The following is a 114,673-nucleotide window of genomic DNA, read 5'->3' as shown; positions in this document are numbered from 1 at the left end:
GCGCGTCCGCCGGCTCCAGCCCCGCCGCCGCCCACGCCTCGAGGATGGCGGCCGTCTGGCCGTCCACGCCCGGCGCGGTGAAGCCCACCCGGGCGGCGCCGTCGTTGGTGACCGCCGTGCCGCGGATGACCGCGTGGATCTGGTCGCCGTCGGCAAGTGCGTCCTCCAGCAGCTTGAGCACCACCAGCCCGACGCCGTCGCCGCCGACCATGCCGGCCGACTTCTCGTCGAACGGGCGGCACCTCCCGTCCGGCGAGTGGATGCCGCCGGGCTCGTACAGGTACCCGCGCTTGTACGGTGAGTCGATCGACACGCCGCCCGCCAGCGCCAGGTCGCACTCGCCAGCCAGCAGCGCCTGCACGGCCACGTGCACGGTGGCCAGAGAGGTCGAGCAGCCCGTGTGCACGGTCATGCTCGGCCCGGTCAACCCCAGCCGGTACGACAGCCACCCCGCCAGGAACTCCCGGTCGGTGAAGATCCGCACGTGCATGGGCCCGAGCCGGGCGTGCAGCCGCCGGTCGACCTGGGCCGCGACCGAGTGCTCGCTCGGCCCGCCGCCCACGTACACCCCCGTGCCGGCGGGGGCGTCGCGCGGGTCGTACCCGGCGTCCTCCAGCGCCGACCACGCCGTCTCCAGCAGCAGCCGGTGCTGCGGGTCCAGCGCACCCGCCTCCGTGGTGTTGAACCCGAACAGCTCGTGCTCGAACCGGTCCGCGTCCGCCAGGAACCCCTTGGCCGGCACGTACCCGGGGCTGCGTAGTTCGCCGGCGTCCACTCCGGCCGCCAGCAGTTCCTGCTCGCCGAAGTCGGCGATCGAGCAGACGCCGTCGCGCAGGTTGCGCCAGTAGTCGGCGAGGTCGCGGGCGCCGGGGAAGCGGCCGCTCATCCCCACGATGGCCACCGCCGGTGCGTCGGTCATTGGGTTCCGCCTTTCTGCGCGTTCCTGCGCGCTGCCAGCCGCTCGCGCCTGCCCTGCCCTCGGCGCCGGGACTCGCCGTGGTCCGCCTGCTCGGGGCCGTCCAGGCGGGCGGCGAGGGCGGCGACCGTGGGGTGTCTGAACAGGTCCACCAGCTTGAGCCCGCCGTCGTGGCCGTGCTCGCGCAGGGCCGCCAGGACGGCGAGCAGCTTGATCGAGTTGCCGCCCAGGTCGAAAAAGTTGTCCTGGGCGCCGATCCTGGCCAGGCCGAGCACCTCGGCCCACACCCCCGCCAGCCGCCGCTCGGTCGCGGTGGCCGGGGCGACGTAGGGCCGGTCCAGGTCGGGGCGGGTGAGTGGCGGATCGGGCAACCGGGATCTGTCTACCTTGCCGGACTTGTTGAGGGGCAGCTCGCCCAGGAAGACGACCGTGTCGGGGACCATGTAGCCGGGCAGCCGCTCGCCCAGCCAGGCCCGCAACTCCCGGCCGGCCGGGCGCCCAGCGGCCGGGACCGAGGCCGGGACCGCTGCCGAGGCCGGGGCCGGGACCGCGTACACCACCAGCCGGTCGCCGCGCACGGCCGCCGCCGCGACCGAGACCCCCGGGTGCGCGGCCAGGACCGTCTCGATCTCTCCCAGCTCGACCCGGAACCCTCTCAGCTTGACCTGCGTGTCGACCCGCCCCAGGTAGGACAGGACGCCGTCGGCGCCGTACCGGCCGAGGTCGCCCGTGCGGTACATGCGCCCGCCGGGCTCGCCGAACGGGTCGGCGACGAAACGCTCCGCCGTCAGGCCGGGCCGGTTGGCGTACCCGCGGGCCATCCCCGCCCCCGCCAGGTAGATCTCGCCCACCACGCCCGCGGGCACCGGGCGCAGCCGCTCGTCCAGCACGTACGCGCGCGTGTTCGCCACGGGACGCCCGATCACCACCGGCTCGCCGGGCACCAGGTCGGCCGTGGTGACGAAGACCGTGGTCTCGGTCGGCCCGTACGCGTCCACCACCCGGCGCGACGGCGTCGCCCAGCGCTCGACCAGCTCGGCCGGGCACGCCTCGCCCCCGATCGCCAGCGTGCGCAGGTCGGGGAGGGCGCCGGGCGGGCACGGCAGGGACATGGCGGCCGACGGGGGCAGGAAGGCGTAGGTGATGCGGGAGTCGCGGAGCCGGGCGTACAGGTCCTCGCCGAGCCGCTCGCACTCGGCCGCCACATGCAGCTCGGCCCCGGCAACGAAGGCGAAGAACAGGTCGGACACGGCCACGTCGAACCCGAACGACACATACTGCAGCACCCGGTCGTCGCCGGTCACGGGGAACTGGGGGCCTACGGCGGCGGCCAGGTTGAGCAGGGCGCGGTGCTCGACGACCACGCCCTTGGGGGTGCCGGAGGAGCCGGAAGTGTAGAGGATGTAGGCCGTGTCGGTCAGGGCGGGCCGCGACGCGGCCGCGGGGCCGGCCGGGGGCGCCTCCCCGTCCGGCGTCATCACCGGAACGCCCAGGTCCCTGGGCTCGGCGGCGATCAGCAGGCGGACCCCGGCGTCCGCGACCATGAACCGCAGCCGGGCCTGCGGATGGCCGGGGTCGAGCGGGACGTACGCGCCGCCCGCGCGCAGCACCGCGAGGGCCGCCACCGCCATGTCGGCGCCCCTGGGCAGGCAGAGCCCCACCGGGACCGCGGGCCCCACGCCCGCCGCGCGCAGCCGGGCGGCCAGGCCGTCCGCCCGGTCCATCAGCTCCCGGTACGTGAGCGAGATCGAGCCGTACACCAGCGCCGTCGCGTCAGGGCGTTCGAGCGCGCGGTCGGCCACCAGGTCGGGGACCAGGCGCCCGGCGGTGGGGACAGCCGTGCGGTTCCAGTCGCCGAGCACCAGGCGGCGGTCCTCCGGCGAGAGGAGGTCGACGGCGGTGACGGGCCGGTCCGGCCGGTCGAGCAGGCCGTTGACCAGCGTCGCGAAGGCGCGGGCCCAGTGGCGCACGGTGCCGGGCGTGAACAGGTCGGCGCGGTAGACGAAGTGGGCGGCCAGGCGGTCCGCGTCGCGCTCGACGTTCAGCAGCAGGTCGAACTTGGCCTCGCTCAACAGCAGCCCGACGCGCTCCGTGGTGGCGCCCGGCAGGTCGAGCCGCAGGCCGGCGTCGTCCTCGAAGGCCAGCATCACCTGCACGAGGGGGTCGTGGCTGAGCTCCCTGCCGGGCGCCACGGCCTGGACGACCGCCTCGAACGGGGCCTCCTGGTACGGGTGGGCGGCCACGAAGCGGTCGCGTACCCGGGTGAGGAGGTCGAGGAAGGACGGGTCGCCCGACAGGTCCGCGCGGACGGCGAGGGTGTTGGCCAGCAGGCCGACCAGGCCCTGGACGTCCGGGTGGTCGCGGCCCGAGACGGGCGTGGCCACGACGAGGTCGCGCTGCCCCGAGATCCTGGCCAGGAACGCGGCGAAGGCCGCGAACAACGCCATGAACGGCGTCGCGTTCCGTTCGGCGGCCACCTTCGCCAGGCGCTCCCGCGTGTCCGGGGGCAGCACGATCCGTTCGACGCCGCCGGCGGTGGACTGTACGGCGGGGCGGGGACGGTCGGTGGGGAGCGCCGGGGTCGTGGGCGCGTCCCTGAGCGACTCGGCCCAGAACGCGACGGCCTCATCGAGGGCGTGGGAGTCCAGCCGCTCCCGCTGCCAGACCGCGTAGTCGGGGTACTGGAGCGGCGGCTCCTCGCCCTCGCCGCCGGCTCCGGGCTGGGTGGCGGCGAGGCCGCGGTAGGCGTCGGCGATGTCGCGGAGCAGGACGCGCAGGGACCAGCCGTCGCACACCAGGTGGTGGGCGGTCAGCAGGACGCGGTGGCTGCCGTCGTCCAGCGCGTACACGACGCACCGCAGCAGCGGCCCCGCCGCCACGTCGAACGGCGTCCCCGCCGCCGCCACCATCAACGGGTACGATCCGGCCACCGGGACGTCCCGCACGACCCGTAACGGAGCCTTCATCTCCTCGGCCACGACCTGCAGGTACTGGCCGTCGTGCAGCCGGAAGACGGTGCGCAGCGACTCGTGCCGGGCGACCGCCGCGTCCAGGCTCGCCCCGAAGGCCGCCACGTCGAAGAACCCGTGCACGGCGAAGGCCACCGGCACGTTGTACTGCGCCGTGCCCGGATTGAGCTGATCCAGCACCAGCATCCTGGCCTGCGCAGGCGACACGGGGAACTCGTACTCAACCGGCACCATCAGAACTCCCGCAGGATCGGTTCGAGGACTCTGGCGATCTCGGCGGCGGGTCCCGGCCTGAGCAGGTCGCTGTGCCCGCAGCCGAGCTCGTGGACGCGTACGCGCGCGGGGGACCAGCGCCCGGCCTTGACCGCCGAGGACACGCCGCCGGGCTGGGCGGTGGCCGAGTAGAGCAGCACCGTCCCGTCGAAGGGCGGCGGCCGGTACGTGACCGCCAGCCGCAGATGCCCGGCCACGGTGCCGGCCACGGCGGACAGCCGATCGTCGTCCAGCCCCGACAGCGGGCCCTCGCTGCCGCGCACCGCCGCGAACACCCGGGCCCGCTCCAGCGGCCCCGGCTGGGCGTAGGGGTGCAGCGTGCGGGTGCGCAGCAGGATGGTCAGCGCCTCCTGCTCGACCGCTCCGGGATCCGCCGTGAAACCGGCCGGCCACGGGAAGGCGTCGAGTGAGGCCACCAGTCCCACCTCCTGCCCGGACTCCCGCAGGCAGGCGGCCATCTCGTACGCGAGCAGGCCGCCGAAGGAGTGCCCGAGCAGCAGGTACGGGCCCTCGGGACGGACGGCCCTGACCCGCGTCAGGTAGTCCTCGGCCAGCTCCCGCATGCTTCCGGGGAGCGTCCAGCGGGATCCCAGCGCCGGCGACTGCAGGGCGTGGACCGGCCGGCCGGAGGCCAGATGGGGGAGCAGCGCGGTGTACGACCAGCCGATGCCCCGGCCGGGGTGCACGCAGAACAGCGGCGGCCGGTCGCCCTCCGGCCGGAGTGTCAGCAGCGGGGACAGGTCCAGCTCGGTCGCCGCCCTGTCCAGTCGCACGGCGAGCGCGGCGGGGGTGGGCGCCTCGAACAGGGTGGCGATGTTCGTGCGGATGCCCAGCCTGGATTCGATCGCCGCCGTGAGGCGCATGGCGAGCAGCGAGTCGCCGCCCGAGTCGAAGAAACCGGCGTCCGCGCCCACCGCCCCCGTGCCCAGGACCTCGGCGAACAGCTCGCACAGCGCCTTCTCGCGCGGCGTCGCCGGCTCCCTGGCGACCGGTGCGGGGAGCGCCGGGTCGGGCAGGGCCGCGCGGTCCACCTTGCCGTGCGGGGTGAGCGGGAGGCGGTCGAGGGTGACGTACCGGTCGGGCAGGAGGTGCTTGGGCAGCCGGGCGGCGGCGTCCTCCCGCACCCGCTCCAGCGCGCCGCCGCGAGCCAGGACGAGGTAGGCGACCAGCCGCTTCCCGGCGCCGCCCGCGCCCGAGGTGGCGACGACCACGGCGCGCTCCACGTCCGGGGAGCCCTCCAGGACGGACTCCACCTCGCCGGGCTCGATCCGGTAGCCGCGGATCTTCACCTGCCCGTCGGCCCGCCCGGCGAACTCCAGCTCGCCGTCGAACGTCCACCGCGCCAGGTCGCCGGTTCGGTACATCCGGCCGCCCGGGTTCGCGAACGGATCCGCCACGAACCGCTCCGCCGTCCGCCCCGGCCGGCCGAGGTAGCCGCGGGCCAGCCCGGTCCCCGCGATGTACAGCTCCCCGACCGTGCCGATGGGGGCGGGGCGCAGGCGCGCGTCCAGGACGTACACGCGGGTGCCGTCGAGCGGGCGCCCGATCGGCACGGCGTCGCCGGCCCAGCCGGAGGGGACCGGGTGGCTGGTGGCGATCGTGGTCGACTCCGTGGGGCCGTATGCGTTGACGACCCGCGTGCCGCGCGCCGACACCCGCCGCACCGCGTCCGGCGGCAGCACGTCGCCCCCGGCCCACACCTCGCCTGCCGAGGCGAGCGCGTCGGGCGCCAGGTCGGCGACGGTGCGGAACAGCTCGGCCGTCAGCAACACCGCGCTGAGCCGCCCCCGCCTGATCGTGTCCGGCTGGAGCGGGCCAGGCGGGGCGACGACGACCGTCCCGCCGTTCAGCAGCGGCACCCACAGCTCGTACGTGGCCGCGTCGAACGTGTGCGGGCTGTGCAGCAGCACCCGCCGGTGGGCGGCGAAGCGCCGGTCGGAGGCCAGCTCGAGGATGTTCGCGTGGGTGACGACGACGCCCTTGGGGGTGCCGGTGGAGCCGGAGGTGTACATGACGTAGGCCGCCGAGCCCGGATCGACCTTGATCGGCCGGGGTGTGAACCGGCCCGCGCCCGCCTCCAGCCGGGTCAGGACGGTCTTCGCGCCGCTGTCCTCCAGCAGCCACGCCAGCCGCGCCGCGGGCTGCCCCGGGTCCAGCGGGACGTAGCAGCCGCCCGCCTTCAGCACGGCGAGCTGGGCCACCACCAGGTCGGGCGAGCGCTCCATGAGCAGCGCGACCGGCGTCTCCGGCGCCAGCTCCAGCCCGGCCGCGACCTGGTCCGACCAGGCGTCCAGCTCGGCGTAGGTGAGGGTGTGCCCGCCGTGCTCGAGCGCCACCGCGTCCGGCGTGCGGGCCGCCTGAGCCGCGAACCGCTCCGGCACCGACCCGGCCGCCGGCTGCCGGGCGGCCGGCCGTGCGGTGTCGTTCCAGGTCACCAGCAGCCGGTGCGACTCCTCCTCCGGCAGCACGTCGCCGGGGACACCGGCGGCGAGGACCTCGAAGGCTCTGGTCAGCCGGGCCGCGATGGCCTCGGTCTCGGCCCTGGCCAGCAGCTCCGCGCGGTAGCCGAGGCGCAGCCAGAGCCGCTCGCCCGCGACCACCGTGATCGTGAGCGGGTAGTGGGTGGCGTCGCGGACGCCGGTCAGCCGGATACCGGCGGCGGACAGGCCGTCGCGGGGGTAGTTCTCGAAGGCCAGCAGGGTGTCGAACAGCTCGCCGGTGCGGCGCTGCACGTCCGCGAGCCGTACGTGGTGGAACGCCGTGAGCCTGGCCTGCTCGTCCTGCAGGCGGGTGAGCAGGTCGTTCTCGCGGGTCCTGACCCGTACGGGCACGGCGTTGACGAACAGGCCCGCCATCGACTCCACACCCGCCACCTCCGGCGGGCGGCCGGACACCACCGCCCCGAACACCACGTCCGCACGCCCGGTCAGCCGCCCGAGCACCAGCCCCCACGCCGCCTGCACCAGCGTGTTCACGGTCACGCCCGCGCGGCGCGCCCGCTCGCGCAGGCCCTCGCTCAGCTCGCGCGTCAGCTCCAGCTCCACCGTCTCCTGACGCCCGCTCGCCGCCCCGGATCCCGGCCTGAGCAGGGTCGGGCCCGGCAGGCCCGCGAGCGACTCCCGCCAGGCCCGCGCGGCCCGCTCGCCGTCCTGCGCACGCAGCCAGGCCAGATAGTCGCGGTACGGGGGCGCGGGCGGCAGCTCGCTCGCGCCCGCGTACAGGGCGGCCAGCTCCCTGGCCAGGATCGGCATCGACCAGCCGTCCACCAGGATGTGGTGCATGGTCAGCACCAGCTCTTCCCGCCGGACGAGGGTGGCGCGGACCAGCGGCGGCCTGGTGACGTCGAACGGGCGCAGCAGATCGGCCTCCAGCATGCGCTCCAGCTCGGCGTCCGACGGCGGGTCCACCTCCGTCCACGGCAGCCGCACCCGGTGCGGGACGAGCTGCACCGGGCGGTCGAGGCCCTTGTGGCGGAAGCAGGCGCGCAGGTTCGGGTGGCGGGTGAGCAGGGCCTCCACCGCCGCGCGCAGCCGCGCCGGGTCCGCCTCGCCGTCCACGGTGAACCTGGCCTGGATGACGTACGCGTCGTCGCCGCCGTACAGGGCGTGGAAGAGCAGGCCCTCCTGCGCGGGGGAGAGCGGCAGCACGTCGGCCAGCCCGCCGCTCACCAGTCGCCGTCCAGGTCCGCCTCGAGCTGCTCGATCTGGCTCTGCGACAGCTCCACCAGGGGGAAGTCCGAGCTGGTCGCGCCGCCCTCGCCCGCCTGGCCCGCCAGCTCGGCCAGCGCGTCGAACCACAGCCCGGCCAGCGTCTCCACCTGCTCCTCGCCGATGGCGTCGGCGGCGTACGACCAGCTCGCCACCAGCCGTCCCGCGTACGCGACGGTGTCCAGCTCGATCGCGTACGCCATCGGGGCGTCCGCCATGCCGGCCAGCTCCCCCTCGAACCTGCCCAGGTAGTTGAAGCGCAGGTCGGGAGCGGGAAGCTCGGCCAGTTCCTGGGCGGTGCGCGGGTTGAGGTAGCGGAGGAGGCCGTAGCCGAGGCCGCCCGAGGGGACGGCGCGCAGCCGCTCCTTGGTCCGCTTGAGCGCCTCGGCCGGGGAGCCGGTGGTCGTCAGCCTGACCGGGTACTGGGCGGTGAACCAGCCGACCGTGCCGGTGATGTCGACGTCGTCGGCGGGGGACTCGCGGCCGTGTCCTTCGAGGTCCACCAGCACGCTCGTGCCGCCGCGCCACCTCGTCACGGCGCCGGCCAGGGCGGTGAGCAGCACGTCGTCAGGGCCGCAGCGGAAGGCGGCGGGGAGATCGGTGACGGCCTGCTCGGTGAGGTCCGGCGGGAGCGTCCTGGTGAGCGTGGCACGCCGCCTGCCCCGTCCGCTCCAGCCGGGCGCGATCCGGGCCTCGTCGCCCGAGACCAGCCGCTGCCACACCGGCAGCTCCGCCTCCACCCGTTCGGGCCGCAGGGCCTCGGCGGCGAGCAGCCGGGCCCAGCCCGCGAACGAGGTGCCCGCGGCGTCGGGTAATTCCCTGCCCTTCAGGAGGGCGGTCAGCTCGGGGCCCAGGATGCGCCAGGAGACGCCGTCCACGGCCAGATGGTGCGCGGTGACCAGCAGCCGGCCGGGTTCGAGCAAGGTGGCGGCGAGCATCTGCCCGCGCTCCGGATCCAGCCGCGGCGCCGTTCCCGCGCCCCCGCGGGCGAAAGGCACCTCCACCGGCTCGTCCGAGGTGGGCACCGCCAGCTCCCAGTCGGTGTCCGAGTGCCGCAGCAGGCGCATGCGCAGGGCCGCGTGCCGGTGTGCCAGCGTACTCAGCGCCGCCTTGACGCGCTCCTCTCCGGCCCCCTCGGGCACGGGCAGGATCAGGGACTGGGTGAACGTGTCGAGCTGACCGCCGTGCTCGCGCCACCAGTGCATGATCGGCGTCAGCGGGAACCTGCCCACCGGGGAGTCCGCGACCGCTCGCGTGGTGACCCGTGCCAGCGCCGCCAGCGCGGCCGGGGTCCTGGCGACGAACACCTCGCGCGGCGTGAAGCTCATCCCCGCCGCCCTGGCGCGGCCGACGAGCTGGATCGCCCCGATGCTGTCGCCGCCGAGCCGGAAGAAGTCGTCGTCCGGTCCCGCGGGCGCGCCGAGCAGCTCGGCGAACAGCTCGCACAGCGCCGCCTCACGTCCGGACACCGGCTGCCGCGACGCCTGCGGCTTGACGGAGGGCGCGGGCAGGGCGGCCCGGTCCAGTTTGCCCTGCGGCGTGATCGGCAACGCGTCCAGCGCCACGAACTCGCTCGGCACCATGTGCACGGGCAGCGACGCCACGGCATGGGCCAGGACGTCGCCGATGTCGCATTGTCCGACGAGGTAGGCGACGAGACGGCCGTCGCGGAGCGCCACCGCCACCTGGGCGACGGACTCGTGGCGGGCCAGGACCGACTCGATCTCGGCGGGCTCCACGCGGACGCCGCGCACCTTCACCTGGTCGTCCACGCGGCCGAGGAAGTGGAGCTGGCCGTCGGGCCGCAGGTGCACCAGGTCGCCGGTGCGGTACATGCGCTCCCCGGGCGCGGCGAACGGGTCGGCCACGAAGCGCTCGGCCGTGAGCCCCGGGCGGTTCAGGTAGCCACGGGCCACACCGGGGCCCGCGACGTACAGCTCCCCGGGCACGCCCGCGGGCACCGGGTGCAGCCGGGCGTCCAGGACGTACAGGCGGGTGTCGGCGAGGGGGCGCCCGATCGGCGGGAGGGCGCCGTCGGCGGCCAGCGGGTCGCTGACGGTGGCGGCGACCGTGATCTCGGTCGGCCCGTACGCGTTCCAGAGGCGGGTGCCCGCCCACGCCGCGACCAGCTCAGGCGGGCACACGTCGGCACCCACGGCCAGCCCGCGCAGGCCGGGGAAGTCGCCGGGCGGCACGCTGGCCAGCACGGCCGGGGGGATGAGCGCGAACGTGATCCGCCGATCCCGCAGCACCTCGCCCAGCTCGGCGCCCACGAGCGGGCCGTCGGGCGGGACGACGAGCGTGCCACCGGAGCCGAACGCCATGCACAGCTCGGCCACCGAGATGTCGAACGTCGCCGGCCCCAGCTGCAGGACGCGGCTGGAGCCGTCCAGCTCGAAGGCGGTCACCAGCGAGTGGGCCAGGCTCGCGATGCCCGCGTGGCCGGCCACGACCCCCTTGGGGCGGCCGGTGGAGCCGGAGGTGTAGATCACGTACGCCGGACTCAGCGGCTCCAGATCAGGAAATATCGCATTAAATCGGGCAGTGTCCGGCGGGATGCGCTCGATCTCCAGCCCGGGCAGCACATCGGGCGGCGCGACCAGCAGCGTGGCCCCCGCGTCGGCGACCAGGTGAGCGCTGCGCTCGGCCGGGTGGTCGGGATCGAGCGGCAGGTACGCCCCGCCGGCCCGCTGCACCGCCAGCATCGCCACCACCCGGTCCACGGACCGCCCGAGCCCCAGGGCCACCACCCGCTCCGGCCCCACCCCGCGCTCCCGCAGCGCCCCGGCCAGCCCGTCGACCCGCTCCAGCAGCTCCCGATAGGTGAGCCGCTCGTCGTCCGACTCCACGGCCACGGCGCCGGGCGTGCGCTCGGCCCAGCCGGCCACCAGGCCGGGCAGGCTCGTGTACGGCAGCTCGGCGGCGGTGTCCTCGAGGCGCATCCGCGCCATCGAGGCCGCCGCCACCGGCGCGTCCGGCGCGGACACCAGCGAGCCGAGCAGCATGGTGAAGGCGTCCGCCCACTCGCGTACCACCTCGGGCGCGTACAGGTCGGTGCGGATCTCCAGGCTCGCCTCGAACCCGTCGTCGCCGTCGCGCACGATGCCGATCAGGTCGTGCTCTCCGCCGGTGTGCACGCGCTCGGGATCGGCGATCTCGCGCAGCCTGGCCACGCTCTCCTGGCGCGGCAGGTGCATGAACACCCACTGGAACAGCGGCGACCGCCCGGCCACCCGCTCCGGGTCCACGGCCTGGACGATCCGGCCAACGGGGACGTCGGCGTTCGCGAGCACCTGGGGGAACTCGGCGGTGAAGCGGGACAGCAGGGCCGCGAACGTCGTGTCGTGGCCGATGCGCCAGCGGATGGGGACGGTGTTCATGACGTACCCGATGACGCGTTCCAGGCCCTTGGCGGACCTGTTGGCCAGGGGAGTGCCCGTGATCAGGTCGGACTCGCCGGTCAGCCGGTGCGCGAACACCGCGAACGCGGCCATCAGCACCCCGTACACCGTGGCCCCGCGCTCCTTGGCGAGCGCGCGCACGGCCGCCTCGATGTCCGCGTCGATGCGGAAGGCGACCTGCTCGACCCCGAAATCGCCATTGGGCGTCATGTTGTACGGGCCCACGGTGAGCGGGCGGGGCGGGTCCGCCAGGTAGCGGCGCCACCAGTCGAGCTGCGCGTCGAACACCCCGGCCGCCGCCAGCTCGCGCTGCCATCCGGCGAAGTCGGCGTACTGGATCTCGGGGCGGCGCAGGGGCGGCGGGACGCGGTCGCGTACGGCGCGGTAGGCCTCGGTGAGCTCGCCGTGCAGCACGTCGAACGACCACCAGTCGGTGGCGATGTGGTGCAGCGCCAGCGCCAGCGTGGAGCGCGTCTCGTCCACGGTGATGAACTGCCCCCTGATCAGCCGCCCGCCGTCGAGGTCGAACGTGCGGCGGCTGAAGGCGTGCAGCGCCTCGCGCCGGCTCACGCCCGTGCCGCGCAGGTCGAGCCGCTCCAGCTTGACCGGCTCCGCGGCCGGGAAGTCCACGCGCAGGTCGCCGACCTCGCCCTTGATGCGCATGCGCAGGCTGTCGTGCTGCTCCTGCACGATGGTCAGCGCCGCCTCCAGGTCTGCCGGGTCGACGGGGGTGTCGAAGTGGTACGAGCAGCACAGGTTGAGCGCGGCCGTGTCCGGATAGAGCGACTCGTACACCCAGAGGTCCTCCTGGGCCGGGCTGAGCCGCACCGGCTGCGCGGGGTCGCGCGGGGGCACGATGTCGGGGATCGCGTCGAGCTTGCCCGCCTGGACGAGGCGGCGCAGCAACTCCACCCGGCGCTCGCGCCCGAGCGCGGCGAACCGGTCGGCGCTGTTCATGGAGCGGCTCACAGGCTCGCCAGCCTTTCCAGCCCGGCGAGCACCTCGTCGGCGCCGAGCCCGAAGTCCACGAAACAGGCCACTTCGTCGCAGCCCAGGTCGGCCAGATCCGCCAGGTTCTTGCGGCACGTCTGCGCGGAGCCCAGCAGGCTGCCCCAGCTCAGGTAGCGCTGGAAGGCGAACTCCGCGAGCGTGTCGAGCTGCGCGGGGGTGAGCGCCTCGGCCCTGTTGTCCCTGTTGGCGGCGGTCTGTGCCACGTACGACTTGAGGTACGTCTTGAGCGGCCCGCCCGCCCGCTCCCTGGCCTGCTCGTCGGTGACGCCCACGTAGGTGTGGGCCATGAGCGTGACGGTGCCCCTGGGCGGGCTGCCATCCTGCTCCGGGGCCTCCTCGTAGGCCTTGCGGTAGAGGCGGATCTTCTCGGCCAGCTCCTCGCGGGTCTGGCCGATGGTGGCGCCGAGCACGTTCGTGCGCATTTGCCCGGCCGCCTCCCACGTCTGAGGGCTGCCCGAGGTCGTGGTCCACAGCGGCAGGGCGGGGGAGTACGGGCGCGGCTGCGACCTCACCGCCACCCGCTCGCCCGTGCCGTCGGTGAACTCCACCGCCTCACCCGCCCACAGCCTGCGCAGCAGCCCGACGTCGCGGAACGCACGTGCGCGCCGGTCCTCGAAGGCGTCGGGGGCGAGCACGAAGTCCTTGGAATGCCAGCCGGTCGCCACCGAGACGCCGACCCGGCCGCGTGCCAGGTTGTCCACGAGCGCCCAGTCCTCGGCGACGCGCAGCGGGTGGTGGAGGGGGAGCACGAGGCTGCCGGCCCGCACGTGGATGCGCTCGGTGGCGACGGCGAGCGCGGCGCTGAGCAGGGCCGGGTTCGGGAAGACCTGCCCGACCTGCTGGAAGTGCCGCTCGGGGGTCCAGACGGCGGTGAAGCCGAGCCGGTCGGCGGCCCTGGTGATCGCCAGGATGTCATCGTATTTCGCAGCATGGCCGGCTTTTGCGGTGCCGGCTTTTGCGGTCAGGGCGGCGGCGTCCGCGTCGTCGGCGCCGAAGAACATCACGCTGAGGTCCATGGACGTGCTCCTACCGGGGGCGGATGCGCGGGGCTCTGGGGATGCGTTCGATGCGTGGCTCGGGCCGCGTGGCCGCGTGCTCCAGCGCCTGCTTCAGGGCTGCGGCCAGCTCGGCGACGGTGGGGGCGGAGAAGAGCTGCCCGGCGGTGGCGGGCAGGCCCTGGCCCGCCAGCCGCGCCGCGACCCGCACGGCGCTCAGCGAGTTCCCGCCCAGGGCGAAGAACCCGTCGTCGAGCCCGACCCCCGGCACGCCCAGCACGTCGGCCCAGACGTCCGCGACCCGCCGCTCCAGGTCGGAACGCGGCCACCGCCGCGCCCCCACGGGCTCCCTCCGGGTGGAGGGCGCGCCCGCCGCCGGCGGTTCGGCCGCGGCTTGCGGCGTGTCCCGCACTGCGGCCTGCGGCATCTCCGGCACCGCGATCGAGGAGACGGGCGCGCCGGGGGCCGCCGCCATGGCCTCCAGCACCCGCACCAGCGCGTCGGCCAGCCACTGCATCACGAGCCTGTCGAAGGCGGCCACCCGGTACTCGACGGTCACGGCGATCCCCGCGGGAGCGCGGTCGCGGTCGTAGTCGTCCGTCACGTCGACCAGCAGCTCGAACCGGGCCGCCCCGGTCCTGACCACCTCGACCCGCGACTCGACGCCGGGCAGGTCCAGCTCGGCCCGCGCGTTGTTCTGCAGCGCCAGCACGACGTCCACGAGGGGATGCCGCCCGGTGCGGCGCGCCGGGTTGAGGTCCTGCACGACCCGCTCGAACGGCACCTCCTGGTGGGTGAACGCCTCCAGGTCCGTCTCGCGCACCCGCGCCACCAGTTCGCCGGCGTCCGGATCGCCCGTCAGGTCGGTACGCAGCACCAGCAGGTTGACGAAGAACCCGACGAGATCCCCCACGGAGTCGCTGGACCGCCCGGCGACCGGCGCCCCGATGGGCAGGTCGGTCCCCGCGCCGGCCCGGTTGAGCACGACGGCGAGTGCGGCCTGGAGCACCATGAAGAGCGTGGCTCCGCGCTGCCTGCCCAGCTCGGCCAGCCGCCCGTGCAGGTCCGCGTCGATCCGCCTGACCACCGTCTCGGCCGCACCCGCCGTCTCCGCTGCGTCCTCCATCCTGCGGGGCAGCGGGAGCCGTTCGGGGAGGCCCTTCAGCGTCTCGCGCCAGTAGCCGAGCTCCGAGCCGGCCAGGGTGTCCGCCCGCGCGCGCTGCCGTACCGCGTAGTCGGCGTATCGGGTCGGCAGGGGCGGCAGCTCGGCGCGCACCCCTGCGAGCCGGGCCGCGTAGCAGCGGGACAAATCGCGCATGAACGGCGGCAGCGACCATCCGTCGGTGGCGATGTGGTGCATGACCAGCAGCAGCGCGTGCTCGTCCGGCCCGGTGGTGAACAGCACGGAGTGGATCGGCAGCTCGGCGGCCAGGTCGAACCGGTGCCGGGCCGCCTCGGCCACCCGCGCATCCAGCTCGGCGGCCGGGACCTCGACGGCGCTGAAGCCGGGCCTGGCCTCCTCGACCGGCAGCACCCGCTGGGCGGGCTCGCCGTCGTGGACGGTGAAGACGGTGCGCAGCGCCTCGTGCCTGGCCACCACGTCCTCCAGCGCGCCGCGCAGTGCCGCCGCGTCCACCGGGCCGTGCAGCCGTACCAGCATGGGCATGTTGTAGGCCACGCCCGCGTCGACCTGGTCGAGGAACCATAGCCGGCGCTGCGCGAACGACAGCGGCGGCGCGGCCTCCTCCGCGAGCGACGCCGAGGGCTCGCCGCGCTCCGGGGCCCGCTCTCCCGCCCGCTGTCCGGCCTGCTGCCTGACGTGCTCGGCGATGGCCGCCACCGTGGGCGTCTCGAACAGGGTCCTGACGCCTACCTCGGCCCCGAGCTCGGCGTGGATTCTGCTGAGCAGCCTGGCCACCATCAGCGAGTCGCCGCCCAGCGTGAAGAAGCCGTCGTCGACGCCCACCCGCGGCACCTTGAGCACCTCGGCGAACAGCGCGCACAACGACTTCTCCACGTCGTCGCGCGCCGCCCCGGAGCCGCCCTGCTCGTAAACCGGCGCGGGCAGCCGGGACTTGTCCAGCTTCCCGCTGGGGGTCAGCGGCAGGCCGGGCAGCACGACGAACGCCGACGGCACCATGAAGTCCGGCAGCACGGCCGCCGCATGGGCGCGCAGCGCCTCGACGTCCACGTGCCCCTCACACGGCGTCCCGTCGTCGTGCACGCGCCTGCCGGGCGCCGCCACCACGTACGCGACCAGCCGTTTCTCGCCGGGCGAGTCCTCCCTGGCCACCACGCCGGCCCGGGCCACGGACGGATGGCGCGCCAGCACGTCCGCCACCTCGCCGGGCTCGACCCGGAACCCCCGGATCTTCACCTGCTCGTCCGCCCGCCCCACGAACTGCAGGACCCCGCCCGAGAGCCGCACCAGATCGCCCGTCCGGTACATCCGGCCGCCCGGGTCCGCGAACGGATCAGCCACGAACCGCTCGGCCGTCAGGCCGGGTCGCCCCAGGTAGCCCAGGGCCAGCCCGTCCCCGGCCGCGTACAGCTCACCGACCTCCCCGTCCGGGACCGGCCGCAGCCGCTCGTCCAGCACGTGGACGCGCTTGCCCGCCAGCGGCGTGCCGATGGGCACGGGGCCGTCCACAGAGGTCACCGGGTGGGTGGTCATGAAGATCATGCCTTCGACCGGCCCGTACCCGTTGCTCAGGCGCAGCCCCGGATGCCGTTCGAGGGCGCGCCTGACGTGCCGGGGCGACAGCGCCTCGCCGCCCACGAGCAGGTGGCGCACGCCGGCGAGCGCCTGCGGGCACTCGTCCACGATCACGTCGAACAGGCTGCTCGACAGGTACATGCACCTCACCCGGTGCTCGGCGGTCAGCCGCGCCATCACCACCGGGTCGACCCGTGGCCCTGGATACAGCACGCAGGTGCCGCCCGACAGCAGCGGCCCCCATAGCTCCAGCACGAACGCGTCCCACGACACCGGCGAGCACTGCAGCCACACCGCCTCGAACGGCACGTACGCCTGCCCCGTCACCGTGGCCACGATCGCCCGGTGCGGCGCGGCGACCCCCTTGGGGCGGCCGGTGGAGCCGGAGGTGAACATCACGCACGCCACGCCGTCGTGCCGGGCCGCGCGGGGGAGCCGTTCGACGCCCTCCGGGGAGAGGACCGCGGCGGCGCCCGCGTCCTCGACCATGCCGCGCAGCCGCTCCTCGGGCAGGTCCGGGTCGAGCACCAGATAGCCGGCCCCGCGCTTCAGCACGGCCAGCAGCGCGACCACCAGGCCGGCGCCGCGCTCCATGCGGACCCCGGCCAGGCAACCCGGCGGCACGTCGAGCTCGTCCGCGAGCGCCGAGGAGCGCGCGTCCAGCTCGGCGTAGGTCAGCCGCTCCGCGCCGCTGATCAGCGCCGTCCTGCCGGGCGTGCGGGCCGCCTGCCGGGCGAAGACCTCATGTACGTGACCGGCGGTCATCGGGAGGCCTGGATGAGGCCGGCCGGGCGCATGTCCGTCCAGTGCGTCTCGATGTACTCCAGGCACGCGGCACGGGAGCTCGACGGCAGGGCCACCCGCCAGCCCGCGGGCACGTCGATGTCGGCCGGCCAGAGCGAGTGCTGGTTCTCGTGGTTCACCAGCACCAGGTAGGCGCCGTTCTCGTCCTCGAACGGATTGGTGGTCATGGTCAGCCTCCCGCGGGTTGCTTCTCGAGGTCGGGCGTCAGCACGTCGATCTGGCGCACGGCGCGGCGGGCCAGCCCCAGCAGGGCGGCGCCCGCGCCCAGCAGGCCGGCGAGCAGCAGCATCGCCGCCATGCCGCTGCCCGGCCCGGCGCCCAGGAGGGGCCGCAGCAGCCCCGGCAGGCCGGTGCCCGAGGCGGCCTGAGGTTCGAAGACGTGGTCGGCGAGCGGTCCGGAGAAGGCCATCGCCATGGGAGAGGAGATCTGCGAGACGAACATGACGGCCCCGAACACCCGGCCCTGCCGCTCCTTCGGCACCTTGGTCTGGATGATCGACTGCATCGAGCCGTTGACGATCGGCATGATCAGCGCGCCCACGAGCATGGCCGCCGTCCACGCCACGACCCCGTGCACCACGGCCATGAGGATCTGGGCGCTGAGGCACATGCCGACGACGCCGAGCATCATGCCGCGCACCCGGTTCTTCGGCCCGCCCCAGGCCGCCAGCAGCAGCCCGCCCGCGATCCCGCCCGCGCCGATCCCGGCGTTCACGCTGGCCAGCGCGGAGACGTCGCTGCCCGTCCTGGCCAGGATCATGGGCTGCACGACGGCGAACCCGAACACCATCACCAGGTTGACCGTGAAGAACACCAGGATCAGGCCGCGCAGGCTGGGCTGTCCGAACAGGTAGCGCAGCCCCACCAGCGAGTCCGCCCCGAGCCGCTTGCGCTCGCCGCCCGAGCCGGGCGCGTCGCCGGACATGCGCACCACGCGCACGGTCACCAGCGCGACCGCGAAGCTCAGCAGGTCGATCCAGAGCACCGCGCCCAGCCCGCCGGTCACCACGAGCAGCCCGGCCAGCGCCGGGCCGCCCACGTCGGCCACGCTCTTGGCGGTGGCCAGCAGCCCGTTGGCCCGCTGGAGCTGCTCCTTGCCCACCAGCAGCGGCACCGCCGAGGACAGGGCGGGGAACTGGAACGCCGCCGACGCGCCGAGCAGCGCGACGGTCAGGTAGACCTGCCAGAGGTGCAGGTCGCCGAGGAAGTACACGGCCGCCATGGCCCCGACGGCGACGAGCCCGCCCGCGTCGGCGAGCTGCAGGGCGGTGCGCTTGCGGCACCGGTCGACGATGGCCCCGGCCGTGGGGCTCAGCAGCATCTGGGGGAGCAGCGCGCAGAGCGACAGCGCCACGACCTGGGTCGCCTGGTGCTCCACGGTCCAGGCCTGGATGATCAGGGAAAAGCGTAATACGGAATTACCGACGAGGGTGACGACCTGGCCTGCCCAGACGACGCCGAATTTCCCCATTCCAGCAAATCGCTGGATAAATCGGTTGGTTGCGGACGATGGAGGTTTATCCATTTATGCCCTGAGGCCCTTCTCGTGAAAGGAACCCTGGATCCGTCCGGAGGCTTGCCCGGCCGTCTCACACGTACCTTCACACACAGTTTTGGGCTGAGCAATACGCTATTTGTGGTTTTGTAATTACTTCCTGTCAAGGGGCGAGGTCGCGGAGTCGCAACGCCTCGGCGGCCACCGTGTGGCGCAATTCGCGAATGCCTTGGCGCCCCCGTACGGGATGCACGGCGTTCGTCAGCAGCACCACGGCCAACCGGCGCGCGGGATCGACCACCAGCGAGGTGCCGGTGAAGCCGGAATGGCCGAAAGCGCCGCTCAGCGGCCCCACGATGGCCGGGTCGCCGATGCGCACGCCCAGCCCGTGGCGGAAGGCGGCGCCTTCCGCGCCCTGGTCGCGCACCATCTCGGCCACGCTCTCCGGGCGCAGCACGGGCGCGCCGCCGAGCCGCAGCGCCTCGCCGAAGGCCAGCAGGTTCCCGGCCGTGGCGAACAGCCCCGCATGCCCCGCCACGCCGCCCAGCGCGTACGCCGTCTCGTCGTGCACCTCACCGCGCACGCAACCGTCAGTCGATGCCCCCGGGTCCTGCGCGGTATTTGATGCGCCCGGGTCCGGCGCGGCCCCCGTGCGCTCCCGCTTCCACTCGGTGGCGGCGATCCGGGGCAGCGCTGTGGGCCGGTAGCCGGTGTCGGCCAGGCCGAGCGGGCCCGTGACCCGCGTGCGGACCAGCTCGTCGAGCGGCGCGCCGCCGGCCAGCTCCGCGAGCCGGCCCGCCATGACCATGCCGACGTCGCTGTAGAGGTACGGGCCGCCGACCGGGTGGGCGATCGGCGTGTCCAGCATCGCCGCCATGCGCTCGGCGGCGTCCGCGCCGGGCAGCTCCAGGTCGATGCGGCGGGTCGGGGGCAGGCCCGCCGTGTGGGTGAGCAGGCGGCGCAGCGTGATCCTGCGGTCGCTGCCCGGTATCCACGTGGCCACCGGCTCGTCCAGGCCGAGCCGGCCCTCCTCGGCCAGCGAGAGCAGCACGGCCGTGGTGAAGAGCTTGCTGATCGAGGCCAGGTCGAAGATCGAGTCCCGCCCCGCGGGCGGGCGCTCCGCGACCAGGCTCCCCTCGGCGTCGGAGTAGCGTACGAGCTCGCCGGTCGCGGCCGCGGCGGCCACGCGGCCGTCCACGGCGATCAGCGCGACCGCCGCCGAGCACACGCGCGGCACCCCGTCCGCCAGGATCGCCCCCAGCCGATCAGCCATCCCCGTCCCCCTCATCCCCCTCCTGCCGGCCCCTGCCGTCCGGAGCGCCCCTCCGTGCGGGGCGCCCGTCGTCCCGGGCCCGGTTAGCCGCTCAGCGCGTCGCTGAGGCGCTCCCCGTGTGACTCAAGCAGCGCGCGTGCCCCATCGGCGTCGAGCCCGTGCTGGATCATCAGCACGGCGATCTTCGCCTGCCCGCCGGCCGCGCCCAGCGCCGCCTCGGCCGTCGCGTGGTCGGCGCCGGTGATGTCGCTGACCATGCGCAGCGCGCGCCCGGCCAGCTTGTTGTTCATCGCCGACATCTCGATCATCTTGTTGCCGTACGTACGGCCGAGCTTGACCATCGAGATCGTGGAGATCATGTTCAGCACGAGCTTCTGAGCCGTGCCCGCCTTGAGTCTCGTCGAGCCGGTCACCACCTCGGGACCCACGACGACCTCGATCGCGTGCTCGGCGGCGGCCGACAGCGGCGCGCCGTCGTTGCACGACAGGCCGACGGTGAGCGCGCCGCGGGCGGACGCCTCAGCGAGCGCGCCGAGCACGAAAGGGGCCCGCCCGCTGGCGGACACGCCGACCACCGAGTCGAGCGGCCCCACCGCCAGGTCCTTCAACGCGGCGGCGCCGGCCTCGGTGTCGTCCTCCGCACCCTCGACGGACCGGGTGAGCGCATCCGGCCCGCCCGCGATGACGCCCTGCACCAGCGACGGATCGGTGCCGAACGTGGGCGGGCACTCGCTGGCGTCGAGCACGGCCAGCCGGCCCGACGTGCCAGCGCCGACGTACAGCAGCCGGCCGCCGTCGGCCATCCGCGCGGAGATCGCGTCGATGGCCGCCGAGATCGCCGGGATGGCCACCGCGACGGCGGCGGGCACGGCGGCGTCGGCCTGGTTCATGAGCCTGGCGATCTGCTCGGTCGGCAGCCGGTCGATCTGGCTGTAGCGGGGATCGCTCTGCTCAGTGGACAGCTCGGGTAGCGGATCAGTCATGACGCTAATTTCCACCTTCTCCTTCACACTTGTAAATATCTTTCAGACAATGGCTTTCATGGCACATGTACGAACCGGAGCCGAACGGCTGGCCGCGGATCCCGCTCTCGCGGGCGGCACCCGCCTCGGCCTGATCACGAACCCCACCGGAGTCCTGCCCGATCTCACCCCGACCCCGGACGCGCTGCTGGCCGCAGGGGTGAACCTGACGGCGCTGTTCGGTCCCGAGCACGGCATGCGCGGCACCGCCCAGGCGGACGGCAGCGAGGCCGACAGCGTGGACGAGAAGACCGGGCTGCCGGTGTTCGACACGCACAAGCTCGAGGGCGAGGCGCTGGACCGGGTGATCGCGGGGTCTGGCGTGGACACGCTGGTCTTCGACATCGCCGATGTGGGCACCCGGTTCTACACCTACGTCTGGACGATGTACGACCTGCTGGCCTCGGCCGCCCGGCTCGGGCTGCGGTTCGTGGTCCTGGACCGGCCCAACCCGCTCGGCGGGACCGTCCAGGAGGGGCCGCTGCTCGACCCGGCGTTCGCCAGCTTCGTGGGCCGCTTCCCCCTTCCGGTCCGGCACGGCAGGACGGCGGGGGAGCTGGCCACGCTGTTCGGGTTCGACGTGGACCTGCGCGTGGTCGAGATGGAGGGCTGGCGGCGCGACATGACGTTCGCCGAGACGGGGCTGCCCTGGGTGATGCCGTCGGTCAACATGCCCACCCTGGACACCGCGCTGGTCTACCCGGGCACCGGGCTGTTCGAGGGCACGAACTTCTCCGAGGGACGCGGCACCACCAGGCCCTTCGAGCTGGTCGGCGCCCCGTACGCGGATGCCGGGTTCGCCGCCGCGCTGGCCGAGCTGGGCCTGCCGGGCGTGCGGTTCAGGGAGACGTGGTTCACGCCCACCTTCCACAAACACGCGGGCGTCCCCGTGCGCGGCGTCCAGCTCCACGTGCACGACCGCGAGGCGTTCAGACCGGTGCTGACGGGCCTGTCCATGCTGTACGTGGCCCGCACCCGCTATCCGGACGAGCTGCGCTGGTGGGGCCCCGACCTGTTCATGGACCACCTGTGGGGCTCCGACACGCTCACCCGCTGCCTGGACGCGGGCGAGGACCCCCGCGGCCTCTGCCCGCCACCGGGAACCCCTGAAGGACCACTGCTCTATTAGCGGCATCACGCCAGGTCGCGCCGGTAGAGCCAGAAGACGCGTTCCGCTCGCGCGCCGACGGCGTGCGAGTAGAACCGCAACGGCCCCACCCACCCGATCTGGGCGCTGGCCTGCCCGGCGGCCCGCTGGTCCGCCAGGCACCTGCGCAGCAGCACGCGTCCCACGCCCAGCCCGCGGGCGTCCGGCGAGGTCCCCATCGGCCCGAACCAGCCGGGCCGGGCGCCCCAGGCGGCGAAGCCCAGGACGCGCCCGTCGCGCTCGGCGTAGTGCAGCCCGGCCGCGTGCGTGGCCTCCCAGGCCCAGCGCTCGTTCCACTGCTCACGAACAAAGGTGGCGACCCGCTCCCGGGCAGCCTCGCCATCTGGACCGGCCGCGAGCACACGCACCCCGGCCTCCTCCAGCCGCCGCAGGTCGTCCTCGACGGACAGGTCGGTGCTCAGGTCGGCCGTCATGTTCCAGGCGACCTGGTAGCGCTCGTAGCCGAGGCTCTCGGCCAGGCAGGCGGCGGCGGTGTAGCGTACGTCGATGCCCGGCCAGGCGTAGCACGGCGGGTTGCCGGCGAAGCGCGCCTGCCGCGCGCCCTGGCCCCGCAGCCACTCCTCGGCCGCCCGCACCAGCGCCCGCCCGCGCCCCTGCCCCTGCACGGAGGGGTGCACGGCCAGCAGGTCGATGTGCCCGGCCGCCGGATCGCCGGCCGACAGGGACGCCATCACGACGCCGCCGTCGGTGGCCAGCGCCGTCCAGCGCCGCTCCGCGGGAGGGCGCGAGAGGTAGCCGACCAGGCCGGCGGCCTCCGCGGCGTCCAGCGTGAGCGCGGCGGTGGCGACCTCGGCCGCCTCCGTCAGATCCGCGGCCAGATCGGTGACCTGCACAGCGTGGGACATCACACCTCGCTCATCGGGCGGGCGATCACGCTGCGGCGCTCGGGGTAGAAGCACGCGTGCTCCTGCGGCACCCCTTCCGCCAGCTGCAGCAGCGGCCGCTCGCTCGTGCACCGCTCGCCCCTGAACGGGCAGCGGCGGGCGAACAGGCAGCCCTCGTCCGACTGGCTCTCGTCCAGCGACTCCAGCGGCGTCACCGGGTGCTCGCCGGGCTCCTCCAGGCCGTGCAGCACCGGGATCGCGGACAGCAGCGACTGCGTGTACGGGTGCACGGGGTCGGCGATGACCGTGTCCACGGGGCCGCGCTCGACGACCTGGCCGCGGTAGATGACGTACAGCTCGCCGTCGTCGCCGATGTAGCGGGCCGTGGCCACGTCGTGGGTGATGAACAGCACGCTCACGCCGAGCCGCTCGCGCAGGTCCTTCAGCAGCGCCAGGATGCCCAGCCGGAGCGACACGTCGATCATCGAGACGGCCTCGTCCGCGACGAGCATCTCCGGGTCGACGGTCAGCGCGCGGGCGATGACCACGCGCTGCCGCATGCCGCCGGACAGCTGGTGCGGGTAGCGCGACAGCACCGTGCCGGGGTCGAGACCCACCAGCGACAGCACCTCGGCCGCCCGCTCGTCGATCCACGACCGTGACCGCCCGGTCTGCCTGGCCCGCAGGCTCAGCGGGGCGTACAGCGTCTGGTGGATGGTCCTGGTCGGGTTCAGGGCCGAGTACGGGTCCTGGTGGATCATCTGGATCTTGCGGAAGTGCGGCTGGCGCTGCTTGTGCTTGAGTGACGACATGGAGACGCCGTCGATCAGGATCTCGCCCTCGTCGTACGTCTCCAGCCCGGCGATGATCCGGCCCAGCGTGGTCTTGCCGCACCCGGACTCGCCGATGAACGAGGCCGCGCCCCCCTTGGGGATCGCGAAGTCGACCCCGCGCAGCGCCCGCACCTCACGGGCGCCCAGCATCTTGCCGCGCTGCTTGAACGTCTTGACGACGCCGGTCCCAGTGATCATGCGTGCTCCTTCACGTTCACGGTCACGGCGTGGCAGGCCACGACCCGGGACCCGTCGGCGACCGCGTCGGGATCGACGGTGTCGCAGACGTCCATGCGCAGCGGGCAGCGCTCCCTGAACACGCAGCCCTCCTTCGGCACGGTCGCCAGCGTCGGCGGCCGGCCGGGCAGCGCCCGCGCCTCGTCGATGTCGCCGACAAGCCGCGGGATGGCCTTGATCAGGCCCCTGGTGTAGGGGTGCTTCGGCGAGCCGAGCACCTCCCTGGTGGGGCCCTGCTCGACCAGCCGCCCGCCGTACATGACGGCCAGCCGGTCGGCCACCTCGGCCACCACGCCGATGTCGTGCGTGATGACGAGGGTGGTGAGGCCGCGCTCCGCGTGGACCTCGCGGACGATCTTCAGGATGTTCGCCTGGGTGATCATGTCGAGCGCGGTCGTCGGCTCGTCCAGCACCACCAGGTGGGCGTTGAGCACCAGCGCCAGCATGATGCCGACCCGCTGGCGCATGCCGCCGGACAGCTCGTGCTGGTGCGAGTCGAGCACCCTGGCCCCGTCCAGCCCCATCCGGCCGAGCAGCTCCTTGGCCTCGCGCACCAGGGCGCGCAGGTCCTCGACGCCGTGCGAGCGGCCCAGGTCGAGCAGCTGCTTGCCAACCGTCTTGAGCGGGTTCAGGGAGTTCTGGGCGGCCTGGAAGACGTACCCGATGTGCTTGCCCCTGGCCTTGCGCAGCTGCTCGCCCCGCAGGCCCACCACGTCGCCGAGCCCGTCGATCTCGACGCTGCCCGCCGCGATCCTGCCCGGCGGCTGGACGGCGTTGAGCAGCGACAGGGCCATCGTGGACTTGCCGGACCCCGACTCGCCGACGATGCCGGTGATCGAGCCGGGCTCCAGGGTCAGGCTGACGTCCCTGACGGCGGGCAGCTCGCCCGCGGGGGTCTTGTAGACGACCGTGAGGCCGTCGATGCGCACTCCCGGCGCTGTCTGCGTCACTTGCCTACTCCTCGCGCAGCCGGGGGTTGAAGATCTCGTCCATGGCGTCCACCACGAGCACGATGGCCAGCGTCAGCAACAGGATCGCCAGCAGCGGCCCGATGAGGAAGCCCAGCGCGCTCGGCACGGTGAGCGCGCCCGAGCGGAACACGGCGGTGTTGAGCATCTGCCCCCAGTTGTTCGACTCGTACGGCAGCACGCCCAGGAAGAACAGGCCGACCTGGGCGTACACGCCGCCGGTGACCGCGATGAGCATGTTCATCGCGATGTACGGCGCCATGCTGGGCAGCAGCTCCTTGCCCACGATGTGCGTCGTGGACAGGCCGAGCCCGCGCGCCGCCTCGATGAAGCCCCGCTCGCGCAGCGACAGCGTCTGCGAGCGTACCGCCCGCGCCACGCCGCCCCAGCTGAGCAGCCCCAGCACCAGGCCCATCTGGATCGCGCTGTTGAACTTCCACACGGTGGAGAGCACCAGCAGCAGCGGCAGCCCGGGGATGGTCAGCTTCATGTCGGTGAGCCGCATGAGCACGTTGTCCCAGCGGCCCCGCTTGAAGCCGGAGAACAGCCCGATGCCGGCGCCCACGACCACGGTGATGACCGCGGTCACCAGGGCGGCCAGCAGCACGTACCGCGACCCGGTGACCACCAGGGCGATCACGTCCCTGCCCTGGTCGTCGGTGCCGAGCCAGTGCTCCCAGCTCGGTGGCCTGGTGATCTGGCTCGGGTCGCGGGGCAGCTGGGCGGGGTAGAACATGGGCCCGAAGACGCCCATGAACACGAACCCGAGCATCAGCACGACGCCCACCATGCGGCTGGGCTTGCGCTTCATCACCCGCCACACGCCCGCCCAGAAGTTGCGGCGCATCGTGGCGCTCGTCGACGAGCTCTCCAGGAGCACGCTCATGACGACACCTCCTCCCCGCTGCGGACCCGCGGGTCGATCACGGAGTAGAACAGGTCGGCGAGGATGTTCGCCACGATGATGGACACCGTGATCAGCAGGAACGCCCCGCCCATCAGTGCGTAGTCACGCATGGTGATGCTGTCGAGGAGCAGCAGGCCCAGTCCCGGATAGTTGAAGATCCGCTCGATGAACACCGCGCCGCCGAGCAGCACGCCGAGCGAGAGCGCGAGGATCGTGAAGAGCGGCAGGATCGCGTTGCGCGCGATGTACCTGAAGATGATCGACCGCTTCATCCCGCGCAGCTCCGCCGCCAGGATGAAGTCGTCGCCGAGCACGGTCACCACGCTCGACTTCATCGCCAGGATCCACCCGCCGTAGGCCGCCAGCGCGTACGTCAGCACCGGCAGCACCGCGTGCTCGACCAGCGAGCCGATGTAGCCGGCGTTGAACCCGGGCTCGAACAGGATGTCCACGGGCCCGTCGGCCGGCAGGATCGGGATCAGCGTCGCGAAGATCGCGCTGAGCAGCAGGCCCAGCACGTACTGCGGCACGCCGTGCAGCAGCGACCCCGAGATGGCCAGGATGTCGCCGAGCTTGCCCGAGCGCTTGATGGCCGCGTAGACGCCCATGACGATGCCGACCAGGAAGCTCAGCAGCGTTCCCGCCAGCACCGGCAGGACGGTCCACTTGGCCGCCTCACCGAGCACCTGGGTGACCGGCGCGCCCGCGTGGGTGACCGACTGCCCCAGGTCGAAGCGGAGCAGGCCGGACATGTACTGGATGTACTGCTCCCATAGCGAGCCCTTGGGCTGGAACCCGTACAGCACGCGCGTCGCCTGCTCGGCTGTCTGGGGATCCATGCCCTGCTGGATCAGCTTCTGCACGTTAGCGGCGACCGGGTCGCCGGGGATGCTCCTCACGATGAAGAAGCTGATCGTGGCTACGACGAGGATCATGACGATCCCGCGGGCCAGGTGGCCCGCGAGTCGTCGTGCGATGACTACCATAGGCTCTTTCTCTATTGCTTGGCCTTGATGAGGCCCAGCTGGATCCAGACTCCGGCGGGCAGGCGCAGCAGGTCGCTGTCCTGCTCAGGCCAGCCGGTGAACCGGCCGGTGTTGGTGAACTGCGTGTTCACGTAGTCCCAGAGCTGGATGGCGGGCAGGTCCTGGTTGGCCGTCTTGGCGAGCTCCAGCATGATCGGCTTGGCCTGCTCGGCGGTGGCCGCGTTCAGCTTGGCCGTGAGCTCACCCGGGTTGACCTTGCCGACGCCCTGGACGTCGAGCTGCTCCGCGCTGCCCATCCAGTTGCCGCCCTTGCCGGGCGCGCTGTGCGCGACCTTGCCCGCGACGTTGGTCCAGCCGTTGGAGGCGCCGTAGAGGCGCTGGAAGATGTCGTACGGCGCGGGGCCGAGCGCCATCAGCCAGAAGCCGGCGTCGTACTTGCCGGCGGCGATCTCCTCGAGGTAGACGGGGAAGTCGGCGACGGTCACGACCTCGGCGTCCACGCCGTTCTCGATGAGCTGGCTCTTGATGTTCTCCTGCGCGGAGATCCAGTCGGAGAAGCCGGACGGCGCGTGCATCGTGACCTTCCACGGCGAGCCGTCGGCCAGCGCCCACTTGCCGCCCTTCTTCTGCAGGCCGGCCTGCTTGAACTCGGCCTCGGCCTTGGCCACGTCGTGCTTGTACGGCTCCAGGGTGGACAGCTCGGAGCCGAGCCACTCCTGCGCGGGCTTCTGGTGGATGCCGGAGGTCGTCACGGCCGCGGTGCCGCCCTCGGGCGAGGCCACCTTGGTCACCTGGTCGCGGTCGATCAGGTAGGCCAGGCCGCGCCGCACGTGCACGTTGTCGTACGGCTTCTTCGACTGGTTGAACGCCAGGCCGACGGCCACCGGCGAGAAGCCCTTGATCGGCTGCGAGCCGGGCGCGTTCTTGATCCGGGTCATCACGTCCGTCGGAGCGGCGACGAAGCCGGAGTGGTCGAGCTTGCCGGCGGTCAGGTAGTTCCAGATCTGCTCGTTGCCGCTGTAGTTGAGGAACTTCACCTGCGCGGGCGCGACCTGCGCGGCGTTGTAGAAGTTCTTGTTCTTCACCAGCAGGGCCTCGCCGGGGTTCACCCGCTCCAGCGTGAAGGGACCGGCCGAGACGTCCTTGGGCGGCGCGAAGGCGAGCACCTTCTGGCCGATGGCGAGGATCTCCTCGCGCGCCTTGTCGGCGTCGGCGCCGGTGCCCCTGGAGGTCTTGAGCTTGTCCCAGAAGTCGGCGGGCAGCAGGCTGCCGAAGACGTGCGCGGGCACGACCCAGCTGTCCATGACGCCCCGGGCGAACTTGGAGCTCGGGTTCTTCATGTCCTGGGTGACCTTGACGGTCTTGGCGTCGACCACCTGGATGTCGGCCGCCACGCCCGCCGCGCCCGGCGTGATCGCGAACGCGGTGCTGCCGGCGGTGTAGGCCAGCCCGAGGGAGAGCTTCACGTCATCGGCCGTGACCGGCTTGCCGTCGGACCACTTGCCGTTCGGCTGGATGTGGATGGTGACCGAGGAGTTGTCGGGAGCGATCTCCCAACTGGCGGCGATGCCGGGGTAGAACTGGTTCGGGTCGGTCAGGTGGTTCTTGACCCAGCCCAGCTTCATCGCGTTGTAGCCCATGAAGGAGTTGCCCTTCGGCGCCCAGGGGTTCGCCGGGCCACTCGCGTCGATGCCGGGCCGGTTCACGTCGATCGTCGTGAAGAGCCCGCCGCCGCCGCCCGAGCCACTGGAATTGTTGGTGGAACCACCGCTGCACGCTGCTGTCGCGGTGGCAAGACCCAGCAACGCGACTACCGCTGCCAGTCGTTTCATTTGCCGCTCCGGGGAGATGTCGGGACCTGTCGAAGATCTGTAGGGATTGACCGGACACTACGATCGCGCCTGATCCGCGTCAATAATCTCCAGTGGTTGTGAGGCTAATGTAACTTTCCTTCATCAGTGTGCGGATTGGAGCTAAGCGCCGTCAAGTAATCGGTCAGCTGTTTACCAAGACTGCCGCCCCGTTGACCTGGTCATTCGCCAGATCGGTGAGTGCGCGGTCCGCCTCTTCGAACGGGTAGAGACTCGTCGTCACGCGTGGCGGATGCGCCAGCGCCAGCTCCAGGTAGGCCCGCCCGTCGGCCCTGGTGTTGGCCGTCACGCTGCGTAGCGTGCGCTCCTGGAAGAGATGCCGCTCGTAGTCCAGAACGGGCACATCGGTCAGATGAATTCCCGCGATGGCCAAAGTGCCGCCCCGGTCGAGCGCTTCGAGCGCCGCTGGGACCAGGGTACCTACCGGCGCAAACAGGATGGCCGAGTCCAGCGGCTCGGGCGGTATGTCGCCCGCCGACGCGGCGCCCAGCTCGAGCGCGAGCGCCCTGGAGGCCGCGGATCTGGTCACCGCGTGCACGACTGCGCCCTGCGCGATGGCGGCCTGCGCCGTCAGGTGGGCCGAGGCCCCGAACCCGTAGATCCCCAGCCGCCCGCCCGGCGGCAGGTCGCAGCGGAGCAGCGCCCGGTAGCCGATGATCCCGGCGCACAGCAGCGGCGCCAGCCGCTCGGCGGGCACGTCGCCGGGCAAGGGGTAGACGTAGTCGCGGGGCGCGACCAGATATTCGGCGTACCCGCCGTCGGCGTCCCACCCCGTATAGGTGGAACGGGGGCAGAGGTTCTCCGTCCCCCGCAGGCAGTAGCGGCACGTGCCGCAGGTGGAGCGGAGCCAGGCCACGCCCACCCGCTCGTCCGTGCCCGCCACTCTTCCCACCACCTGGTGACCGGGCGTGGTCCGCGGCCGCCGCGGCTGGAGATCGCCCTCCGCCAGATGCAGGTCCGTACGGCACACGCCGCACGCCTCGACCCGCACCAGCACCTCGCCGGGCCCCGGCTCGGGCACGTCCAGCTCGACGAGCTCCAGCGGCCGGGTCGCCATCGGCCCCGGCTCGGCCACGACCCACGCCCGCATGGTCACGACAGCCTGGAGTGGGCGAGCGAGGCGTAGAGCGCGGCGCCGTCGGGCAGCACGGCGTCATCGAAGATCGCCTCGGGGGAGTGGTTGTAGGGCGCGGTGGCCGGATCCCGGTCGGGCGGGCACGCCCCCAGGAACACGAACGCGCCCGGCACCTCCTCCAGCACGTACGAGAAGTCCTCGGAGCCCATGACCGGCTGCGGCGACACGAAATACCGTCCAGGGCCGAACAGCTCGTCGGCCGTCCTGCCCACGAACTCGGCCTCGCTGTCGTTGTTCACCGTCACCGGGTAACCCATCCCGAACGACGCCTCGACCTCCAGCCCGTGCGCCGCCGCGATGCCCTGCACGACCTCCACCAGCCGCCGCTTGACCTTCGCCCGGTTGTCCTTGCTGAACGTGCGCACCGTGGCCTCGAACCTGGCCTCGTCGGGGATCACGTTGTCCGCCGACCCGCCGTGGAAGCTGCCCACCGTCACCACCACGGGGTCGAACGGGTCGAACCCCCTGGTCACCATGGTCTGCAGCGCCGTCACCATCTCGCAGCCCGCCTGGATCGGGTCCAGCGACCGGTGCGGGCTGGAGCCGTGCCCGCCGCGCCCCTTGACCGTCACGAGGAACGTGTCCGCCGCCGCCATGATCGGCCCCGGCCGCGACGCGAACAGCCCCGGCGGCAACATCGCGGACACGACGTGCATCCCGTACGCCGCCACCGGCCGTGCGCCCGCCGCCTCGAGCACGCCCTCACCGATCATGTGCTTGGCGCCCTCATGCCCCTCCTCACCCGGCTGGAACATGAAGATCACATCACCCGCCAGCTCCTCGCGCCGCGCGCTGAGCAGCCGCGCCGCCCCGGCCAGCATCGCGGTGTGCAGGTCGTGCCCGCACGCGTGCATCTGGCCGGGAAGCCGCGAGGTGTACGGCAGATCGTTCTTCTCGGCCACGGGCAGCGCGTCCATGTCCCCGCGCAGCAGCACGGCGGGCCCCGGCCGGCCGCCCCTCAGCACCGCCGTGACGGAGCTGAGCGAGGTGCCGGTCTTCACCTCCAGCGGCAGGCCCTCCAACGCGGCCAGGACCTTCTCCTGCGTGCGCGGCAGGTGCAGGCCGAGCTCCGGCGTGGTGTGCAACGAGTGACGGAGTTCGACGAGCTCGTCACGGATATCAAGGGCTTCATCGGTGAATGTCATGAAGAACATTGTTCATGCAGGGGACGGGAAGTCGATAAGGCGCGCTCGCTACGATGAGCCTGTGACTGAGCGCAAGCGGATCGACTCGTGGTTGTCAGACATGGACGGCGTCCTCGTCCACGAGGGGCGGCCGGTCCCCGGTGCGGACGAGTTCATCAAGCGGCTCAGCGAGTCCGGCAAGCGGTTCCGGGTCCTGACGAACAACTCGATCTACACTCCGCGCGACCTGTCGGTGCGCCTGGCCGGGGCGGGCCTCGAGGTGCCCCCCGACTCCATCTGGACCTCCGCGCAGGCCACCGCCCAGTTCCTCGACGACCAGCGCTCGGGCGGCTCGGCGTACGTGATCGGCGAGGCGGGCCTGACCACGGCGCTGCACCAGGTCGGCTACGTGCTCACCGACCTCGACCCCGACTACGTCGTGCTCGGCGAGACCCGCACCTACAGCTTCACCCAGATCACCCGGGCCATCCGCCTCATCGAGGGCGGCGCCCGCTTCATCGCCACCAACCCCGACCCCATCGGCCCCTCCACCGAGGGCTCGCTGCCGGCCTGCGGCGCCGTGGCCGCCCTGATCACCAAGGCCACCGGCGTGGCCCCCTACTTCGTCGGCAAGCCCAACCCCCGCATGATGCGCAGCGCCCTCAACGAGATCGAGGGCCACAGCGAGACGACCGCCATGATCGGCGACCGCATGGACACCGACATCGTGTCGGGCATGGAGGCGGGCCTGTTCACGATCCTGGTCCTCACCGGCGTCACCCAGCGTGCGGAGATCGACCGCTTCCCCTACCGCCCCTCGCTGGTGGTCGACTCGGTGGCCGATCTCATCGACCTCATCTGAACCTGACCACTTCTGACAGGTACGGGTGGCACGCTTGCACGTCATGACCCGCGTCTACCTGGAGATCGGCCCGAAGAAGGTGTTCGCCTGCTCGCTCGACTGGCCCGGCTGGTGCCGCGTCGCCAAGGGCGAGGAGGCCGCTCTCGACCTGCTCATGGAGTACGTCCCCCGCTACGGCGTGGTGGCCGCGCGCGCCGGCCTGGAGTTCTCGCCGGGCGACCCGGTGGTGGTGGCACGGGTTCCCGGCAGTGACATGACAGACTTCGGCGCGCCGTACGCGGTCCCCGACCTGGATCAGGAGCCCCTGTCGTCCGCGGCGGCGGAACGCGGCGTCGCCCTGCTGCGGGCGGCGTGGGCCCTCTTCGACGAGACCGCCGCCACCTCGCCGGAGGACCTGCGCAAGGGGCCCCGCGGTGGCGGGCGCGACCTGTCGCGCATCGTCGATCACGTGTCGAATGCCGAGCGCGCCTACGCCAGGAAGGTGGACGTCCGCCACAAGCCGTACAAGTCGCCCGGGGATCGGGACGCGATGCGGGCGGAACTGGCCGACGTGCTGTCCCGCCCTTGGGAGCCGCCCCAGACTACCGGCTGGCCGCCCCGCTACGCGCTGCGCAGCAGCGTCTGGCACGTCCTCGACCATCTCTGGGAGATCGAGGACCGCCGCCGGTAGCAACCGGTCATGGCAAAGAATCCACCCTGATTTCATCGAGTTATGGCCAAGGCCGCTCACTGACTGCAACCATATGGTGACCGAAAGCGGGGGCGGGTCCCAAGGGATGGCCGTGCCCGTCCAGCAAGCGCAAAGGTGTCACTCGCTCCCCGGCCATAAGGCCGGGGCTCGCCCCGCTAGATGGGGCGGGCCAGGGTGACCAGACCCAGCCACCACCAACAAGGGAGGTGACCTTGGTGGCTACGTTGGACACACGTCAGCAGATCCACTCCGCCGTGCTTCCTCAGCGGCGGACCCTGGAATCCGCGTCAGCAGACAACCCCGGGAGCAGGGACGAAACGGGACGCGGACGCCTTCGGGCAGCGGAGTGCCCAACATGGTCGAGGGGAGACCCGCACGGCTTCACCTGGCCGTACGGGCGTCACCCGCGTAAGCGGAGAACAAGGTCGTGAGACCGCACCCCGTGCCACCCCGCACGCCTTCTGGCTGCGGGGTGGCACGGAACTCCTTGACGCCGGTTCGCCTGACGGCGAAACGGCTTTCCCTGCCCCGCTACGCAGGAAGTCCGTTTCCTCCACGGCCTTAAGGCCGGAGTATCCACGGAGAAGAAAGTCTGATGACGTGTGGACGTACAAGCGGAGATTTTCGATTTGAAGCTCCGTGTCGAAGGCCTCGAGACGTGTGGTCGGCTCAACGGCGCGGCCTCGGGGGCCAAGGGCGAGCAGCAACTCCTAAACGAGATCAACGAACGGGCCAAGCGCCTGGAGTCAGAGATCGCCGCCATGAGGGCAGAGGTGACGATGGCGCGTACCGAGACGATGGAGCAGTTCGCGGCCGTGGACGTGGAGGTCGCGGCCATCCGGCGGGAGGTGAACGCCCGCTTCGCCGCCTCGCCCGCCGAGGACGACTTCGTCCCGACGCAGATAGCCGACGAGTTCGCGACCGTGCGCTCGGAGATCGCGCAGGAGTTCGACTCGGTGCGGTCCGAGCTGCTCGACCTGGGCATCAAGGTCGATCGGCTGCTGAAGAAGGACTGTATGTGAGCGGCTGTCCCACCTTGCGCAGCACCACGCCGAACAGGCGTTCCGCTGCCAGATAGCCGGCGTGGCGGGAGTCGTGCGAGCGGTCCGGATTGTCGCCCAGCACGACCAGCCGCCCGTCCGGCACCCGCGTACCCGGCGCGGTCCGCAGGGCGGGGACGGTGTCGCGCGGTATCGGGTCACCCGGCACGGCCGCGACGCGCTTGATGATCCAGCGCGAGCTCACGCTCGGCTGCGGTTCCCCCGAGCGCCCGCCTGGCGGGGTTTGCGCGAGCACGACGACCTGCCCGGCCTGCAATGATCCAGGCGGCGTCCGGCGGACGAGCACGCGCTCGCCGGGCCGGTACGCCGGCAGCATGCTCTCCCCTTCGACCGTCACCACCAGGTAGCGGCGGCGCAGCCAGACGACCGTGAGAGCGAGGCCGGCGACGGCGAGCGCGGCCACCGCGCCGGTCACCGGGCCGCTCCCGTCGGTTCGGCGTCGTCCAGGTAGCCGGCCGCCTGCCGGGTGAACAGCTGGGCGTACGTGCCGTCCTCGGCCAGCAGCGCGGCATGCGTGCCCGCCTCGGCGACGACGCCGTCGGCCAGCACCACGATCCGGTCGGCGTCACGGACCGCGCCGAGGCGATGGGAGATGACCACGCTGGTGCGTCCGGACCGCAGCCTCGCGAGGTGGCTGTGCACCTCGTACTCGGCCTCGGGGTCCAGGCCGGCGCTCGGCTCGTCGAGGATCATCAGGTCCTGGTCGCGGCGCAGGAACGCCCTGGCGAGCGCCAGCCGCTGCCACTGCCCGCCGGAGAGCAGCACACCGTCGTTCTGCTCCTCTTCCTGGTCGGCGGGGAAGCCGCGGCTCAGCATCGTGCGGTAGCCGTTCGGCAGGGTCGCGACGGCGTCGTGGACACCGGCGTCCCGTGCCGCCCGTTCGAGCCGCGCCTGGTCCTGGGCGGCGGAGAGATCACCCACCGCTATGTTGTCGGCCGCCGTCAGCTCGTACGACACGAAGTCCTGGAAGACGGCGCCGATCCGGGCACGCAGCGCCTCCGGCGGCACGTCGCGGATGTCCACGCCGTCCCACAGGATCGCTCCGCGCGTCGGGTCGTAGAAGCGGCACAACAGCTTCACGAGCGTGCTCTTGCCGGTGCCGTTCCGCCCGACCAGCGCGACCGTGTCCCCGTTCGGGATGAACAGGTTGACGCCGCGCAGGATCCACGGATGATCCTCGCTGTAGCGGAACCAGACGTCGCGCAGCTCGATGCCCCGGCGGAGAGGGGGCATCGACAAGGGACGGCCCGGCGTCGGGAGGTCGGGTCCGGCGCTCACGATCGTGATGTGGTGATGAAGGGTCAGCAGGTGCTCGTACGCCATCACGCCAGCCGACACCATGCTGTCCAGCGCCGCCTGCACACCGGCGACCGCCGCCACGAACATCGCCACGTCGCCGACGCTGAGCCGCCCCTGCCCCGCCGCCAGGATCGCCCAGACGAGGCCCGCTCCTGCCACGATCGCCGAGGCGCCCGACAGGCTCGCGTGGATGCGGAGCTCCCGCCGATCCAGCCGGCGGCGTTCGGCGTTCGCGGTGCGCAGCTCGGCCAGCATGCGAAGCCGCAAGAAGGGGCCGAGGTCGAACAGGCGGATCTCCTTGGCGGCGTCCACGGTGGACATCAGGTGCGCGTAGAACATCTCGCGACGCTCGGCCGGCCCGATCCGCCACAACATCGTGTTCCGTTGCCGCGACATCCGCAGCTCGATGAGCAGCGCCGGCAGGGCCGACAGCACGACCAGGACGGTGAAGGCGGAGTTGACGAGTGCCAGGGACGCGACGAAGCCGGCGACCGTCACCGCGCTGCGAGCGGCGGTGAGCGTGGTGTCCACCAGCCTGCCGGGGTTGCTCGCGCTCTGCTGGGCCAGCCGCAGCCGGTCAAGGAACGCCGGGCTCTCGAACCGGGCCAGACCGGTGAAGCCGGAGACCGCCGCGAACAGCTCGTCCTTCGCGTGCAGTGCCGTCCGGCGATCCACCTCGGCACGCAGGTAATGTCCCGCGTGCGTCGCCGCCGCGGCGGCCGTGGTGACGACGGCGACGGCCACCGCCAGGGCGAGCAGCGTGCCGGTTTGCCGTAGCGCCACCCCGTCCAGCACGGCCTTGGTCAGCCAGGCCACGGCGATCGGGGTGGCCGAGCCCACCAGTGTGACCGCCAGGTAGGCAAGGACATGGGCGGGCGCCGACCGCCACACCATCGCGGCGGCGCGTGCCGCGCTCCTCGCCAGCCCCTGCGGCGTCGGTGCCGGCTCGCTCACGCAGGCGACCCGGCCGGCAGCCGGGAGACCTCGGGCGCCACCGCGAGCAGCTTGCCACCCGCGGCCACCTGGAGGAACGTCGGGAACGAGTGCACGCCGAACGCGTTGCTCACAGCGCTGTCCACGATCACCTCTGCCACGGGCTGCAGAGCGCTGACCATCTCCGCGGGGTCACCCGATCGGTTGTCGACCACCGCCAGCACCCGCGAGCGGTCCTGGTCCGCGGCCCACGAGGCGAAGCCGGGAAGCTTCTCATGGCAGCCGGAGCAATCGGGCGACAAGAACGCGACGACCGTCCCGTCCGTCAGGAGATCCCGGGTGAGACGGCTCCCGTCCACCGTCGTCGCCTCGAAATCACCGGCGACGTCGCCGACGGCCGGCCCCCCGCCCGGCCCGGAAGGGCCGCCCATCAGGTCGACGGCTTCATACAGTCCGTCCAGCAGCTTGGTGTGCTCCCGAAGCCGCCGGACCACGCCGAGGGTCAACACCAGATCCACCAGGCACAATGCGCCGACGAGGGCCACGACGGCGATCAAATAGGGCATGAGACAACCTTCCGTGTGAAGGGCCCGGCCGGCCTGCCAGCCGGGCCCCCGGTCAACGTGCGGTCAGGAGCAGTAGATGTAGCTCTTGCAGCCGCCGCAGCTGGAGCTGCCGTTCGGGTAGTAGCAGCAGTACTTCGCGGTGAACGCTGGGAAATTGCAGCACTGGTAACCGCAGTCGGCCGCCCTGGCCACGGTGTGCGGCGCGATCAGCTCGAGGAGCCGGTCGGCCATTCTGGTCACGACGCGCATAGAACTTTTCCTTTCGGTCGTTCCGGCGGGCCCGCGCCCGCCCATGCGAGGCGGTACGCCGGCCTGCGCCGCCGTCCCGCCGCACGTCGCAGCCTGCGCCAGAGCGCTGAGCGATTTCTCAACGATTTCTCAACGGCCTGTCCCAGCAGGTCAGGCCGGATGATGAAACGCAGCGACGCGGTCGCGGACCTGCGCCGCCTTCGCGTCGTCGAAGGCGTCGAAGAACTCCGCCGCCTGCTTCCAGACGTCGAGCGCCGCCGCGATGTCACCCGCCCGCACGTGCGTCTCGCCCAGGCGGACCAGCGTCTCGGCGGCCGCGTGCCGGTCGTCGCAGTCGCGCAGCAGCTCCACCGCCCGCTCGAAGCAGGCCACCGCTCCCGCGAAGTCGCCCTTGAGGTGCAGCACGTGGGCGACGCTGTCCCAGGCGTGGCCCTCGCCCTGGGTGTACCCGTGGTCGGCCAGGAGCCGCTGGGCCCGCCGGCAGTCGGCCAGCGCCTCGTCGTACTCGCCGGTCCCGGCTCGCAACAAGCCGGAGTTGTTCAGCGCCCGCGCCTCTCCGACGACGTCGCCGGCCTGCCGGAACAGCTCCAGCGCGTGCAGCGTCTGGCCCAGCGCCTCGCCGGGCCGCAGCCGGCTCAGCACGACGGTCAGGCCCAGGTGGATGTGGGCCAGCAGGACCGGTTCGCCGAGGTCCCGGTGCAGCTCCACCGCCTGCTCGAAGTGCTCGACGGCCTCGCGGTCGCGGCCGAGCCTGACGTGGGCGCGGGCGATGCTGTTGTGGCAGCGGGCCTGGGCCAGCCGGTCGCCGAGCCGCCCGGCCGCGTCCAACGCCACCGCATGCGTGCGCAGGATCTCCTCCCAGAGGCCGCGGCGCTGCATGAACTCCGCGAACGCCCACGGCAGCTGCCACGCGTGCCGGTCGAACCCGGCCGCGGTCGCCTCCGCCAGCAGCGCCGGCAGCGCCACCGACTCGTCGGCGTACCAGCGCAGGGCCTCCGCCTGCCCGGCGAACCGCTCCACCACGGCACCCCGCGCCGGCGGGTCCAGCGGCAGGCTGTCGCGGTGCGGGTAACACACATCGTTGGCGGCGCACGCCGAGTGCAGGTAGTGGTCCAGCAGCCGTCGCGTCGCCGCCCGCCGAACCGCCCGGCTGTCGGCGGCGCGCCCCTGCTCCGCCGCGTACACGCGCAGCAGGTCGTGCAGGTGCAGGCGGCCGGGCGCGCGGATCTCGATCAGGTTCGCGCGGTCGAGGTGCGTGGCCGGCTCCCGCGTGCTGTCCACCGGCAGAGCGGCCAGGCTCGCCGCCGCCGGCAGCGACAGATGCGGCCCGGGATGTTGCCCGAGGCGCCGGAACAGCCGGGCTGCGGGCGCGGGCAGGTCCTGGTACGAGCGCCCGAACACGCCGCGCAGGTCGACCGCGGGGTCGCTGTGGGCGAACGGCTCCAGATCCGCGCCGGCCCGCTCGAGGTCCGCGGCGGCCTCGCCCAGCGGCAGATCGGCGCGCTGGGCCAGCTGCGCCGCGACGATCGCCAGCGCCAGCGGCAGCCGGCCGCACCGCCGGATGATCCGCGCGGTGGCCGCCGGCTCCGCCGCCAGCCGTGCCTCGCCCAGCCACGCCACCAGGAGGCGGTAGGCGTCGTCTCCCGGCAGGACGTCCAGATTCAGCAGGTACGCCCCCGCCGTGACCGCGAGGCCGGACAACTCGGAGCGGCTGGTGACCAGCGTCAGGCACCCCGGCGCGGTGGCCAGCAGCGGCCGGACCTGGGCGGCGTCGTGGGCGTCGTCGAGCACGACCAGGACCCGCCGGCAGGCCAGCATGCTGCGGTAGAGCCCGATCTGCGCCTCGAAGCCCGAAGGCACCTGGGCTTCCGGGACGCCGAGCGCGCCGAGGAGCCGGGGCAGGACCACGGCCGCGTCGGCCGGGCCGACCGTGCCGAGATCGGCATACAGCTGCCCGTCGGGAAAGCGGTCGCGGTGCAGGTGAGCCCAGCGCAGCGCCAGCGACGACTTGCCCACCCCGGGCGGCCCGGAGATCGCGCAGACCGTCGCGGTCGCCGGACGTTCGCCGGGTGCGATCGCGGCCAGCGTTTCCAGTTCCGGCGCCCGCCCGACGAAGTGCCTCAGGCCGACCGGCAGCTGTGCCGGGACCAGGCGCGCCGGCTCGGTCGCCGGGCCGGGGCGCAGCAGCATGCGATGGACGCGCTGCAGCGCCGTACCCGGCTCGACACCCAGCTCCTCGGCGAGCGTCCGGCGTACCCGGGCGAAGTGCGTCAACGCCTCCGCGGTCCGCCCCCACGCGTGCAGTGCCTCGATCAGCGCGGCCGCCACCAGTTCGTCCAGCGGATACTCCTCGGCCAGCGGCGACAGCGCCGCCACCGCGGCGGCGGCGTCGCGGCCGCTCACCACCCGTGCCCAGCGCAGCAGGGTCTCCTTGCGTGCGTCACGCAGGCGGTGGCGGGCCCGTTCGGCCCATTCGCCGGGCAGCCCGGTCAGCGGGTCGCCGCGCCACAGCGCCAGAGCCTCGCTCAGCGGCGGCACCGGATCAGGCGCCGCCAGCGCCTGGTCGGCGAGGCGGCGGAACCGTGGCACGTCCACCGCGGACTCGTCCACATCGAGCAGATAGCCCCCGAGCCGGTGGACGACGGAGCCGTCATCGGCGAGCACGTCGCGCCGGATACGTGTGATGACGGTGTGCAGGGTGCGCCGCGCGCCGGGCGGAACCTGTTCGCCCCAGATCCGGAAGAGGAGCGACTCGACGGACACGACCCGGCCGACCTCCCACGCGAGCGCGGCGAGCGCGAGCGCGACCTGCGGCGGACGCACGGGCCGGCTCTGCCCCGAGCGCTCCACCTCCACCGGTCCGAGTAACCGAATCAGCACGACGCCCCACCTCCCTGCCCGTGGATCTTCGAGCGTAACGAGACGCGCCGACTTCGGCAGGAAGATCGTGAACCGGATCAGAGCGACAGCGCGGGCTCCATGACCTCGGCGGGGCAGAGCCGGCCGATCACCGCGCGCACCTGGGCGCGCAGGGCGGGATCCGCGAGGTGGCCGTCCTCGTCGAAGTGGGGGCAGGCCGGTGAGATCACCAGCTCGTCCCCCATCACCACGGCGCCCGCCGCCTGGAGGTGCTTGTACAGCTCCGCCTGCGCCCACATCGCGCCGCACGCCCGGGCGCTCGCGCTTATCACCGCCACGTGCTTGCCCGACAGCCCGTTCCGCGCAGACATCCACTCCAGCGCGTACGTCAGCTCCACCGGCAGCAGGCTGTGCTCGGGAGCGGTCAGCAGCACCGCGTCGGACGCGGCCACCAACCGGATGAGCTGCCGCGCGGAAGCCGGTACCGGACCGCGCGTGTACGGCGGGATCTCGCCCAGCCCGGACCACACCGCGAAGTCGACGCCCACGGGCATCTCCCCACCCGCCGCGTCCAGCATTCTGTTGATAAACGACCCCGCGTGGAGACTGGCGGCGATCCCGAGTATTTTCACCCTCTGCTCCAAAGAGGTTACGGATAGTACCCAGAACTTGCCCGATGCCGGGGATGTCCAAGACCAGCTCCGGGTCAAGAGCCGCACACGCTTCGCCGACTGATGGAGCGGTGGCCCTACCGGCCTCGCGAGCCGTTCGGGTACGTGTGCTGATCGTCTGATGGACGCGGGCGGCGGAAGATCACGGCGAGTACACGCAGTGCCAGAATGGCGGAGATCACCAGCAGGTTGTAGCCGATGAGCTGGAACAACGAGGTGTTCGGCAACACCGGCGGGCCGCCGTCCGTCCCGAGGAGGATGACCCCCATCACCCCGGCCGTGGCGCCGAGCACCGTCAGGAGCACCTGGTGGAGCAGGCCCGTCACGTAGCCGCGGTCGCGCTCGTCGGCGAGCAGCCGGACGTTCATGCTGAACCTGCCGTGCTCCGCGGCGCTCGCGATGCGCTCGACGCGGCGCGGCAGGCGGCGCAGCATGGGCAGCAGCGCGGCCAGCTCCTGGGTGACGGTCTCCTTGATCGTCTCGGGGCCGACCTGGTCGGCGAGGTAGCGGCCCGCGAACGCGCGTGCCTCGCCGATCAGGTCGAACCCGGGGTAGAGGCGTACGAGCGTGCCCTCCAGCGTGGCCAGCGCACGGAAGACGGCGGCTACCTCGGGCGGGATCGACAGACCGTAAACCGAGACGATCCTGAACAGGTCGGTGAACAGCTGCGCGCTGTCCATGCCGGGCGTCAGATGCCTGGCCATGAACTGGCCGAGCGCCCGCTCGAGGCCGGCCTCGTCGATGTCCTCCGGCCTGGGCACCACCTCCAGCAGCGCGTCCGTGACCCCGAGGGGGTCCTGCCGGTTCATGGCGAGCAGGAAGCGCTGCAGCGCCGAGCGCACGGAGCCGTCGAGCCGGCCGACGGAGCCGAAGTCGAGCAGCCCCAGGGTGCCGTCCTCGAGCAGCATCAGGTTGCCGGGATGCGGGTCGGCGTGGAAGACACCCTCGACGAGGATCTGCCTGAGCAGGCAGTCGAGCAGGTCGCGGGCCAGCCGCGGCCCCTGTTCTGGGGCGGCCGTGGTGATCGGCCTGCCCGACAGGCGGCGCATGACGAGCACGCGTTCGCTGCACATGGCGCTGATCGGGGCGGGGTACGTGACGCCGCCGCTGGAGGCCGCGACGGCGGCCATGTTGGCTGCCTCGACACGGAAGTCGAGCTCCTCGCGGATCGCCGTGGCGAACCCTTCGGCCAGGTCGCGCAGGCCGAGCGAGCGGCCCCAGCGGGTGCGCGACTCCAGCGTGGCCGCCAGCCGCCTGACGATGTCGAGGTCCTTCGCGACGACCGACCCGATCCCCGGCCGCCGTACCTTGACCACGACGCTCTCGCCGGTGTGCAGCCGGGCGGTGTGGACCTGCCCGATGGAGGCGGCGGCCAGCGGCTCCCTGCCGAACTCGGCGAACACCTCCGCCACCGGCCCGCCCAGCTCGGCCGTGAGCACCGGCTCGATCTGCTCCCAGGGCGCCGGGGCGACCTGGTCCTGCAGCCGGCCCAGCTCCTCGACGAACTCGGCGGGCAGCAGGTCACGCCGGGTGGACAGGACCTGGCCGAGCTTGACGAACGTGACCCCGCCGTCGTCGAGCGCCTCGCGCAGGGACCTGGCCAGCCGCACCGTGCCCGGACGGTCCGCCAGCCGCTCGCCGCGGCCGCGCAGGTACGGGCCGAGGCCGTGCCTGATCGCGATCCTGGTGATCTGCGAGTAGCGCCTGGACCGGGAGACGCGGCCGCGTACGGACCTGATCAGCTCCAGCGGCCCCGGCAGCGAACCGGGCGGCACCAGCGCCTCGGCCAGCACCAGGATCACCATCGGGATGAGCACCACGCACATGACGATGAGCAGCAGGAGCCCCAGAGCCGCGGCGGGGGGCGGCTGCCGCACATCGACCGCGCCGAGCGAGCCCAGGATCGGCTCCAGCAGCGGCCGGGCCAGCCCGAAGGCGACCAGCGCGGCCAGGAAGGTGCGCAGCCTGCCGAACCTGACGTTCAGCAGGCGCTGCGCCGCCGCGGCCAGCGCGATGATCGTCAAGAGCGTGAAGACGCCGAGAAGCAGCTGGGTGGGGAGATCCATAGGTGAGGATCATTCCACGGCGGCGCGGTCCCCTCGCTCGCGTGGCCGCAGCCCTCTGGAAGGGTCAGCGTGCCGCCGCGGCGCGTGCCCGGCGCTCCTCCCGGCGCTCGACGAACCTGGCGGCCGTCGCCTCGGTCTTGGCCAGGAACGCGGCCAGCTCCTCACGGGCCTTCTCGCCCTCGGTGCCCAGCCCCGTCTTGTCGAACACCGACCACTGCCGCAGCACCGGCATCAGCACGTCGTCCAGGTGGAGGCGCAGGTCGTAGATGCCCTCGTTGGCGATGATCATGGCCTTGCGGGCGAAGCCGTCGATGCCCGTGCCCGGCATCTGGAAGGTCGTGACGACGTCCGTCACCGCACGCATGGTCTGGCCGGGATCGAGCTCGAAGGCCGCCTTGAGCAGGTTGCGGTAGAAGAGCATGTGCAGGTTCTCGTCGGCGGCGATCCTGGCGAGCAGCCGCTCGCAGCCCTCGTCGCCGGAGGCCCTGCCGGTGTTGCGGTGCGCGATGCGGGTGGCCAGTTCCTGGAAGGAGACGTACGCGAGCTGCTGGAGCATGGTGCCGTACTCGGAGGTGAAGCCGTTGGCCATGTGGTGCATGCGGGCCCGCTCGAGCGCCACGGGGTCGACGGCGCGGGTGACCGTGAGATAGTCGCGGAGGGCGGTGCCGTGCCGGTCCTCCTCGGCCGTCCAGCGGTGCACCCAGGTGCCCCAGGCGCCGTCGCGGCCGAACGTGCTGGCGATCTCGTGGTGGTAGCTGGGCAGGTTGTCCTCGGTCAGGAGATTGACGATGAGCGAGACGCGGGCCGCCTCGGGGATCTTCGAGTCGCCTTCCTGCCACGCCTCGCCCCCGTAGATGCCGTCGAAGTCGCGGCCCTCGCTCCACGGGATGTACTCGTGCGGGAACCACTCCTTGGCCATCTTCTCGTGGCGGTCGAGCTCCACAGCCACGACGGGCTCCAGCTCGTGCAGCAGCTCCGTCTGAGTCATCGCCATAAAAGATCTTCTCCTTCAGGTTACGGTACCGTAGGTTAGGCTACCGGAAGGACATACCGGTCAAATAGGGTGGCCGTATGCGACCCAGTGTCCGTGGTGTCCTGCTCGACCATAATGAACGGCTGGTGCTCTTCCGGCGTACGGTGCCGGGACGTGACGTCTACTGGAGCATCCCCGGCGGGCATGTCGAGCCCGGGGACGACACGCTGGAGCACACTCTGCACAGGGAGATGCTCGAGGAGCTGGGCGCGACGGTGTCGTCGGTGACGCCTCTGACCACCGTGTCGTACCCGTGGCAAGGCGAAATCAAGACGCAGCACGTTTACGGCTGCCGCCTGGTGTCCATGGATCCGGAGCTGCGGCACGGGCCCGAGTTCGAGGATCCGTCGAGAGGTCTGTACGAGGTGGAGCGGGTGCGGCTGGACCGGTCGGAGATCACCTCGCGCCATCTGGTCCCCGAGGCGGTGGCCGGCTACCTGTCCGAGCACATCGCCGCGCTTCCCCGCCTGATCACCTAGGGCCGCGCCTTCCCTCCCGAGCGGGCCGCGCCTTCGTTCCCGAGCGGGCCTCGCCGAAGTGCGGAGGGACTCGGATCAGACCCGGTGACAGAGGAGTCGGGTCAGGGATCGCGGCGCAGGCGCTTCAGGTCGGAGCGGTGCTTCTTGGCGGCGATGCGGCGCTCGACGGCGCCGCGACTGGGCTTGGTCGGGCGGCGGCGCCTTGGCGGCGGGGCGATGGCCTCGCGCAGGCGCTGCGCCAGCCGGTGCGCCGCGGCCTCCCTGTTGCGCAGCTGGGAGCGGTATTCGGAGGCGGCGATCGTGATCGTGGAGGCGCCCAGCCGGTCGAGCGCCCTGGCCTTCAGCGCGGGCGGCAGCGCGGTGGTCGCGGCCACGTCGAAGGTGAGCTCCACGCGGCTGTCGGTGGTGTTGACACCCTGGCCGCCGGGGCCCGACGAGCGTGAGAAACGCCAGACGAGCTCGGCGTCCGGAATGACGACCGAGTCGTTGACGATCAGCGGGCCGGGCATGACTGGGGCTCCTGTTCTCCTTCTGCAACGGATGTCACCGTATATGAGCGACATATACCGCCCGCAACGGCATTTTCAATCACTGCCGTCACTGCGAATATGGAGGGAACGTCCCGCAGGAGAGGCGAAATTCCATGCAGCCACCCTCGGCCACGCAGATTGGCCTGACCGTGGTGCTGGCCATTGTTTCCGCTGTCGGATTCCTCCTCTTGAGGTGCCAGGGCAAGGGGCGTCCGTTCGGGCCGGCGGGGCGGTGGCTCGCGATCGCCGTCACCACGCTGACGGGGTGCATGTCCGCCGCGGTCGCGCTCGTGAGCGGCATGGTCCTGAGCGAGAACCTCGCCACGGTGCTGGGCGCCGTCGCGCCGAGCGGGCTCTGGCTGAGCCAGATGCGGGGCCAGGAGGACGAGCGGCGCTCGCTGGCGCGTCAGGCGGCGACGATCTGGCTGGTGTCGCTGCTGGCCAGGCTCGACCAGGCGATGGCCGAGGATCAGCGGATCTGGTGCGAGAAGCGGGTGGACGACTCGTGGAACGTCTACGAGCTCAGCCTGGCCGCCAACCGCTACCACGCCCGGATCGCCGAGCGGCTCTCGCCGGAGGAGCGCAGGCGGGAACGCATACACGCCAGGCTCGACGCGATCGAGCGGCGGCTGGACGTGGCGGCGCTGGTCGAGGACGGGGCTTCGCGCTCGAAGGTCGTCACGGCGCTGAACGGGTCGCGGCACACGCGGCTGGCCAGGTACGAGCGGTATCTGAACGACCTGACGCGGCTGCACGGCGTGCTCAGGCACGACGCGGAGGCCGACCTGCTGCGGCTGCTCGCGTCGGCGTACCGCGCGGGGTACCGGTCGCTGCCCCCGTTCGTGCCGCACGGCATCGCCCAGCGCGACGCCGAGGTGCGTACGAGATGACGCGGGCGCGGCGCCGGTCAGGCGGGGTCGTGAAGGAGGATCTCCGAGCCCTCGGCGTCGCCGAGCGTGAACTCCAGGCGGGCGCCGAGCGCGGCGACGACGGTTTCGAGCGTGCGGAGCGTCAGGTTCTCGTCGCCGGACAGGATCTGGCTCACCCGGCCCGCGGAGACGCCCATCGACGCGGCCAGGTCGGCACGGGAGATCTTGTGCTCCCGCATGTACCAGGTGATCTCGTCCACGACGTTCTGGGCGAGACCGCCCACCTCGTCGCGGGTGCTCCGGCGGAAGGCCATCACGGTCTCGCTCTCGACGCTCGTCTACAGGCTCATCTACCTATGTCCCCACTTTAGTTCTACCTAAATCTTTAGGCAAGCCTAAAGTGCGGACCCCTGGGCGATGGCGGACTGCAAGGGGCGTGTGCCACCATCGCGCGTAACGATCAGGGGGTGGGGAGGCGCTGTGGCCGGGATCGTCGGCGTGCACGGGATCGGCAAGTACAAGTACTACCTCGGGGCCGGGCGGTCCGCGGCCGGGGCGGCCGAGGCGATGCGGGTCAAGTGGGACCGCTATCTGCGCATGGCGCTCGGGGGCGAGACGCGGGCGTACTTCAGCGAGATCGCCTACTTCTCGCACCATCTGCACGACGGCCGGCGCGGCGACGAGGCCGCCAAGTCCGCCGCGGGCATGGAACGTCCGGCCCAGCAGGTGCTCGTCGGCTGGGCGAAGAACCTGGGCGTGGGCGAGCACGTCACGGGGGCGCTCAAGTCGTTCACCGGCTGGCTGCTGGACAGGCTGGACGGCAGGTCGGCGGCGTTCGCCAAGCTGTTCGCGCCGGAGGTGGCGGCGTACCTCACCGATGAGGCCAAGCGGGAGAAGTGCCGGCAGGTCGTCGCCGACGTGATCAGGAAGAACCGCCCCACGGTGGTGATCGCCCACTCACTCGGCAGCGTCGTCACGTACGAGACCCTCTGGGCGAACCCCGACCTCCAGATCGACCTGCTGATCACCCTCGGCAGCCCGCTCGGCATGCGCAACGTCGTCTTCGAGCGCCTCCTGCCCGCCCCCGTCAACGGCCGCGGCGAGCGCCCCAAGGGCGTCGGGCGCTGGGTGAACATCGCCGACAAGGACGACATCGCTGCCATCCCGCCCAACCTGGCCGTCAGCTTCACCGGCGTGGACGCCGAAGAGCTGGTCAACCTGGACTGGATCGACTTCCACACCGCCGAGAAGTATCTAGGCTGCCCGGCGCTGGACCCGCATCTGCGACCATTCCTGGCATGACGTGGATTGTCTTCGACTACGGCGGTGTCCTGTCCCTTCCCCAGTCCGAGTCCGACGCCGAGGCCATGGCGCGGGCGGTGGACGCGGATCCTGAGGACTTCAAGCGGGGCTACTGGGAGCACCGGCTCGAGTTCGACCGGGCGAGCCTGAGCCCGTCGGCCTACTGGTCGGCGGTGCTGGGCCGGCCCGTGACCCAGACCGAGGTCGCCCGCCTGGTCGCCATGGACGTCGCGAGCTGGGCGTACCCCAACGAGGGCACGGTCGGCCTGCTCGGCGAGCTGATCGAGGCGGGAAGGGACGTGGCGCTGCTGTCCAACGCGCCCGTCTGCATAGGCGACGGCCTGGACGAGCTGCCCTGGATCGCGGCGATCGGCCAGCGCTTCTACAGCGGCAGGATGGGCCTGGTCAAGCCCGATCGGGAGATCTACGACGAGGTCGTCCGGGCGCTGGACGCCGACCCGTCCGAGATCGTCTTCATCGACGACCGCAAGGAGAACATCGAGGGCGCCGAGCGCGTGGGCATGACGGGCGTGCACTTCACGGACGCCACCGCGCTCCGCGGCACGCTCTCGGGAGCCTGGTGAAATGACGCTGTGACATAGCGCTGTGAAACCCCGCGAACAGGACGACTGATGCTGTTCACCCGCGCTTGACTCGGCGGTCACGGCTGAGTCAGCGCGGGCGGACATACCTGTGGACGTGGACCGCAGAGCCTTCCTGACAGCGGCGACAGCCGGACTCCTCCTCCCTCAGCCGGCCACCCCGGCGGCGGCCAGGACCCTCAGATCCGACCCCTTCACGCTGGGCGTGGCCTCCGGCGACCCCTCGGCCGACGGCTTCGTCCTGTGGACCAGGCTGGCCGCCGACCCGCTGGGCGGCGACGGCCGCGGCGGCATGCCCGCCCGCGACATCGACGTGGACTGGCAGGTCTCGTCCGACGAGCGCTTCTCCAAGATCGTCAAGTCCGGCACGGCCACGGCCAGGGCGCGCGACGCCCACAGCGTCCATGTCGAGCTGGCGGGGCTGGAGCCGGGGCGCGACTACTTCTACCGGTTCAGGAGCGAGGGCCGGCTCTCACCGGCGGGCCGCACCAGGACCACGCCCACGGGGGAGACGCCGCTCACGTTCGCGGTCGCGGCGTGCGCGCACTACGAGCACGGCTACTACACCGCCTACCGCCGCCTGGCCGAGCAGGAGCCGGACCTGGTGGTGTTCCTCGGCGACTACATGTACGAGTACGGCCCCAGCGGCTACACGGCGCTGGCCGGTCGGGTACGCAACCACACGCCGGGCAAGTGCGAGACGCTCGCCGACTACCGGCTGCGGCACGCCCAGTACAAGAGCGACCCCGACCTGCAGGCCGCGCACCGGGTGGCGCCCTGGCTGATGTCGTTCGACGACCACGAGATCGAGAACAACTGGGCCGGTTCGGTCTCCAGCACGGGGGCGGCCGGCTTCACCAGGCGCAGGGCCCAGGCGTTCAGGGCGTACTACGAGAACATGCCGCTGCGCCGTGCCAGCCTCCAGGGGGCGGTGCTCAGGGTGAACCGGCGCATCTCCTGGGGGACGCTCGCGCGCTTCCACCTGCTGGACACGCGCCAGTTCCGCGACGACCAGGCCTGCCTGGACGGGGTGCGGGCCGGGTGCGACGACCGGCTGGCGTCGAAGCGGACGCTGCTCGGCGCCGACCAGTGGCGCTGGCTGGAGAGCGGGCTGCGCGGCTCGGACACCCGCTGGAACCTGCTCGGGCAGCAGATCATGATGGCGCAGCGGGACTACAAGGTCGGGCCGGGACGCGAGGTGAACCTGGACTCGTGGGACGGGTACGCGGCCGAGCGCACGCGCCTGCTCGGGTCGCTGGCGGGGACCTCCAACCCGGTGGTGCTGACCGGCGACGCGCACATGCACCACCTGGCCGAGCTCAAGACCGACTTCGACGATCCAGACTCGCCGGTGGTGGCCAGGGAACTGGTGGCCTCGTCGATCGCGAGCGACGGTGACGGGTACCGGGACCGTACGTGGATCGCGGAGGCGCTCCAGGAGAACGCGCACATCTCCTTCATCGACCAGCGGCGCGGCTACCTGATGGCGCGGCTGACCCGTGACGAGCTATCCGTCGATTTCCGGACATTGGACTACATCTCGCGCCGCGGTGCCCGCGCCAAGACCTCGCACCGCCTCACCCTGCCCGCGACGCCCGGCGCCGCGGCCGCCGGGCAGGTAGGCGCCCCGCGCGTTGGCTGAACGTTCGCTGGGAGCCGGCTGAGGATTCGCTCAGGCGCGGGCACGGCTCAGGCGCCGGGCCAGCTCGCGTCCGGGAACTCGCCGGACGTGGTGCCCGACATGACGACCTCCTCGCTCTCCTGCAGCCCCGAGGTGACCTGCACGTACTGGTCGCCGCGCACCCCCGTCCGCACCACCTTCGCCGAGTCGCGGCCGCCGGAGCGCACCGTGACCACCTGCGTGCCGTCCGACCTGCTGCGTACCGCGGCGGCGGGCACGTAGATCGCGTCCTTGGCCTCGCCCGTGGTGACCGTCACCGAGGCGGTCTGCCCGAGCATGAGGCCGGTGGGCGGCTCGTCGAAGGCGAGGGTGACCGAGTAGCGGACGAGCTGGCCGTCCACCGTCGCGGTCGGCGCGATCGCCGTCACCGTGCCCTGGTGGCGCTCGCCGTTCCGGGTGGCCAGGGTGATCTGGGCTTTCTGGCCGAGCTTGAGCCGGTTCACGTCGGACTCGGTGACCATGGCCTGGACCTGCAGCTCGTTGAGGTTGCCGAGGCTGATGAAGGTGCCGGTGCCCGCCGTGTCGCCGGCCGCACCCGCCACAGACAGGACCGTGCCCGCCGCCGGGGCCACGATGCGGGTGGCCCGTACGCCGTCGGCCGCCTGCTCGAGCGCGGCCTCCGCGCGGTCCACGTTCGCGGCGGCCTGCTCCTCGCTGATCCCGCCCTGGCCCGCCGTGCCCGTGCCCTGGCCTGCTGCGTCCGTGCCCTGGCCAGCCGAGCCCGTGCCCCGGCCGCAGGAGCCCTGGGAGGACGGCCGGGCGGCGGCGGTCGGCTTGGCGTCCGGCCTGCCGCTCGCCCTGCCGCTGGGCTGGGCCGACGGCCTGCCGCTGCCCGTGGGCTTGCCGCTCGGCGACGCCTTCGTGCTGGTGGACGGCTTGGCGGAGGAATCGCCGGTGGGAGTGGGACGGCTCCCAGGCCGGCCGGTCGTGCCGTCGGAGACGCCGCCGGTCGGGGTTCCGCCATCGGGGCCGCCGCCGGTGGGGGTGGCGGTGACGGTCGTGGTGACGGTGGCCGTCACGGTGACCGTGACCGTGGGTTGCGGCTCGGGGCCTGGATCGGTGGGCCCGGTGGTCGGCGTGGCGGTGGGGTGCGGGGTGGAGGTGGGCGCCGGGTCCGCGTCCAGTGCGGAAGGCGCCGTCGGCCCGAGCTCGCCGTTGGCCGCTGCGGTGCCGCTGCCGGAGGGCGTGCAGGCCGCGGGCGTCGAACCGGTCGAAGACGCGGCCTGCTCCTGGGCCTCTTCGGCGGCCGCCAGGTCGGCCTCGGCCGCCGTGTACGCCTCCCGGGCCGCCCGGCCGTCGATCCTGGCCAGCACCTGGCTCTTCTTCACCTTGGTCCCGACCTTGACGTACACCTTGGTCAGCGTGCCCGAGGAGCCGAACGCCAGGTTCCTGCGCGAGCCGTCCACGGTGCTGCCCGCCGCGCTGACCGTGGCCGTGACCTGGCCGCGCTGCGCGGCGGCGAGCCGTACCTGGACGGTGGGCGGGGCGTCGTCGCGCAAGGCCAGCACCAGGCCGCTGCCGGCCACGAGCACGGCAAGGGCGAGCCCGCCCAGCGCGAAAGTCGGTCTCATGGCGGCCCATCCTGGCGGAGCAGGTTCGCGCCCGGCTGCGAGCAGCCTAAGAGTTACCTGTGTGCCGGATGGGGCTGCGAGGTTGTCAGCGAACGTTCAGCTTGCTCGCGGCTCCGGCGCAGCATTGTGTGCAAGGGTCACCGGCTGTGAAGGTGTCGACAAGGCGCAGAGCGCTGATGACCAACGGAGCGCTGGTGGTGCTCCTGCTGGGCGGTGGCGTGCTCGCCTACGCCCAGCTCGGCACGGGGCAGGCGGCCGGCGAGACGGCCGTCAGGACCGTGACCGCGAGCCGCGGCTCCGTGGTGGCCTCGGTGTCCGCGTCGGGCGCGGTGACGAGCGCCAAGTCCAGAGCGCTCTCCTTCGGTACGACCGGCACGGTCGAGCAGATCTACGTCAAGGCCGGCGACAAGGTCAGCAAGGGCGACATCCTGGCCAGGCTCGACGACGACGCCGCCCAGGAGAGCCTGTCGGCGGCCAAGGCCACGTACGACAGCGCGGTGGACGAGGGGACCTCGACGGCCCAGCTCTACGCCTCCTACATCAAGGCCCGCAACGCCTACCGAGAGGCCCAGCGCACGGTCGCGGCCTCGGTGCTGAAGGCCCCGTTCAAGGGCACGATCACGGCGGTGAACGGCTCGGTCGGCGGCAGCAGCTCCGGCTCGGGCTCCGGGTCGGGTACGAGCTCGGGCACCGGCCAGAGCACGGGGCAGGCCTCGGGTTCGGCCGGCGGGCAGAGTTCCGGCGGGTTCGTCGAGCTCGCCGACGTCGGCAAGCTGCAGCTCGTGGGCACCTTCACGGAGTCCGACGTCGGCAAGCTCAAGCAGGGCCAGGAGGCCACGGTCACCTTCGACGCCCTGCCGGGGGTGAGCGCGACGGGCAAGGTCACCCAGATCGAGCCGGTCGCCTCCACCAGCAACAACGTCGTGCAGTACCCGGTCACCGTCACGTTCACGAAGGTCCCGAGCCAGGTGCGGCTGGGCCAGACGGCCACCGTCGAGGTCGTGGTCGGCCAGGCCGACGACGTCATCACCGTCCCCTCCACCACGGTCTCCACCAGCGGCGGCCAGACCACGGTCACCCTGCTCAAGAACGGCCAGCAGGCCAGGACCCCGGTCCAGGTCGGCGTGCAGGGCACGAGCCTGACGGAGATCAAGTCGGGCGTGTCCGAGGGCGACCAGATCGTGCCCCCGGTGACCACGACGAACACCACGGGCGGCAACCTGCGCTTCGGTGGCGGCGGCGGGTTCCCCGGTGGCGGTGGCGGACCCAACGGCGGCGGCGTGCCGGGAGGCGGGCGATGAGCGCCCCGCCGGCTGGCATGGTCCCGCCCGTCCTGCGGGTGCGCGACCTGGTCAAGGAGTACGGCGAGGGCGACGCCGGGGTACGCGCCCTGCGCGGCGTCAGCCTGGACGTCGAGCGCGGTGACTACGTCGCCATCATGGGCGCCTCCGGCTCCGGCAAGTCCACGCTCATGAACATCCTGGGCTGCCTCGACGTCCCGACCTCCGGCACGTACCAGATCGACGGCGCCGACGTGGGGCAGCTGGACGAGCACCAGCTCGCGATCCTGCGTAACCGCAGGGTCGGGTTCGTGTTCCAGTCGTTCAACCTGATCCCGCGCATGAGCGCGCTGGCCAACGTCGAGCTGCCGCTCGTCTACGGCGGCATCGGCCAGGCCGAGCGGCGCGCACGCGCCCTGGCGGCGCTGGAGCAGGTCGGGCTGACCGACCGCGTGCACCACGAGCCGAACCAGCTCTCCGGCGGCCAGCAGCAGCGCGTGGCCGTGGCCAGGGCGCTGGTCACGGCGCCCGCCCTGCTGCTGGCCGACGAGCCGACCGGCAACCTCGACACCGCCTCCACGGGCGACGTCCTGGAGATCCTGGACCGGCTCAGCGCGTCCGGCCGCACGATCGTACTGATCACCCATGAGAACGACGTGTCCGCGCACGCCAAGCGGGTGATCAGGCTGGTGGACGGCGAGATCGTGGAGGACCGCCGCCAGGCCCCCGTGGACGGGCCGCCGCCGCGGCTGCCCGCGCAGGATCCGGAGAACGACCCGGAGAACGACCCGGAGAACGACCCGGAGAACGACCCGGAGAACGACCCGGAGAACGACAGGGCGGCGGCCAGGTGAACCAGCTCGAGATCTTCCGCTTCGCGCTTCGCGGCCTGCTGGCCAACAAGATGCGCAGCTCGCTGACCACGCTCGGCATCCTCATCGGCGTCGCCGCGGTCATCATGCTGGTCGCCGTCGGCGAGGGCTCCTCGCAGAGCATCCAGCGCAACATCCAGCGCCTCGGCGCCAACACCCTGACGATCTCCCCGCAGTTCTCCGGGGGCGGCGGTGGCGGCATGCGGACAGCCGGCGGCGGCGGGAACACCGGCCCGCGCACCCAGGCCAGGCAGCTCAGCCTGGCCGACGCCAAGGCGCTGACCGACAGGACCCTGGCGCCCTCGGTCAGGAGCGTCTCGCCGGTCGTGACCGCCTCCTCCTCGACTGCCGCGTACGGGGCCGCCAGCCACGCGATCTCCCAGTTCGTCGGCACCTACCCCAGCTACTTCGAGGCCGTGAACAAGCCCGTCGCCAAGGGCACGTACTTCTTCAACGACGACGTGCTGGCCGCCAGGAAGGTCGTGGTGCTCGGCCAGACCGTCGTGGCGGAGCTCTTCGGCGCCGTTGATCCGATCGGCAAGCAGGTCAGCGTGTCCGGCGTGCCGTTCACGGTGGTCGGCGTGCTGAAGGAGGCCGGGTCCACGGGCATGCAGGACGCCGACGACGTGGCGATCGCGCCGCTGCCCGCCGTGCAGCAGAGCCTGAGCGGGTTCGGCTCGCTCAGCTCGATCGTCGTCCAGGCGTCCGGGTCGGAGGCCACGACGGCGGCCCAGTCCGAGGTCACGGCTATCCTCAACCAACGGCACGGCATCACGGACAACAACCCCGACTACCGGATACTCAACCAGGCCACCCTGCAGGAGACCGTCAGCCAGGCCACCGGCACCTTCACCGTGCTGCTGGGCGCTGTGGCCGCGATCTCGCTGCTGGTGGGCGGCATCGGCATCACCAACATCATGCTGGTGACCGTCACGGAGCGCACGCGCGAGATCGGCATCCGCAAGGCGATCGGCGCGCCCAGGAGCGCGATCCTGGGCCAGTTCCTGCTGGAGGCCACGTTGCTGAGCCTGGTCGGGGGGCTGTCCGGGGTGCTGGTGGCGTTCATCGGGACCAGGTTCACCGTCGCCGGCATCGAGCCGGTCCTGGTGCCGTCGTCGGTGGCGCTGGCGCTGGGCGTGTCGGTGGGGATCGGGCTGTTCTTCGGGAGTTATCCCGCCAACAGGGCGGCCAAGCTGAGGCCGATCCAGGCACTGCGCCACGAGTAAGGAGAATGACATGGCCCAGCTCGACTCTTCCCCCTACCCCGACGACCTGCGAGAGGAGCTCGCCGTCCAGCCCCGCAAGGGCCCGTCGAAGCTCACGCTGGCGCTGGCCGCCGGCGTCGTGCTGGTGGCGGGCATCCTCATCGGCATCCAGGCGCAGAGCCTGTTCGGCTCGTCGGACGCCTCCGCCGCCGGGGGGCAGCAGCGCCCCATGGGGGGCGGGTACGGCCAGCCGCAGGGTGGCTTCGGCCAGCAGCGCGGCGGCTTCGGGCAACCGCCGGGCTACGGCGGCGGGCAGCGGATGGGCGGGGGCGGCCCCGCGGGCGGCACCGTGGGCACCGTGGACAAGGTCGAGGGTGGCAAGGTGTACGTCAAGACCATGGACGGCGCCACCGTCACGGTCACCGTGAACGACCAGACCACCGTCCAGATCTCCAAGCCGGGCAAGGTGTCCGACCTGCAGACCGGCACCACGGTGGTGGTGCGCGGCCGGCAGGGCGGTGACGGTTCGGTGGCGGCCACCTCGATCACCCAGGGAGGAGGCCCTCGATGAGTGAGCCCGAGGCCAGGCTGCTGGTGGTCGACGACGAGCCCAACATCAGGGAGCTGTTCTCGGCCAGCCTGCGCATGGCCGGGTTCGAGGTGCTGACCGCGGCCGACGGCATGGAGGCGCTGCGGGTGGCCGAGGAGAGCTCGCCTGACCTGGTGATGCTCGACGTCATGCTGCCCGACCTGGACGGCCTGGCGGTCGCGGGCAGGCTGCGGTCCCGCGGCCGCCGGGTTCCCGTTCTGTTCGTCACCGCCAAGGACACGCCCGAGGACCGGATCGCGGGGCTGGGCCTGGGCGAGGACTACGTGACCAAGCCGTTCAGCCTGGAGGAGGTCATCGCCAGGATCCGGGCGGTGCTGCGCAGGACCCGGCGCGGCGCGCCGCCGCCCAACCGGCTGCGGGTGGCCGACCTGGAGCTGGACGAGGAGAGCCACGAGGCGTGGCGCGACGGCATCCCGATCAAGTTGTCGCCGACGGAGTTCAGGCTGCTGCGGTACTTCATGCTCAACGTGGGCCGGGTGCTGTCGAAGACGCAGATCCTCGACCACGTGTGGAACGGCGACTGGCGCACCGACGTCGGCCTGGTCGAGTCGTACGTCTCCTACCTGCGGCGGAAGGTGGACACGGGGGAGCGCAAGTACCTGCACACGTTGCGCGGGGTCGGCTACATCCTGCGCCCCCCACGCATATGACCAAGGTCTTCGCGCGGCTGCGGAAACACGTGGCCAGGACCCCGCTCTGGCTCCGTCTCGTCTCGGCCACGCTCCTTCTGGTCACCCTCGCCATCACGCTGACCGGCCTGTTCGCCGTACGGCTGCTGCGCGGCTACCTCGTCGAGCGGGTGGACCAGCAGCTGCTGGCGGCCAGCCGCCCGCTCCGCGACCCGCCCCCGATGGCCGAGCAGCCCCGTCCCGGCGCGCGCCCGCAGCGCTTCTTCGGCCTGTTCTACGCGGTGCTCCTGGACCCTTCCGGCGCTCCGATCAGGACGCTCAGCGAGTCGACAGAGGAGCACACGCCCGCCCTGCCCAAGCTCACTCTCCTCAAGGTCGTCGCGCTCAACGGCCGGCCCTTCACCGTCGAGTCGCGCGCCGCCGGGGGCCCGAGCTGGCGCGTCGTCGCCGTGCCGGGCCGCAGCGGCGAGAGCCGGGTGATCGCCGTCAACCTGAGCGAAGTGGACGCCACGGTCTCCCAGCTCATCCTGATCGTCGCGATCGGCGGCGGCGGCACGCTGGTGGTGCTCGGGTTCGCCTGTTATTGGCTGGTACGCCGCAGCCTGCGCCCGCTCCGCGAGATCGCGCGTACGGCCAACGACATCGCGGGCGGTGACCTGTCACGCCGCGTGCCCCTCTGGGCCGGCACCACCGAGGTCGGCAAGCTGGGCCGTTCGCTCAACAGCATGCTCGCCCAGATCGAGGTGGCGGTGCGCGAGCGGGAGGCGGCGGCCGAGTCGGCCCGCCAGTCCGCCACGGCCGCCCGGCGGTCCGAGGAGCTGATGCGCAGGTTCATGGCCGACGCCTCGCACGAGCTGCGCACGCCGCTGACCTCGATCAGGGGGTTCGCGGAGCTGTACCGGCTGGGGGAGGAGAAGGACCTGGCCGAGGCCGTACGCCTGCTGAGCCGCATCGAGGGGCAGGCGGCGCGCATGGGGCTGCTCGTGGAGGACATGCTGCTGCTGGCCCGGCTCGACCAGCGGCGGGAGCTGGCCCGGCGGCCAGTGGACCTGCTCAGCCTCGCGGCCACCGCCGTGATCGACGCCCAGACGCTCGCGCCGGACCGGAAGATCGAGCTGGTGCGGCTGTTCGGGGGCGAGGGGGAGGTGATCGTGACGGGGGACGAGTCGCGGCTCGGGCAGGTGATCAACAATCTCGTCACGAACGCCCTCAGCCACACCCCGCCTGGCACGCCCTTCCAGGTGCGGGTCGGCGGGGACGGCGACCAGGCCGTGGTGGAGGTGGCCGACGAGGGGCCCGGGTTCCCTCCGGAGGTGGCCGAGCGGGTGTTCGAGCGGTTCTACCGAGCGGATCCGGCGCGGAGCGCGGGCGGGTCGGGGCTGGGGCTGTCGATCGCGGCCACGCTCGTGGAGGCGCACGGCGGCATCGTGGTTGCGGAGGGCTCGCCGGGCAAGGGGGCGCTGTTCAGGGTGATCCTGCCCGTCGACGGCGCCGCACCCCGCCCTTCCTAGGAGGACCTCAGCTCAACGGCGCCGCGCCCGCTCTTCCTGGGCGGACCTCAGCCGAAGGTGTAGCCGTACAGGCCGCCGCCCTGGCTGAGCCGGCGCACCTTGCCCAGCTTCAGCCCTCGCTTCCGCGAGCCGGGCGCGTACATGACGAGCCCCTGGTCGGGCGCCGCCACCACCAGCCCGTAGAGCGGCCGCCGCTTGCCCAGCGTGTGGTAGCGCTCGCTCAGGGGCAGCGCGGCCAGCGCGGCGCCGAAGTCGCGTCCCTTCCCCTTGACCAGCAGGTTCCCGACCCGCGTCAGCCCGCCGGACGCGCGCCCGGCCAGCACCTGGACCGCCTTCTCCCCGGGCACGCCGATCGCCAGCTCGTCGTTGCCGTCCCCGTTGAAGTCCCCGGCCGCCAACGACGCCCCGAACCGGTCGTAGTACCGGGGCAAGCCCTCCAGCGTGTTCTGCGACCACGCCTCACTCTTGTGGGTGGTCAGCCCGCTCCGCGCCCCGTACAGGACGTCCACGGTGCCGTCGCCGTAGTCCATGGCCCGCTGGTTCGCGCTGAGGCCCTCGCCGGGGACGCCGATGGCCAGGTCGGCGCGCCCGTCGCCGTTGAAGTCGCCCGTGGCCAGCGAGGCCCCGAACGCGTCCCACTTCTCGGACGCCCCCTTGATGCCGGGGCTGCTCTGGGTGAGCTGCCGGGCCCGCTTCGCCCGTACGTCGAGCACGGTCACCGAGCCCTGCCCGTCCAGCGTGACGCTGTCGGCGGGCGCGCCGACGACCAGCTCGTCCCTGCCGTCCCCGTCGAAGTCCCCGGTCGCCAGCGCCGCCCCCCACTGGTCGGTCACGCTCGCCGCCTGCCGCACCCACCGCGTCTTCTGCGTGATCTGGTACGGCTTGCGCCCCTTCATCCAGTAGACGGTCACCGCTCCGCCCGACCGATGGCTGGGCGCGCCCACCACCAGTTCGTCCCGGCCGTCCCCGTCGAGGTCCCCGGCGGCCAGCGACGCCCCGAACCGGTCGCTGGACGGCCTGGCCAGCGCCAGCTCCTTGCCCGCGACCAGCCCCTCGGCCGACCCGTTGAAGATCTGGACGACCCCGTTCCCGTCCCCGCCGGGCACCCGGGCGCCCGCGAACTCCTCCGACACCCCCACCGCCAGGTCGGCGCACCTGTCCCCGTTGAAGTCCCCCACGGCCAGGGCCGACCCGAACGCGTCACCCGGCTCCGCCCCGTCCTGCGTGAGCTTCGCCTTCTTCCCGGACCCGTACATCACGGTCACCGACCCGGCCCGGGAGTCGTCGTAGGGCGCGGCCACGGCGAGGTCGGGCCGCCCGTCGGCGTCGAAGTCGAGAGGGTGCCCACCGCACGACCGAGCCGCGGTGGGAGCCGTACCGGAAGTGAGTGGAAGAACCAGACACGCGGCGAGCAGCAGCTTCATACCGGAAGTAATGTCCGCACCGGTCGAACCGTGCCTGAACGGCGTGGGAACGGCCCTGGAGAGGCGGATGCACATCCGTTGCCGATCCCCAGCGGCGTGGGAACGTGCCACGATGGTCGCGTGGACATCGACCTCGCGGACTTGGATTTCTGGCGCAGGCCGCTCAAAGAGCGGAATGAGGCGTTCGCCCGGCTCCGCCAGTTGGAGCATCCGGTGTTCTTCCCGGAGAAGAAGGTGCCGTTCCTCCGGTCGGGCAAGGGCTTCTACGCCCTCGTACGGCATGCGGACGTGGTCGAGGCCAGCCGCAACGCCAAGATCTTCTCCAGTGAGCCGGCCGTGACCAACCCGGAGCCGCCCGGCTGGGTGAAGCAGGTGTTCGGGGAGTCGATGGTCAACATGGACGACCCGCGCCACGCCCGCCTGCGCAGGATCGTCACCCGCTCGTTCAGCCCGAAGATGCTGGCCGGCCTGCAGGGCGACATCGAGGCCGGCTGCGCCCGCATCGTGGACGACGTCGTCAACGACGGCCCTCGCGACTTCGTGGCCCAGGTGGCCGCCCGGCTGCCCATTCACGTCATCTGCGACATGCTGGACGTTCCTCAAGAACTACGGGAAAAGGTCCACCAGCACGCCGACATCTCCACCGCCTACACCGGCGTCCGCCCCAGCCTGGCCCGCAGCGTCCAGATGGCCGGCCAGAACATGCTGGCGCTGCTGGCCCTGCAGCGCATGGTCATCAAGCTCGGCCACGAGCGCGCCGCCAACCCCACGGGCGACCTGCTGTCCCTGCTGGTCAACGCCAACCCGGACGGGGAGAAGCTGACCGACAAGGAGCTCGGCTCGTTCTTCGCGCTGCTGCTGGTCGCGGGCAACGAGACGGCCCGCAACACGATGGCCCACGGCCTCAAGCTCCTCACCGACAACCCGGCGCAGCGCGAGCTGCTGATGAGCGACTTCGGCTCGCACATCAACGGCGCGATCGAGGAGATGGTCCGCTACGTGTCGCCGATCATGCAGTTCAGGCGCACGGTCACCGAGGACTGCTCTCTGCGCGGGCTGGAGCTGAAGAAGGGCGACAAGGTCGTCCTCTTCTACGGCTCGGCCAACCGGGACGAGTCGGTCTTCCCGGACGCCGACACGTTCGACATCACCCGCGACGCCAAACCCCACGTCGGCTTCGGCGGCCCCGGCCCGCACTTCTGCCTCGGCGCCAACCTGGCCAGGCAGGAGCTGCGTACGATGTTCCGCGAGCTGCTGACCAGGCTGCCCGGCATCCGCGCGGTCGGCGAGCCCGACCTGCTGCTGTCGAACTTCGACAACAGCGTCCGCAGGCAGGGCTTCACCTTCTAGCGCCGCAGGATCGCGGGGGCTTACCTGCGCAGCACGCCGCAGCCTTCGCGTGCCTCGAACACCAACTGAGTTTCCGTCTGCCGCACCATCGGGTGGATGGTCACGTGCTCCAGAATGAGGTCGCGGAGCTCCTCCGGCCTGGTCACGGCCACGTGCAGGAGAAAGTCATCGGTGCCGCCGACGTGCAGAACCATCAAGGTCCCTGGCACATTGACCAGTCTGTCGTACAGGTTGCGGACGTGCTCGCGGCTGTGGCTCCCCAGCCGGACCTTGATGACGGCTTGCACGGGGTGGCCGAAGGCGCCCGGATCGAGCTGGGCACTGATGCCGGTGATGACACCGGACTCCCTCAGCGCGCGCACTCGGTACGCGCAGGTCGACTCGGCGACGCCCACCCGGGCCGCGAGCGCGGCGTTGGTCATTCGGCCGTCCTCCACGAGCGCGCCGAGGATGGCCAGATCGGTGCCGTCGAGAGCCCCAGGGGCAGGTTGCGTTTTCTTCGGCTGCTGGCCCGCCACAGACCCTCCTTTTGGGGAAACTTCACTGATCTTTGCAAAAATCCGTAGCTTCCACAACAAGTCTTGCAGGCGATTGTGGATCCACCCACAGTGTGTGGCATGACTTCGCCGCGTCTGCAACTTGATTCCATTGCCGTCCACGCCGGTCGGGAGGACCTGGCAGAGCTCGGTGTCCACGCTCCTCCCATCGACCTGTCGACGACAAACCCGCTACCGAACATCGAGGCCGGAGGACTGTCCTACGAGTCCATGGCTGGCGGCGGGACACCGAACGCCGAGGGCGGGGCCGTCTACGCACGGCTCTGGAACCCGACCGTGGCGCGATTCGAGTCAGCGCTGGCACAGATGGAGCACGCCGAGACCGCCGTGGCGTTCTCCTCGGGCATGGCGGCGATGACCGCGGCGATCCTGGCGACCATGAAGGAGACCGGCCGCCATCACATCCTGGCCGTCCGTCCCCTCTACGGCGGGACCGATCATTTGCTGGCATCGGGCATCCTCGGGGCCGAGGTGACCTTTTGCTCGGCGCCGGACGTAGCCGCCGCCATCAGGCCCGACACAGCGATGATCGTGCTCGAGACGCCCGCCAATCCGACCCTCGAGCTGGTTGACATCCGCGCGGTCGTCGAGGCCGCCCGTGGCGTTCCCGTTCTCGTGGACAACACTTTCGCGACCCCGGTCCTGCAGAATCCCGTCGACCTCGGTGCCGCGATGGTCCTCCACAGCGCGACCAAGTACCTGGGCGGGCACGGCGACGTCATCGCCGGCGTCATCGCCTGCGGCCAGGAGCAGGCAGCTGCGCTGCGCCGGGTCCGCGCCGTCACCGGCGGCCTGCTCCACCCGTTGGGCGCCTACCTCCTGCACCGGGGACTCGCCACGCTTCCGGTCCGGGTACGTGCCCAGCAGGCGAACGCCCAACGCATCGCCGCGTGGCTGAAGACCCACCCGAGCGTCGCCCGCGTCTACTACCCCGGGATCGCGGCAGACCCGGAGGGGCTGCTCGGCCGGCAGATGAAGGGCACCGGGGCGATGATCTCAATCGATCTCCGCGGCGGCTTCGAACAAGCAGTACGCGTCACCTCGGCAGTCAGCCTGTTCACCCACGCGGTGTCCCTGGGCGGTGTCGACTCGCTGATCCAGCACCCTGCGGCGCTGACGCACCGGCCCGTCGCCCCCGAGGCCCGGCCCGCCGTCAGCCTGGTCAGGCTCTCCATCGGGCTTGAGGACCACGAGGACCTGATGGCCGACCTCGATCAGGCCCTAGCCACACACCGCCCGATTCCCGTATCCGCGGGCGTTTACTCCGGATAGACCACGAGCCTAGTCCTCGGCCGCCAGGACGTTCGTCCTGATGGTGAAGAACGTGATCAGTGCCGAGACCACCATCATCCCGGCGCTGATCAGCATCGCCGCCCGGAACCCGGCGTTGAACACCGCCGGGTTCTCGAACGCGTCACCCACCAGCCCCACCAGCGGCGGCACCGCGGCGACGGCCAGGAGGCTGCCGGTGCGGGCCACGGCGTTGTTGATGCCGCTGGCCGTGCCCGCGTACCGCTCGTCGGCCGTGGCCAGCACGGTCGAGGTGAGCGGCGCGACCGCCGCCGACAACCCCATCCCGAAGACGGTCACCGCGGGCAGGACCTGCAGCAGGTACGAGGCGCCCGGCCCGATCGTGCTCATCGCGATGAACCCGCAGCCCGCGAGCAGGATCCCGGCCGTCATCGGCCAGCGCGGACCGAGCCGCTTGGCGACCTCGCCGGCCCTGCCCGAAAGCAACATCATCAGGATCGTCGTCGGCAGCATGGCCAGCCCCGCCGCGATGGGCCCGAAGCCGGACACCACCTGGAGCTGCACCACGAGCAGGAAGAACACCACGCCCATGGCCGCGTACATGATCAGTGTCACCACGTTCACGGCCGTGAACACGTGGTTCCGGAAGATCCCCACCGGCACCAGCGCGTCCGGCGACCTGCGGATCTCGGTCACCACGAACGCCGCCCCCAGCAGCACTCCGGCGATGAGCGGCACGGGCGCGCCCTTCTGGATCAGCCCGTACGTGATCCCGGCCAGCGCCAGCGCCGCCAGCACCGACCCGAGCACGTCGAAGCGCCCCACCGCCTCCTCGTCCTTGCTCTCGGGCACGTGCCGCAGGGTGACGAGCACGATGAGCGCCGCGAACGGCAGATTGATCAGGAACGCCCACCGCCACCCGGCCGTCTGCACGAGCCAGCCGCCCAGCAGCGGCCCGATCGCGGCGGCCACTCCGCCGAGCCCCGACCATATCCCCACGGCCCGGGGCCGGTCGTGCCGCACGAACGACGCCTGGATGATCGCCAGGGACCCGGGCGTGAGCAGCGCCCCGCCGATCCCCTGCAGGGCCCGGGCCCCGATCAGGAACTCGATGTTCGGCGACAGGCCGCACAGCGCGGAGGCGACGGCGAACCACACGGTGCCGATGACGAAGATCCTCCGCCGCCCGTAGCGGTCGCCCAGGGACCCGCCCAGCAGGATGAGGCCGGCGAGGGTGAGGGTGTACGCGTTGATCGTCCACTGCAGGCCGTCCATGCCCGCGTCGAGCTCTTTGCCGAGGTACGGGAGCGCGACGTTGACCACGGTGCTGTCGAGGAGCGCCAGGCCCGAGCCGAGCACGGTCGCGCCCAGGATCCAGCGGCCGCGGGCGGACTTGAGCTCGACGTGGGCGTCCCCGGACACCGTTCCCGGGCCGCTCACGCGGCGCTTTCGGTGTTCAGGGCCCGCAGCACGAACTCGGACACCAGCTCCGCGGCCCGCTCGACCGTCACGTCCCCGCTGATCAGCGGAACCCGCTCGGCGCCGATGACGGCGAGGATCATCCGGGCCGTGGCCGCCACGTCGAGCACGCGGAAGTCGCCGGACTCGACACCGCTGTCCAGGATCTCCACCAGGACGCGCTGCATGGGCGCGACGTGCTCGGCCAGCTGCTGGTAGGCGTCCGGGCCGAGGGCGGCGCTGAGATCGGCGGCCCCCGGGTGCGGATGGGCGAGCAGGCCGGCCAGCTGCAGCCGCACGAACCCCCGCAACCGATCGGCCGGAGAGGCGCCTTCGGGCAGGTCCCGTTCGTAGCTTTCGATGAAGTACTGGGTCACCCGCTCGGTGAACGCCAGCAGCAGCGCCGCCTTGTCAGGGAAGTAGTTGTACAGGACGGTCCTGGTGATGCCCGCCTCGCCGGCCACGTCCGTCAGTGAGATGGCGTCGATGCCGTGCACCCTGGACAGGCGGGAGAAGGCCTGCAGGATGCGGTCGCGCGTCTGCGCGCGATGCTCGCCGATGGTGGCGGCCGAGATTCGGGGCATAGGGCCATGGTAGGCCCCTTCCGGTTTCTTCCACCCGATACCGGTCGTCCCCGGCCCGTCAGGAGCCGATCAGGCGGCCTGGCGAGTCAGGCTCAGTTCGGTGAGGACCTCGGTGTTGAGCTGGTAGGCCAGGCGGACCTCGCCGATGACGCGTTGCCGCTCGCGCTCGTCGAGCTCCAGCTCGTCCAGTCGTGCGCGGTACTCGTTCTTGAACCTCGGCAGGCTGCCCAGCTCGTCGAAGATGTAGAAGTCGACGCCCCCGCCCTTGGCGTAGCCGTAGATCTTCTGCAGCTCCATCCGGATGAACTGCCCGCCCGACAGGTCGCCCAGATAGCGCGTGTAGTGGTGCGCGATGTAGCCGCCCGGCCAGTCGGCCACCTGGTGGATCCGCGCGACCAGCGTGCGGGTGGCCTTGGACGGCGCGATCCGGTCCTGCCAGCCCGGCCCGTAGATCGTCGCCAGATCCCGCTCGAGCGCCCGCTCCCGATACAGCTCGGGGAACACGAACCGGCCGGCCACCGGGTGGCCGGCGAGCTGCCGGGACACGCCGTCGAGGGCGGTGTACGCGAAGTAGTGCTGGGCCACCATCTCGCCGTATTCGCACTCGCTCAACCGGCCGCCCATGAGCTCTGAGAGATAGCTCTCGGACTCGGCGGACTCGTGGTCGGCCCAGGTGGCGTTCCTCAGGGTTTCAGAGAACGGCGTGGTCACTGACTACCTCAACTCGCATGTACGTTTCATGACGAAGTGTCACAAACGTGGGCATCGGACGTCAAGCTGATGGCGACACTATGTCATGAAAACCCGCCTTTCCTCTTTCGTACCCGGGAAACGCTACGGCAAGAAGTCACCTCCTCGGGATGGCCGAGACCTCCATCGCCATGGTCCTGGCTGCCTATCGGGTGTAGCGGTGCTTGGCGCCCGGCGGGAAATACTCGGGATCGCCGGATTCCTGCAGGCGGATGAACGGCATCTGCTGCGCGGCGGGCACGTAGTTGGCGAACTCGCTGTTCAGCCTCAGCAGGTGGGCCAAGATCGACTCGCCCACGGCCTGGGCCGTCTCGTCCGACGGCTTTTCGCCGGGCATGAGCTCCACCGTGATCGTCAGGTGCCGGTCGCGACCGGCGTCCTCCACCACCTCCATGACGAACTTCCCCGTCACCCACCCGCTGACCTCGGGCTGTTCCAGGCCGACGGCGATGTTCTCCGGGTAGACGTTCGCGCCGTAGTAGGACACCGTGAAGTGGGCGCGGCCGAAGACGTACACGAACGGCCGCTCCGGTCCCCTGGCCTCGGGCTCGAAGCCGCGCTGCCGGACGAAGCCGAGCATGTCGTCGTACGGCACCACGCCGCCCTCGTCGGCGATGTGGTAGCGGATGAGCGGGATGCCGTTGTCGCCGGAGAAGAGCAGCGTGCCCTGATGCTCCTCGAAGAACCGGACATCCGGGTCGTACTGCACGAGCGTCGGCAGCCTGGACTCGCCGAACAACTCCCTGGCCGTGCCCGGCCGGGTGGACAGGAAACGCCGGATCTCGACCGACAGCGGCGTCTCGTTGCCCAGGACGCCCGCGTCGGCGGTGCCGTACAGGGAGGCGATGCCCCTGACCGGGTCCGCGATCCCGGCCCGCTGGGCGACCAGGCTCCGCCACTCCTCGCTGAACACCTCTCCGGCCGTGACGAGCTTGATGTTCCAGTCGGCCCAGGGGAGGTCCTCGGTGTCGATGACGTTCTTCAGGAACGGCGGGTAGCCCAGCAGCACGACCTGGTCGAAGTGAGGCGCCAGCTCGGGGAGGACCCGCAGGATCTCCCTCCTGTCGGTGCCCGGCGCGACGACGGTGATCGGGTAGCCGCGTTCGGCCAGGTGCCGGCAGCAGTTGACGGTGAACAGCCCGCCGACCCAGGTGCCGAGGGCGAAGCAGACGACGGCGAGGGTGCGCCGCTCGCGGGCGCCGAAGGAGTCCCTGAAGACCTCCTCGAAACGGGCCGCGATCACCCGCTCGTCGTCCGCCGAACGCGGCCAGAAGGACGGGGCGCCGGTCGAGCCGGAGGACACGGCGATGATGTCCCCGATCACGCCGCCCCTGCACAGGTCGGGGAGGGGGTGGCGGCGGGTGTAGTTGTCCTTGGACGTCATCGGCACGCGCAGGAGGTCCTGCTGCGTCGTGACGTCCTGCGGGTCGATCCGGTGCTCCGCCAGAAAAGCCTGGTAGGCGGGAACGGTCTGCGCCACCTGATGAAAGAGCTCAACCGGGTCCATCAGCCGACTGTACGGCGGGGGCTCCAGAAGGGGAACGGAGACGCTCGGTGGTGGCGGATCAGCCCGGTCCGGGGGTCACTCGCCGGGGCGGACCAGGCCGGTCTCGTAGGCGAAGACGATTGCCTGGGCGCGGTCGCGCAGCCCGAGCTTCATCAGCACCCGCCCCACATGCGTCTTGACCGTCTGCTCCACCACGGACAGCTTCTCCGCGATCTCCTGGTTGGACAGCGCCTGGGCGACCAGCGTCAGCACCTCCGTCTCCCGCTCGGTCAGCTCGGCAAGCCGCCGGCCCGCCACCGTCTTCTGGCACCCGGGACTGGAACCGTTCGGCCCTCTCCACGGTCCTCACGACAGGACTGGAGGATAGGACCAGATCGGAGACGAGGACCGTGCAGAGACCTACCACAGAACCGAGTTATTTCACAGTTAGGCCGTAACTAGCATTCTCGGGACGTTCTGCCCCAATGCCGAGGGCGCCGAGACCGTATAAGCCCGCCACCACCGAAGAAGAGGCATGGCGGTAATTCTTTGAGGTTGTGGCTAATGGCTTGGCAGAAGCATGACGGGAAGGGTGCTATGACTCCGAGTTCGAAAACGGAATAAGGCCGTCTTCCTGGACCCTCCAGAGAGCCGACCTTCCGTGACGCAGCCTAGCTGAATTTCGGTACCACCGTGAATCTCTCGTCGGCGTCGTGCCAGCGTGGTCGAACGATCACGTATTCAATTACCTGCCTGAGTGCCTGGCGTTTCCGATCGTCGCTAAGTTTCGGCCACGCATCCGCCAGGTCCTTGTAGAATTTCTGAGGAAGAGGCCGAGTAACCTTCCCAGCGTCGAGCTCCGTGAGCCGTTGCTGATACTTCGAGCGGTCAGTCTCACGCTCGGCCTTCCTCTTCTGGTACTCCTTCTTATCCAGGTCGCCGTCCTCATAGAGGTCCAAGAGACGGCTCAACCGCTTGTCGATGTCCTCGATCTTTCGCTGGAGCCCGTAGATCTCGCTGTCCTGCTTGTCTCGGGCAGCCTCGGCCCGAGCCTTCTTCTCTATGTTCTCGTCGCCCTTTGCCTTCTTCAGGACCCACTCAAGGACAGCAGGCTCAACCGTACGTAGATACACCGTGACGCCAGCGCACTCCTTCGTGAGGATGCCGGAGCAGCGGAACGCCCGCTCACCCTTGCTGGTCTTCGTGGCCGTCATCCGGAATTTCATGCAGCGAGCGCACAGGAGCAGGCCGGAGAGGCTGTACCTGGCCTTGTAGTTGTTCTTCTTGCTGCCTCGGCGCTTCTCCAAGTACGCGCCCCAGAGGTCCGGCTCGATGAGTGCTTTTTGAGCTCCAGGGAACCACTCCCAATGCTCGATGGACTTACCCTGCGCGCCCGGCTTTTTCTTGCGGATCAGACCGGCAGCGAAACCAGTGTCCAAGATCTGCATCCATCGTCTCGAGTCGAGAATGTCTCCGTTCCACGCCCGAATTCCGGCCTCGGCCATGTCCAGAGCAATCGAGCGCATAGGCTCTCCGTCCACGTACCGCTCGAACGCCTCGGCCACGGCATCGCCGCGAATCGGCTCCGGAAAGTACTCCTTGTCCTTATAGATGTAGCCGAACCTCTCGCCACCGTTGTGCGGCAGGCCGACACTGAGCCGGTAGTTGTGGACGTCACGCCAGCCGTCACCGATCATGTCCGACTGGAGCTCGGCAACGCTGAGCATCTGGTTGCGGCTGAACCGGCCCATCGTCGTGACGCTGTCACCAGGCTCCGTGGCTGAGACGGCCACTCCGCCGGCCTGCTCCAGCTCGTGAAGGTTGTTGAGGCTGTGACGGAGATTCCGGCCGAACCTGGACCACTTCCAGAGGAGAACGACCGCGTACTCGCCGGAGCGAACCTCCTCGATCATCTGAGCAATCTTGCGCTTCGCGAAGTCACGGCCAGACCGGTCCAGGTCGAAGACCACGTCCAGGACCTCGACACCCTCCTGAGCAGCCTTCTGGCGTGCGGAGAGCTCCTGCATCTCAGGGCTGTAGAGCTCATCGCGGCCTCGTGTCATTGACACGCGGATATAGATCTTGCCCCTGCGGCCTCTCAGGCTCGGCGCCGAGGTCAGGAACGACTTGGTGACCATGTGGGCTCCAGGATTGTGCTGCGGGATCAACAACTCTAGCCGGATAGTCGTCTTTTGAGGTTAGTTTGTATAAGCGGGCATGCGCACGTCTACAAGCACGCTCGAGGGCGGATCGGCGTCATCCTGAAAGAGGGCGAGCCCGAACGGCCTCAGAATGGCCCACGCCCGTCTCGCCCACGCCCTTTAGTCCGCTGGGGGCCGCCGCTCGCTCGCCGCGCTCGCGATAGGCCGGCCGCTGGTCAGACCCGCCGGGGGCGGTTGGTCGCCATCCTCGCCCGAGGGCCGCTCATCACCGGGTTCCCGGCGACGCTCGCCCACCGGTTCCGGCGGTCACGCACGCGGGCCGTCTGCGGCGCTGGTCCCGTGGCCACGTGTGTGTGCCGCCAGTGGGCTGGGTTGGCCTTCGTGTGGGGTGGCGGCGCCGAGCTCGCCCTGGGCCGGGGCGGCGGCCTGCGGGCCCGGCCGCGATCGTGCCCGTCTGCTGCCCCCGGGCATCGCCCGCCGTCGCACGGGTCAGGGGCCGCCTCGGGGATGGGCTCGCGATCGTGCTCACCCGCCGCCTCCGAGCCCGGCTCACCGTAGGGCGAGCCGCCGGGCGTCGTGGCGCCGGCCGCTCCCGGGGCGGCCGGACGACCATAGCGGCGGGCGGAGAGCTGATGGACGAAGCCGTGGGCACGGGGTTGGGGGACGGAGATCACGTGGTCAAGGTTACGGACGCGGCCTCCGGATGGCGTCACACCACGGTTTGATCCAGAGCGTCACCCTCAGGTATGGCTTACAAAATTACGATCGCCGTGAGCGAACATCATCAAGAGAGGGAACAATGCCGGGCTCCAATGAATTGAGTCGGCATAACTCAACCCTTTGGAGTTCGCATGAGTGAGAGTCTGACCCTCCCGGTCCTGCCGCTGGACGACGAGGTCGTCCTGCCGGGCATGGTCGTTCCCCTGGACCTGTCCGACTCCGAGGTGCGCGCTGCCATTGACGCGGCTCGTGCATCCGGTGGCAACAAGCCGCGGGTCCTCCTCGTTCCCCGGATCGACGGCCGCTACGGCGCGATCGGCGTGCAGGCCGTTGTGGAGCAGGTCGGGAGGCTGCCAGGCGGAGAGCCCGCCGCCGTGGTGCGGGGCGTCAACCGCGTTCGCGTGGGCACCGGCACGACCGGCCCGGGCGCCGCGTTGTGGGTGGAGGCCGACACGATCGACACCGTCGCCGCTGGCGAGCGCGCCCACGAGCTGGCCAAGGAGTACAAGGCCCTGGCCACCACGATCTTGCAGAAGCGCGGCGCCTGGCAGGTGGTCGACCAGGTCAACCAGATCGACGACCCCTCGGTGCTGGCCGACAGCTCCGGCTACACCCCCTGGCTGACCACGGCGCAGAAGGTCGAGCTGCTCGAGGCCGCCGACCCCGCCGACCGGCTGGCCAAGCTGATCGAGTGGTCCCGCGAGCACCTCGCCGAGCTCGACGTCGCCGAGACGATCCGCAAGGACGTCCAGGAGGGCATGGAGAAGCAGCAGCGCGAGTTCCTGCTGCGCCAGCAGCTCGCCGCCGTGCGCAAGGAGCTCAAGGAGCTCAACGGCGACACCGAGACCGAGGAAGAGGACTACCGCGCCCGCGTCGAGGCCGCCGACCTGCCGGAGAAGGTGCGCGAGGCCGCGCTCAAGGAGGTCGACAAGCTGGAGCGGACTTCCGACCAGTCCCCCGAGACCGGCTGGATCCGCACCTGGCTGGACACGGTGCTCGACATCCCCTGGAACACGCGTACCGACGACAACTACGACATCACCGGCGCGCGGGCCGTGCTCGACGCCGACCACACGGGCCTGTCCGACGTGAAGGACCGCATCATCGAGCACCTGGCCGTGCGCAAGCGCCGCCAGGACAAGGGCCTCGGCGTGGTGGGCGGCCGCCGCAGCGGCGCCGTGCTCGCCCTCGCCGGTCCTCCCGGGGTCGGCAAGACGTCTCTGGGCGAGTCGGTGGCCCGCGCGATGGATCGCAAGTTCGTACGGGTCGCGCTCGGCGGCGTACGCGACGAGGCCGAGATCCGCGGCCACCGGCGCACCTACGTCGGCGCGCTGCCCGGCCGCATCGTCCGCGCCATCCGCGAGGCCGGCTCGATGAACCCGGTCGTCCTGCTCGACGAGGTCGACAAGGTCGGGGCCGACTACCGCGGCGACCCGACGGCCGCCCTGCTGGAGGTGCTCGACCCGGCCCAGAACCACACGTTCCGCGACCACTACCTCGAGGTCGAGCTGGACCTGTCCGACGTGTTGTTCCTGGCCACGGCCAACGTCCTGGAGGCCATCCCCGGGCCGCTGCTGGACCGGATGGAGGTCGTCTCGCTCGACGGCTACACCGAGGACGAGAAGGTCGCGATCGCCCGCGACCACCTGCTGCCCAGGCAGCGGGAGCTGGCCGGGCTGACCGCCGAGGAGGTCACGGTCGAGGACGACGCGCTGCGCAGGCTGGCCGCCGAGTACACCCGCGAGGCGGGCGTCCGGTCGCTGGAGCGCGCGGTCGCGAGGGTCCTGCGCAAGGTGGCGGCCAAGGACGAGCTGCCCGTCACCGTGGGCGAGGGCGACCTCGTGGGCTACCTCGGACGGCCGCGGTTCGTGCCGGAGTCGTCCCTGCCCGAGGCCACCCAGCGCACCTCCGTGCCGGGCGTGGCCACGGGCCTGGCGGTCACCGGCGCCGGCGGCGACGTCCTGTACGTCGAGGCGTCCCTGGCCGACCCGGAGACCGGCGAGACCGGCCTCACGCTGACCGGCCAGCTGGGCGACGTGATGAAGGAGTCGGCCCGGATCGCGCTGTCCTACCTCCGCTCGCACGGGGCGGAGCTGGAGCTGCCGGTCACCGCGCTGAAGGACCGCTCGGTGCACGTCCACTTCCCGGCGGGCGCCGTGCCCAAGGACGGCCCCTCGGCCGGTGTGACGCTGACGACCGCGCTGGCGTCCCTCCTGTCCGGCCGTCTGGTACGCGCCGACGTGGCCATGACCGGTGAGATCTCGCTGACCGGGCGGGTCCTGCCGATCGGCGGCGTCAAGCAGAAGCTCCTGGCGGCGCACCGGGCGGGCATCACCACCGTCCTCATCCCGGCCCGCAACGAGCCGGACCTGGACGACGTGCCCGAGGAGGTCCGCAACGAGCTGACCATCCACGCGGTGAGCGACGTGCGCGAGGTCCTCGACATCGCGCTCGCCCCGGCGCAGGTGGCCGCTACAGTAGCCGCCTAATGGCGACAAAATGGGCGAATCATTCAGTCATTTGACTGGATGATTCGCCCATGCTGTTATGAGGGCATGCTGTACGAGACCCCGGCGCTCGAGCCCGTGGACAAAGGTGTCCTCGAGGAGATCGAGGAGATGCGGCGCGACCTGAAGTACCGGCTCGCCGAGACGCACCGGTGGGACGGGCAGCTGCGCAGGCAGTTGCAGGCGCGGGCGATCCAGGGCTCGAACTCGATCGAGGGTTACCGGGCCAGCGTCGAGGACATCGAGTCCATCATGGCGGGGGAGGAGCCGCTGGAGACATCGGCGCTGGTGGCGCGGGAGATCGCGGGCTACCAGCAGGCGCTGACCTTCATCCAGATGCTTTCTCGCGCACCGGCATTCCGGTTCGACGTGGGACTGCTCAACTCGCTCAACTTCATGATGATCGGCCATCATCGCGACAAAACCCCTGGTGTGGTGCGGCCGGGCGGCATCTATGTGCGCAACTCCGCGACTGGAGAGGTCGTCTACGAGGGCCCGGATGCCGACCGGGTGCCTGGCCTGATGGACGAGCTCACCGAGTGGCTGAACGGTGGAGATCTCGACGCGCCGAGCTATGTGCGCGGCGCGATGGCGCATTTCAACCTCGTCGCGATCCATCCGTGGCGTGACGGGAACGGCAGGATGTCGCGCGCCCTGCAGACGCTGGTCCTCGGCAGGGAACAGATTCTCACGCCCGAGTTCTCGTCCATCGAGGAGTGGCTCGGCGTGGGCGAGAACACGATCGACTACTATCGCGCGCTCCGCGAGATTCAGCAGGGTTCGTGGGCGCCGCATGGTGGGACGCTCAACTGGGTGCGGTTCTGCCTGAGGGCGCATCACATGCAGGCCCAGCGCGTCCGCCAGCGCCTCGCCCAAGCCGGAGAGATCTGGATGCTCCTGGAGGAACAGGTCGACGCCGACGGGCTCAACAGCCGTGCCGTCTCCGCGCTCTACGAGGTGTTCGTGAACAAGCGGCTGCGCAGGAGCCGCTACCAGGCCGACGAAGGCCTCAGCCAGGGGCAGGCCGCACGTGACCTGCGCGATCTCGCCGCCAAGGGGTGGCTGCGGCCGTACGGCGAGACCAAGGGCCGCTTCTACGCCCCGGGGCCGCGCATGGAGCGGATCAAGGCCGACTTCGCCGAACGCGTCACCCCTCTGTGCGACCCGTACCGCTAGCCCGGTTTCCCCGCGCCTCCGAGACGCGTCCCGCCGCACGGCCGCGGAGAAGTGAGGCAGTTCACACCGCACATCGGGAATCGTGTGAAGTGAAACGCTTGTTAGGTCAGGCGTGAAAGAGAACGCCATGTGTTGCATGCGCCGAATGCTGAGCCACTGAAGCGTCCCCCCATCCGTTCTCTTCGAAAGCCATCCTGATGATCGCACCAGGCTTCGTGCTGCGCAGGCTGAGTCACCTGCCGTTCCCTCCCGGGACCCACTGACACCATCCCCTTTCTTCCGGTGATGTACGTTTCCGCGGCCCGCCATCGGGCCGCCCTCAGTCGTGGGGATATTCCGTGATCCAGGCTTCAGGCCTGCGCAAACAGTACGGGGACACCGTCGCCCTGGACGGTGTCGACCTGCATGTGCGCGAAGGCGAGATCTACGGCGTGCTCGGCCAGAGCGGCGCCGGCAAGAGCACCCTCCTGCGCTGCGTCAACCTGCTCGAACGCCCCACCGCGGGCACCGTCACCGTCGCCGGGCAGGACCTGACCGCGCTGCGCAGCGCCGAGCTGAACCGCGCCCGCCAGCGCATCGGCATGATCCACCAGCACTTCGCGCTGCTGAACTCGCGCACGGTCGCCGGCAACGTCGCCTTCCCCCTGGAGATCATGGGCGTGCCCAGGGCCGAGCGCGACCGGCGGGTCGCCGAGCTGCTGGAACTGGTCGGGCTGGAAGGCCGCGGCAAGGACCGCCCCAACCAGCTCTCCGGCGGCCAGAAGCAGCGGGTCGGCATCGCCAGGGCACTCGCGGGCAACCCGGCCGTGCTGCTGTCGGACGAGGCCACCTCCGCCCTCGACCCGGCCACCACCCAGTCGATCCTCGCGCTGCTCAAACGGCTCAACACCGAGCTGGGCCTGACGATCCTGCTCATCACCCACGAGATGAACGTCGTCAAGAGCGTCTGCGACTCGGTCGCCATCATGGCGCACGGCCGCATCGAGGAGTCCGGCGCCATCGCGGACCTCATCAGGACGCCCGGATCCCGCTTGACCAGGGAGATCTTCCCACTGCCCGAGCCCGCACCGGCCGGCTCGGTGACGCTGACGTTCACCGGCGACCCGAGGCAGCCGGTGGTGTCGAAGGTCGTCAGGAAGTTCGACGTGGATCTGAGCATCCTGGGCGGCTCGATCGAGGACCTCGCCGGCGGCTCGGTGGGCCGCCTGCGCGTCGCGCTCGACGGCGCCGACTCGGCCGCGGCGCTGGCCTACCTGCGTGACGCCGGCCTGATCGTGGCGGTGGAGGGCTCATGACCTGGGACGAGATGCTGCCGCTGCTCTGGCCGGCGACGCTGGAGACGGCGCAGATGGTCGGCTGGTCGACGCTGTTCACCGCGCTGCTCGGGCTGCCGCTCGGCGTTGCACTCGTGGTGTTCGACCGGGGCGGGTTGCGGCCACTGCCCGCGTTCAAGTCGGCGCTCGGGTTCGTGGTCAACGTCGGGCGGTCGCTGCCGTTCATCGTGCTGATGATCGCGATCATCCCCTTCACCAGGCTCGTCGTCGGCACGACCATCGGCACTGCCGCCTTCGTCGTGCCGCTCACCGTCGGCGCGGTGCCGTTCTTCGCCCGGCTCGTCGAGACGGCGCTCAGAGAGGTCGGCGCGGACGTAGTGCAGGCGGCCCAGGCCATGGGCGCGAGCCGGAGCACCATCGTGCGCAAGGTCCTGCTGCCCGAGGCGCTGCCCGGGCTGGTCGCGGGGCTGACCGTGACCGTCGTCGCGCTCATCGGCTACTCCGCCATGGCCGGCACGCTCGGCGGCGGCGGGCTGGGCGACCTGGCCGTCCGGTACGGCTACCAGCGGTTCGAGACGCTGCTGATGATCGTGACCGTCGTCCTGCTCCTCGTGATCGTGCAACTTCTGCAGAGCCTGGGCGACTGGGTCGCTCGGCGCCTATCCCACAAGTAAGGAAAAATCGTGAAATTTCGTTATATAGCGGGTGCTGTTGCGCTGGTCTTGTCGCTCGCCGCATGCGGCACGTCACAGTCGGCGACGAAGGCGGCCGAGTCTGCCGACACCGTGCTGAAGGTGGGCGCGAGCCCGGTGCCGCACGCGGAGATCCTCAACTTCGTCAAGCAGAACCTGGCCCCGGCCGCCGGGCTGAAGCTTGAGGTCGTGGAGTTCACCGACTACGTGCAGCCGAACGTGCAGCTCGACGAGGGCCAGCTGAGTGCGAACTTCTTCCAGCACAAGCCGTACCTGGACGATTTCAACGCCTCCAAGGGCACCAAGCTGAGCTTTGTCACGCCGGTCCACCTGGAGCCGCTCGGCCTCTACTCCAAGAAGATCACCTCCGTGTCCGCGCTGGCCAGTGGCGCCACCGTGGCCGTCCCCAACGACGCCACCAACCTGGGCCGCGCGCTCAAGCTGCTCGCCGACAACGGCGTGGTCAAGCTCAAGGACGGCGTCGGCACCGCCGCCACCGAGCGCGACGTGGTGGACAACCCGAAGAAGCTGCAGTTCAAGCCGCTCGAGGCGGCTCAGCTCCCGCGCTCGCTCGAGGACGTGGACGCCGCCGTGATCAACGGCAACTACGCCATCGAGGCCGGGCTCAAGCCCGCTTCGCAGGCGCTGGTGCTGGAGAAGACCGAGGGCAACCCGTACGTCAACGGCCTGGTCGTCCAGGCCGGCCACGAGCAGGACGCCAACATCGTCACCCTCGGCAAGCTCCTGCAGGACCAGAAGGTCAAGGACTTCATCAAGCAGAAGTACGAGGGCTCGGTCATCCCCGCGCAGTGACACGGACCTGAGCGCGCGCGAAGCCGCGACCCCGCAGCGGAGGTCGCGGCTTCGCGCGTTCACGGGCGCCTTTTCAGCACGGCCCTGCACGGGTGCCGGTGGCGCGGCGGCGGTCGGCCGAATAGTGTTCGATCATGTATCCGGGAGCCATCGCAGCAGTCACCCCAGACAAGCCCGCTGTGATCATGGCGGGCTCCGGACGGGTCATTACTTACCGCGAGCTTGACGAGGAGTCGAACCGGCTGGCCCACCTGTTCCGCGCGGCCGGGTTGCGCCCGGGCGACCACATCGCCTTCATGCTCCCCAACCACCCCCTCTACCTGACGGTCGCCTGGGCCGCGCTGCGCTCGGGCCTGTACTACACGCCGATCAGCTCCCGGCTGCAGACCGACGAGCTGGCCTACATAGTGAACAACTGCGGCGCACGGGCGTTCGTCTCCAGCGCCGACCTGGCCGCCGTCGCGTGCTCGATCACCGCCGCCACGCCCGGCGTCGAGGTGCGGCTCATGCTGGACGGCGTGGCCGAGGGCTTCGAACCGTACGAGGAGGCGGTCGCCAAGCACCCGGCCACCCCGATCGACGACGAGTGCATGGGCGTGGACATGCTCTACTCGTCGGGTACCACGGGGCGGCCGAAGGGCGTCAAGATCCCCTCCGCGCACGGCCCGCTCACCGAGCCGGGCACGTTGCTCCACCTCGTCCAGGCGCTGTTCGCGCCGTCGGCGGACAGCGTCTACCTCTCACCCGCGCCGCTCTACCACGCCGCGCCGCTGCGCTACAGCCTGACGTTCCAGCGGCTCGGCGCCACGGTGGTGGTGATGGAGCGCTTCGACCCCGAGCAGTTCCTGGCGCTGGTCGAGCGGTACGGGGTGACGCACTCGCAGCTCGTGCCGACGATGTTCATCAAGATGCTCAAGCTGCCGGATGAAATCCGGACAAAGTATGATCTCTCCTCGCTGCGGTGTGCCGTCCACGCCGCCGCCCCCTGCCCGGTCCCCGTCAAGGACCAGATGATCGACTGGTGGGGCCCGATCATCCACGAGTACTACGCGGGCACCGAGGGCAACGGCTTCCTCTACGTCAACTCCCAGGACTGGCTCCAGCACAAGGGCACAGTCGGCCGTTCGCTGCTCGGCGTCGTGCACATCTGCGACGAGGACGGCAACGACGTGCCGCCGGGCGTGGACGGCACGGTCTACTTCGAGAACGGCGGCCGGTTCGAGTACCACGGCGACCCGGACAAGACCCGCGCCGCACAGGACCCCCAGGGCAGGGGCTGGACCACGCTCGGCGACATCGGCCGCCTGGACGACGACGGCTTCCTCTACCTCACCGACCGCCGCTCGTACATGATCATCTCTGGTGGCGTGAACATCTATCCGCAGGAGGCCGAGAACGTGCTGTCGGTGCACCCGAAGGTGGCCGACGTCGCGGTGTTCGGGGTGCCGGACGAGGAGATGGGCGAGCAGGTCAAGGCCGTGGTGGAGCCGGTGTCCATGGCGGAGACCGGCCCTGAGCTGGAGGCGGAGCTGATCGCGTACTGCCGGGAGCGCCTGGCCCACTACAAGTGCCCCAAATCGGTGGACTTCCGCGAGGCGCTGCCGCGCCATCCGACGGGCAAGCTTTACAAGCGCCTGCTCAGAGACGAGTACTGGCCGGTTCGCGGGTAAAATCTTCGGAATTTCGCGCGTCTCGCGTTCCGAGCCCCACCTGGATCGATAAAGCCGGGGTCAGCCTTCTCAGAAAGCTCCAATGACGGGCTTAAGCAGCTCTTACGCGAGTCTTGGGACCCTTGTGTCATCGGGATTCGAGGGAGATGACAGATGAACGCCAATGAGCCTCACGAGCAGGGCACCGGCGGGTGGAGCCAGTTCGGCAGCACCCCGCCGGCCCCCGGGGGCTTCCCCCGCAGAGACACACAGATCCTTGGACAGCCGCTTCCTCCGCCCCCGCCACCGAGGAAGCCCGGCTTCTCCTCCATGGGGCGCAAGGCCATCGCCGGCCTCGCCCTGGCGGCCACGGCCATCGGCGGCGGCGTCGTGGGGGCCGTCGTCGCCAACGCGTTCCAGCCCGAGCCGCTCGCCAGCAGCGCCACGCCGAGCCCCGTGTTCAAGTCGGCCTCCAACCAGCTCACCATCGCGCAGGTGGCCGCCAAGGTGCAGCCCAGCGTCGTGATGATCCAGGGGCAGAGCGGCGAGGGCTCCGGCGTCGTGCTGTCGGAGGACGGACTCATCCTCACCAACAACCACGTGGTCGAGGGCGCCAGCCAGGGTGGCGGCGGGCAGATGACCGTCAAGTTCAACGACGGCAAGACCGCCAAGGCCACCGTCGTCGGCACCGACCCGGCCACCGACCTCGCCGTCATCAGGGCCGAGGGCGTGTCGGGGCTGACCAAGGCCACGCTCGGCGACAGCGACATCGTCAAGGTCGGCGACCCCGTACTGGCCATCGGAAGCCCGCTCGGCCTGGACGGATCCGTCACCGCCGGCATCGTCAGCGCCCTCGACCGCACGCTCACCGTCGGCGGCGAGCAGCGCCAGCAGATCCCGCCGGGCTGGGGCCAGGAGCAGCAGAGCCAGGGGAGCGGGACCACCACGATCGGCGGCGCCATCCAGACCGACGCCTCCATCAACCCCGGCAACTCCGGCGGCGCGCTGGTGAACGCCGCGGGCGAGCTGATCGGCATCAACACCGCCATCGCCTCGGACGCCGCGGGCGGCGGCGTCGGCTTCGCCATCCCGGTCAACACCGCCAAGCAGGTCTCCGAGCAGCTCATCAGCAACGGCAAGGTCAGCCACGCGTTCCTCGGCGTGAGCGTCACCGACGCGACGGGCGACGTGCCGGGCGCGCTCATCCGGCAGGTCACCGACGGAAGCCCGGCGGCGAAGGCGGGACTTCAGCAGGGAGACCTGATCACCAGGATCGGCGACAAGGCGGTTGACGGGGGGGATACTGTAGTTGGGCAGGTCAGAGGTTTTAAACCGGGCCAACAGGTCAAGATCACATATATGAGGGACGGCAAGACCCACGACGTCGCCGTGACTCTCGAAGAGAAGAAATAACAGGACCCCCTCCCGGACGGGTGTGCCGTCGAGATCGCTGCGGACTCGGCGGCACACCCCCCATTTTTGGGAGAAGATTTTCTCAGGAGAAGCGACGCCCCTCGTCGCGCCGGTAGGCCCAGCCGGCCGCGAGCGCCAGGACGACGGTCCACACGGCCAGCATGACGAGGGCGACCGGGTCCGGGCTGTGCCCCGCGGTCATCGCCCAGAGCAGCTCCGCCGCGCCCCTGGCCGGCGTGTACGGCGAGATGACCTCGATGAAGCCGGGCAGCACCGAGGGCGGCAGCAGCAGCCCGCCGACCACCGCCAGCGGGAAGAACAGGATCTGCGACACCGCGATCGCGCCCTTCGAGCTCAGCAGGAAGCCGACCAGCAGCCCCAGCAGCATGAACGGGATCCCGCCCACCACCAGCGCGACCAGCCCGAGCAGCAGCCGCGGCGGCGTGATCGTGGCCTCCGTGAAGAACGCCGCCAGCAGCAGCACGGGGACCACCGAGACCAGCATGACGGCCACCGTGGTGAGGATCCGCCCGGCGAAGCGGGGGAACGGGCCCGCGGGGAGCGTGCGCAGATAGGGGTTCCAGGGCTGCTCGCGGTCCTGGGCGACGCTGATGGCGAGCCCGATCAGCGCGCCCGACATCGCGCCGAAGAACATCAGGGACGCCGTCGCCGTCGTGGCTGCCTCGGGATCGCCGCCCGCGAACGGCACCACGAACGCCAGCATCGACACGGCCGGGAAGAACGCGCTGGCCAGGATGCTGATGGGCACCCTGATCTGCTCCAGCATGAGGTAGCGGGTGTGCGCAAGGATCAGGCTAGACATGCGCGGACTCCTTCGAGGTGATGGCGAGGAAGGCCTCCTCCAGGGTGGTCGGCCGGATCTCGAGCCCGGAGAACGGCGTGCCGCTCCGCACCAGCTCGACGACCAGCCGGTCGGGATCGGCGGTCATCAGGTGGATCCGGCCGTCCTCGCGTTCGGCGCCGATCACCCCGGGCAGCTCGGGCAGGTCCGCGGCGGCGAGTGAGACGCGCCGCACGCCCACGATGTCGCGTACGGCCCGTACGGTGTCGTCGGCCAGCACGCGGCCGTGGCCCACCACCACGACCCGCTCGGCCAGTGCCTCGATCTCCTCGAGGTAGTGGCTGGTGAGCAGGACGGTGCCCCCGCCCTCGTGGAAGGCCCTGACGCCGTCCCACAGCGAGCGCCTGGCCTCGACGTCCAGGCCGGTCGTGGGCTCGTCCAGGAAGACCAGCTTCGGGTCGCCCGCGAACGCCAGCGCCACGGCCAGCCGCCGCTTCTGCCCGCCGGACAGGCCGCCGACCTGCCGCTTGACCAGGTCGCCGAGGCCGAAGCGCGCGAGCAGCTCCCCTTTTTCCGCTTTTTTCGGGAAATGCGCGGACACGAAGTCGACGATCTCGCCGACCCGTAACGTCTCCGGCAGCCCTGTCTCCTGCGGGGTCACGCCGATGCCGCGCCGCGTGGCCGGGTCCTGAGGCGAGCCGCCGAGCAGCTCGACCGTGCCGGACGTCGGGCGGCGCAGCCCCACGAACAGGTTGATCAGGGTGGACTTGCCCGCGCCGTTCGGGCCGAGCAGCCCGACCAGCTCGCCCGCCCGGATGTCGAGCGAGACGCCGTCGAGCGCGAGCACGTCGCCGTAGCGGCGGGTGACCTCGATGGCCCTGGCGAGGACCGTCATGACATTCCTCCTGCGTTGTCGAGCAAGGCGCGAATCGCCTTGGTGTAGTCCTCGAAGGCCAGCCGTCCACGCTTGGTGAGAGCCACGAACGTGACCGGGGTGCGGCCCTTGTGCGTCTTGGTGATCTGGACGTATCCGGCGTCCTCCAGCTTGCTGAGGTGCACCGACAGGTTGCCCGCGGTCATGGCCAGCAGGTCCTTCAGCGCCGGGAACGCCATCTCGTTCCCCTCGCCGAGCATGTTCAGCGCGGCGACCACCCGGAGCCTGGCCTGCGCGTGGATCACCGGGTCAAGCTCGGGCGGCGCCTTGTCCGCGGTCACCGGCAGCGCCTCAGCCACAGGCCCGCGACGATGAAGCCGCCGCCCAGCAGCACGGCCGTCAGCAGCGCGTGCCAGCCGGCGCCGAGCAGCACGCCCACGGCGTCGACGCCCGCGACCCACACGCCGACGAAGAACATCGGCCAGTTGAGCCAGATCGCGCCCCCGGCCATGTGCATGACCGCGACGACCAGGAGCGACGCGCCTCCCCAGACGAGGCCGCTCTCGTCGGGGGGCAGGAGGGTGCTCACCCTGGTGGCGATGACGACTACGAGCATCATCCCGGCAAACCACGCGTACCCGTACATCGTGCCCCTGGCCGAGTTGTCGCCGCGGACTCCTCTGTTCATCCGCACGATCCCGAACGCGGCTATCGACCCGGACACGATCTGCGCGCCCATCAGCACTGCCAGCGCCTGCATCTGGGAGATCGGCGCGTACGGGTGGCCGTCGAGGCCGTAGTGCAGGAAGAACGCGGTGAAGCCGAGCAGCCAGGCGACGCCCCAGGGGACGTAGAGCAGGAGCGGGTCGCCGTGCAGCCACCTCGCGGTGGCGACGCTCTGCTCCTCGATGACACGCAGCATCTCCTCGGGACTCGCCACGTGATCGTCGTCGCTCACCATCGTAAACTCCTCATTCTCTCAAACTGGTTTGTACTTTAAACCAGATTGCCGCGCCAACTCAATCCCTCTCTTCCGGCAGAGGTTTCAGCGCCTGGTCAGGACCTCGGACTCCCACAGGTCGCGGTAGTAACCGCGCACGGCGACGAGCTCGTCATGACGCCCTCTCTGGACGACCCGGCCCTCGTCGAGCACGACGATCTCGTCCACGTTCTCCAGCCCTCTGAGGCGGTGCGTGACGAGGAGCGTGGTGCGGTCCCTGGTGACGTCGAGCAGGTCGCTCATCAGCCGGTCGGCCGTCTCCTCGTCGAGCGCCTCTGCGGGCTCGTCGAGCAGCAGCACGGGCGGGTCGTACAGCAACGCCCTGGCCAGGGCCAGCCGCTGCAACTGCCCGCCGGACACGGTCCTGCCGTCCTCGCCCAGCTCCGCGTCCCACCCGGTCCGCTCGACCCACCCGTCGAGCCGGGCATCCCGTACGGCCCGCTCGAGCGTCTCGTCGTCGGCCTCGGGGCCCGCGAGGCGGAGGTTGTCGCGCAGGGTGGTGCGGAAGATGTACGGATCCTGGGTGAGCCCGGTCATGAGGGTCCGCACGTCGTCGCCGGCGAGGTCGCGTACGTCGAAGCCGTTGACGCGGATGTGGCCGGACTCGGGCTCGACCAGCCGCATCAGGGCGGCCAGCAACGTGCTCTTCCCCGCCCCGCTGGGCCCGACGATCGCGACCCGCTTGCCGGGGGTGAGCGTCAACGACACCCCGTCCAGCGCAGCGTGGCCGCGGGGCGGGGGTCCGTCCGGCGCGGCGGCGGCGGGGTGGCGGCGCACCAGGTCGCCGCTCTCGATGGTCAGCGGGGACGCGGGCAGCGGCGCGGGCGCGCGACCATCAGCCGCGGGTTCCGTGACGGCCGGGGTGGCGGAGCGGACGTCGCGGAGACGCCGGAGCGCGGCCGTGATCCCGGCCAGGCGCTCGCCCGCCGCGGCCAGCGGCAGCACCGGCTCGAACGACACCAGGGCGGTCAGCGCGAGCACGGCCGTGGCGACCGAGCCGGCGCCCGCGCCCTGGGCGAGCAGCACGACGGCCGCCACCGTCAGCCCCTGCACCAGCGTGCCCCCGGCCAGGGCGGCGGCGTGGACACGGGCCTGGCGGCGTTCCAGCGCGGCCAGGGACTCGTCGGCGGACAGCGCCTTGGCCAGCGCGTCGTCGTCGGCGCCGTAGGCGGCCAGGTCGGCGGAGCCGTGCACCAGGTCCGCCACCCGGCCCGCCAGGGCCGCCCTGGCGGGTGCGATCCTGGCCGACCAGCGGCGGGCGGCGGCGGCCGTGCCGGCGGGCAGCACCACCCCGGCCAGCACGAGCCCGGCCACCAGCACCAGTGCCGTCACCGGCAGGACGGACCGCCCGAGGGCCACGGCCGCCAGCCCCGCCGCCGCGGCCGCGGCGGCGGGGAGCAGGCAGCGTACGAGGAGGTCCTGTACGGCCTCGGTGTCGTCGACCATGCGGCTGAGCAGATCGGCGCCGCCGTGCCGCGGCTGCTGGGGCGGGATGAGCGCCTGGAAAAGGCGTTCCCGGGTGCCTGCCTGGGCGCGGAGCGCGACGTCGTGGCCGGTGAGGCGTTCGGCGTAGCGGAAGACGCCCTTGCTGGTGGCGAACGCCCTGGTCGCCACGATCGCCACGCTCAGGGCGGCCAGGGGCGGCTGCTGCGCCGCCCTGGTGATCAACCATGCGGCGGCGGCGATGAGCCCGAGCCCGGCCAGGTCGGCCGCCGCTCCGGACAGCACGGCCCAGACCAGCCGCGTTCCCATGCGCCGGTTCACTGCTCGCTCCCATCGCCAGGCCGCACCACTGCCACCTGATCATGTGACTGTTGCCGGCGCGGGGCTGACCCCGACGCACCTCCCACGGTGACACCACTGCCTTCCGCTGCCGCCGCACCATCCGGGGCATCGCCCTGCCGGGCGGTGTCGGAGACGACACGGCCCTCGTGGATGCGGATGACGCGGTCGGCGAGCTCGATCATGGCGGGCCGGTGGGCGACGATGACGGCCGTGCGGTCCTGGGCCAGGTCCGAGGTGGCCGCCACCACGGCCGCCTCGCTGCGGCCGTCCAGGCGGGCCGTGGGCTCGTCGAGCAGCAGCACCGAGGCGTTCGGCCGGCAGAAGGCCCGCGCGAGGGCGATCCGCTGCCGCTGACCTGCCGAGAAGTTGGTCCCGCGCTCGCCCACCACCGTGTCGAACCCCTGCGGCAGCCCGTCCACGAAGTCGGCGTGCGCGGCGGCGGCCGCCCTGCGGACCTCGTCCAGGGTGGCCGAGGGAGCCCCGAGCCGGATGTTGCCGGCCACCGAGGTGGCGAACAGGTGCGGCCGCTGCGCCACGAACGCCAGCCGCGCGCGCCAGCTCCCGAGATCCAGCTCGCGCAGGTCCGTCCCGTCGATGAGGACCCGGCCCTGCGACGGGTGGATGAAGCCGAGGATGAGGTGGAGCAGGGTGCTCTTGCCTCCGCCGCTCTCGCCGACCAGCGCCACCCGTTCGCGCGGGCCGATGGTGAGGGAGACGTCCTCCAGCGCGGCGCCGTCCCGGCCGGGGTAGCGGACGGTCACGTTCTCCAAGCGGATCTCCGGGGCCCCGGCCGGGAGCGCCCCGGCCGACGGCGCCGGGGCGGGCCGCCGTACCGGTTCGGCCGGATCGGAGCCGGACTCGTCGAGCACGGCGAAGGCCGCGTCGGCGGCGGCCACGCCCTCCATCGAGGCGTGGAAGCGCGTCCCCATCGCCCGCAGCGGCAGGTACGCCTCCGGCGCCAGCAGCAGCACCAGCAGCGCCGTCGTCAGATCCAGCGACCCCCCGAGCAGCCGCAGCCCGATCGGCACCGCCACCAGCGCCAGCGACAGCGACGCGCACAGCTCCAGCACCAGCGACGACAGGAACGCCACCCGCAAGGTCCGCATGGTCGCGCTCCGGTGCGCGTCCGCGACCTGCTGGATGACGCCCGCCTGGTACCGGGCACGCCCGAACGCCCGCAGCGTGGGCAGCCCGCGCACCACGTCCAGGAAGTGGCCGCCGAGCCGCGACAGGGCCAGGAACTGGCGCTCGGTGACGGCCTTGGTGGTCATGCCCACCAGCGCGCCGAAGATCGGGATCAGGGGCAGCGTGACCAGGACGATGACCGCGCTGCCCAGGTCGGCGGCGAACAGCCGGACCAGCACCGCGAGCGGCACCACCCCGGCCACCGCGATCGACGGCAGGTAGCCCGTGAGGTACGCGTCGAGCCCGTCCAGGCCGCGCCCGGCGAGCGTGACCAGCTCGCCGGAGCGGTGGGCGGTGAGCCGCCCGGGCCCGAGATCCCGCAGGCGGCCCAGCAGCCGGTGGCGCAGCGCCGACTTGACGCCGGTCGCGGTGCGCCCCGCGAAGACGCCCTGCGTCCAGGCGAGCAGCGCCCGCACGCCCACCACCGCCGCCAGCCCGGCCAGGGCGGCGGCGGTGAACCTGCCGGACAGCACCCCGGCCAGCAGCTCGGCCTGCACCAGTACGAGCAGCCCCGCGAGCACCGCCGCGACCATGGTCACGGCCAGATGGCGGCGAACCGACCGCTCGGCCCGCATGAGCCGGAGGAGATCCTTATGCACTTGCCCTCAGAAGAACGACGGGAGCCGGAATGCGTCCTTCCCTGGGCGGAAAGTGCGCCATACCCATATTTGCGCGCCCAGCATGATGGGCGCGCACGGCAGCGCCATGACACTGAGCACATTCAACGTAGCCGGGGGCGCGCTGTGGTCCAGCAGGTACGGCATCGCGCCGACGAGCAACCCCAGCGCCGGCAGCGCCGCCACGAACGCAGACACCGCCAGGGCGCGCCCCGACCTGGACGCACCGAAGGCGCCGGGCGCCCGCCACGCCAGGAACATCCACCCGTGGAAGGCGAACAGCAGCGTCACGACCGCCCCCAGCATCACCCCCACCGGGTGCACGGCCGGCGCCTCGAACCCCGTGGCCGCCGCGTAGATCGCCATGCCCCAGCCGAACGACAGCCCGAGAGACCCGAACGCGATCATCGCGTCCCAGAACCCCTGCCACCTGAACCCGTCCAGCCGGCGTCTGAACCACAGCCCCGCGTCCCGTACGACCCAGCTCAGCAGCATGGCCACCACCAGCGGGTACAGCTCGAACAGCACCTCGCCCTCGAGCAGCGGATAGACCCCGAACAGCGTGCCGGCGACCGCCACCAGCCACACCTCGTTGGCCAGCACGTACGGCGCGATCGCGGCCACCATGCGGTCGCGGCCCTCGCGTGTCCTGCCCAGCAGCGGCAGCAGCAGCCCCACCCCCAGGTCGAACCCCTCGAGTGCGAAATATCCGGCCAGCAGGATCGCGAAGAGGACAAACCAGATCACTTCCATGTCAGCACTCCTCAGTGGCTCAGCGCGGGGGAACGGGACTCACCGGCGGGAACGGCGCCCAGGGCGACGTCGCGGGGCCCGCGCCGGATGATCTTGGCGATGAGCACGTAGTCGACGACCGCCAGGAGTCCCAGCACGCCGGCGAACCCGGCGAAGGAGCCCGTGATCATGCCCGAGGTCAGCCCGGGCGACATGGCGTCGGCCACGGTGAGCTTCCCCCAGATCATCCACGGCTGCCGGCCGATCTCCCGCGCCATCCAGCCCAGGATGGCGAGGATGAAGGGCAGCGGCGTCATCAGCATGAGCAGCGGATGCGTCCACCGCCACCGGTGCAGCACGCCGACCATCGGGAGCATCACGAACAGCACGACCAGCGCGAGCAGCTGCCCGAACTCGATCATGATCCCGAGCGGGAGCAACGCGCCCAGGTTGCCGTCCCACTTCCCCTCCTGGACCCCGGCGAACTGCGCGTACCCGAACCCGATCGTGAGGAAGATCCCGATGGCCGCGGCGACCACGCCGGTCCGCAGCGACCTGGTGAAGAACTCCACGTGCTCGGTGCGGCGCCTCAGCTGGTACGCGCTCGCGCCCACCAGCACCATGGCCCCCGTGAACAGGCCCGCCCCGATGACGTGCGGGAAGGAGAAGACCAGCGCCTTGTTCGTGAGCAGGGCGCCGAAGTCCACCAGCTCCAGGCGGCCGCCGCGGGCGACGGAGCCGACCGGGTTCTGCAGGAAGGAGTTGGCGACCATGATGTAGAACGCGCTCGCGTACGCCGTCAGCGTCACGAGCCAGATGCACGTCAGGTGCAGCCACCTGGGCAGCCGCCCCCAGCCGAAGATCCACAGGCCCAGGAAGGTGGACTCCAGGAAGAAGGCCACCAGCGTCTCCATGGCCAGCGGCGCGCCGAACACGTCGCCCGCATAGTGGGACAGGCCGCTCCACGACAGGCCGAACTGGAACTCCATCACCAGCCCGGTCACGATGCCCAGCGCGTAGTTGACGACGTAGACCTGCCCCCAGAAGCGGGTCATCGCCTCGTGCACGGGCTTGCGGGAGATCGCCCAGCGCGTGTTCATGATCGCCACCAGCGGCGCCAGGCCCAGCGTGAGCACGACGAACAGGAAGTGCAGGCTGCCTGTCACCGCGAACTGCGCGCGTGCCAGTTCGAGTACATCCATCACGACTCCGTGGGGTTGTTATGCCTATCTACATATAGCCAGCCTACATGTAGACTGGCTACATGAGCGCACACCTCCGCACTTGGGCCGGGCACCTCCGGGAGGGGCGGGCCCCTTCCGCGGTGCGGGTTCTAGGATCGAAGTCATGAATCCGGACGCGTTGCGCGGGCACATGGACGCGCTCCTGCTCTCCGTGCTGGAGCGGGAGCCGCTGCACGGCTACGCCATCATCGAGGCGCTGCTGGAGCGCAGCGGAGGCGCGCTGAACGTGCCCACCGGCACCGTCTATCCGGCCCTGCGCAGGCTGGAGCGCATCGGCTACCTGTCCAGCGAGTGGGCGACGGTGGGCGGGCGCAAGCGCCGCACCTACCGGCTGACCGACTCGGGCAGGAAGCACCTCGAAGGGGAGCGCTCGGCATGGCGCGAGTTCGCCACCGTGATCGGCGGCGTGCTGCGCGCCGAAGCCGCCGAGGTCAGCGCCGCGCGAGCCGCGAACGGCTGACGCGCAGGCAGCGGGTGGCGCCGTAGACCTGCAGGCCCCAGAAGGTGGACGTCACCACGTTGGCGAGGAGGGTGGGCAGGGCGTCCAGATGGCTGCCTCCCGTCGCACCCAAGGTCAGCGCCAAGCTCAACGCCCCGGTGACCGGCAGCATGATCCACACGAGCAGGCCCAGCGACCTGGTCACCAGCCGGGGCCGGCGGATCCACCGGGCCCCCCGGCTCAGCGCGAACAGCGCGAGCCCGCCGTACAGACCGATGCAGAGCTGGAGGATGTCGAGCAGCCGCGAGACCGCCGCGTACCAGACGGGCGCGTGCTGCCAGGCGTCCGCGTCGCCGGGATAGACGCGCCACATCACCGACCACATCAGGGTGGTGATCGGCACGCTGATGAAGAGCAGGAAGCCCAGGCGGCGCCCCGCCACAGCGGTCAGCTCGGACTGGTAGCCGGGGGCGACCTCGGCGATCTCTCCGAACTCCGCCACCGCGGCCCGCTCCGCCTCCGCCCGGTCCAGCCCCTCGGCCTCCAGCGCGTCGGCGGTGTCGGCCAGGCTGTCGCGCGCCTCGACGACCAGGTCGCGCTTCGGCCCGTAGGGCCCGGCCAGGGCACGGTCGAGCTCGGCCACGTAGTCGTCGATACGCATGGGACCCAGTTTACGGAGATCGATCTCGGGGTCCCATCGGGGAATTCCCCGATATATTCCAGGGTCGGGTTGATGCGTAGGAAAAATCCTACGTATAGTGTTCGGCATGCCGATATCCCAGATCCTCACCGTCACCGTGCCCGTCGCCGACCAGGAGCGGGCGCTGGCCTTCTACACCGGCGTGCTCGACTTCGAGGTACGCACCGACAATCCCTTCCCGATGGGCCGCTGGCTCACCGTCGCCCCCAAGGGGGCCGAGACCACGTTGCTGCTGGCCTCCTGGTTCCCTGACATGGCGCCGGTCGGCGGCCTGGTGGTGGCCGCGCCCGACCTCGACGCGCTCGCCGCGCGGCTGCGCGAGCACGAGATCGCCTTCGAAGGGCCGAGCGACGAGCCGTGGGGCCGGCAGCTGCTGTTCCACGACCCGTTCGGCAACGGGTTCGTGGTCAGCCAGGGATGACCGCCGACCACGTGTTCACCGCGCTGGCCAGCCCGGCCAGGCGAGAGCTGCTGCGCCTGCTGCTCGACGAGGGCGCCCAGCCCGCCGGCCGGCTGGCCGAGCGGTTCGACATGAGCAGGCCCAGCGTGTCGGAGCATCTCAAGGTGCTCAGGGACGCGGGGCTGGTCGCCGAGACCCGCAAGGGGCGGGAACGGCACTACCGGCTGGAGGCGGCGCCGCTCATGGAGATCCGCGACTGGCTCAGCCCGTACGAACGGTTCTGGCGGGAGAAGCTCGCCAACCTCACGACCCTGCTCGACGAGATGGAAGACGACGACCATGCCCCACGACAAGACGGCTGAAGACCTGCGCGCGATCAGGGTTGTGAACGGTGCTCCCCTTTTCGCAATGGGAACCTAAGGCTCGTTTTGGCCTCTCCAGGGCGCTGTTGAGGTTGGCGGCGGTTGCCATGGGTCTGGATATGTACCCGACACGGACCTGTCGTCGCGGGCGGTGCGGTCATTGCGGTGGGGATCGGCCGAGGGGCGCCGATGCACGCGCCTCCGGGACGGCCGGTCAAGCCGATGCGGCGGGGATATCGGTCAAATGCTTACGTGCCCGGGTTTGCGCTGGTACCGGATCGTGTCGGCTCTCCTTTTACCATGCTTGATCGCCGCATCTATCCGGCGAAGAGTCGGCCGTGTGGCGTGAGGATCGTGAATGCCCAAGGTTCGTTCACATGTTCTACCCGACAGGGGCAAGCGCTGGTAGTCTTACGGTCACTTACTGTGAAAGTTTGAGGTGGGCGGGGGTGTAGGTCATGCAGAGCGTGCCGGTTCGCCTGTGGCCCGGGTGTGCCGGCCGCGTGGTGCGCCTTCCGGTACGAGTGCCGCTCGGCGGCCTGCCGTCGTGCCCGCACGGTGCTGGAGGCGGTCGATGAGTAAGCTCACCGCGACCGCGACCTGTACCGCCCATGGAGCGGTGGTGGAGCAGAGCGGTCAGGTCGTCCGTCAGCCGCTGCTGGCGCAGCGGGTCGCCTGGCTGGCCGGCCTGGCGCAAGATCTGAGCGCCCGTCTGGTCGCCTCCCGGTGGAATGCGGCGGATCTGGATGCGCTGGCCTGCGGGGTGGGGCTGGACGGGCGGGCGTTGCCGGCGAAGGGCTGGATGGCTGTGCGTCGGCTGGGCTGGGGCACGGTCCCCCGCTCGGGCGTGCATGTCTGTGATCGGGTGGTGCGGTGTGCGCAGGAGCAGGCCGCCCGCGCCTTGCGGCTGGCGCTGCACCGCCGCGCCTTGGTGGCGGCGATCGTGGCGAGTTGGCCTGATAACCCGCGGGCCCGCACCGATGCCGAGTGGCAGGCGCTGCGCGCTGTGCTGCCGGACGGGGTAACCGTGGCAGAGATCCGCAACCGGACTCGGCAGATCCGCGCGTACCTCGACGAGCATGGCGCGTTGCCTGCCGATCTGACCGATCTGGAGCAGCCGCCGACCGTCGCGGCGCAGATCGTGCTGGCCGCCGCGGACCGGCAACTGGTCACCCTGGAGCGCACCGGCGACCACAGCGGCCGGTTGCGGGTGCGGCTGCCGCTGGTGGAGACTCCCGTCTCCGGCCGGGAGTGGGCCTGGCACGTGCTGGATGTGGCTTTGCCGCCGACCGTCCCGCCAGAGGCGACATTGTGCACCCCCACCCTGCGGGTGAAGAACGGTCGGGTGCGCGTCGATCTGCCGTTCCAGACCCCGATCAGCTTCGCGCCCGCCATCGGACATGCGACCGCGGTGGGGTTCGACTGGGGCCTCAACTCGCTGCTCACCGGCGTGGCCGGGCGCTTGACCGGCAGCGGCCAGGTGATCTCGGATGGGCGGCCGCTCACCTACGACGCCACCGGCATCTCGGCCAAGCTGCACCGGCTGCGGGCCGAGCGGGAGCACCTGGCAGCCAAACATCAGCGTCAAGACAAGCTCCTGGCCGGTATCACCCCCGCCGACCCCCGCTACGCCCAGCTGGCCGCGGCCTGCCAGGTGATCGGGGCCGAACACGAGCGCCTGTGCGCGCGCATCCGCAACTTGAACCGTGCGCTGGCCTGGTCGGCAGCCCGCTGGGTGGTCGACCAAGCGATTGCGGCCGGGGCGACGGTGATCTATATGGAGGACTTGGCCACCTTGGAAGCGCGTGGACGCCGTGGACGGGCGAACGCGCGTCTGTCGGGGCAGGTGCGTGGGCAGATCGTCGAGGCGATCCGGCACCTGGCGGCCAAGCACACCATCGCCGTGGTCACCGTCCCAGCCCGCGGCACCTCCAAGTATTGTCCCCGCTGCGGGAGCGGCACCTCGCTCCTGCAGCATTGCCCGGCCCCGGATCGGCTCTCCGAGCGGGGCTGGGCGTGGGCCTACTGCCCGGCCTGTGGCCTGTCGTGTGATCGGGACTGGGCCGCGGCCGAGCGGATTGTCGCGCGCGGTCTGCTCGGCCAGAACGCCACCCGCACCCACCGCGCCACCGGTGCCCGCACCATCGGCAAGGTCGTGGAGGGCAACGTGGCTCGCGTCCGCCGCACGCGCAAGCCCACCAGGGCGGCCCGGCGCGCCCGCCGCACCGGAACCGACCTGCACCCCCGACCAGAGGCGCGAGACAGATCCAAGAACCGCCCCACCCCGAAACGACCGCCCCGCACCACGAACAACCCGGTCAACAACACGGCGAACAACCAGTCAGACAATGCGACGACCTCCAGCCGTGTGCCCGACCGGCGCACGGTGCCCGCCCCATTCCCCCCGGGGAACGGACAGCGTCCGGCGGGCCAAGCACCCCAGGCGACCCACCCACCGGCGGGCCGTACAGGGCTTGCACGCGATTCTCACCACCGGACCGGCTTCCACCGCGTCGCAGCCACCCCCGTACTCGCCCTCGGAGCATACGGGGACGGCCGGCCACGGCCACGCCCATCCGATTTACCGGAAATGCTCAGGTAAACACGGAGAATCGCAGACGCTCGACCAGTTCATCGCCCGGAAAAGGTGTGGCGGGCGCTCACCGAGCCCGAGCTGGTCGCCCGCTGGCTCATGCCTAACGACTTCAAGCCGCAGGTGGGGCACCGGTTCACGTTCACCACGGAGCCCAAGCCTCAGGTGGGCTTCGACAGGATCGGCTGGCGCTCGCGCCACTTCGGCGCGATCGTGGCCGAGCTCTAGGGATGTAAGCCCGGGTAGGGCAGCTCGGCCTGGTGGTCGGCGTGCGAGGCGGAGGTCCACAGCACGGCGGCCGCGGTGACCGCCAGCAGCACCGCGAACCAGCCCGCCGCCCGCCCCATGCGCAGGCCGTACCCGCACAAGAGCCAGGAGACCGACAGCCACCAGCGGTGGCCGGCATGGCGGCGCATCTCCATGGCCGCGAACGCGAAGTCGGCCGAGGTGGCGCGGTCGCTGGGCCGCAGCCCGGCGTAGAGCGCGGCCAGCCCGTCGGGCGTGGCGCCGGGCTCGCCCTGCGCCGCCCAGCCGCGCATGGTGTGCTCGTCGGCCAGCGCCCGGCGGCGGGAGAACCAGCGCAGCATCGGCCAGCGCAGGCTCAGCCGCACGCCGCGCGGCGTGAGCGCGAACGTGCAGTCCTTGACCCGCACCCCCGAGGGATGGGCCAGGCCGGCGAACCTGCACACCGACAGGTCCAGCCCGAACAGCTCCAGACTGCCCGCCTCCACCAGCCGCAGCGACGTCAGCATGGACCTGCCCCGGCCGGTCACCGTGGCGGGGCCGCGCAGCATCGCGCCCTCGAGGTCGGCCTGCGAGTCGGTCAGCCGCAGCGTCGTCGAGCCGGCCACCTCGACGCCGCGCAGATCCACGCCGCAGCGCGCCACCGCCACGTCCAGGAGCCCGTCGGCGCGCGCCCTGGCCGCCGACAGCCGGCCGGTGGCCGAGAGGTACGCGTCGGCGGCGAAGTGCGCGCCCTCGAACCCGGCGTGCCCGCTGACCTTGCGGAAGGACACGGTACGGCCGAAGCGCGTCCCCCTGAAGGTGGCCCCGTCGCCCAGCCTGGCGCCGTCGAAGGTGGCGTACCCGTCGAACCTGGCCCGCTCGCACGACAGCCCGTGACCGAAGACGGCCTGGCTGAACAGCGCGTCGCGGGACATCACGGCCTGGTCGAGCGAGACGTGCCCGCGCACGGTGACGCCGTGGAAGGACAGCTCACGGGTGAACCTGGCGCCGGCCAGCGACACGTTTCCCTCGAAGCGGGCGCCGAAGAACGAGGCCAGCCGCTCGAACCTGGCCCCGTCGAGCGACACGTCGCCCGCGAACGTCATGCCCGCGAGCCGCACGTCGCCGGTGAACCTGACCCGATCGAGCCGGGCCCTGCCCGGCCTGCCCCCGGTGGCTTCGACGACTCTGGACAATAGCTCGTTGTTGACGGTCGTGCCGCGCAGGTCGAGCAGGCGGCTGGGGTCCATCTCGTCAAGGGCCTCGGAGAGCTGGTCGGGAGTGAGGTGTGCGAGGCAGAAGCCCGTCGGCCGGCTAGCGATTCCGGTGCAGGCAGCCGAATACGCGCAGGTGACCCAGTCCATGCACTGGTCATACCCGCGCGATGCCGGTGTCAAGGTTCGATGTTTTAATGTTCTATCCACTTTTATGTGGAAATATGCTGCCCATATAACCCGTAAAGTGCCGGACATGCGCGCTTTATCCCGAGCATCCCTGGCTGCCCTGGTTGTGGTGGCCCTATCGGCCTCACCTGCGGCGGCGGACCCGGCAGCTCCCTGCGACACCCCGGCGTCCCATCGCATCGCCCAGGTGCAGGGCAGCGGTGCGGCCACCCCGCTGTCCGGCCAGACCGTACGGGTCGAGGGCGTCGTCACCGGCGACTTCCAGCGGACCGACCAGCTCAGCGGCTTCTTCCTGCAGGATCCGCGGCCCGACGCCGACCCCGCGACCTCCGAGGGGCTGTTCGCGTACGCCAGGGAGTCCGTCAAGAACGTCAAGGTCGGCGACCGGGTCCTGGTCACCGGCCGGGCGACCGAGTACAACGGCTGGACCGAGTTGTCGCCGGTCACCGCCGTGGACGTGTGCGGCACGGGGAGCGTGGCGGCGCAGCCGTACAAGCTGCCCTCCGGCGGCCTGGAGCCGGTCGAGAACATGCTGCTCACGTTCCCGCAGCCGCTGACCGTCAGCGAGCACTACAACCTGGGCCGCTACGGCGAGGTCACGCTCTCCTCCCAGGGGCGGCTCTTCCAGCCGACCGACCGGCCGGGCGTGGACCCCGCCCTGAACAAGCGCCGCTCGCTGCTGATCGACGACGGCTCGACCCGGGAGAACCCGGCGGCCCTGCCGCCCGTCGTGCGCACCGGAGATGTCGCGTCCGGGGTCACGGGCGTGCTCGGGTACGGCTTCGGGACGTACCGGCTCCAGCCCACCCAGCCGATCGACTACAAGAACGCCAACCCGCGCCTGCCCAAGCCGTTCCCGGTGATCGGCAACGTCAAGGTGGCCTCGCTCAACACCCTCAACTGGTTCACCACGCTCGGCTCGCGCGGCGCCACCAACGCCGAGGAGCAGCGGCGCCAGCTCGCCAAGCTGGTGGCCGCGCTCAAGGGGCTCGACGCCGACGCGGTCGCGCTCATGGAGGTCGAGAACAACGGCCAGACCGCGCTCCAGACGCTGGTGGACGCGCTCAACGCCGAGGTCGGAGCCGGTACGTACGCCGCGCTCACGCACCCGTACCCCGGCACCGACGCCATCCAGGTCGCGCTGATCTACAAGCCCGGCAAGCTCACCCCGGTCGGCGAGCCGAAGGCGTCGCAGGACCCGGTGTTCAGCCGCCCGCCGCTGATCCAGACCTTCCACCGCAAGGGCGGCGGCCAGCCGTTCACCATGCTGGTCAACCACCTCAAGTCCAAGGGCACCTGCCCGTCCGGCGGACCCGACGCCGACCAGGGCGACGGCCAGAGCTGCTGGAACGCCACCCGCGTCAAGCAGGCCCAGGCCCTGCTGGGCATCGTCGAGGACCAGGACCTGCCGAACCCGATCGTGCTCGGCGACCTCAACGCCTACGGCGAGGAGGACCCGATCGACACCCTCGAGGCGGGCGGCCTGACCAGCGTGACCAAGCGGTTCGTGCCCGCACCGCTGCGCTACAGCTACCTGTTCGACGGGCTCGCCGGCGAGCTCGACCACGCCCTGGTCGGCCGGCAGCTGCTCAAGCGGGTGACGAGCGCGACCATCTGGCACATCAACTCCGATGAGCCGCGCATCCGCGACTACAACATGGAGTACAACCCGCCCGGCCTCTACCAGCCGGACGCGTACCGCTCCTCCGACCACGATCCCCTGATCATCGGCCTGACCCTGCCGGGGGGCAAGGGATAAGTCAGAAGAGAGGGGACGGTTTCACGACGTTTCGCAAACTGCCCACGTGAAACCGTTCCCCTCTTTTCTTGTTCGGAGATCGGCCGTAATCTCGACATAAGGGGACTTGCTTACTTGAAGAGGGTTCGGTGGACGGTAATGCGTTCAATCGCCTCACGAGTACTCTCGGCACGAAAGTCTTCCCCGCCGGGGCGGGTGTTCTGTCTCCCGCGACGGCCCGCAATTTGCTGCGGATGGCCCTGGGGGGACTGGCCTGCGATCCGGAGCAGCGGAAATCGGTGGCCCGGCGCTCGTACGCGCATCCGAACGGGTTCGATCGCATATCGCTTTACTGCGAGTCCGGAGGCATGGAAGTCCGCGTGCATCTCTGGTGGACCGGGATCGTCTCGGACGAGACCATTCACAACCACGCCTGGGACTTCAGCTCGCTCGTGCTGTGCGGATCGCTGCGTTTCCAGCTCCTCCAGAACGTGCCCGGCGGCGGGCCCTACGACCGTTACGACTCCACGATGCCGCCCGGCGGCGTGCCGGGCGACTACGGGTTCGAGCTGACCGGCCACGCCTCGCTGGAGGTGGCCGTGGACGCGGAGGTGCCCGCCGGCTCGTTCTACCGGATGCACCGCGACACCTATCACCGCGTGCTGGCTGCGCCGGAGGGTGCGCCGATGACCGCCACCATCGTGGTCAGGGGGCCGGTCCGCCGGAGCTTCTCACACGTGCTGGTGCCCTCGGGAACGCCGATCGCGCATACGCGGTCCATGAGGCGCCTGGCGGAAGACGAGATCATGGACAAGCTCGGCACGCTCCTGGCCGGGCTCGCCGGGCCGTGACCGTCATTCGACGTCGAAGACCTGCTCCTGCGCGGGCCACCAGGGCGGCGTGGAGGTCAGCAGCATCCTCAGCCCGTCGCCCTCGTAGGTGAACTTCGAGCCCTTAGGGATGGTGACGAGGTCGCCCGGATTGCAGCACTCGCGGCGGTCTTCGATGTGGAACGTGCCGCGCCCCTCGATCACGTAATAGACGAAGTCGCACTCTCGCTGGCACAGCCAGGTGGGCACCCGGCCGGTGATCTCGATGATGAGGTGGCTGCTGCTCGTCAGCTGGCCGCCCGATTCGAAAAGCTTGCCCCGATGCCCCAGCTTGTCGAAGCTCCATTCGGCCGGCTCGACGAACACGTGGGTGGTCATCGTCACCTTCCCGGTTATGTGAAGAGCTGTGGAAGAGCCTAGGCGGTGGCGCGGTCGCTTGTCGTCGAAATCCTACGCGGGCATACTGCTTTTTCTATGATCGCATCTCCGGGCGTGATCTTCAATTGCCGGTCAAGGACGATTCTTCGGCGCCTTGCCGATCCATTTTCCGGCCCAGGCCAGGGTGAGCGAGAGCGCGAGCCAAATGAGAGAGCTAATCAGGTTCGTCCATATCCCGGTGACATCGAGCTCGAGGCCCGCGAGGGCCGTGGCCAGTACCGGCTGGATGTATTCCCAGGTTTGGGCTACCAATAAAGCCCCGAAAGCGAGGTAAAGGAACGACTCGCGTGCCCACGCGCCCGCCCTTCGCAGCACCCTGGTCAGATCGCTTTCCAACGTTCCAATCGGTTGCGCGCGGCGGATCTCCAGCCACTTGGTCAGGGCGACCATGATCTGCGTGGTGCACCAGACGAACTCCGTCGGGTCGTACTCCTCGAAGAGCCACGCGCCGGACGGCCGCTGGCGGCCGAGCAGATAGCGGACCGCCCTCTCCGCGGCCTCCTGGCATCGCGGGTCGGCGGGGAAGTCGGTGAGGGCCAGCAGCGCCCACCCCGTGCCGTAGTGGACGCACCGCGACGGCGTGCCCTCCAGTTCGGCGGTGAACCATTCGTCGTAGCTGTTCTCCCAGGACCCGTCCGCCTTCTGGCGTCCGAGGAGGTACGTCACGCCGTCCCTGACCCAGCCGACGTCCTCGGGCACGCCGGCCAGCCGTACCGCGTGCAGGACCTGCGCCGTCGTGGCGGCGTTGGGGGTCGCGCCGACCTTGATGCCCCAGCCCTTGCTCTCGGGCTCCTGCATCAGCCGCAGCCGCGTCGTGATCAGGCCGCGGATGTCGTCGAGGCCCTCCTGAAGGGCCAGCGCCCAGAGGGTGAGGGCCGTGGGCAGGGTGCGGGGGCTGCCGATGTCCCTGTGCGTGGTGGCCGCGGCGCCCTGGTCGTCCACGCATTCGCGCAGGTACCCCACCGCCCGCTCCACATGCGGGTCGTTGCCGCGGTGCCAGCCCATGTCGCGCAGCGCGATGACGACCCAGGCCGTGGCCTCGGCGGGGGAGTATTTCATCTCCCTGGCCGGGAAGCCCCCGTCGGGGTTCTGCCGGCCGCGCAGCCAGTTCGCGGCGCTGGTCAGCATCTCGGAGTTGGGCTCGGCCTGCACCGCCAGCATGCCACGGATGCCGTCGAGGGTGCCGCCCCACTCCGTCGGGTCCTCGTCCACGTGGTGCCCCCACCCGGACCCGGTGGGCAGGGACTTGTAGCACGCGCGTAGCCACTCCTCCGCCCGGCGGAGCCCGTCCCTGACGTCAGGCTGATCCATGATCCCCCAAGCCGAACGCGATGCCTCTCCTACTTCTCTATCGGAGTAGGGTGACGAACGTCACAACACATGCCGAACCGGGTCTCGTTCCGGGCTGACCGCAAATAGGGTAGATCTCCGATACCGTCGTGATTCTGGATGGCGTCGGGTGCTTGACCTCCTGGGAGAAGGTGAGCGTGCAATGGCGCACGTTGATCGATCCCGGACGCGTGTGCTGCGCGTCGGGACATGGAACGTCCACGAAGGCCGGCGCGAGGGCGACGACGGCAGCCCGGGAACGCGCGAGGTGGTACGGCTGATCCAGGAGCAGGACCTGGACGTGCTGGCCCTGCAGGAGGTCGCCTTCAACGGCACGGGGTCCCCGATGCTCGACGCGATCGCCGGGCAGACGGCGTTGCGGCACGTCGAGGGCCAGCCGCTGTCACCGGCGATGCGCCCGCCCGGGTCCTCAGGCATCGCGCTGGCCAGCAGGTTTCCGCTGGAGGACGTCAGGCGCGCCGTACTGCCCAACCCGGGGCTGGTCAAGGACGACTGGCACTCCTACGACAAGGGGCTCATGACCGCGCGGCTCGCGTACGGAAGGCGGACGATCGCGGTCGGATGCGTGCACATGGTGCCCTTCCACCGGTTCGGGCGCCGCGCGGAGGAGCCCGAGTTCAGCCACATCTGGGAGCAGGCGGCCAAGGAACTCGGGTACGCCCTGCTGCCCCTCACCTTCGTGGGCGGAGACCTCAACACCCCCCGGCACGATCTCCTGGACCTGCCCCTGCTCCCGTCCCACCGGGACGAGGTGGACACCATCCTCCATACCCCGCCGGCCCCCAGCCGGCCGCCGAGCTCGATCCCGACGTTCTCCGACCATCCCTGCCAGGTGGCGGAGTTCGCGGTGGCATAGTCAGTGGAATGCCCGGGAGCGGGTAGGGGTTCATACCCATGGAAAATTTCAGCGACGAACGAGGAGCCACTTGTGGCGACCATCGAAGTAACCGAGAAGAACTTCAACGACATCGCCGACAAGGGGATCGTGCTACTTGATTTCTGGGCGGAGTGGTGCCCGCCGTGCAAGAAGTTCGGGCCGATTTTCGAGCAGGCGTCCGACAAGCACGACGACATCACGTTCGGCAAGATCGACACGGATGCCGAGCAGGGGCTCGCTCAGGGCTTCGACATCACCTCGATCCCGACGCTCATGGCCATCCGTGACGGCATCGTCGTCTTCGCCCAGGCCGGCGCCATCCCGGCGCCCGCGCTTGAGGACCTGATCCGGCAGGTGCGGGCGCTCGACATGGACGCCATCAGAGCCGAGCTCGCCGAGGAGCTCAAGCAGAACTAGTACTCCAGCGACGCTTCGCGATCACGGTTGGGATCTGCGCTGGTGGCGGCGGCGCCAGTCTGACCAGCGCAGGATGTCTGTGGTCGGGTGAGTCGTGGTCAGGATGAGCGCGGTCAGCAGCCGGCGGATTTCGGGCAGTGTCAGTGGGATGCGCTCGTCGTTGGTGTTGGGTGGCTGGGTGGCGGCGATGCCTGCCAGGAGGGCCAGGGCGAGCATGGCCAGGGTGATGTGCCGGTGCCATGCCGTCCAGCCGCGGACCTGGTGTCCGACGGACCCCTCGCGGGTGAAGGGGAACTTGGCCTTGTACGCATGGAGGTAACGTTCGAGGTCGGCCACCTCCATCGTGTCCCGCAGGAATCTGATCTGCTGGTCCACCGTGGTTCTCGCGTTCCAGCCGACGTTGTGATCCCACTCCGGGTTCAGGTTCTGGAGGTCACATACGCATCGCCAGGCTGCCGCCGGCGCTGCTCTCCGCGGCATTTGAGGCCCCGCATATCGTCCGGGCTCTGCGCGCCGGCAGCCATGTGCTGGGTCTGGTAGGGGGTGACCTGCTGCGTGACCCACCGTCCGGCTCACAGCGAGCAGACGCTCAACCTCCCTGGTCGAACGGCACCCGCAACCGAGCTATCCACAAAAGACCATGCAGTCCCGCGCCTTGGGAGAATCACCCGATGAAGGACACGACCGATCCCAGTGCAGGGTTGGACAAGACAGCATCCCTCATCCCGCCGGCCCTGGTGAGCATGCGGATCTATGAACATCGTCCGGTGCCGGCTCGGCTATGCGGCACGGTGCTCTACTCCGACCAGGTGTACTGGCGGCATCAAGGGCCGCGACGGTACTTCTGGCTCGTTGAGGAAGACCTGCAGTTGGTCTACGAACCTTTCGGCTGGCGCGACGAATGGTATGTGGACGTGGTCTCCATCGAGCGCTCGGAACGCGACGGAGCACCCCTGTTCACCGTCCACGACCGCTACCTGGACTTCGTGGTCGAGAGGATGGGTCCCACCTACCGTGCGTTGGACCTCGATGAGGCCGGTCAGGCGCTGCTGGACGGAGCGCTCGCCCCGGCGGAGCTGGCACGGGCGCTGTCGGCGGCGCAACGCTTCGTCGACTCCCACCTGCACAGGGCCGCCACCTTCCCACCCCCGCCGATCCAGAAGTTGTTCTCTGCCGACCATCGGTATCCGGGGTGGGCCGAAGAACCTGTCGCGCTCTTGCCTCACTGATTCGGCTTGGACCGAGATCCGAAAGCGGCGATGACTGTACCCCGGGCCAACCGGTCCCTGATGATGGGCTACACCCCTCGAGGAATGCTTCCAAGCCGCCAAAAACGAGGTCGGCGACCACGCCTTGGCCTGGTCGCAACGCCGACGCCATCACCAGACCCGCGCACGGGCCAGCCACCGCTGGAAACGCTGGCTAAAACAGGCTCTAGTACTAGGCGTTTTCCGATTTCCGGCCGACTCCGACGTACCCGAACGTGATCCCGTTGCCCGGTGCGTCCGGGTCATCGGGGCGCCAGCCGTTCGGGTACGTCAGTCCGGGCTCCTCCAGCTCGTAGCCGTCGAAGAAGCGCAGGATCTCCTCGCGGGTCCTGAGGCTGAGCACGGCCGTGGCCCTGCGGTAGATCTCGATGGCCTGCGGGGTGGTGTCCGGCGTGTCGTCGATGGCGTGGCTGATCACCAGCCGGCTGCCGGGCGCGCTCACCGCGCGCGCCTTGGCCACCAGATCGTAGGCCATGTCGTCCGGGATGAAGTGCAGAATGGCCAGCATCAGGAACGCCACCGGCCGGTCGAAGTCCACCAGGCCGCCCAGCTTGTCCAGCAGCGCGTCGGGCTCGCGCACGTCGGCCTGCAGGACGTCCACGTCGTCGGTCCTGGCCAGCAGGGCTCTGCCGTGCACGCAGACCACGGGGTCGTTGTCCACGTAGATGACGCGCGCCTCAGGGGCGATCTCATGCGTGTTCCCCTGGGTCGGCAGCCCCGCGCCGAGGTCCACGATCTGCCGCACGCCGGACTCGACCACGTGCCGCACGGCGCGGCGCAGGAACGCCCTGTTCGCGCGGGCGCCCTTCTTGGTGTTGGGGAACGTCTGCAGGATCTGCTCGGCGGCTGCCCGGTCGGCCGCGAAATTGTCCTTGCCGTCGAGGTAGTAGTCGTACATACGCGCGACGTTGGGGACGTCGGGGTCCACCCCCTCAGGAGCACTGTCCACGGTTTCTCCCGAAATGTCGCCCTCTTTGCGGGCGATCATATCCGCGGAACCCCAAATTTCTGCCGAATTCGATTCTTTTTCGCGTCCCGATTAGACGCACATCACCCCTGCTCAGCGCTTTGTATCGGGCCCGCTCCATTCCGTCCCGCCGTCGGCGAAGTGCGGTGGTGTGGCGGTGCTCGCCCCGAGCGGTGCGTCCACTCGGGGCGGGGCGGTCAGCCGCGGTAGCCGGCCGGCCAGCCGCGGTGGTCGGCCGGGTCAGCCGCGGTGGTCGGCCGGGTCAGCCGCGGTAGAGCTCGGCGACGCGGAAGGCGAGGTCGAGGGACTGGCTGCGGTTGAGCCGGGGGTCGCAGGCCGTCTCGTAGCGGGTCGCGAGGTCGCCCTCCACGATCTCGTGCCCGCCACCGACGCACTCCGTCACGTCGTCGCCGGTGAACTCGATGTGGATGCCGCCAGGATGCGTCCCCAGCGACTGGTGCACCTCGAAGAAGCCCGCCACCTCGTCCAGCACGTCGTCGAGCCGGCGCGTCTTGTGCCCGCTGGGCGCCTCGAACGTGTTGCCGTGCATCGGGTCGCAGATCCAGGCCACCTGTGCTCCCGTGGCCGTGACCTCCTTGACCAGGGCCGGCAGGTGCTCGCGGATCTTGGCGGCCCCCATCCGGGTGATGAAGGTGAGCCGCCCCGCCTCGTTGCTCGGGTTGAGCTTGTCGATGAGGGCGAGCGCCTCTTCGGTCGTCGTGGTGGGCCCGAGCTTGACGCCGATCGGGTTGCGGATCTTGGAGAAGAAGTCGACGTGCGCCCCGTCGAGCTGGCGGGTGCGCTCGCCGATCCAGACCATGTGCGCCGACACGTCGTACGGCCGCCCCGTACGCGAGTCGATCCGGGTGAGTGCCCTGTCGTAGTCGAGGATCAGCGCCTCGTGCGAGGAGTAGAACTCCACGGTGTGGAACTCCTCGGGATCGGCGCCGCAGGCCCGCATGAACGCGAGGGCCTGGTCGATCTCCCTGGCCAGCTGCTCGTAGCGGCGCCCGGCGGGCGACTCGGCCACGAAGTCCTGGTTCCAGGCGTGCACCTGGCGCAGGTCCGCGTAGCCGCCCTTGGTGAACGCGCGCGCGAGGTTGAGGGTCACGGCCGAGGAGTGGTACGCCTTGAGCAGCCGCCACGGATCGGGCCTGCGCGCCTCGGCGGTGAAGTCGAACCCGTTGACCATGTCGCCCCGGTAGGCCGGCAGCTCGATCCCGTCGCGGGTCTCGGTGCCCTTGGAGCGCGGCTTGGCGAACTGCCCGGCGACCCGGCCGATCTTCACGACCGGCACCTTGCCCGCGTACGTCAGCACGATCGCCATCTGCAGCAGCGTCTTGAGCTTGTTGCGCACGTTGTCGGCGGTCGCGCCGGAGAAGGTCTCCGCGCAGTCGCCGCCCTGCAGGACGAAGGCCTCGCCGCGGGCGACCGCGGCGAGCTGCTCCTTGAGCTGGTCGCACTCCCCGGCGAAGACCAGTGGGGGCAGGCTGCCCAGCTCGGCGACGACCTTGTCGAGCTCGCCGAGGTCAGGCCAGTCTGGCTGCTGCGCCGCGGGGAGGGCTCGCCAGGAATCGAGATCCACGAGATTGCTGCTCACGAGATACGAGGGTAATCTACTGGCTCCGCCCTGCCGACCGTGTTGTCCACGTTTTGGCACACCCCGGCGGGTGAGAACGACGTTTCCCGGCCGAAGCCGGGCCCATACGAGGTCAGGCCTTCCGCACCAGCACGTGCTCGGGCCGGATCCCCAGCCCGACGAACCGCCGTGCCATCCGGTTCGCCAGCGGGATCTTCGTGAGATCGCGCGGCAGCCGCGACGGGTCGAACTCGCGCGGCAGCCGCGACGGGTCGAACTCGCGCCTCAGCGCCCTCTTGATCACCACGTTCTGGAACACCCGCTGGGCCGCCTGCGTGACCCTGGTGGGCAACATCCGCCGCTTCTGCAGCAGGTGCAGGGTCGACTCGGGGATCGGCGCGCCGGACCTGAGCGAGCCCGCCAGCAGGTTGGCGGCGGCGACCGCGTCCTGCACCGCCAGGTTGATCCCCACCCCGAACACCGGCGACATGGCGTGCGCGGCATCCCCGATGCACACGAACCCGGGCCGATGCCAGCGGTGCAGCCGGTTGATCACGACCGTGAGCACGCTGACGTCGTCGTAGCTCCTGATCTGCCCGATCCGGTCGGCCAACCATGGCACCAGCGACGCGACCGGCTCGCGGAGCGCGTCGATGCCTTCGCCGGTGAGCTCGTCGAACCCGCCCTTGGGGATCACGTACGCGAGCTGCCAGTAGCTCTCCCGGTTGATCGCGACCATGATGCGGCCGCTGGAGATCCGCAGGAACGGGTCGTCCCGGTCGGACGGGTGCCTGGGCAGCCGGAACCACACCACGTCCATGGGCGCGCCGAGCTCCTCGGGCACGAGCCCCGCCCGTTCGCGCAGGGTCGAGTGCCGCCCGTCGGCGGCGACCGTCAGGTCGGCCCTGATCTCGTGCTCACCGGACCCGTCCCGGTAGCGCAGCCCGCGTACGGCCCGGCCCTCGCGGATCAGGTCGTGCGCCTCGGCGTTCATGAGCAGCCGGAAGCCCGGGTACCGCTCGGCGGCCGACGTGATGAGCTTGAGGAAGTCCCATTGCGGGACCCATGCGATGTAGTCGTACTTGCCGGGCAGCCCGCGCAGGCTCGCCAGCCTGATGTCCCCGGCGTCGGTCACCATGCTCATCCCGTACGCCTTGCGGTGCGGGATCTCCAGGAACTCCTCGGCCAGCCCGAGCTCGTCGAGCACCTGCAACGTGGACGGATGGATCGTGTCGCCCCGGAAGTCCCGCAGGAAATCGCCGTGCTTCTCCAGCAGCGTCACCTCGACGCCCGCCCTGGCCAGCAGCAGCGCGAGCATCGCGCCTGCCGGGCCGCCTCCCGCGATTACGCAGTCCATAATTCATCATCCGATGAGATCGTCTCACGTCATGAGAAAAGAGCAACCCCTCATGGCAATCCGACATGCCCGAGCGGCCGAAGTACATGCGTGAGCCGCCTCTCGCAAAGGGAGTGGAAATGACCGACGAACTCCACACCCTCTCTGGCGCCTACGCCGTGCACGCACTGCCGTACGCCGAGTGGGTGCTGTTCGACAAGCACCTGCCGGCCTGCCAGGCCTGCGAGGCCGAGGTACGGCGTCTGCGGGAGACGGCGGCCAGGCTGGCGGGGACGGTGGCCGAGCCGCCGCCCGCCGCGCTCCGCGGGCGCCTGCTCGCCGCCGCGCACGAGTCACGGCACCCCGGCATCCAGCCGGAACAGCTGCCCGACGACAGCCCCACCGTCTGGCGCCGCCCGGAGGGCTTGCCGACGATCCGTACCCCGCCCGAGCCGGGGCAGCCCGCGGCCGTCAACACCGGCCGGGTCGTGCCGCTCAGGCGTGGGCGGGCGAAGGTGACGGCGGGCCTGGCGGCGGTGGCCGCGGCGGCCGCGGTCGCGCTCGGCGCGGTGGCCGTCGACGCCCGCCGCGACCTGGGCGAACTGGCCGCGAGGAACGACGAGGTGATCGCCGTGCTGGCCGCGCCCGACGCCGAGACGGTACGCCGGCCCGTCACCTCGGGCGGCACCGCCACGGTGGTGATCTCCCGGTCAAGGGGACGCATGGTGTTCGCCTCATCTGGCCTGCCGGAACTGCCCGGATCCAAGGGTTACGAGCTGTGGCTGATGGGCCGCGACGGCCCGCGCCCCGCCGGGATGCTGGACCGCGCCGAGCACGGCCTGACCACGCCCCTGCTGGTCACGCCGGAGCGAGGGGACGACCGGGTGGCGCTGACGGTCGAGCCCGCGGCCGGGTCGGAGAAGCCGACGACCCGGCCCATCCTCCTGGCCGATCTTCCCGAGGCCTGACTCTTGGTCGTGCGGCCATGATCGGCGATAGTGCAGGGCATGCGTATATTCGTGGCCCTGGTGCTGGCCGCCGCACTGTTACACACCCCCTCAGCGATCGCCGAGCCGGGCGCGGCCACGGTGGTGCCCGTGCAGGTCACGGGCGCCCCGTCCAAGAGGTTCAACCTGATCGTCATGGGGGACGGCTACACCGAGGCGGAACAGGCCAAGTTCAGGGCCGACGTCGACCGGCACCTCAACGTGATGTGGTCGATCGAGCCGTTCAAGACGTACCGGAACTACATCAACGTCTACCGCGTCGACATCGTCTCGGGCGAGTCGGGCATCAGCTGCGACCCAGGGCTGGACTCGCCGAGGAAGACGACCCCGCTCGGCATGGGCTTCTGGGGCCGCTGCAACCCGAGCAGCGTCCAGCGCCTGATCACCATGGACAACGCCGCCGCCACCCGCTACGCCGACCTGGTCACCGGCACCTCGTCCGGCAACCGGCAGATCCTCGCGCTCGGCAACAGCGGCACGTACGGCGGCGCGGGCGGCTCGTACGCCACCGCCTCGGGCAGCAACAGCATGTCCGCCCTGATCAGCCCGCACGAGCTGGGCCACTCCCTGGGCGGCCTGCAGGACGAGTACGACTACTACCAGCGCGGCGTCCCCGGCGGCGCCTACCAGGGGTCAGAGCCGTCCAGCGCCCACCACACGCTGCTGACCGAGCAGCAGATGAAGGACCAGCAGAAGAAGTGGTGGCGCTGGCTGGGCGAGCCCAGCGAGTCGGGCGGCCCCATCGGCCGCTACGAGGGCGGCCTGTACTACACGACCGGCGTCTGGCGCCCCAGCCGGCACTCCATGATGAAGACCCTCGGCTACTACTACGACCAGGTCAGCCGCGAGATCATGGTGCAGCGCATCACCGCCAAGACCACGCTCATCCAGGACGCCACGCCCGACCAGCAGCCCGTCGGCGCCGACCGGGTGCTGTGGGCCGAGCCGATGCGCCCCGTCGGCCACGCGCTCGCGATCACCTGGAACGTGGACGGCAAGGACCTGCAGACCCACGAGCAGACCCTCGACCTGCGTACCCTCGGACTCGCCCCGGGAACCCACACGGTCACCGTCACCGTCTCGGACCCGACCGGGTTCGTCAGGGATCCGGCGATCAAGGCGGCCCTCACCGGATCGCGCGCCTGGACGGTGGACACGTCGCTGACCACCACGCCGGACGGCGTCAAGCCCGCCATCGTCTCCTCCACGCCTACGGACCGGCCGCTCGGCCGCGCGGACGTCGCGTACGTGGAGACCACCCACCCGGCCGCGACCGTCCCCGAGGTCGCCTGGACCCTGGACGGCCGGCCCGCCGGCACCGGCACCGACCTCGACCTGGGCGAGCTGGACCTGAAGCCGGGCGCCCACACCCTCACCGCGGCCCTCGGCGGGAAGACCCTCACCTGGCAGATCGACGCCGACCGGCCCACGACACGGTACGAGCTGTCCGAGCCGCTCGCCAGGTCCGGCGACACCTACGTCTACAACAGCCCGTTCTCCATGCGGCTCACCGGCAAGGACGACCGCGACGGCTACGTGGTCTCGGAGTCCAGGGTGGACGGCGACGGCTGGTTCAACTACTTCGGCTGGCCCACCTCCTCGGAGCTGCCGTGGACGTTCAGCGAGGACGGCACGGTCATCGACTCCCTCGTGTACGGCAAGCTGCCGCGCGGCCGGCACACCATCGACTACCGCTCGATCGACGCCGCCGGGAACCACGGCGCGCCGAAGAGCTTCACCGTCACCACGATCGCGCCGCCGCCTGCCTGCACCAGCACGGTCACCGGCGCGCAGCGCGGCCCGCTCACCGCCGCCTCCGGCGTCACCTGCCTCGACCGCGCCGAGGTCTCCGGGCCCGTGACGGTCAAGCCGGGGGCGTCGCTGGTGGTCACCGGCGGCCGGATCACCGGCACGCTGACCGCGGTCGAGCCCGCTTCCGTGCACCTGCTCAAGGCGTCCGTCACCGGCGCGCTCAGCGTCCGCGGCGCCAAGGCGCTGACCGTCGTGGGCGCCGACCTGCGCGGCGCCGCGCTGCTGGCCGGCAACACGGCGCCGATCCTGTCGGGCACCACGGTCAAGGGAGCTCTGGTGTGCACCGGAGAGCAGCCCGTGGACCTGGGCGTGCCCAACAAGGGCACGGGCCCGTGCGTCCGGCTATCCGCGGGGGCCAGGGGAGGAGCGTACGAGGCGGTCGAGCACCCTGGTCAGTGAGCCGAACGCGGCGTCGCGGAGCCGGGCGTACTCGTCCTCGGGATACTGCCTGGGGCCGTTCTCCACCAGCAGGATCAGGTAGAGGTAGGCGCGGTAGAGGTCGAGCCGGGTGCGCGCCGCGGGGGTCAGCTCCAGCGGCGTCACCTCGCGGTAGCCCGCCAGCAGCGGGTCGTCCTCCGTCAGCTCGCCGAAGATCGTCGGCGTGACGAACTCGGCGAGCGGGTCGCCCCAGAAGGCCCGCTCGTGGTCGATGATGGCCTGGATCCGCGGCGGGCCGCTGAGGTCGAGGAAGACGTTGCCCTGCCACACGTCGAAGTGCACCAGCCGCGGCGTCGTCACCTCGTCGAGCACGGGCGAGGCCGCCTCGATCACGGCCAGGATCTCCCCGGCCGGGCGCGGCAGCGGCGTCGGCCAGCGCTCGGTGTCGCCGACCAGCGCCCCGACCATCGCCAGGAACGCCTCCCGCCAGGTGGCGCCCACGATGCCGGCGTGCGGGTAGCCGAACACCTCGCCGGTCACCGCGTTGAACCTGGCCAGGTGGCGGCCCAGCTCCCGGCGCAGCGCGTCCCCGCCCTCGGGCTTGACCTCGTTCCAGGACACCCCGTCGAGCGCGCTGAGCAGGAGGTAGTCGCCGCCCAGCACCGGGTCGTCGAACCCGGCGCGCAGCAGCGTCGCCACCGGCACCCCGGCCTGCGCCGCCAGCTCGTACGCGGCGGCCTCCATGCGCAGCAGGTTGCGCTCGTAGCTGAGCTGGTCGAGGTCGGGCGGCGGCGACAGCTTGAGCACCACCTCGCGCCCGTCGTCCAGCTTCAGCCGCCATACGGCGTTGGCGTAGCCGTCGGTCAGCTCGGTGACGGCCGTCACCCCCGTGCCCAGCGCGCGCCGCACCAGGGCGTCCAGCTCGGCCTCTGATAACTGGCGCTTCGTCCTACTGTCCACGGGAGCCTCTCATGCGGATTGACGACGGACGAGGTGGGTGTCCAGGATCACGACGGGCTGGCGCAGCTCCTGGCCGTTGATGCGGGCCACCAGCAGCTGCGCCATCTGCCGGCCCATCTGCTCGGTCGGCTGGTGGACGGTGGTCAGCGGCGGGTCGGCGTGCAGCGCGGCCTTGGAGTCGTCGAACCCGATCACGGCCACGTCCTCCGGGATGGACCGGCCCGCGGCCTTGAGCACGCGCATCGCGCCCAGCGCCATCGGGTCGGACGCGGCGAACACCGCGTCGAGATCGGGGTGCGCCGTCAGCAGCCCGGTCATCGCCGCGGCGCCGCTCTCCTCCGAGAAGTCGCCGTACGCCACCAGCTCCGGCAGCCCGGCGGGCAGCAGCGCGTCGCGGTAACCCGCCAGGCGGTCGACGCCCACGCCCATGTCCTGGTGACCGGCGATGGTGGCGATACAGGTGCGGCCGAGGCCCAGCAGGTGTTTGACCGCCTGCCGGGCCCCTGCCCTGTTGTCCATGTCGACGTAGCTGTAGGGGTCGAGGCCGACGGGGCGGCCGCCGAGCACGGTCGGCACGCCCATCTCCTCCAGCCGGCCCGGCAACGGGTCGGCGCCGTGCAGCGACAGCAGCAGCACGCCGTCGACGTGCTGCCCGGTCAGGTAGTGCTCCAGCCGGTCGTACTCCTCGGTGGTGCGGGCCATCGCCAGGATGAGCTGCAGCCCTGTCTCCGAGAGTGCCGAGCCGATGCCGCGGATGGTGCCCGCGAAGAACGGGTCGTCGAACACCCGTAGCTGCGACTCGGACACCACCAGGGCGACAGCGTCCGTGCGGCGCGTCACCAGGGCGCGCGCCGCACGGTTGGGCACGTAGCCCAGCTCGCGGATGGCCAGCTCAACGGCCTCGCGGGCCTTGGCGCTGACGTTCGGCGAGCCATTGATGACTCTCGACACCGTGCCCCGGCCCACCCCGGCCCGAGCCGCGACTGCCTCAAGAGTCGGTCGGTTCATGGCGCCTATTCTGCCGGATGATCTCCGAGTACCAGAGCGCGCTGTCCTTGAGCAGCCGTTCCTGGGTCTCGAAGTCCACGCGCACCAGGCCGAACCGCTTGCCGTAGCCCCACGCCCACTCGAAGTTGTCCATCAGTGACCAGGCGAAATAGCCCTCCAGGGGCACGCCGGCCTCGATCGCCTCCTTGCAGGCGCCGAGGTGCGCCTCCACGTACGCCTGCCGCTCCCTGTCGTGGATCCGGCCGTCCTCGAGCACGTCGTCGAAGGCGGCGCCGTTCTCGGAGACCACCATGGGGATCGGCGGGTACTCCCGCGCCACCCTCGTGAGGACCTCCACCAGGCCGCTCTCGTCGATCTCCCAGCCCATCGCGGTCACCGGAAGCCCGGCGGTGACGAACGACACGTGCTCGCTGCCGACCCACGGCGAGGCCGTGTCCGTGGGGGCCGCCGCCGCCGACTGCTTGCCGCCTGGTGCTCCCGAGACCGTGAAGCGGCTGTAGTAGTTGACGAGCAGCACGTCGATGGGGGCGCCGATGGTCTTCATGTCGCCCGGCTCGATGAAGTCGATCTCGACGGGCAGGTCGGCCAGCACGTCCTCCGGGTAGCGCCCGGTGAGCAGCGCGTCCAGGAAGAACCTGTTCTGCAGCCCGTCGATGCGCCGGGCCGCCTCCAGGTCCTCCGCGCTGTCGGTGGCGGGGGTGACCGCGTACAGGTTCACGCAGCCGCCGACCCGCCTGGCGTCCATCGCCTGGACGGCCAGCCCGTGTGCCAGGTTGAGATGATGCGCGCCCCTGATCGCGTTCTGCGGCTCGCGCCTGCCCGGGGCGTGCTCGCCCGAGGCGTAGCCGAGGAACGCGGCGCACCATGGCTCATTGACGGTGCTGAAGGTGTGCACGTGGTCCTTCAGCGCCTCGTGCACGGCCGCGGCGTATTCGGCGAAGCGGTATGCCGTGTCACGGTTGGGCCAGCCGCCCTTGTCCTCCAGCTCCTGGGGCAGGTCCCAGTGGTAGAGGGTCAGCCAGGGATCGATGGCATGCGCGTGCAGCTCGTCGAGGAGCCGCTTGTAGAAGTCCAGGCCCTTCTGGTTGACCTGGCCGGAGCCGGTCGGCTGGATGCGGGGCCAGGAGACCGAGAAGCGGTAGGCCGACAGGCCCAGCTCCGCCATGATCCCGACGTCCTCCCGGTAGCGGTGGTAGTGGTCGATGGCCACGTCCGCGTTGTGCCCGTTGAGAATCCGGCCCGGCGTCCCGGTGAACGTGTCCCAGATGGACACGCCGCGCCCGTCTTCCGCGACCGCCCCTTCGATCTGGTACGCCGAGGTCGCCGCGCCCCACGCGAAGCCCGCAGGGAAGCGCAGCCCGGCACGCGTCTGTTCCTCTTGTGTCGTCACGCCTTGACCGCACCTTCCATGAGACCGCCGACGATTTGACGGCCGAATGCGACGAATACTGCGATGAGGGGGATGATGGACAGCGCTGTCCCCGCGAAGATCAGCGTGTAGTTCGTGGAGAACCTGGCGTTCAGCGAGGTGATCGCGATCTGCACGGTGGGGTTGTCCGGGGTCAGCACGATCAGCGGCCACATGAAGTCGTTCCACATGAGCATGAACGTGTTGATGCCGAGCACGGCCATGCCGGGACGCACCGCGGGCAGCACGACGTTCCACCAGATCCGCAGCGTGGCGGCGCCGTCCACCCTGGCCGCCTCGACCAGCTCCATCGGTACGGCCTGCCGCGTGTACTGCGTCATCAGGAACACGCCGAACCCGTTGAGCAGGTACGGCAGGATGACCGCCTTGAGGGTGCCGGTCCACTCCAGGCTCACCATGAGCCGGTAGAGGGGCACCACGCCCATCTGCTGCAACGGCACCGCCATCGTCAGCAGCACGAGCACCAGCAGCAGGTTCCGGCCCTTGAAGGACAGGTTCGCGAACGCGAAGCCGGCCAGCGTCGAGATGATCACCACGGAGACGGTGACGACGCTCGACACGATGAACGAGTTCGTCAGGCCCAGCAGGAACTTGGCGTCCTCGTTGTTGAGCACCGCGACGATGTTCTCGCCCAGGTTCCCGCCCGGCAGGAACGGCGGCGGCACCGCGACCGCGTCGGCGTTCGTACGGGAGGCGATGACCAGCATCCAGTACAGCGGGAACGCCGACAGCAGGACGGCCAGGGCCAGCATGAGCCTGGTGGCGAGGGTCGGGGAGAAGTTGTTCATTTCGCGCCCCCGATCCGGCGCACGACCAGGAAGTTGATCGCCGCTCCGATGAGAATGAGCAGGAACAGCAGCCAGGCGGCCGCGGCGGCGTAACCGTAGTCGAACTCGCGGAAGCCCTGCTTGACGATGAACATGGCCACCGTCTGGAACTGGCCCTGCGAGCCGCCGTCGACGTTGCCGTTGTAGAACGTGGTCGGCTCGGAGAACAGCGTCAGGCCGCCGATCGTGGAGTTGAGCACCACGAAGATCATGGTCGGGCGCAGCATCGGCAGCGTGATCTGCCAGAACTGCCTGCGCCGGGACGCGCCGTCGATCGCGGCGGCCTCGTACAGGTCGCGGGGGATCGTCTGCATGCCGGCCAGGAAGATGATCGCGTTGTAGCCGGTCCAGCGCCAGTCGACCATGGTGGCGATGGCGATCCACGACGGGATGCGCTCGGCCCGCCAGTTCGTCTTGTCCACGCCGAACCAGCTCAGGACCCAGTTCACCAGGCCCCAGTCGCGGGCGTACAGCTGCGTGAACACCACCGCGACCGCGACCACCGACGTCACCAGCGGCAGCAGCACGCTCATGCGGATCGGCAGGCGGAACCTGAACCGCTTGTTCAGCGCGTTGGCCAGCAGCAGCGCGAGCAGCATCTGGGGGACGGTGGCGATGATGAACATGCCGACCGTGTTGACCACGGCGTTCCAGAAGTCCTCATCGCCCAGCAGCGCGGTGTAGTTGCCCAGCCCGGTCCATTCCACGGTCCCGGCCAGGTCGTAGTCGTAGAGCGAGTAGTAGAGGGTGAAGGCCAACGGGAACAGCCCGAAGGCGGCGAACAGCAGGAAATACGGAGACACCAGGGCGTACGGCATCGCCTTGACGTCCAGTCGGGAACGCCAGCGGCTGCCGGGCGGGCGGTCGCGGCGATGGTTGTTCCGCACCGCCCGCGGAAGGGTGTCGAGGCTCATAGCAGACCTTTCGGCGGCGACAAGCCCGGCCCGCTGCCGGCGGGCCGGGCGGAGAGACTAACCCGCGGCCTTGACCGCGTCGTCGACCAGCTGCTGCCAGGCCTTGTCGTGCGGGACGGAGCCGTCGTCCATGCCCTGGATGACGGACTCGATGGCGTTCTTGACCTGGGCGTGCTTCACGCCGAGGAAGACCGGCTGCAGGCTCGAGGCGGACTTGGCGAAGATTTCACCGATGGGGGCGTTGTTGAAGAACTCGTTCTTCGCGCCCTGCACGCCCGCGTCCTGCTGGGCCTTCGTGTTGCTCGGCATGTTGCCGAAGTCCTTGAAGATGCTGGCCTCGGTCTCCGCGTTGGTCAGGTAGTCGGCGACCATCGCGGCTTCCTTCGGGTGCTTCGACTGCTTGGGCACGGCCAGCCAGGAGCCGCCCCAGTTGCCGCCGCCGCCCGGCACCGAGGCCACGTCCCACTTGCCCTTGCCGCCGTCGCCGGCGTTGCCGCTGACCACGCCGAGCATCCAGGACGGGCAGCCGACCGTGGCGAACGCGCCCTTCTGGGTGCCCGCCGCCCACTCGTCGGTGAAGTTGCGCAGCTTGGCGGTCAGCCCCTGCTGGCTCATCTTCGTGGCGAAGTCGAAGCCCGCCTTCACCGCCGGGTTCTTGTCGACGATGAGGTTGTTGTCCTTGTCGAAGTACGTGACGTTGCCGTTCTTGGCCGCCTCCTGGTAGAGGACGACCTGGTAGAGCGTGTTCGTGCCGTCGGCGAACTTCGTGTCCTTGACCTTCGACTGGAACGTCTTGCCGACGTTCATGAACTCGTCCCAGGTCGGCCAGAGCGCGCTGACCTTCTCACGGTCGGTCGGCAGGCCGGCCTTCTTGAACAGGTCCGTGCGGTAGCAGATGCTCATGCCGCCGATGTCGGTGCCGAGGCCGAACAGCTTGCCGTCGGCCGTGACGCCGTTCTCCCACTTCCAGGCGGGGAAGTCCGCCTTGCGGGACTCCAGGCCGTGCTCCTTCAGATCGGCCCACCACTCGGGGTGCGCCTTGGCCAGGCCCATGCCGCCCTCGTCGATGCCGACCACGTCGCCCGCGCCGTTGCCGGCCTGCAGCCACTGGATCATCTGGGGCCAGTACTGCTGCTCGAACTGGTCAGTGAGGTGCTCCTCCTTGATCTGGATGTCCTTGTGCTCGGTGTTCCACTTCTCGATGGCGTTCTTGTAGCCGAAGTTCGTGCCGCCGCCGAACGTCTGGACACGGATCGTGACCGGCTCGGCTGCCGAGGAAGCGGGAGCGCTGCTGGACCCCGTACCGGTGCTGCCTGAGCTACAGGACGCGACGGTCAGCGCCGCCGCGGCCAGGGCCGAGGCCGCGGCTAGACCGCCGCGACGCTTGCTGATCATCATGGTGGACCCCTTCTCGGGTGAATGTTGGGGGAGTGCACCGCGGCACGCGCTCCGCCGCGGTGGGATCTTTGGGAGCGCTCCCACAAAGGGTGCACTTACGTGGTCTGCGCGTCAATCCACCGAAACGCAACCGTTACCAATGGGGCGGTTTGTAACGTTGAAACCGGATTTAAGGCGTTATACAGCACAAAGAGCGTCTTGGGAGCGCTCCCACCACAAGAGGCATCTTTTGTGTCGCATCAAGGGCATGTCACCCGCACTGACCACGCTTTCTCCCCGTCACACGACCAGTGAGAGCGTGTCCATCGTGTTCGGCGACGCCAGGGGCGCTTTGTGGGGGTGCCCCAGGGGGGCGGGCCGAAACGCGCTGTCCTCCGCAACGGGTCGCGCTACGCGCGATGGGCGCTCCGGGCAGCGCCTCCCAAGGGGCTCCGCCCCTTTCGATCCCCGAAAACCCCGCTCGCTTCGCTCGCCAGGCGCCCACCCGTTGCCCAGTTACCGGCTTGGCCTGCTGGATCCCACCCGGAGCGGTCCTCGCTGCGCTCGGGCGTACTCATCGGTCTCGGGGCTGCGCCCCGAGCCCATGCAGGTGGCCTCCGGCCCCCTGCGCCCCGGCTGGGCACACGCCGTGCAGACGCTTCGTTATCCGCGTGACCTCGTTCGTCAGTCACTTTGGGCCGCAGAATGCATCTATCGGCCGCCACGCTGCTGGAGGCCCGCTCTGGATGCGGAATGGAGTCAACGGGCAAGCGTGTATGGCTCGGGTGACCTCGGCTTGCGCCCATGGGATGCTTTCGGAAGCGCACATAGTCCGGCCACCCAGCCTCGATCCCCGGCACCTCGCCACTCTCAATCCTCGACACCCGTGTCTGGCTCACGCCGAGGGCCTCGGCTAGTTCGGCCTGGGCGGCCCCCATCTACTCGCGCTTCTCGCTGAGCTGGTAGCCGTGCTGGTACGCCTCTCGCCGTGCACGAGCTGCCTCCTGCCCGGCTTCGCGCTCGGCATCACTTCGGGGGTCGAGTTTGCGCGCCTTTGCCTTGACCTCGCTCCACTTCACGAATTCAGCGCTCATCGGTCCTCCTGCTCCTCCAAGGCGATCAGATGCTCGGCGAACCGTTCACCGGCGAGAGGGATCGCCTTGGCAAACGCGGTGATCCCGGCGGTGCGTTGGCGTGCCGGAGTGACGCCTGGAAGGTTCGGGCATGTCGTCGATCTCACGCCCACAGGAATGCGATTTTCCCGATAGACGTCGTTGAGAGGGCGAAAGGTAGTGGTAACGGCGTTCGGAGCCGGAGTGTGGGGGAGCCGGTCAAGGCCCTGCGGTGGGATAACGCATAGCCGTGAGCTGTCCCGCACCCCACAGTGTCTGGGCGTGTCGTCTCGTGCACCAATAGCCGGTTATTCGGTGTCTTTTGGGTGCCGAGGCGATGCGTAGATCACCCAGACGGTACGGGTGTGGTCATCGATGGCATAGCGAACACGTCCACCGCTGGTGACCTCGAATTCCCACTGCTCCAGGTCCTGGCCATTGTGACGATGAGTCGAGAGATCACCGCGTAGGCGATGCTGACGATCGTGGCTGGAGCGCGAACGAGGGTCAGCACGCAGTGCCTCGAAGCATCGGCGTGTGTTGGCCAGGGCATGACGGCACAACTCTTCCCAGCCGCTGACTGCGTCGCTGGTGCCGAACCGGACGTCCCACTCGTCATCCGGCGGTGGCACCGTAACCCGATCTCCGCGCTTCGGGCTCATACCGAGACCTCAACCGGTCCGAAGTCGCCACTGGTGGGCTTGCGAGCTTCGGCGTAGTGTGCGGGATCGGCCTTGATCCGGGCAGTTGCCCGCCAGCCTGCGATGACCTCCTGAGTGGTCGCATCGACGTCCAGCTCCGCGGCATCGGAGAGCGCCTCGACCAGTTCGAGTGTGAAGGCGCGCAGTTCGGTCGTGGAAAGGTGGCGTACCCAGGGAAAGACCTCAGGCATGGCTATGACGAGCGCACGTGCGGTGGGGTCATGCTTGATCAAGGCGAGGAACAACCGGGATGCCGTGGCCAACGTGCGGTCACGTTCTTCTTCGCGATCGGCCGCGGTCAGGTAGAAGTCCGGGGCGTCGCGATGAGTTACACGTACTCGCCCAAGACGCGCCGCACGCTCGGCCACGGCTCGGGGATTTCTGGACAAGTCGGAAAAGGTAACAGCATCGGCATGACTCGTGCTCACACTGCGAGTGTAAGTCAGAATACGTTCTGATGACGGTGACTGTGCGGCTCTGGCATCGTGACGGGCTGGAATCTCAGTTGGCGGTGCTCCCGCCAGGGGCGTTGGACGAGAAGCCACGCCCCGATATCGATGGCCGCGCGGGTGGCATAGGCCGGCCGACATCGTCCTGGATGGGGGACTTCAGGTGCCCGGCCATCAGGGCTCAGCGGTGCGTAGAAGGTTCGGGA

98 protein-coding genes and 2 pseudogenes (1 of these 100 only partly in view) are annotated in these 114,673 nt (G+C 70.8%); 36 read left to right on the top strand and 64 right to left on the bottom strand.

The genetic code is table 11. The features are described 5' to 3' along the window. From ABN273_RS19390 to murQ, 10 genes are all read right to left on the bottom strand, one after another. Window positions 1–919, bottom strand: the 5' portion of a protein-coding gene (locus tag ABN273_RS19390) for a beta-ketoacyl synthase N-terminal-like domain-containing protein (protein WP_349450312.1). The gene continues 1,181 nt to the left of window position 1, outside the view; the window shows 919 of its 2,100 coding nt (coding positions 1–919); its start codon is at window positions 917–919; its stop codon lies beyond the left edge, outside the window. After that, the gene (locus ABN273_RS19385) at window positions 916–4,119 is read right to left on the bottom strand and encodes a non-ribosomal peptide synthetase (protein WP_349450311.1); all 3,204 of its coding nucleotides are present in this window, start codon (window positions 4,117–4,119) and stop codon (window positions 916–918) included. Before ABN273_RS19385 ends, ABN273_RS19390 begins: the two co-directional genes overlap by 4 nt. Beyond that, on the bottom strand, window positions 4,119–7,826 hold the full coding sequence (locus ABN273_RS19380) for a non-ribosomal peptide synthetase (protein WP_349450310.1): 3,708 nt from the start codon (window positions 7,824–7,826) through the stop codon (window positions 4,119–4,121). The genes ABN273_RS19385 and ABN273_RS19380 overlap by 1 nt, the downstream gene beginning before the upstream one ends. Further along, a complete protein-coding gene (locus tag ABN273_RS19375) occupies window positions 7,823–12,223 on the bottom strand; it encodes a non-ribosomal peptide synthetase (protein WP_349450309.1) in 4,401 nt (1,466 codons plus the stop codon). The genes ABN273_RS19380 and ABN273_RS19375 overlap by 4 nt, the downstream gene beginning before the upstream one ends. Window positions 12,224–12,231: 8 nt before the next feature. Continuing rightward, window positions 12,232–13,293 (bottom strand): MupA/Atu3671 family FMN-dependent luciferase-like monooxygenase, encoded by a 1,062-nt coding sequence (locus tag ABN273_RS19370; RefSeq protein ID WP_349450308.1) that lies wholly within the window; start codon window positions 13,291–13,293, stop codon window positions 12,232–12,234. A 10-nt stretch (window positions 13,294–13,303) separates the two neighbouring features. Then, the gene (locus ABN273_RS19365; protein ID WP_349450307.1) at window positions 13,304–16,753 is read right to left on the bottom strand and encodes a condensation domain-containing protein; all 3,450 of its coding nucleotides are present in this window, start codon (window positions 16,751–16,753) and stop codon (window positions 13,304–13,306) included. After that, entirely contained in the window at window positions 16,750–16,959 is a 210-nt protein-coding gene (locus ABN273_RS19360; protein ID WP_349450306.1) for an MbtH family protein, read from the bottom strand. Before ABN273_RS19360 ends, ABN273_RS19365 begins: the two co-directional genes overlap by 4 nt. A 2-nt stretch (window positions 16,960–16,961) precedes the next feature. Further along, complete coding sequence (locus tag ABN273_RS19355; protein ID WP_349450305.1) at window positions 16,962–18,263, bottom strand: MFS transporter; 1,302 nt, start codon at window positions 18,261–18,263, stop codon at window positions 16,962–16,964. Window positions 18,264–18,450: 187 nt separating this feature from the next. Continuing rightward, window positions 18,451–19,560, bottom strand: coding sequence for a serine hydrolase domain-containing protein (locus tag ABN273_RS19350; protein ID WP_349450304.1), 1,110 nt, complete (start codon window positions 19,558–19,560; stop codon window positions 18,451–18,453). Window positions 19,561–19,643: 83 nt separating this feature from the next. Next, on the bottom strand, window positions 19,644–20,543 hold the full coding sequence (gene murQ / locus ABN273_RS19345) for an N-acetylmuramic acid 6-phosphate etherase (RefSeq protein WP_349450303.1): 900 nt from the start codon (window positions 20,541–20,543) through the stop codon (window positions 19,644–19,646). 58 nt (window positions 20,544–20,601) lie between these two features. Here murQ and ABN273_RS19340 point away from each other — a divergent pair, with 58 nt between their 5' ends. Beyond that, a complete protein-coding gene (locus ABN273_RS19340; protein ID WP_349450302.1) occupies window positions 20,602–21,711 on the top strand; it encodes an exo-beta-N-acetylmuramidase NamZ family protein in 1,110 nt (369 codons plus the stop codon). 5 nt (window positions 21,712–21,716) lie between these two features. Here the strand turns inward: ABN273_RS19340 and ABN273_RS19335 are convergent, their stop codons facing one another. From ABN273_RS19335 to ABN273_RS19300, 8 genes are all read right to left on the bottom strand, one after another. Further along, a complete protein-coding gene (locus tag ABN273_RS19335) occupies window positions 21,717–22,595 on the bottom strand; it encodes a GNAT family N-acetyltransferase (protein ID WP_349450301.1) in 879 nt (292 codons plus the stop codon). Further along, a complete protein-coding gene (locus ABN273_RS19330; protein ID WP_349450300.1) occupies window positions 22,595–23,605 on the bottom strand; it encodes an ABC transporter ATP-binding protein in 1,011 nt (336 codons plus the stop codon). Before ABN273_RS19330 ends, ABN273_RS19335 begins: the two co-directional genes overlap by 1 nt. After that, window positions 23,602–24,594: an ABC transporter ATP-binding protein gene (locus ABN273_RS19325; protein WP_349450299.1), complete on the bottom strand. Its 993-nt coding sequence runs from the start codon at window positions 24,592–24,594 to the stop codon at window positions 23,602–23,604. Before ABN273_RS19325 ends, ABN273_RS19330 begins: the two co-directional genes overlap by 4 nt. A gap of 4 nt (window positions 24,595–24,598) precedes the next feature. Further along, window positions 24,599–25,498 (bottom strand): ABC transporter permease, encoded by a 900-nt coding sequence (locus tag ABN273_RS19320; protein WP_349450298.1) that lies wholly within the window; start codon window positions 25,496–25,498, stop codon window positions 24,599–24,601. Further along, window positions 25,495–26,505 (bottom strand): ABC transporter permease, encoded by a 1,011-nt coding sequence (locus tag ABN273_RS19315; protein ID WP_349450297.1) that lies wholly within the window; start codon window positions 26,503–26,505, stop codon window positions 25,495–25,497. The genes ABN273_RS19320 and ABN273_RS19315 overlap by 4 nt, the downstream gene beginning before the upstream one ends. 11 nt (window positions 26,506–26,516) lie before the next feature. Next, window positions 26,517–28,337 carry an ABC transporter substrate-binding protein gene (locus ABN273_RS19310; protein WP_349450296.1) on the bottom strand — a complete coding sequence of 607 codons (1,821 nt, stop codon included), beginning with the start codon at window positions 28,335–28,337 and terminating at the stop codon, window positions 26,517–26,519. A 163-nt stretch (window positions 28,338–28,500) separates the two neighbouring features. After that, on the bottom strand, window positions 28,501–29,466 hold the full coding sequence (locus ABN273_RS19305) for a zinc-dependent alcohol dehydrogenase family protein (protein ID WP_349450389.1): 966 nt from the start codon (window positions 29,464–29,466) through the stop codon (window positions 28,501–28,503). A 2-nt stretch (window positions 29,467–29,468) separates the two neighbouring features. Then, window positions 29,469–30,656, bottom strand: coding sequence for a M20 metallopeptidase family protein (locus ABN273_RS19300; protein ID WP_349450295.1), 1,188 nt, complete (start codon window positions 30,654–30,656; stop codon window positions 29,469–29,471). 61 nt (window positions 30,657–30,717) lie between these two features. Here ABN273_RS19300 and ABN273_RS19295 point away from each other — a divergent pair, with 61 nt between their 5' ends. The 3 genes from ABN273_RS19295 (at window position 30,718) to ABN273_RS19285 (ending at window position 33,210) form a co-directional block, all read left to right on the top strand. Beyond that, a complete protein-coding gene (locus tag ABN273_RS19295) occupies window positions 30,718–31,497 on the top strand; it encodes an HAD-IIA family hydrolase (RefSeq protein WP_502911070.1) in 780 nt (259 codons plus the stop codon). 43 nt (window positions 31,498–31,540) lie between these two features. Continuing rightward, window positions 31,541–32,167 (top strand): hypothetical protein, encoded by a 627-nt coding sequence (locus ABN273_RS19290; protein ID WP_349450294.1) that lies wholly within the window; start codon window positions 31,541–31,543, stop codon window positions 32,165–32,167. Between the two features lie 650 nt (window positions 32,168–32,817). Then, a complete protein-coding gene (locus tag ABN273_RS19285; RefSeq protein WP_349450293.1) occupies window positions 32,818–33,210 on the top strand; it encodes a hypothetical protein in 393 nt (130 codons plus the stop codon). On the opposite strand, the gene ABN273_RS19280 is transcribed toward ABN273_RS19285, so the two are convergent. From ABN273_RS19280 to ABN273_RS19245, 8 genes are all read right to left on the bottom strand, one after another. Then, window positions 33,173–33,664, bottom strand: a complete 492-nt coding sequence (locus ABN273_RS19280; RefSeq protein WP_349450292.1) for a S26 family signal peptidase — start codon at window positions 33,662–33,664, stop codon at window positions 33,173–33,175. The two genes, ABN273_RS19285 and ABN273_RS19280, sit on opposite strands and share 38 nt — an antisense overlap. Beyond that, entirely contained in the window at window positions 33,661–35,502 is a 1,842-nt protein-coding gene (locus tag ABN273_RS19275) for an ABC transporter ATP-binding protein (protein ID WP_349450291.1), read from the bottom strand. The genes ABN273_RS19280 and ABN273_RS19275 overlap by 4 nt, the downstream gene beginning before the upstream one ends. Continuing rightward, window positions 35,499–36,047: a TlpA family protein disulfide reductase gene (locus tag ABN273_RS19270; RefSeq protein ID WP_349450290.1), complete on the bottom strand. Its 549-nt coding sequence runs from the start codon at window positions 36,045–36,047 to the stop codon at window positions 35,499–35,501. The genes ABN273_RS19275 and ABN273_RS19270 overlap by 4 nt, the downstream gene beginning before the upstream one ends. A gap of 63 nt (window positions 36,048–36,110) precedes the next feature. Then, complete coding sequence (locus ABN273_RS19265; RefSeq protein ID WP_349450289.1) at window positions 36,111–36,296, bottom strand: hypothetical protein; 186 nt, start codon at window positions 36,294–36,296, stop codon at window positions 36,111–36,113. A gap of 150 nt (window positions 36,297–36,446) precedes the next feature. Then, entirely contained in the window at window positions 36,447–39,176 is a 2,730-nt protein-coding gene (locus ABN273_RS19260) for an AfsR/SARP family transcriptional regulator (RefSeq protein ID WP_349450288.1), read from the bottom strand. Between the two features lie 77 nt (window positions 39,177–39,253). Then, complete coding sequence (locus tag ABN273_RS19255; RefSeq protein WP_349450287.1) at window positions 39,254–39,787, bottom strand: NADPH-dependent FMN reductase; 534 nt, start codon at window positions 39,785–39,787, stop codon at window positions 39,254–39,256. A gap of 116 nt (window positions 39,788–39,903) precedes the next feature. Then, window positions 39,904–41,892 (bottom strand): ABC1 kinase family protein, encoded by a 1,989-nt coding sequence (locus ABN273_RS19250; protein WP_349450286.1) that lies wholly within the window; start codon window positions 41,890–41,892, stop codon window positions 39,904–39,906. Window positions 41,893–41,956: 64 nt separating this feature from the next. Continuing rightward, window positions 41,957–42,886: an acyl-ACP desaturase gene (locus ABN273_RS19245; protein ID WP_349450285.1), complete on the bottom strand. Its 930-nt coding sequence runs from the start codon at window positions 42,884–42,886 to the stop codon at window positions 41,957–41,959. Between the two features lie 77 nt (window positions 42,887–42,963). Here ABN273_RS19245 and ABN273_RS19240 point away from each other — a divergent pair, with 77 nt between their 5' ends. Further along, window positions 42,964–43,404 carry an NUDIX domain-containing protein gene (locus ABN273_RS19240; protein ID WP_349450284.1) on the top strand — a complete coding sequence of 147 codons (441 nt, stop codon included), beginning with the start codon at window positions 42,964–42,966 and terminating at the stop codon, window positions 43,402–43,404. A gap of 101 nt (window positions 43,405–43,505) precedes the next feature. Here the strand turns inward: ABN273_RS19240 and arfB are convergent, their stop codons facing one another. After that, a complete protein-coding gene (gene arfB, locus ABN273_RS19235; protein WP_349450283.1) occupies window positions 43,506–43,913 on the bottom strand; it encodes an alternative ribosome rescue aminoacyl-tRNA hydrolase ArfB in 408 nt (135 codons plus the stop codon). Window positions 43,914–44,047: 134 nt separating this feature from the next. Here arfB and ABN273_RS19230 point away from each other — a divergent pair, with 134 nt between their 5' ends. After that, a complete protein-coding gene (locus ABN273_RS19230) occupies window positions 44,048–44,824 on the top strand; it encodes a hypothetical protein (protein WP_349450282.1) in 777 nt (258 codons plus the stop codon). 17 nt (window positions 44,825–44,841) lie between these two features. Here the strand turns inward: ABN273_RS19230 and ABN273_RS19225 are convergent, their stop codons facing one another. Beyond that, window positions 44,842–45,117, bottom strand: a complete 276-nt coding sequence (locus ABN273_RS19225) for a helix-turn-helix domain-containing protein (protein ID WP_349450281.1) — start codon at window positions 45,115–45,117, stop codon at window positions 44,842–44,844. A gap of 166 nt (window positions 45,118–45,283) precedes the next feature. Here ABN273_RS19225 and ABN273_RS19220 point away from each other — a divergent pair, with 166 nt between their 5' ends. The 3 genes from ABN273_RS19220 (at window position 45,284) to ABN273_RS19210 (ending at window position 48,349) form a co-directional block, all read left to right on the top strand. Continuing rightward, window positions 45,284–46,105 (top strand): hypothetical protein, encoded by an 822-nt coding sequence (locus ABN273_RS19220; protein WP_349450280.1) that lies wholly within the window; start codon window positions 45,284–45,286, stop codon window positions 46,103–46,105. After that, the gene (locus ABN273_RS19215; protein ID WP_349450279.1) at window positions 46,102–46,689 is read left to right on the top strand and encodes an HAD family hydrolase; all 588 of its coding nucleotides are present in this window, start codon (window positions 46,102–46,104) and stop codon (window positions 46,687–46,689) included. The genes ABN273_RS19220 and ABN273_RS19215 overlap by 4 nt, the downstream gene beginning before the upstream one ends. Window positions 46,690–46,804: 115 nt before the next feature. After that, window positions 46,805–48,349, top strand: coding sequence for an alkaline phosphatase D family protein (locus ABN273_RS19210; RefSeq protein WP_349450278.1), 1,545 nt, complete (start codon window positions 46,805–46,807; stop codon window positions 48,347–48,349). Between the two features lie 47 nt (window positions 48,350–48,396). Here the strand turns inward: ABN273_RS19210 and ABN273_RS19205 are convergent, their stop codons facing one another. Next, window positions 48,397–49,959, bottom strand: a complete 1,563-nt coding sequence (locus tag ABN273_RS19205; RefSeq protein ID WP_349450277.1) for an efflux RND transporter periplasmic adaptor subunit — start codon at window positions 49,957–49,959, stop codon at window positions 48,397–48,399. Window positions 49,960–50,135: 176 nt separating this feature from the next. Between ABN273_RS19205 and ABN273_RS19200 the strand changes: the two genes are divergently transcribed. Genes ABN273_RS19200 through ABN273_RS19175 form a run of 6 tightly spaced genes read left to right on the top strand, consistent with a single transcriptional unit; the run spans window position 50,136 to window position 56,066 of the window. Then, window positions 50,136–51,260: an efflux RND transporter periplasmic adaptor subunit gene (locus ABN273_RS19200; protein ID WP_349450276.1), complete on the top strand. Its 1,125-nt coding sequence runs from the start codon at window positions 50,136–50,138 to the stop codon at window positions 51,258–51,260. Beyond that, window positions 51,257–52,093 (top strand): ABC transporter ATP-binding protein, encoded by an 837-nt coding sequence (locus ABN273_RS19195; RefSeq protein WP_349450275.1) that lies wholly within the window; start codon window positions 51,257–51,259, stop codon window positions 52,091–52,093. Before ABN273_RS19200 ends, ABN273_RS19195 begins: the two co-directional genes overlap by 4 nt. Further along, window positions 52,090–53,337, top strand: coding sequence for an ABC transporter permease (locus ABN273_RS19190; protein WP_349450274.1), 1,248 nt, complete (start codon window positions 52,090–52,092; stop codon window positions 53,335–53,337). The genes ABN273_RS19195 and ABN273_RS19190 overlap by 4 nt, the downstream gene beginning before the upstream one ends. Before the next feature lie 10 nt (window positions 53,338–53,347). Further along, a complete protein-coding gene (locus ABN273_RS19185; protein ID WP_349450273.1) occupies window positions 53,348–53,887 on the top strand; it encodes a hypothetical protein in 540 nt (179 codons plus the stop codon). Next, entirely contained in the window at window positions 53,884–54,576 is a 693-nt protein-coding gene (locus ABN273_RS19180; RefSeq protein WP_349450272.1) for a response regulator transcription factor, read from the top strand. Before ABN273_RS19185 ends, ABN273_RS19180 begins: the two co-directional genes overlap by 4 nt. Continuing rightward, window positions 54,573–56,066 carry a sensor histidine kinase gene (locus ABN273_RS19175; RefSeq protein WP_349450271.1) on the top strand — a complete coding sequence of 498 codons (1,494 nt, stop codon included), beginning with the start codon at window positions 54,573–54,575 and terminating at the stop codon, window positions 56,064–56,066. Before ABN273_RS19180 ends, ABN273_RS19175 begins: the two co-directional genes overlap by 4 nt. 47 nt (window positions 56,067–56,113) lie before the next feature. On the opposite strand, the gene ABN273_RS19170 is transcribed toward ABN273_RS19175, so the two are convergent. Continuing rightward, window positions 56,114–57,490: an FG-GAP and VCBS repeat-containing protein gene (locus tag ABN273_RS19170; protein WP_349450270.1), complete on the bottom strand. Its 1,377-nt coding sequence runs from the start codon at window positions 57,488–57,490 to the stop codon at window positions 56,114–56,116. Window positions 57,491–57,610: 120 nt separating this feature from the next. On the opposite strand from ABN273_RS19170, the gene ABN273_RS19165 reads away from it, so the two are divergent. After that, a complete protein-coding gene (locus ABN273_RS19165; RefSeq protein WP_349450269.1) occupies window positions 57,611–58,840 on the top strand; it encodes a cytochrome P450 in 1,230 nt (409 codons plus the stop codon). Window positions 58,841–58,860: 20 nt separating this feature from the next. Here ABN273_RS19165 and ABN273_RS19160 read toward each other — a convergent pair whose 3' ends face one another. Next, entirely contained in the window at window positions 58,861–59,358 is a 498-nt protein-coding gene (locus ABN273_RS19160) for an Lrp/AsnC family transcriptional regulator (protein ID WP_349450268.1), read from the bottom strand. A 99-nt stretch (window positions 59,359–59,457) separates the two neighbouring features. On the opposite strand from ABN273_RS19160, the gene ABN273_RS19155 reads away from it, so the two are divergent. Further along, the gene (locus ABN273_RS19155) at window positions 59,458–60,669 is read left to right on the top strand and encodes a trans-sulfuration enzyme family protein (protein ID WP_349450267.1); all 1,212 of its coding nucleotides are present in this window, start codon (window positions 59,458–59,460) and stop codon (window positions 60,667–60,669) included. Between the two features lie 9 nt (window positions 60,670–60,678). On the opposite strand, the gene ABN273_RS19150 is transcribed toward ABN273_RS19155, so the two are convergent. The 7 genes and pseudogenes from ABN273_RS19150 to ABN273_RS19120 all read right to left on the bottom strand — a co-directional run bounded on the left by ABN273_RS19150 (window position 60,679) and on the right by ABN273_RS19120 (window position 67,762). After that, window positions 60,679–62,088, bottom strand: a complete 1,410-nt coding sequence (locus ABN273_RS19150) for an MFS transporter (protein ID WP_349450266.1) — start codon at window positions 62,086–62,088, stop codon at window positions 60,679–60,681. After that, complete coding sequence (locus ABN273_RS19145; protein WP_349450265.1) at window positions 62,085–62,690, bottom strand: TetR/AcrR family transcriptional regulator; 606 nt, start codon at window positions 62,688–62,690, stop codon at window positions 62,085–62,087. Before ABN273_RS19145 ends, ABN273_RS19150 begins: the two co-directional genes overlap by 4 nt. Before the next feature lie 69 nt (window positions 62,691–62,759). Next, window positions 62,760–63,401, bottom strand: a complete 642-nt coding sequence (locus ABN273_RS19140; protein WP_349450264.1) for a biliverdin-producing heme oxygenase — start codon at window positions 63,399–63,401, stop codon at window positions 62,760–62,762. Between the two features lie 184 nt (window positions 63,402–63,585). Next, window positions 63,586–64,947: a phenylacetate--CoA ligase family protein gene (locus ABN273_RS19135; RefSeq protein ID WP_349450263.1), complete on the bottom strand. Its 1,362-nt coding sequence runs from the start codon at window positions 64,945–64,947 to the stop codon at window positions 63,586–63,588. Window positions 64,948–65,022: 75 nt separating this feature from the next. Continuing rightward, a pseudogene (locus ABN273_RS19130) lies at window positions 65,023–65,232 on the bottom strand (response regulator transcription factor); the annotation flags it as partial. A 365-nt stretch (window positions 65,233–65,597) separates the two neighbouring features. Then, window positions 65,598–67,064 carry a recombinase family protein gene (locus ABN273_RS19125; protein WP_349450261.1) on the bottom strand — a complete coding sequence of 489 codons (1,467 nt, stop codon included), beginning with the start codon at window positions 67,062–67,064 and terminating at the stop codon, window positions 65,598–65,600. A 239-nt stretch (window positions 67,065–67,303) separates the two neighbouring features. After that, window positions 67,304–67,762, bottom strand: a complete 459-nt coding sequence (locus ABN273_RS19120) for a hypothetical protein (protein ID WP_349450260.1) — start codon at window positions 67,760–67,762, stop codon at window positions 67,304–67,306. A 177-nt stretch (window positions 67,763–67,939) separates the two neighbouring features. Between ABN273_RS19120 and lon the strand changes: the two genes are divergently transcribed. The 7 genes from lon (at window position 67,940) to ABN273_RS19085 (ending at window position 77,332) form a co-directional block, all read left to right on the top strand. Continuing rightward, a complete protein-coding gene (gene lon, locus ABN273_RS19115) occupies window positions 67,940–70,297 on the top strand; it encodes an endopeptidase La (protein WP_349450259.1) in 2,358 nt (785 codons plus the stop codon). Window positions 70,298–70,363: 66 nt separating this feature from the next. After that, entirely contained in the window at window positions 70,364–71,491 is a 1,128-nt protein-coding gene (locus tag ABN273_RS19110) for a Fic family protein (protein WP_349450258.1), read from the top strand. A gap of 338 nt (window positions 71,492–71,829) precedes the next feature. After that, complete coding sequence (locus tag ABN273_RS19105) at window positions 71,830–72,786, top strand: methionine ABC transporter ATP-binding protein (protein ID WP_349450257.1); 957 nt, start codon at window positions 71,830–71,832, stop codon at window positions 72,784–72,786. Further along, complete coding sequence (locus tag ABN273_RS19100) at window positions 72,783–73,439, top strand: methionine ABC transporter permease (protein ID WP_349450256.1); 657 nt, start codon at window positions 72,783–72,785, stop codon at window positions 73,437–73,439. The genes ABN273_RS19105 and ABN273_RS19100 overlap by 4 nt, the downstream gene beginning before the upstream one ends. Before the next feature lie 6 nt (window positions 73,440–73,445). Next, window positions 73,446–74,270, top strand: a complete 825-nt coding sequence (locus ABN273_RS19095; protein ID WP_502911076.1) for a MetQ/NlpA family ABC transporter substrate-binding protein — start codon at window positions 73,446–73,448, stop codon at window positions 74,268–74,270. A gap of 134 nt (window positions 74,271–74,404) precedes the next feature. Next, complete coding sequence (locus tag ABN273_RS19090) at window positions 74,405–75,940, top strand: AMP-binding protein (RefSeq protein WP_349450254.1); 1,536 nt, start codon at window positions 74,405–74,407, stop codon at window positions 75,938–75,940. A 153-nt stretch (window positions 75,941–76,093) separates the two neighbouring features. Continuing rightward, window positions 76,094–77,332: a S1C family serine protease gene (locus ABN273_RS19085; RefSeq protein ID WP_349450253.1), complete on the top strand. Its 1,239-nt coding sequence runs from the start codon at window positions 76,094–76,096 to the stop codon at window positions 77,330–77,332. An 82-nt stretch (window positions 77,333–77,414) separates the two neighbouring features. Here ABN273_RS19085 and ABN273_RS19080 read toward each other — a convergent pair whose 3' ends face one another. The 8 genes from ABN273_RS19080 to ABN273_RS19045 all read right to left on the bottom strand — a co-directional run bounded on the left by ABN273_RS19080 (window position 77,415) and on the right by ABN273_RS19045 (window position 85,529). Continuing rightward, complete coding sequence (locus ABN273_RS19080) at window positions 77,415–78,155, bottom strand: ABC transporter permease (RefSeq protein WP_349450252.1); 741 nt, start codon at window positions 78,153–78,155, stop codon at window positions 77,415–77,417. Beyond that, a complete protein-coding gene (locus ABN273_RS19075) occupies window positions 78,148–79,029 on the bottom strand; it encodes an ABC transporter ATP-binding protein (protein ID WP_349450251.1) in 882 nt (293 codons plus the stop codon). The genes ABN273_RS19080 and ABN273_RS19075 overlap by 8 nt, the downstream gene beginning before the upstream one ends. Further along, on the bottom strand, window positions 79,026–79,349 hold the full coding sequence (locus tag ABN273_RS19070; protein ID WP_349450250.1) for a transcriptional regulator: 324 nt from the start codon (window positions 79,347–79,349) through the stop codon (window positions 79,026–79,028). The genes ABN273_RS19075 and ABN273_RS19070 overlap by 4 nt, the downstream gene beginning before the upstream one ends. Further along, entirely contained in the window at window positions 79,346–79,969 is a 624-nt protein-coding gene (locus ABN273_RS19065) for a hypothetical protein (RefSeq protein ID WP_349450249.1), read from the bottom strand. The genes ABN273_RS19070 and ABN273_RS19065 overlap by 4 nt, the downstream gene beginning before the upstream one ends. An 84-nt stretch (window positions 79,970–80,053) precedes the next feature. Further along, window positions 80,054–81,772: a thiol reductant ABC exporter subunit CydC gene (gene cydC / locus ABN273_RS19060; protein WP_349450248.1), complete on the bottom strand. Its 1,719-nt coding sequence runs from the start codon at window positions 81,770–81,772 to the stop codon at window positions 80,054–80,056. Then, on the bottom strand, window positions 81,769–83,577 hold the full coding sequence (gene cydD, locus ABN273_RS19055) for a thiol reductant ABC exporter subunit CydD (RefSeq protein WP_349450247.1): 1,809 nt from the start codon (window positions 83,575–83,577) through the stop codon (window positions 81,769–81,771). The genes cydC and cydD overlap by 4 nt, the downstream gene beginning before the upstream one ends. Window positions 83,578–83,583: 6 nt before the next feature. Beyond that, window positions 83,584–84,348 (bottom strand): cytochrome d ubiquinol oxidase subunit II, encoded by a 765-nt coding sequence (locus ABN273_RS19050; RefSeq protein WP_349450246.1) that lies wholly within the window; start codon window positions 84,346–84,348, stop codon window positions 83,584–83,586. An 11-nt stretch (window positions 84,349–84,359) separates the two neighbouring features. Further along, window positions 84,360–85,529, bottom strand: a complete 1,170-nt coding sequence (locus ABN273_RS19045; protein WP_349450245.1) for a cytochrome ubiquinol oxidase subunit I — start codon at window positions 85,527–85,529, stop codon at window positions 84,360–84,362. Window positions 85,530–85,674: 145 nt separating this feature from the next. Between ABN273_RS19045 and ABN273_RS19040 the strand changes: the two genes are divergently transcribed. Next, window positions 85,675–86,031 carry a PadR family transcriptional regulator gene (locus ABN273_RS19040; RefSeq protein ID WP_349450244.1) on the top strand — a complete coding sequence of 119 codons (357 nt, stop codon included), beginning with the start codon at window positions 85,675–85,677 and terminating at the stop codon, window positions 86,029–86,031. On the opposite strand, the gene ABN273_RS19035 is transcribed toward ABN273_RS19040, so the two are convergent. Then, window positions 86,003–86,671, bottom strand: coding sequence for a permease prefix domain 1-containing protein (locus tag ABN273_RS19035; RefSeq protein WP_349450243.1), 669 nt, complete (start codon window positions 86,669–86,671; stop codon window positions 86,003–86,005). The two genes, ABN273_RS19040 and ABN273_RS19035, sit on opposite strands and share 29 nt — an antisense overlap. A 106-nt stretch (window positions 86,672–86,777) precedes the next feature. On the opposite strand from ABN273_RS19035, the gene ABN273_RS19030 reads away from it, so the two are divergent. The 4 genes from ABN273_RS19030 (at window position 86,778) to ABN273_RS19015 (ending at window position 90,293) form a co-directional block, all read left to right on the top strand. Then, window positions 86,778–87,131, top strand: a complete 354-nt coding sequence (locus tag ABN273_RS19030; RefSeq protein WP_349450242.1) for a VOC family protein — start codon at window positions 86,778–86,780, stop codon at window positions 87,129–87,131. After that, a complete protein-coding gene (locus ABN273_RS19025; RefSeq protein ID WP_349450241.1) occupies window positions 87,128–87,472 on the top strand; it encodes an ArsR/SmtB family transcription factor in 345 nt (114 codons plus the stop codon). The genes ABN273_RS19030 and ABN273_RS19025 overlap by 4 nt, the downstream gene beginning before the upstream one ends. Window positions 87,473–88,046: 574 nt before the next feature. Beyond that, a complete protein-coding gene (locus ABN273_RS19020) occupies window positions 88,047–90,074 on the top strand; it encodes a zinc ribbon domain-containing protein (RefSeq protein ID WP_349450240.1) in 2,028 nt (675 codons plus the stop codon). Between the two features lie 45 nt (window positions 90,075–90,119). Then, the gene (locus ABN273_RS19015) at window positions 90,120–90,293 is read left to right on the top strand and encodes an SRPBCC family protein (protein WP_349450239.1); all 174 of its coding nucleotides are present in this window, start codon (window positions 90,120–90,122) and stop codon (window positions 90,291–90,293) included. Here the strand turns inward: ABN273_RS19015 and ABN273_RS19010 are convergent. Next, window positions 90,290–91,654 (bottom strand): pentapeptide repeat-containing protein, encoded by a 1,365-nt coding sequence (locus tag ABN273_RS19010; protein WP_349450238.1) that lies wholly within the window; start codon window positions 91,652–91,654, stop codon window positions 90,290–90,292. The genes ABN273_RS19015 and ABN273_RS19010 overlap by 4 nt on opposite strands. 106 nt (window positions 91,655–91,760) lie before the next feature. On the opposite strand from ABN273_RS19010, the gene ABN273_RS19005 reads away from it, so the two are divergent. Continuing rightward, entirely contained in the window at window positions 91,761–93,452 is a 1,692-nt protein-coding gene (locus tag ABN273_RS19005; protein ID WP_349450237.1) for an ExeM/NucH family extracellular endonuclease, read from the top strand. Window positions 93,453–93,811: 359 nt separating this feature from the next. Then, on the top strand, window positions 93,812–94,282 hold the full coding sequence (locus tag ABN273_RS19000) for a hypothetical protein (RefSeq protein WP_349450236.1): 471 nt from the start codon (window positions 93,812–93,814) through the stop codon (window positions 94,280–94,282). Between the two features lie 3 nt (window positions 94,283–94,285). On the opposite strand, the gene ABN273_RS18995 is transcribed toward ABN273_RS19000, so the two are convergent. After that, window positions 94,286–94,639, bottom strand: a complete 354-nt coding sequence (locus ABN273_RS18995) for an AraC family ligand binding domain-containing protein (protein ID WP_349450387.1) — start codon at window positions 94,637–94,639, stop codon at window positions 94,286–94,288. 132 nt (window positions 94,640–94,771) lie between these two features. Beyond that, window positions 94,772–96,010: a prenyltransferase/squalene oxidase repeat-containing protein gene (locus ABN273_RS18990; RefSeq protein ID WP_349450235.1), complete on the bottom strand. Its 1,239-nt coding sequence runs from the start codon at window positions 96,008–96,010 to the stop codon at window positions 94,772–94,774. Window positions 96,011–96,191: 181 nt separating this feature from the next. On the opposite strand from ABN273_RS18990, the gene ABN273_RS18985 reads away from it, so the two are divergent. Both ABN273_RS18985 and ABN273_RS18980 read left to right on the top strand, forming a co-directional pair. After that, complete coding sequence (locus ABN273_RS18985; RefSeq protein WP_349450234.1) at window positions 96,192–96,905, top strand: endonuclease/exonuclease/phosphatase family protein; 714 nt, start codon at window positions 96,192–96,194, stop codon at window positions 96,903–96,905. 72 nt (window positions 96,906–96,977) lie between these two features. Continuing rightward, window positions 96,978–97,343 carry a thioredoxin family protein gene (locus ABN273_RS18980; protein ID WP_349450233.1) on the top strand — a complete coding sequence of 122 codons (366 nt, stop codon included), beginning with the start codon at window positions 96,978–96,980 and terminating at the stop codon, window positions 97,341–97,343. Window positions 97,344–97,364: 21 nt separating this feature from the next. Here ABN273_RS18980 and ABN273_RS18975 read toward each other — a convergent pair. Next, window positions 97,365–97,622 (bottom strand): annotated as a pseudogene (locus ABN273_RS18975) (IS701 family transposase); the annotation flags it as partial. Window positions 97,623–98,014: 392 nt separating this feature from the next. Here ABN273_RS18975 and ABN273_RS18970 point away from each other — a divergent pair. Then, a complete protein-coding gene (locus ABN273_RS18970) occupies window positions 98,015–98,572 on the top strand; it encodes a DUF402 domain-containing protein (protein WP_349450231.1) in 558 nt (185 codons plus the stop codon). Between the two features lie 211 nt (window positions 98,573–98,783). On the opposite strand, the gene ABN273_RS18965 is transcribed toward ABN273_RS18970, so the two are convergent. From ABN273_RS18965 to ABN273_RS18955, 3 genes are all read right to left on the bottom strand, one after another. Continuing rightward, the gene (locus ABN273_RS18965; protein WP_349450230.1) at window positions 98,784–99,560 is read right to left on the bottom strand and encodes an SAM-dependent methyltransferase; all 777 of its coding nucleotides are present in this window, start codon (window positions 99,558–99,560) and stop codon (window positions 98,784–98,786) included. A 280-nt stretch (window positions 99,561–99,840) separates the two neighbouring features. Beyond that, entirely contained in the window at window positions 99,841–101,178 is a 1,338-nt protein-coding gene (locus ABN273_RS18960; RefSeq protein WP_349450229.1) for a class II 3-deoxy-7-phosphoheptulonate synthase, read from the bottom strand. Between the two features lie 112 nt (window positions 101,179–101,290). Next, complete coding sequence (locus tag ABN273_RS18955) at window positions 101,291–102,514, bottom strand: FAD-dependent oxidoreductase (RefSeq protein ID WP_349450228.1); 1,224 nt, start codon at window positions 102,512–102,514, stop codon at window positions 101,291–101,293. 119 nt (window positions 102,515–102,633) lie between these two features. On the opposite strand from ABN273_RS18955, the gene ABN273_RS18950 reads away from it, so the two are divergent. Next, window positions 102,634–103,461 carry an anti-sigma factor gene (locus ABN273_RS18950; RefSeq protein ID WP_349450227.1) on the top strand — a complete coding sequence of 276 codons (828 nt, stop codon included), beginning with the start codon at window positions 102,634–102,636 and terminating at the stop codon, window positions 103,459–103,461. Window positions 103,462–103,500: 39 nt separating this feature from the next. Next, a complete protein-coding gene (locus ABN273_RS18945; protein ID WP_349450226.1) occupies window positions 103,501–105,711 on the top strand; it encodes a M64 family metallopeptidase in 2,211 nt (736 codons plus the stop codon). Here ABN273_RS18945 and ABN273_RS18940 read toward each other — a convergent pair. The 10 genes from ABN273_RS18940 to ABN273_RS18900 all read right to left on the bottom strand — a co-directional run bounded on the left by ABN273_RS18940 (window position 105,655) and on the right by ABN273_RS18900 (window position 114,446). Continuing rightward, window positions 105,655–106,650, bottom strand: coding sequence for a phosphotransferase family protein (locus ABN273_RS18940; RefSeq protein ID WP_349450225.1), 996 nt, complete (start codon window positions 106,648–106,650; stop codon window positions 105,655–105,657). The two genes, ABN273_RS18945 and ABN273_RS18940, sit on opposite strands and share 57 nt — an antisense overlap. A 9-nt stretch (window positions 106,651–106,659) precedes the next feature. Then, the gene (locus tag ABN273_RS18935; protein WP_349450224.1) at window positions 106,660–107,658 is read right to left on the bottom strand and encodes a LacI family DNA-binding transcriptional regulator; all 999 of its coding nucleotides are present in this window, start codon (window positions 107,656–107,658) and stop codon (window positions 106,660–106,662) included. Next, complete coding sequence (locus tag ABN273_RS18930) at window positions 107,639–109,048, bottom strand: GH1 family beta-glucosidase (RefSeq protein WP_349450223.1); 1,410 nt, start codon at window positions 109,046–109,048, stop codon at window positions 107,639–107,641. Before ABN273_RS18930 ends, ABN273_RS18935 begins: the two co-directional genes overlap by 20 nt. Then, entirely contained in the window at window positions 109,045–109,875 is an 831-nt protein-coding gene (locus ABN273_RS18925) for a carbohydrate ABC transporter permease (protein ID WP_349450222.1), read from the bottom strand. The genes ABN273_RS18930 and ABN273_RS18925 overlap by 4 nt, the downstream gene beginning before the upstream one ends. Beyond that, a complete protein-coding gene (locus ABN273_RS18920) occupies window positions 109,872–110,828 on the bottom strand; it encodes a carbohydrate ABC transporter permease (protein ID WP_349450221.1) in 957 nt (318 codons plus the stop codon). The genes ABN273_RS18925 and ABN273_RS18920 overlap by 4 nt, the downstream gene beginning before the upstream one ends. A 57-nt stretch (window positions 110,829–110,885) precedes the next feature. Continuing rightward, window positions 110,886–112,226 carry an ABC transporter substrate-binding protein gene (locus tag ABN273_RS18915; RefSeq protein WP_349450220.1) on the bottom strand — a complete coding sequence of 447 codons (1,341 nt, stop codon included), beginning with the start codon at window positions 112,224–112,226 and terminating at the stop codon, window positions 110,886–110,888. Window positions 112,227–112,615: 389 nt separating this feature from the next. Further along, window positions 112,616–113,143 carry a helix-turn-helix domain-containing protein gene (locus tag ABN273_RS59500; protein ID WP_502911066.1) on the bottom strand — a complete coding sequence of 176 codons (528 nt, stop codon included), beginning with the start codon at window positions 113,141–113,143 and terminating at the stop codon, window positions 112,616–112,618. Next, on the bottom strand, window positions 113,144–113,299 hold the full coding sequence (locus ABN273_RS18910; protein WP_349450219.1) for a hypothetical protein: 156 nt from the start codon (window positions 113,297–113,299) through the stop codon (window positions 113,144–113,146). Window positions 113,300–113,625: 326 nt separating this feature from the next. Next, the gene (locus tag ABN273_RS18905) at window positions 113,626–113,979 is read right to left on the bottom strand and encodes a hypothetical protein (RefSeq protein ID WP_349450218.1); all 354 of its coding nucleotides are present in this window, start codon (window positions 113,977–113,979) and stop codon (window positions 113,626–113,628) included. Beyond that, on the bottom strand, window positions 113,976–114,446 hold the full coding sequence (locus ABN273_RS18900) for a hypothetical protein (protein ID WP_349450217.1): 471 nt from the start codon (window positions 114,444–114,446) through the stop codon (window positions 113,976–113,978). The genes ABN273_RS18905 and ABN273_RS18900 overlap by 4 nt, the downstream gene beginning before the upstream one ends. Between the last annotated feature and the right edge of the window lie 227 nt (window positions 114,447–114,673).

This window comes from Nonomuraea sp. B19D2, assembly GCF_040137845.1.
In the GTDB taxonomy this organism is placed as follows: Bacteria; Actinomycetota; Actinomycetes; order Streptosporangiales; family Streptosporangiaceae; genus Nonomuraea.
The sequence above is the reverse complement of the archived record's forward strand: the minus strand, read 5'-3'. Positions and strand labels throughout refer to the sequence as shown.

Excerpts from the sequence above, each read along its gene's own strand:
- ABN273_RS19230 (WP_349450282.1), top strand. The coding sequence starts at position 44,048 with ATGCAGCCACCCTCGGCCACGCAGATTGGCCTGACCGTGGTGCTGGCC.
- ABN273_RS18950 (WP_349450227.1), top strand. The coding sequence starts at position 102,634 with ATGACCGACGAACTCCACACCCTCTCTGGCGCCTACGCCGTGCACGCA.
- ABN273_RS19350 (WP_349450304.1), bottom strand. The coding sequence starts at position 19,560 with ATGGCTGATCGGCTGGGGGCGATCCTGGCGGACGGGGTGCCGCGCGTG.
- ABN273_RS19330 (WP_349450300.1), bottom strand. The coding sequence starts at position 23,605 with ATGATCACTGGGACCGGCGTCGTCAAGACGTTCAAGCAGCGCGGCAAG.
- ABN273_RS18985 (WP_349450234.1), top strand. The coding sequence starts at position 96,192 with ATGGCGCACGTTGATCGATCCCGGACGCGTGTGCTGCGCGTCGGGACA.
- ABN273_RS19085 (WP_349450253.1), top strand. The coding sequence starts at position 76,094 with ATGAACGCCAATGAGCCTCACGAGCAGGGCACCGGCGGGTGGAGCCAG.
- ABN273_RS18905 (WP_349450218.1), bottom strand. The coding sequence starts at position 113,979 with ATGAGCCCGAAGCGCGGAGATCGGGTTACGGTGCCACCGCCGGATGAC.
- ABN273_RS19135 (WP_349450263.1), bottom strand. The coding sequence starts at position 64,947 with ATGGACCCGGTTGAGCTCTTTCATCAGGTGGCGCAGACCGTTCCCGCC.
- ABN273_RS19355 (WP_349450305.1), bottom strand. The coding sequence starts at position 18,263 with ATGGGGAAATTCGGCGTCGTCTGGGCAGGCCAGGTCGTCACCCTCGTC.
- ABN273_RS19020 (WP_349450240.1), top strand. The coding sequence starts at position 88,047 with ATGAGTAAGCTCACCGCGACCGCGACCTGTACCGCCCATGGAGCGGTG.
- ABN273_RS19090 (WP_349450254.1), top strand. The coding sequence starts at position 74,405 with ATGTATCCGGGAGCCATCGCAGCAGTCACCCCAGACAAGCCCGCTGTG.
- ABN273_RS18920 (WP_349450221.1), bottom strand. The coding sequence starts at position 110,828 with ATGAGCCTCGACACCCTTCCGCGGGCGGTGCGGAACAACCATCGCCGC.
- ABN273_RS19310 (WP_349450296.1), bottom strand. The coding sequence starts at position 28,337 with ATGAAACGACTGGCAGCGGTAGTCGCGTTGCTGGGTCTTGCCACCGCG.
- ABN273_RS19240 (WP_349450284.1), top strand. The coding sequence starts at position 42,964 with ATGCGACCCAGTGTCCGTGGTGTCCTGCTCGACCATAATGAACGGCTG.
- ABN273_RS18945 (WP_349450226.1), top strand. The coding sequence starts at position 103,501 with ATGCGTATATTCGTGGCCCTGGTGCTGGCCGCCGCACTGTTACACACC.
- ABN273_RS19270 (WP_349450290.1), bottom strand. The coding sequence starts at position 36,047 with ATGCCCTATTTGATCGCCGTCGTGGCCCTCGTCGGCGCATTGTGCCTG.
- ABN273_RS19040 (WP_349450244.1), top strand. The coding sequence starts at position 85,675 with ATGAATCCGGACGCGTTGCGCGGGCACATGGACGCGCTCCTGCTCTCC.
- ABN273_RS19205 (WP_349450277.1), bottom strand. The coding sequence starts at position 49,959 with ATGAGACCGACTTTCGCGCTGGGCGGGCTCGCCCTTGCCGTGCTCGTG.
- ABN273_RS19315 (WP_349450297.1), bottom strand. The coding sequence starts at position 26,505 with ATGGTAGTCATCGCACGACGACTCGCGGGCCACCTGGCCCGCGGGATC.
- ABN273_RS18995 (WP_349450387.1), bottom strand. The coding sequence starts at position 94,639 with ATGACCACCCACGTGTTCGTCGAGCCGGCCGAATGGAGCTTCGACAAG.
- ABN273_RS18990 (WP_349450235.1), bottom strand. The coding sequence starts at position 96,010 with ATGGATCAGCCTGACGTCAGGGACGGGCTCCGCCGGGCGGAGGAGTGG.
- ABN273_RS19195 (WP_349450275.1), top strand. The coding sequence starts at position 51,257 with ATGAGCGCCCCGCCGGCTGGCATGGTCCCGCCCGTCCTGCGGGTGCGC.
- ABN273_RS19290 (WP_349450294.1), top strand. The coding sequence starts at position 31,541 with ATGACCCGCGTCTACCTGGAGATCGGCCCGAAGAAGGTGTTCGCCTGC.
- ABN273_RS19185 (WP_349450273.1), top strand. The coding sequence starts at position 53,348 with ATGGCCCAGCTCGACTCTTCCCCCTACCCCGACGACCTGCGAGAGGAG.
- ABN273_RS19025 (WP_349450241.1), top strand. The coding sequence starts at position 87,128 with ATGACCGCCGACCACGTGTTCACCGCGCTGGCCAGCCCGGCCAGGCGA.
- ABN273_RS19050 (WP_349450246.1), bottom strand. The coding sequence starts at position 84,348 with ATGGAAGTGATCTGGTTTGTCCTCTTCGCGATCCTGCTGGCCGGATAT.
- ABN273_RS19075 (WP_349450251.1), bottom strand. The coding sequence starts at position 79,029 with ATGACGGTCCTCGCCAGGGCCATCGAGGTCACCCGCCGCTACGGCGAC.
- ABN273_RS19265 (WP_349450289.1), bottom strand. The coding sequence starts at position 36,296 with ATGCGCGTCGTGACCAGAATGGCCGACCGGCTCCTCGAGCTGATCGCG.
- ABN273_RS19215 (WP_349450279.1), top strand. The coding sequence starts at position 46,102 with ATGACGTGGATTGTCTTCGACTACGGCGGTGTCCTGTCCCTTCCCCAG.
- ABN273_RS59500 (WP_502911066.1), bottom strand. The coding sequence starts at position 113,143 with ATGGGGGCCGCCCAGGCCGAACTAGCCGAGGCCCTCGGCGTGAGCCAG.
- ABN273_RS18970 (WP_349450231.1), top strand. The coding sequence starts at position 98,015 with ATGAAGGACACGACCGATCCCAGTGCAGGGTTGGACAAGACAGCATCC.
- ABN273_RS18910 (WP_349450219.1), bottom strand. The coding sequence starts at position 113,299 with ATGAGCGCTGAATTCGTGAAGTGGAGCGAGGTCAAGGCAAAGGCGCGC.
- ABN273_RS18925 (WP_349450222.1), bottom strand. The coding sequence starts at position 109,875 with ATGAACAACTTCTCCCCGACCCTCGCCACCAGGCTCATGCTGGCCCTG.
- ABN273_RS19145 (WP_349450265.1), bottom strand. The coding sequence starts at position 62,690 with ATGCCCCGAATCTCGGCCGCCACCATCGGCGAGCATCGCGCGCAGACG.
- ABN273_RS19035 (WP_349450243.1), bottom strand. The coding sequence starts at position 86,671 with ATGCGTATCGACGACTACGTGGCCGAGCTCGACCGTGCCCTGGCCGGG.
- ABN273_RS19365 (WP_349450307.1), bottom strand. The coding sequence starts at position 16,753 with ATGACCGCCGGTCACGTACATGAGGTCTTCGCCCGGCAGGCGGCCCGC.
- ABN273_RS18955 (WP_349450228.1), bottom strand. The coding sequence starts at position 102,514 with ATGGACTGCGTAATCGCGGGAGGCGGCCCGGCAGGCGCGATGCTCGCG.
- ABN273_RS19305 (WP_349450389.1), bottom strand. The coding sequence starts at position 29,466 with ATGCGGGCGTGGGTCGTGGCCGAGCCGGGGCCGATGGCGACCCGGCCG.
- ABN273_RS19155 (WP_349450267.1), top strand. The coding sequence starts at position 59,458 with ATGACTTCGCCGCGTCTGCAACTTGATTCCATTGCCGTCCACGCCGGT.
- ABN273_RS19250 (WP_349450286.1), bottom strand. The coding sequence starts at position 41,892 with ATGGATCTCCCCACCCAGCTGCTTCTCGGCGTCTTCACGCTCTTGACG.
- ABN273_RS19225 (WP_349450281.1), bottom strand. The coding sequence starts at position 45,117 with ATGGCCTTCCGCCGGAGCACCCGCGACGAGGTGGGCGGTCTCGCCCAG.
- ABN273_RS19125 (WP_349450261.1), bottom strand. The coding sequence starts at position 67,064 with ATGGTCACCAAGTCGTTCCTGACCTCGGCGCCGAGCCTGAGAGGCCGC.
- ABN273_RS19030 (WP_349450242.1), top strand. The coding sequence starts at position 86,778 with ATGCCGATATCCCAGATCCTCACCGTCACCGTGCCCGTCGCCGACCAG.
- ABN273_RS19010 (WP_349450238.1), bottom strand. The coding sequence starts at position 91,654 with ATGGACTGGGTCACCTGCGCGTATTCGGCTGCCTGCACCGGAATCGCT.
- ABN273_RS19175 (WP_349450271.1), top strand. The coding sequence starts at position 54,573 with ATGACCAAGGTCTTCGCGCGGCTGCGGAAACACGTGGCCAGGACCCCG.
- ABN273_RS19080 (WP_349450252.1), bottom strand. The coding sequence starts at position 78,155 with ATGTCTAGCCTGATCCTTGCGCACACCCGCTACCTCATGCTGGAGCAG.
- ABN273_RS18935 (WP_349450224.1), bottom strand. The coding sequence starts at position 107,658 with ATGAACCGACCGACTCTTGAGGCAGTCGCGGCTCGGGCCGGGGTGGGC.
- ABN273_RS19065 (WP_349450249.1), bottom strand. The coding sequence starts at position 79,969 with ATGGTGAGCGACGACGATCACGTGGCGAGTCCCGAGGAGATGCTGCGT.
- ABN273_RS19170 (WP_349450270.1), bottom strand. The coding sequence starts at position 57,490 with ATGAAGCTGCTGCTCGCCGCGTGTCTGGTTCTTCCACTCACTTCCGGT.
- lon (WP_349450259.1), top strand. The coding sequence starts at position 67,940 with ATGAGTGAGAGTCTGACCCTCCCGGTCCTGCCGCTGGACGACGAGGTC.
- murQ (WP_349450303.1), bottom strand. The coding sequence starts at position 20,543 with ATGACTGATCCGCTACCCGAGCTGTCCACTGAGCAGAGCGATCCCCGC.
- ABN273_RS19100 (WP_349450256.1), top strand. The coding sequence starts at position 72,783 with ATGACCTGGGACGAGATGCTGCCGCTGCTCTGGCCGGCGACGCTGGAG.
- ABN273_RS19370 (WP_349450308.1), bottom strand. The coding sequence starts at position 13,293 with ATGGACCTCAGCGTGATGTTCTTCGGCGCCGACGACGCGGACGCCGCC.
- ABN273_RS19180 (WP_349450272.1), top strand. The coding sequence starts at position 53,884 with ATGAGTGAGCCCGAGGCCAGGCTGCTGGTGGTCGACGACGAGCCCAAC.
- ABN273_RS19360 (WP_349450306.1), bottom strand. The coding sequence starts at position 16,959 with ATGACCACCAATCCGTTCGAGGACGAGAACGGCGCCTACCTGGTGCTG.
- ABN273_RS19200 (WP_349450276.1), top strand. The coding sequence starts at position 50,136 with ATGACCAACGGAGCGCTGGTGGTGCTCCTGCTGGGCGGTGGCGTGCTC.
- ABN273_RS19005 (WP_349450237.1), top strand. The coding sequence starts at position 91,761 with ATGCGCGCTTTATCCCGAGCATCCCTGGCTGCCCTGGTTGTGGTGGCC.
- arfB (WP_349450283.1), bottom strand. The coding sequence starts at position 43,913 with ATGCCCGGCCCGCTGATCGTCAACGACTCGGTCGTCATTCCGGACGCC.
- ABN273_RS19110 (WP_349450258.1), top strand. The coding sequence starts at position 70,364 with ATGCTGTACGAGACCCCGGCGCTCGAGCCCGTGGACAAAGGTGTCCTC.
- ABN273_RS19375 (WP_349450309.1), bottom strand. The coding sequence starts at position 12,223 with ATGAACAGCGCCGACCGGTTCGCCGCGCTCGGGCGCGAGCGCCGGGTG.
- ABN273_RS19320 (WP_349450298.1), bottom strand. The coding sequence starts at position 25,498 with ATGAGCGTGCTCCTGGAGAGCTCGTCGACGAGCGCCACGATGCGCCGC.
- ABN273_RS19385 (WP_349450311.1), bottom strand. The coding sequence starts at position 4,119 with ATGGTGCCGGTTGAGTACGAGTTCCCCGTGTCGCCTGCGCAGGCCAGG.
- ABN273_RS19300 (WP_349450295.1), bottom strand. The coding sequence starts at position 30,656 with ATGACATTCACCGATGAAGCCCTTGATATCCGTGACGAGCTCGTCGAA.
- ABN273_RS19245 (WP_349450285.1), bottom strand. The coding sequence starts at position 42,886 with ATGGCGATGACTCAGACGGAGCTGCTGCACGAGCTGGAGCCCGTCGTG.
- ABN273_RS19335 (WP_349450301.1), bottom strand. The coding sequence starts at position 22,595 with ATGTCCCACGCTGTGCAGGTCACCGATCTGGCCGCGGATCTGACGGAG.
- ABN273_RS19340 (WP_349450302.1), top strand. The coding sequence starts at position 20,602 with ATGGCACATGTACGAACCGGAGCCGAACGGCTGGCCGCGGATCCCGCT.
- ABN273_RS19045 (WP_349450245.1), bottom strand. The coding sequence starts at position 85,529 with ATGGATGTACTCGAACTGGCACGCGCGCAGTTCGCGGTGACAGGCAGC.
- ABN273_RS18915 (WP_349450220.1), bottom strand. The coding sequence starts at position 112,226 with ATGATGATCAGCAAGCGTCGCGGCGGTCTAGCCGCGGCCTCGGCCCTG.